The sequence below is a fragment of the Ruminiclostridium josui JCM 17888 genome (assembly GCF_000526495.1).
Classification (GTDB): domain Bacteria; phylum Bacillota; class Clostridia; order Acetivibrionales; family DSM-1351; genus Ruminiclostridium; species Ruminiclostridium josui.
In genome coordinates this window covers 1,256,715-1,372,057 of sequence record NZ_JAGE01000001.1, presented here as the reverse complement: position 1 = coordinate 1,372,057, position 115,343 = coordinate 1,256,715, and the positions used below count along the sequence as shown (strand labels likewise).

Here is a 115,343-nt window from a genome sequence, read left to right as displayed (position 1 = left end):
ATCGCCTTTCAATGATATTCAATTATGAAGACTTTAATAATGAATATCAATACAAAGTAAACTATCTGAATTATTACAAGGTATCGGTTCAAAACCAGACGGATAAATATACATACATACTTGATATAACATATAAAGGCGGAGAGTATCTAAGTGAAATTTACACTAACGAGGGAATTCTCAAAGCACCAATTGAAGGCTGGGTTGATCCACTAAGCGGATTATATCCTGTTGATTTTGACGGTGACGGAATTTATGAGCTTTTGGGATATCAGAAAATAGCAGGACGGTATCATGCGGATTCCTTGGGGTTTGTACAAAGTATACTGGAGTTCAAAAATATGAAATTTGAACTTTCAAGTCAATATGTAGCTATTTTTGGTTCTCGAGGGTAAAAATGTACAAGAAAATTAATTGATTAAATAAAATTTTTAAATAATTTATACATTTACAAATAGGATTATTTTCTATAAAATTTGTATTGTTGAAAATAATCCATTCTGGTCGGCGGATTATTCCGCCGGCCGGTCTTAAAATATATTCCTCCTGAAAATAGATCCCTTATACCTTGTGGTTTAAGGGTTTTTTACTGCTCTTTTGCGGTTATTCTAAATTGTATTAAATTTTTTAAAAAAATATAATCTTCCTATTGACACATGTCCTATTTCTTATGTATAATGTAAAAGCACGTTAGCGAACGGGCAACATAAAAAATGGCGGCGTAGCTCAGTTGGCCAGAGCATCCGGTTCATACCCGGCAGGTCGTAGGTTCAAATCCCACCGCCGCTACCATTTTAAGCGATATACATTATCGCTTATTTTATGGCCCATTGGTCAAGCGGTTAAGACACCGCCCTTTCACGGCGATAACAGGGGTTCGATTCCCCTATGGGTCACCATCGGGAGCTTAGCTCAGCTGGGAGAGCATCTGCCTTACAAGCAGAGGGTCATAGGTTCGAGCCCTATAGTTCCCACCAAAAAGACTGCATTTATTGAAAATGCAGTCTTTTTATATACTTCTAAAGCCTTTACCTATGGTTTCAGAAGTATTGGTTATGGTTATAAATGCAGAGCTATCTATACTGCGTATATACGTTCGGAGCTTTATAGCTTGTCTTCTACTTAGAACTGTAGAAATTACTTCCTCAGTTTTGTGGCTGAATGCGCCTTCGGCTTTATATATGGTAGCTCCTCGGTTGAGCTGGGTTACGATGTATTTCTTTATATCTTCTGATTTAGTACTAATAATAACAAATTGCTTGCTTACGTTAAAGCTTTCCATAACAAGGTCAATAACAAAAGCTTTAAGGGAAAGGCCCAAAATAGAATACATTCCTATTTTTATTCCAAAAACTGCTCCGGCCCCAGCTGCAATGAGAAAATCAGTCAGTAGCAAGGTTTTTCCAATATTAAGGTTTGTACGTTTGCTGAGTATCTTTGCTACAATGTCCGTTCCTCCTGTAGAAGCATTGAGATTGAAAACAATGGCAGAGCCCATGGCAGGAAAAACAATAGAAAAGATAAGTTCGAGCATCATATCGTCTGTGAGAGAATGCTCTAAGGGATATATTTTTTGTATAGCCCATACGATTCCTGAAAGAGCAAAGCTGGAATACATTGTTTTTGAGCCGAAATCTAAGCCTTGAAAAATGAATCCTACAATGATAAGGACTATATTAATTATAAGCATCATGGGGCCTACGTCTATGCCTTTGAAAAAGCTGCTGGCTATTATTGCAAGGCCGCTTACTCCACCTGTAGCAAAATTGTTTGGTACTTTGAAAAAACAAATACCTATACCAACCAGAATCAATCCTACATTAATTAAAATGAAATCTATAATATGTTTCTTCATTATATATCACAATCCCTATAACAGATTTTTTGTACCCATTTATATAATACTATTTTTCACAATAATAATAGCCAATCATTCAGGTCTTCCTGTAATTTTTTGATATTTGGTATATATTTTTGAATATAGTGAGACTTTTATATATAAAATACTAATTTGCATCATTAATATGGAGGATTAATCAATCATGACTGATGAAACATATGCTCTTTTATGCGATTTCTATGAGCTTACTATGAGCAACGGATATTTTCTCAAAGGCTTTATTGACAAAGTTGCATACTTTGATGTTTTCTTCCGAAAAGTACCTGATGGAGGCGGTTTTGCTATTGCAGCCGGTCTTGAGCAGGTTATCGAATATATTAAAAATCTGCGTTTTTCAAAAGATGATATAAAATATCTTAAAAATCTAAATATGTTTTCAGATGACTTTTTGGAATATCTGTCAAATTTCAGGTTTACCGGAGATATATATGCGGTTCCTGAAGGAACCCCTGTTTTCCCGAATGAGCCCATTATTACTATTAAAGCGCCGGTTATTGAAGCTCAGCTTATTGAGACTTTTACACTCCTTTCCGTTAATCACCAATCCCTTATAGCCACCAAGGCTAACAGAATAGTTAGGGCAGCCAGAGGCAGAACAGTTCTGGAGTTTGGCTCCAGAAGGGCTCACGGGACAGATGGTGCTGTGCTTGGAGCAAGAGCTGCCTTCATTGCAGGCTGCGGAGGTACCGCGTGTGCTATGACAGACAAAATTTACGGGGTACCCGCAGGCGGAACCATGGCTCATTCATGGATTCAAATGTTTGATAGCGAATATGAGGCCTTTAAGACCTATTGTGAACTGTATCCAAATAATGTCACACTTCTTGTTGACACATATAATGTACTCAAAAGCGGAGTACCAAATGCAATACGTGCATTTAAGGAAGTTCTTATTCCTCGGGGAATTACAAAATGTGCAATACGACTGGATAGCGGTGATATGACCTATCTGTCAAAGAAAGCCAGAGAAATGCTTGACAATGCAGGCCTTAGAGATTGTAAAATAGTTGCTTCAAATGCCCTTGATGAATATATAATAAGTGACTTAATTTCACAGGGGGCATGTATTGATATTTTTGGAGTAGGAGAACGACTGATTACTTCGAAAAGTGAACCTGTATTCGGCGGTGTATACAAGCTGTGTGCCATTGAAGATGATAAGGGTAAAATTATTCCTAAAATTAAATTAAGTGAAAATGTAACAAAGATAACCAATCCACACTTTAAAAAAGTATATCGCCTGTTTGAAAACAAAACCGGAAAAGCTATTGCAGACCAACTTTGCGTGTACGATGAAATAATAGACCAAAAAAAGGATTTGGAGATTTTTGATCCTGATGCTACATGGAAGCGCAAGACTATTACTGATTTTACTGCAAAGGAACTCTTAGTGCCCATATTTATAGGCGGAAAGAAAGTGTATAATGTTCCGTCCATTCAGGAAACCAGAAAATACTGCATGGAGCAAATTGATTCTCTTTGGGATGAAGTAAAGCGTTTTGAGTTTCCACATGAATATTATGTAGACTTATCTCAAAAACTTTGGGATATTAAACATAAACTTATTAAAGAAAACAGATAGAAGTTTTCGACATGAATGACATAAAAGGAAATTATTTATATTTTACTTAAAGTTATTCTTAGTAAAATATACTTTAATTTATGTTATAAAAGTAAGATATTTTGAAAATAGCTGTCTAAAATATCTTATTTCCTAAGCGCTAAAAGTGACAAATATTTTTATACTCCTGCCGTATAATCAATTCTGCGTGCTGTAGTTGACAATTACACAGAAGATAAAAGGCAGGGGGGCACTAGATATATGAAAACAGAAACACTTCCATACAGTAATTTAGGTGAGTTCAGAGAGAAATTTCACAAAAACGATGGTTTAAAAGCGGCAGCACTGCTTGACTATTTGACCAGAGCTAATAAATTAAATCTGATTGTAATTCCGGCAGCATTTCTGCTGGGAAGGATATCCCTAATGGGAGGTTTGATGCCATTTGGCATAGCTTTGTATGCCGCTACTCTTGGATTAAGCTTAAGCAGGGTTTTAATTGCTCTCGCAATAATTGCAGGTATGCTGACTTCGGGAGCTACAGTCCAGATATATATTACTGCAGTGTCCATGTTGCTGTTTAATGCCATGAATATTCCATTTAAAAAAAGCGCAGGCTCGCCCATGCGAACGGCTATAACGGCTTTTGTCGGTGTTCTTATACCTGAAATGGTTATTACATGGCTACAGGACTTTCTTTTATATGATGTTTTAAAATCTCTTCTGAACGGATTCCTGATTTTTGCACTTGTATTTGTATTTAAAAATGCTCTTGATATAATAGGTAGCACAACTAAGAGATATATTCTTACTAATGAAGAGGTCTTAAGTATAGCTATAGCCTGTGCTCTTTCTATTGGGGGGCTGGGCACATGGTCTGTACTTGGGGTCAGTCTGAGAAACGTTCTGTGTATTCTTACAATTTTGGTATTCAGCTACAGAACCGGTGCTGGAAACGGAGCAGCCATAGGTGTAATTGTAGGAACGGTAATAAGTATTTCGTCGAATTCTTCACCCATTATGGTTTCATCATATGCATTTTGTGGATTACTTTCGGGAATTTTGAGAAATATGGGGAAAGTTGGCTCATGTATGGGTGTTTTGATGGGAAATGCAGTTTTAACGTTTTATACCAACGGGTCTACGGAAGTCCTTATATATCTGTATGAAATAATTGTGGCAATTATTTTGTTTATGGTAATACCGAATAAAGTAACAGATGTAGTGGTAAACAAATTTAATAAAGCTCTGGCAGCCAAAGGAGATAAAAAAGGCTACAGTATACGAATTAAAGAGATAACCGTGGAAAAGCTGAACAAATTCTCAAAAGCTTTTAGGGAAATGGCTAAAACCTTTGATGAAATATCCGAAACAAGGTCAATTACCGAAAAGCAAGATATAACTGCCATTTTTGACAGAGTTGCAGATAGAGTTTGTAAGGACTGCAGCCTTTGCAGCCATTGCTGGGAGCAGAATTTCTGTAATACATACCAAATTCTTTTTAAAATTGTAGAAAAACTCGACTGCAAAGGTTGGATAGATCAACAGGATATTCCACAGTATTTTCTGGACAGATGTGAGCGCATAGACGACTTTGTAAAGGCTGTAAATTACACATATGAGTTATTTAAGGTTGATATGGTTTGGCGGAGCAGAATTAATGAAAGCAGAGGACTGGTTTCGCAGCAAATGAGAAGTATGTCCACGATTATATCTAATCTGGCAGTTGAATTGAATACCAATATTATTTTTAAAGAAGATATTGAATATAATATACTTTTGGCCCTTACAAAAAAAGGTTTACGAAATGTAGAAGCAGTTGTATATGAAAACAAAAACGGAAACTATGAAATATCATTATCCTACAAAGGCTGCGGAGGAAAAAGAAGCTGCATTGGATGTGTAGAAAAAGTTGTGTCCGATGTCATAGGCTGCAAAATGGTAAAGAACGGAACTGACTGTGGCCTTAATACAAAAACTGATATGTGCAGCATAAAACTTGTAAAGGAAGAAACCTTCAAGATAATAACTGGTGTGGCCAGAGTCGCAAAAGATGAAAAGCATGTGTCAGGAGATAATTATACATTTCTAAATAGCGGTGACGGTAAATATATTGCTGCTTTAAGTGATGGAATGGGGACAGGGCATAAAGCGTACCTCCAAAGTAAGGCAACGGTTAATCTTATAGAGCAGTTTATGGAATCTGGATTTGACAAGGACACAACGGTAAAACTTATAAATTCAATTCTTGTTCTTAAATCAAATGATGAAACCTTTGCTACTATTGATATTTCTGTTGTGGATTTATATGACGGAGAAGTGGAATTTGTGAAGGTAGGGGCAGCTCCCACCTTTATCAAACGTGATGACTATGTTGAAATAATAAGGGCTGCTTCTCTTCCGGCAGGAATATTGAGCAATGTTGAACTGGAGCTGATTCATAAAAATGTAAATAGCGGAGAGTATATAATAATGGTGTCTGATGGAATAGTGGATTCCTTTAAAAACAGCGATGATAGCATAATAGAGGTTCAAAATATTATTTCCCAAATGACAAGCAAGAATCCTCAAAAAATTGCAGATGATATTTTGGCGGAAGCATTGAGCCGCTGCAAGGACAAAGAACCCGTAGACGACATGATGGTTATGGTCTCTAAAATTTGGAAACCATTATAATGAATTAACATTGAATAATTATGTTAAATATTCACAAACTAACCATAAATGTTCTTTATGGAGGATACTATGTTTTATGGTAAGGAAAAAAAGGTAATTGTGCTTAAAAACATACATTCAAACCTGTTTGAGGAGGCTATTCTGGTAATGAAACAAGATGCACAGAGCGGCGATAATGAAAAAAAACAGCAAAGGGAGGGAAGCTCAGTTTACAATAATAAATTTATTCTAAGGGAGGCAGAAGCAATAATAGATAACTATGTTAAGGAAAACAAGGTTAACCTGGCAACAGTACCAAAAGAAAGGCAAAAGCCAGCTTGTAAAAAACAATTGAAAAGAAAGCTTAACGAATCTCGATTTATGAAGATTCTTATAATAAATTCTGCTCTTCTCGGAAGTATTGCAGCAATTGCATATATTTTATTAGAAATATTTTAAAAATAGCTTGCTATATTTATTGAACTCTGTTAAATAATATATATTATATAAAAAAATGAAAAATGTGTTTTGTGATAGGAGCAGAAATGAAATCGAAATTCAATACAATTATTGATCTATTTTTGTTGCAAAAAGACTTTTATTCAAGGCTTACAGATAAAAGCATGTGGCTTTATATCGGTATAGTTTTTGTAGGATTGCGGGATGTTATCTTTTATATACTCAATCCCCAAAATAAAAAGGGCTTTTTTATAAGCAATTTAGACTTTAATTTTAAAACGACAGCAGTTTTATTTATAACTGCGTTAATAATAGGGTTTGTAGATGTGATTTGCTTCTCATACCCCGTTTTTGACGTTATAAAGCACTTCAAAAAGAGGAGTGAGGGATATAATGCTTCTGTGGTGAATACATATTCTAGTCTTATTACAAAGGTTATGAAGGTTTGTATCCTGGCTAACATGCTATTAACTCCTATGGATATTTTAATTTACTTTAGCAGCAGGTGGACGTTTTCCACTGACTCGTTGATTTTATTGTTTATAACAACAGTTATGGCAATATTATCATATTTCTGGTTTAACGGTGCAATTACCAGAGGACTTTGTGTGCTGTTTAGGTTATCTAACAATGTAAGAGGACTGGTCTTTGTTCTTGTATTTTTCTGGAATGCACTCATCAGTTCTGCTATACAATATTTGCTTTCACAAGTTATATTGAGATTATAGACAAGACCGTTTATTTGAAAAATCCGTCTGTGCATAAGTGCATGGAGGGGTTTTATGTTTTGTGTATGTAATATATTAACTTTTATAGAAGGTATTAGATAAAGGAGCGTAGAATACTTGCATCATTGTATGCAGGATGTCTGTATCCTGAGTTTAGGACGACCTGCAGTACCTTGTCATCAGCTATAAACGGCATTGCAACTATACTTATGTTTTTGTTTATTGACCCTTACATATCAATGAAGACAGATGATGTTATCAAAGGGGAATGTACAGAATTGGATTTCAGCCGTTGCATAATACTTTTTGTCTGTGGACTTATTGTAGGAACTATGCTGGCACTGCTTTTATTGAAGCCAGCGGCAATGGCTATTGCGAATATTGCAAGGGTGACTTGTATGGGAAAATATATGGAGGTAATTAAATGGAAGTAAATATTATTAAAGCCGAGGAAAAACACTTCGTTGATTGTGTTATTGCTTTGCAGAAATCAGAATTAGGAAGATTACACTTTTCTGAAGAAAACTCGGCTGCTAAGGCAATAAATGAAGGGATTTCAAAGGGAGAGATTTTTGTAGCTGTTACTAATGAAGACCTATGTGTTGGTTTTATTTGGGTTGTTAAAAATGGTGCTTTCCACAGCTTTCCTTACTTACATTTAATAGCAGTAAAAGAGGAGTATCGAAATCATGGAATAGGGAAAAAGTTATTACAATACTTTGAAGACACAAACGCCAAGAAGTATTCAAAACTATTTCTAGTAGTTGCAGATTTTAATAAGGGAGCTAAACGATTATACCAGAGTATGGGGTATCAAGAAGTCTGTGTTATTCCTGATTTGTATAAGAAAGGGATAGCAGAGTACCTGATGATGAAAAGAATTCAATCTTCTTAGTTGTAAAGTAAGCTTTAATAGTCTATAATATCAGTGTATTTATTAATATGTCTCGGTAGTTTAATGGATAAAGCGGTGGATTCCGGTTCCACTGATGCGGGTTCGATTCCTGTCCGGGACGCCAAATTTTTAAGAATAAGTAAAAAGTGTCAGTAATCATAAGGGTTATGGCACTTTTTATTTTTTTGATATAGTGGCTTTGAAATTAACGAATCCACTAGACTGTAACAAATGTGCTTAAAGTACAGTGGACTCACCTTTTTGAAATTGATATTTCAGAGGAGATTTTGTATGAAAAACAAACAAATCAAAAAGGCTGATTGGGATATATGGAAGAGAATATTAAGCCAGCAACGTATAATCTTAGAAGAGCATACCTTAAATGTTTCTTTGAATATCTTAAGGAAGAAGATATAATATCAAGCAATCCAGTTACAACGTTACCTAAACGCAAGGCTCAAGACAAAATAATTGATATTCCTATTGATGTACTTCAACAACTTTTAGCATTACCAGATAAAACTAGTTTCACAGGTTTAGTAGACCATTGCCTCATTTTACTCATGATGGACTGCGGTATAAGACCCAAAGAAGCTCTTACATTAAAGGTATCTGATTTTGATATTAAACATAATTGTGTAACTATCCTTGCTGAATTGGCAAAAACAGGAGTTTCAAGGACGTTACCCCTTAGTATTGAAACAGTAAGACCTATCACAAAGGTAATTAGTTCTAGACCAAAGGATTGGAATAATAATGTACCTGTATTTTGCAGTTGTTCCGGGGTAACATATTAAACGTCGGATTCTATAATTACATTACAATTTATTCCAAATTATAAAAAATTCAACAAAAACACCTTGCAATACAGAGTATAATACTGTAATACTATTAGTATAAAAAATATTTATAGAAAGAGATTTTTATGGACAAAGAATTATTAAAAGGTAATATAGATATCATTTTACTTATTTTAATATCATATAAGCCGATGTATGGATATGAACTTGGAAAAGAGATAAAAAGTACTACGGGGGAATATTATGAGCTTGGAGAAGGTACCATGTACCTAGCACTCAAGAGACTTGAAGACAAAGGTTTTATAAGTTCATATTGGGAAAAAATACTTCAGAAAAATATGAATAGAAAATATTATAAGATAACTAATAAAGGTCAGGTTGAACTCGAATCGAAGCTAGATAGTTGGCAAGCAATCAACATTTTAATAAATAAATTTTTAGCTAAAAAGGGAGATGGATACAATGAATAATATTGAAAAACGTGCCTCTAGATTAGTAGGTAATTTAGACTTTGACAGAAAGACAAGACAGGAACTCAAAGCACAATATGTTGACCATTTGAATAATTTACAAGATGAATATATACAAAATGGACTTAATCAAAATGATGCTTCAGTAAAAGCATTTACACAATTTGGAAATAATATAGAGCAAAATTTGAGAAAGAATTTTTGTATTAATAACACTTTTAGAAAAATAATGGTGATACTTTTATTTTTAAGTATAGCATTAATTGCTATTTGCTTTCTTAATCCTGCTACAAATGAAGGGGATGCTGCAAGGACTATTCGGTCTTTTGGATACACTCATTCTATTAAACTGATACCTTTTAAAACCTTACCTCTTATGTTTACAAGAAACTCTCCATATGTTTTCTGGTTTCTTTATATTTTATTATTTGTTCCACTAGGTGCTCTAATACCATTTGGAATTAACAGATATTTTAATAATTCATTGATTATTAAATGTTACATCGCCTCCATATTAGCTGTCCAATTAATTAGGGCGATTTTTCCAGTAGGGCTTGTCAACGTTGATATTGCAATGTTAAATTTTATAGGTTGCATGATTGGATTTTTAATCTTCAAATTTATACTTTTTAAAATGGCAATAATTTTTAAATCAAAGTAAGTTAATTCCTGTACCAATATACCCACTTTTACATCAAATTCACATATACAAGGCTTTTATATGAGGGGACTGTGTTTTAATGTTTTTTGTGTAATTTTAAGGGTTGTCTGTGTAATTCTGCGTAAGATTAATAGGTGACTGCGTAATTTTTATTGGTTCATGCGTAAATTTTAAAATTCATCATTATCAATACAAAAGTCGCCTGTATAAGAACAGGCGACTTTTGTATGTTACTAGGAGACTTAACTTCCAAATGTCAAAGTACCAATGTTTGCCGCACCACTAGTACATATGATATATACAGTATGACTTCCGCTTACACCGCTTATGCTACAACTTTGGTTCTTATAAGTATCCCAACCACCAGTTGATGTGAAATTCAGTGTACCAATTTGTGTACCATAGTAATTGTCAATAACTACTTTGTAGCTACCGTTTTGTGCAGATGCAAGATTGAAGTTCAAGTAAGTTTTACCTGTAAGATCAACATTGTTGAATTGAATCCAATCTCCTACATTCCAACCGCCTACAGCACCTGTCCATACATTCAGATTGCTGCTGCGATTGTTGCACTGCCATGAGTTGAGATTGATACTACTTCCAGTGTTACCACCGTTGTTTCCACCATTGTTACCACCGTTGTTTCCACCGTTGTTACCGCCATTGTTTCCACCATTGTTGCTGCCTTCGCTTACTGTTATGTTGGAGTTACCGCTGCTCTGGTAACCTTCAGTTTCAACTATCTGGTAATCATGGCTACCCATGTTCCATCCTTTGCTCTTCCAAGCATTGAAGTGGTTTGCAGTAGTTACGCTTCCGCTAGATCTCTTTGTAGTACGTACGCTCCAGTACTGATCGAAAGTTGCAGTACCAACGATTGAAGGTTGGTTATATCTTGTTGTACGATATAAGTTGTATGTTCCTCCATCGGAGTTGAAAGTTCCAACAGATTGTGCTCCCGGAGGAGTCCAAGCACCATAGTTTTCAATTATGTAGTATTCAACAAGAGGATTCTGAGTCCATCCGTAAATGGCTAAATATCCATTGTTACCACCATTAAAAGTACCTGAGAAGTTGATTACTCTGTCTGATCCTGTTCTCCAACCTTTACCTGCAGTAAAATTACCGCAATTACTCCAACTAGTGCTGTAGCTACCACCACCGTTTAAAGTCATGGAAGCATACCCGCCACCATCAGTCCAGAATGACCAGAAGAAATTATCTTCATAGCCAGTTTGATTTGAAGTGATGGTTTGTCCTGCAAAAGCTACAGATGGAACTAATAGCGATGCTATTGCCACTGCAGTTATTGCGAGTTTTTTGAACTTGCCTTTTGCTTTGTTAAACATTTTTTTCCTCTCCTTTAAATTATTTATTAACAAAACAGACATTTTTATAAATATCTGCATTGTTTCAAATAAATTCAAGTTGAATATTTATTTAGTGTTGTAGAATATTGCACAAAGTAGTAATATATTGTATCTATATTATACTCTGTTTTGGTAATTTATACAAGATATTTATATAAATTACAAAAAAATTATACATATTTACTATGGATATTTATTTATACTGGAATATTTTGTACTTATGTTGTAAAAATTGTTATTCACATAACAGGTGAACTTTTTTAGGTTACCTATCTTACCCAAATACCCTTACCATTAGTTCCGGCAAAGATATTAGAATCGCTTATACAAAAAGAATAGACATCAATATTTTCCAACCCTGAATTCTTTTCTTTCCAGTTTTTACCGCTATCTGTAGATGTAAAAACCCCGCCGCCATAAGTTCCTGCGAAGACAGTTTCACCACTTGCTGAAAGAGTATCTATTTTTGTGTTTGTCAGACCTGAATTAATCATGTTCCAGCTTGTTCCGTTATCTGTAGAGAGAAAAACACCATCTTCGGGAGTTCCTGCATAGAGTTTTGTGCCGCTGGCAGCAAGTGAAAATATCTGAGTACTTGTCAAACCCAAATTGATCTCTTTCCAGCTTGCTCCGTTGTCATTAGAAAGAAAAACACCATTACCAAAAGTCCCGGCAAAGATATTTTTATCGATAACAGCAAGAGACCCAATATTAGGATTTGGAAGCCCTGAATTAACCGGATTCCAGCTTGTGCCGTTGTCGGTAGAAAGAAAAACACCACCACCCAAGGTTCCAGCAAAGATATTGGAACCACTAACTGCAAGTGAGTAGACATATTTGTTACTCAAACCTGAATTGGATTCTTTCCAGGTTGTCCCATTGTCAGTTGAGAGGAAAACGCCCCCTCCGTTAGTTCCGGCAAAGATATTATTGCCCATAACAGCAAGAGAGAAAACATAAGGATTAGTTAAACCTGAATTAATTTCTTTCCAGTTTTCACCATTATCATCAGAGAGAAATACTCCAGCTCCATTAGTTCCGGCATAAATGAAGGAACCACTCTTGGTTATAGAGCCAACATGGGTATTTGTCAAACCTGAATTTACGCCTTTCCAACTCGCACCGTTATCAGTAGAAAGGAATATTCCTCCACCATTGGTTCCAGCGAAGATATTATTGCCATTGGCGGCAAGCGAAAAAACATATTTATTTGTTAAACCAGAGGAAACTGCTATCCAGTTTGCACCATTGTCAGTAGAAAAATAAATGCCGTCATCAGTACCAGCAAAAATATTTGAACCACTGCATACAAGAGAGTAGATATTTTTATTTGTCAAACCGGTATTAACTGCATCCCAACTTGCACCATTATTGGTGGAAACAAAAACTCCTCCGCCATAAGTTCCTGCAAAGATTGTTGTACCACTTACGAGAAGGGAATTAATTTGTGTGGTCGTCAGACCTGAATTAACCGGACTCCAACTTTCACCGTTATTAGTGGAAAGAAAAATGCCGCCGTCCTCAGTTCCAGCAAAGATATTATTGTCCTTTATAGCCAAAGAATTGACACTAAGGAATGTCAAACCTGAATTTACTGCCTTCCAGTTTGCGCCATTGTCTGTAGAAAGAAAAACGCCACTGCTGGTTCCGGCAAAAATATTAGTACCACTGGCAGCAAGAGAGAGGACAATAGTATTTTTTAAGTCCGAATCGATTAGATTCCAGCTTACGCCGTTATTGTCGGAGGTATAAACACCGCCGTTGGTTCCAGCAAAAATCTTTTTGCCGCTAATAGCTAATGAATATACATTCTTACTTGTTAATCCGGAGTTAATCTCGCTCCAACTTTTGCCATTGTCTGTTGAGTGAAAAACGCCGCTTCCTTCTGTACCCACAAAAATATCTTTATCCTCTATTGCAAAACAATGGATATAACCACCATATGGTCCATTGGTTTGTGCCCATGGTTTAGATGATACTTTTTGGGGAATAAATAATATGATAGACACAATCAATAACAAAGCTATGAGCGCTAGAAAAGACTTAAGTAAGGTTCGGTTAACCTTCTTCATGTTTTTCTCCTCCTTATTTATATTCAGCTATTTTTTTATTATGTGGACAAATCTGCATTCTAGAAAATAAAGTGGCTGCTAAAACAAATTATTGCTTAAAGGAAATTTGTGAAAAAAGAATTTCAACTGAAAACGGGAAATCCACATAGTCAATACAAAAGCCGCCCGTAATAAACAGGCGACTTTTGAGACTATTCTATTTTTTAGTATTGTGCGAAACCAAGTCCGCGGTTTTTGAGATTCTGAACGATAGTAGGAATAGCTGCATTAGTTGTTGCATAAGCATCATGCATCAATGCATTGCCATTAGCATTCAAGTTATTGCAAGCGTTAATGATTGCTTGTGTGCTTGCTCCGTTCCAGTCCTGAGTGTCAACATTAGGTGATACTATTTGTAAACCTAGTGCTGAACAAGCTTGCTGTATAGTACCGTTGCTCTCGAGATAAGGCAATCTAACCTTGGTAGGAGCAGGTTTTCCAGCGCTAATGATAGCTTGATTACATTGCTGTAAATCATTATAAACCTGTTGGTAGCTCCAGCTTGTCATGTGAGAGTGAGTCCAGCTATGATTTTGCAGACTGAATCCTGAATTTACATAAGCATTCCAAGCATTTGAGTTACTGCTGATTCTGTTACCCCAGACGAAGAAAGTAGCTTTGTTTACTCCTGCAGATTTCAGAGCATTTATAAGAGTAGATGAGTTACCGTTATTTGGGCCATCATCAAAGCAAAGGTAAACATTGCCGTTTGCACCAGTATTTCCGCCAGTGTTTCCACCAGTATTACCGCCGTTATTTCCACCTGTTGAGCCTGAACCACCAAATGTCAAAGTACCGATGTTTGCCGCACCACTAGTACATATGATATATACATTATGGCTTCCGCTTACACTGCTTATGTTGCAGCTTTGGTTATTATAAGTATCCCAACCGCCAGTTGATGTGAAATTCAGTGTACCAATTTGTGTACCATAGTAATTGTCAATAACTACTTTGTAGCTACCGTTTTGTCCGGATGCAAGATTGAAGTTCAAGTAAGTTTTACCTGTAAGATCAACGTTGTTGAATTCAATCCAATCTCCTACATTCCAACCACCTACAGCACCTGTCCATACATTCAGATTGCTGCTGCGATTGTTGCACTGCCATGAATTGAGATTAATAGCGCTAGTGTCTCCACCGTTGTTACCACCAGTGTTTCCACCGTTGTTTCCACCGTTGTTTCCACCAGTATTACCGCCATTGTTTCCACCATTGTTGCTGCCTTCGCTTACTGTTATGTTGGAGTTACCGCTGCTCTGGTAACCTTCAGTTTCAACTATCTGGTAATCATGGCTACCCATGTTCCATCCTTTGCTCTTCCAAGCATTGAAGTGGTTTGCAGTAGTTACGCTTCCGCTAGATCTCTTTGTAGTACGTACGCTCCAGTACTGATCGAAAGTTGCAGTACCAACGATTGAAGGTTGGTTATATCTTGTTGTACGATATAAGTTGTATGTTCCTCCATCGGAGTTGAAAGTTCCAACAGATTGTGCTCCCGGAGGAGTCCAAGCACCATAGTTTTCAATTATGTAGTATTCAACAAGAGGATTCTGAGTCCATCCGTAAATGGCTAAATATCCATTGTTACCACCATTAAAAGTACCTGAGAAGTTGATTACTCTGTCTGATCCTGTTCTCCAACCTTTACCTGCAGTAAAATTACCGCAATTACTCCAACTAGTGCTGTAGCTACCACCACCGTTTAAAGTCATGGAAGCATACCCGCCACCATCAGTCCAGAATGACCAGAAGAAATTATCTTCATAGCCAGTTTGATTTGAAGTGATGGTTTGTCCTGCAAAGGCTACAGATGGAACTAATAGCGATGCTATTGCCACTGCAGTTATTGCGAGTTTTTTGAACTTGCCTTTTGCTTTGTTAAACATTTTTTCCTCTCCTTTAAATTATTTATTAACAAAACAGACATTCTTGTAAATAATATCTGTATTGTTTCGGATATATTATGTTCCCTGGCATAAACAAGCTTGTAAAATTTTGTACTAATTCCGTAATATATTGTATTTTTATTATATTTTACTTTGTAAATATATACAATATATTTCTATATTTTACCGCAAAATTGTGCAATTTTGCTATTTATAGCTATTATTTTTGTAAATTTTTGCACTTGTGTTGTAAAATTTTGTACCTAATGCCTATTAATAGAAACATTTGATTCTGATGAGTATAGATAAATACAAAAAGTTTGCAGCTCTAATTCATCGATTTTGACCCGATGCACATAAATTGCTATAATATCATTGCGATTGCAAAAAATAATATTCATATAAATAATAAATTGAATGAGGGCTACTACTTTTGAAAATAGGTAATGTTGAATTAGAAAACAATATATTTTTAGCTCCTATGGCGGGAGTAACGGACATGCCTTTTCGTATTCTTTGCAAGGAACAGGGATGCGGACTTGTATATACTGAGATGGTAAGTGCAAAAGGTATGCACTACGATGATGATAAAAGCAATAAACTTACTCTGATGCATGATATAGAAAAGCCTGGGGCTGTTCAGATTTTCGGTTCTGATCCTGAAATCATGGCAGAGGTTGCGGATAAGCTGAACACCTCTGATGCAGCAATAATTGATATAAATATGGGCTGTCCTGCGCCAAAAATAACTAAAAACGGCGAGGGCAGTGCGTTGATGAAAAATCCCAAACTGATTGGAGAAATAATCAGAGCGGTTGTATCTGCTTCTAAAAAACCTGTTACCATTAAGATTAGAAAAGGTTGGGATGACAGCCTTATTAATGCTGTTGAAATAGCACGTATTGCCGAAGAAAACGGTGCCAGCGCCATTGCTGTTCACGGTAGAACCAGAGAGCAGTACTACAGTGGAAAAGCTGACTGGAGCATAATAAGACAAGTAAAAGAGGCTGTTTCGATACCTGTAATAGGAAACGGTGATGTAACCGGTCCCAAAGAAGCTCAAAAGCTTTTTGAAGAAACGCGGTGCGATGCAATAATGGTTGGAAGGGGAGCACAGGGAAATCCATGGATATTTAAAAAAATAATCAGGTTTTTGGAAGATGGATTAATAGTTCCTGACCCTTCGCCCCAAGAGAAAATAGATACAATTATAAGGCATATGAATATGCTTATTGACTTGAAAGGCGAAAGAACTGGTATACTTGAAATGCGTTCACACATAGCCTGGTATATAAAAGGTATGAGGGACGCGGCTTATACAAAACAAAAAATATTCCAAATGACAGATAAAGAAGAAATTATCATTCTTCTGAAGAATTTTCTTATGAGGCAATAGCATTTGCCTCAAGTATTTCTTCTATACCATTTACTATTTGTACAGCGCATTTCTTCTGGAAATCGGAAGAGGTTAATAGCTTTAAATCATTTTTATTGGAGATAAAGCCTATTTCCAATAAGAGTGATGGCATTTCTGTGTGACGCAAAACATACAGATTTGGGCGTGGAACAATTTTTCTATTAAACATGCCAAGAGTTTTGAGTTTTGATTGCATAATTTCAGCATTACGCTCACCTGTATCTGAGTATGGGTTATAAGTTGTAAGTATCCCGTGGGAAGCCGGGTCAGTAAAGGAATTATTATGTATACTTATAAACAGTGAGCACTTTTTTTCGTTGGCAAGTTTTACTCTATCTTCTAGACTTACAGCAGTATCATCCCTTCTGGTAAGTATATTATCAATATGTTTTTCATTAAGTAGTTTTTCAACTTCCAATGAAATAGCAAGAGTAATTTCTTTTTCATGGATTGAACCGCTGACTGCTCCAGGTTCGCTTCCTCCATGTCCGGGGTCTATTACAACTAAAGGAGGTAGTGAAGCAGCATTGGAATCTTCGCCGAGAGATACAAGATTACTGAGGGGGAAAATAATATCATTTCTGAAAATAAGCCCCAAAAAAGCAATAATAGCTACTGAAAGGATAACTATCAGGGTTATGAGATTTTTATGACTAAGGCGACGACTTATTTTTTCAATCAATTTATCCATTTTCATATGCTATTTTCATCCTCCGTTAAAAAGCGACATACTATCATTCTACCATAAGAACAACAAAAAAGGTTGCAGTTTTCTGCAACCTTTTTGTAAAATTTGCGTAACAAAAATTAGGTTTTTAAAGTACTCTTTTTGCACCTATATATCTTTGAGAAAAGTAGCTGTTGCTAAGGCTGGTGATAACAACTCCTTTTGAAGAACTTGCATGAATAAAACTTCCATTACCCAGATAAATACCCAAATGGGACGGACCTGCCTTATATGTTGTAAAGAAAACTAAGTCTCCGGCTTTAAGATTTGCCTTTGAAACAGATGAACCAACATTGTATTGCTCTGCGGATGTTCTGGGAAGATTAATTCCGTGTTTTGCAAAAACGTACTGAATAAAACCGGAACAGTCAAAGCCACTTGGAGTTGTACCACCCCATACATAGGGTACACCTATATATTTTTTTGCAGTAGATATTATTGCAGATGCCTTTGAATTTGCTGCAGGAGCTGTACTTGTATTGCTTCTGCTTGTGGTTGGTTTAGTGGTAGTTTTTTTGGTGGTTTTTGACACAGTTGTTTTTTTCACTGTGGTTGCTTTCTTTACTGTGGTTGTTTTTTTAGCCGTACTTGGAGCTGATGTTTTTGTCTTACTTGTAGTTGCTTTTTTTGCAGGACTTACAGTTTTTTTTGCCGGTGCGGGTTTAATTACTGCTTTGGTAGGTTCTGTTGTAGTTTCTTTTGCTGCTAAATAGTTTAAATTACTATATAATATTTTACGTTCTGCACTTACTGCATTTTCTGTATCAGACATGTATGACTCTGTTTCCGGAAAAACAATTTTCTCACTTTTTACTGCTGCAAGATTGTAAATAGGTAGAGCTGAAACTGCACATAAAGACAAAGCAATAATGCCAGATGCAAACCTCTTGTTAAGATTAATCATATTTGACCTCCTGTTGCCCTTGTTCAAAGGCATAAAAAAATAAGGCAAATGAACAAAGGGGTTATTTTTTATCCCTGTCATCGTCTTTCTCTATATCTAAATGACCGTTGTGAAAATTAATAAATGTTCAAAAAACTTGATCTTTTTAGTGACGAACAAAGTGTTCACTGGATTAAGTTTTAGGCCAAAGGCCTGCATGCTTATATAAACTGTAGACTGCTTACAGCAATTGGCTGGTGTGTTAGCAGCTGATGAGGCTATTATAAATGACATGCTCTAGAGTATCAACCTGTAATATATGCCATGAGCCTTGAAACCTAGAGTCATAAAAGGTTAACAACATCAATATTATAGTTTAAGATTAAAAAAACTGAGGTACACATGACTAAAAAAACGTTTATAACAGGTGCAATAATTTTGATGGCCGCAGGCTTGGTGACAAGATTAATCGGTTTTGTTTACAGAATATATCTGTCAAACCTTATTGGCGCAGAGGGCATGGGAGTTTATCAGCTTATTGTACCACTTTACACTTTGATAATTCTGACACTAACTTCAGGTGTTTCCATTGCAGTTTCAAAAATGGTTGCGGAGGAACTTGCAAAAGGAAATGCTGTTAACATAAAACGAATATCTAAGGTAGGATTGTTTGCAGTATTTGTTACAGGTATTTTTGTATCGATAGTACTGTACTTTAATATTGATTTTATAGTAGATGTTTTATTAAAAGACAGCCGCACATATTTTTCAGTGTGGATATTACTGCCGTGCATACCTTTTATTGCTGCGGCTTCAGCCTATAAAGGCTATTTTTATGGAATTCAGGAAGTTACGCCTACAGCCGTATCACAGATTGTTGAACAGCTTGTTAAAATAGCTATAGTGCTGATATTCGCTTCACAGTTTCTAAAAGCAGGACTTGAATATGCATGCGCTTTGGCTACGTTGGGCATGGCATTGGGGGAAATGTCCAATTTGTTTGTTCTTGCGATTTACTACAGATATAAGAAATACCCCCATACTGCTATAAAAAATACTAAAGGCCGTACCAGAAAGAGAGAACTGGTAAAATCAATTCTGAATTGTGCGGTGCCAATTTCCTTTAACCGTTTTATAATGTCTGTTATGCAGGCCATAGAAGTAATTCTGATTCCAAGAAGACTTCTTGTAGGGGGGCTGAATTATATACAGTGCATGGAAGAATATGGAAAATTGACAGGTATGGCAATGCCCCTGATATTTTTTCCAGCGTTGGTAACAACATCTCTAGCAACAACACTTGTTCCTGCTATTTCTGAATCCATGTCATTAAAGAATTACAGCAGGGTTAATTTCAGAATATCAAAATCAATTCAGATTACTATGGTTGTTGGGTTTGTGTTTATGGCGCTATTTGCCTGCTATCCAGGCAAAATATCAAACTTGGTATACCCCGGTCAGAATGTTGGAAGTACAATGTTTTTATTGTCCTTTACTTGTATATTTATTTACTTACAGCAAATACTAACCGGAATCATGAATGGTTTGGGAAAGCAAGGACTTTTACTTACAAATTCAATAATCGGCTCAGTTATAAGAATACTTTGTGTATTTTATCTGATACCTGTTTATGGCATACCTGCATATGTTTTTGGTATAATTATCAGCTATTTCGTATTCTGTATACTTAATTTTATTATAATAACCAAAAAAACAGGAATGATGATTGATTTAAGAAGGTGGGTAGTACTGCCGGCAGGTGTAACTGTAGTCCTTGTTTTATCAAGCAAATACATATATAGCTTTTTCAATTTTATGAACCTTTCAGCAGCATGGCAAACATTATTCGCTGTATGTGCATATATTATAATAGCTATTTTCTTAATGGCTTTAGTTGGAGTTATAGACTGGCATGAAGTGTTGCAGTTGTTAGGGATTAAAAATAAAAAAGTGAGAAATTTTAAGAAAGAATAAGTATTTTTAATATATTTAAGCTTAATCAAATTTTGCAATACACTAAGGTCAGAGAAAGTCAAAATATAATATTGAAAGATTAATGGGATGAGAGTAGAATAAAATCATAAGGTCAAAGAAAGTCAAAATCAAATTAAATAAAATATAAATTATTTGGAGGTGTTTTTATGTTTGGAATAGTACCATTCAGAAACAACAGAATGCAGGAGAGAGGAAGTATTTTTGATATTGAAAATATGTTCAATAGTTTTTTCAATGATTCTTTTTTTGGATTTACAGGTGTAAACCCTATAAGAGCAGACATCAAGGAAAATGAAAAGGAATTTATCGTAGAAGCGGAAATTCCTGGTGTTGCAAAAGAAGATATCAAGCTGGATTTGCGAGATGATACACTTACTATTGCAGTTGAGCAGAACCAGGAGACAAAGGAAGAGCGAGACAATTATATAAGAAAGGAAAGAAGATACGGTTCTTTCAGCAGAAGCTTCTATGTTGAAAATGTTAAAAATGAGGATGTTTCTGCAAAGTATGAAAATGGAATTCTCACAATTGTTCTTCCAAAGAGTGAAACCAAAAAGGTTAATAATAGAATAGAAATTCAATAAAATCATAAATGGGCTGTTGCAAAACAGAAATACTTACTGTTTTAACACTGATACTTCCGTATAAAGATGCATCAATGATTGCTTTCAAGCTTCCATTGATGCAAATTATACTCTCACGTACAGGTTAAGAATGGTAAGAATTAGTTTGCGACAGCCCATTTTTTAGTACATATTAATTTAGTTTTAGGGACGTCCTTGTGAATACCAGTCTATTATCTTTCTAGCAATACTGACTTTTGAAGGCAGTTCGGGTAAATTTTCAACGTCATACCAGTCAGCATGGGATATTTCAATTCCGTCTACATTTATTTCTCCACTTTCATATTCTGCTGTAAAACCAAGCATTAGTGAGTTTGGGTAAGGCCACGGCTGACTGCCCCAATACGCTATATTTTTTACCTTTATACCGATTTCCTCCATTATCTCTCTTTCAACAGCTTCTTCTAACGTTTCACCAGCCTCAACAAAACCAGCTATCAGACTGTGCATGTCACCTTTAAAGGAGCGAGCATGGGCTAAGAGTATCTTGTTTTCTTTAAAAACAGCGGTAATTACAGCGGGACATATTCTAGGATAGCTTATAAACCCACATTCAGGACAAACCTTTGCACGTTCGCCGTAGAGCTCTTGGGTTAAAGAACCGCATTTTCCACAAAAACGGTGGGTTTGCTCCCAAACAACTATCTGCACAGCCTTACTTGCCAGTAAAAAAGAATCTTCATCAAGTACTCCGAAGGTTGACCTCAAATCTACAAAAGACATTCCAGTTGGTACTTTTATGTTGTCGGAAACTCCAATGCAATATGCAGGTTGACCATAAAATTTCCCCAGATACAAGGGTGTAGTTAATATTTGCCTAAGTTCTTCTAATTGGCTGTAAAGAGGAATTTTTCCTCCATTCTCTTCATTTATAATCAACAGTTTATTTGAGGAATAAACAAACCAATAACCGCATTTGAAATCCTTGTTAGTATCGGTAACGGCAGGTTCATAATTCTTGTATATATTTTGTGTACGCATAAGTTTACCTCTCAAAGGAAAAATAATAATTTTTAGCTTACCATATGAGTATTTTAAAATCAATTTATAAGGTATTATTTACCTGGTTATGTTAAAATTAATTGTATTCTTCATTTGGAATATTTTAATAAGAGGAGTGATGATTTGAAAAAAACAAGAATCAAGGACATTATATTTTATATTATAGTATTTGGTGCTATTGTACTTCTAACATCAGTTGCTTTGATTGCTGCTTTTAAATCAGGGCCTTCAGCGCTGAAATTACCTTTCTTTGCTGGAATTATATACTTTATTGGAGCCGGTGCGGGTTTACTTGCAATATATAAGTTTAATATTCTGATAAAGATAAATAAGGCAGTTTTCGTAACATTGCTGGTTTTGGCTGTTTTGATACCACGTTTAATATGGAATTGGTATATTCAGACTCAGCCTTTTTCAGACTTTTTGCATTTGTACAACTATGGTGTTAATGCAAGCCAAGGGGATTTCAAAGGATTTGTAGATTTTTATGCAGTATTTCCCTTTAAAATAGGTTTTGGAATGACATTGGCAGGACTTTTTTCAATTTTCGGTTCGGGTTTATGGACAATAAAAATCTTTAACATGCTACTTTCATTGGCACTTGTATTTATTATTTATGCCGGAGGTAAAATGCTATACGGTGAAAGGGCAGGAAGAGTGGCTTCATTGCTATGTGCTTTGTGGCCGGCACAAATTATGTATACCTCTGTTATTGCCTCAGAACATGTATTTTTGGTGTTTTTTACAGGAGCAGTTTTGCTGACACTTTATTTTATTAAGAAATATACTTACAAAAATCATGAGTTTTGGAATGGCAACATTGTGCTTATTGGAGCAGGATTAGTTACGGCTTTAGCTCAGCTCATCAGACCTATGGCAATGATTATGCTGCCTGTTTTTGCAGTGTTCATACTTCTGTACAAACGTTACAGGGCTGATAACTTTACCAGTTTAGTATTGAGTTTTAAATCAATATTGCTTTTTATAGCTGTGTATTTTGCAGTTATTAACCTAATAAATTTACCAATACAAAAGGCAACAGGTGTTGACATTACAAAATCTGATTCAGGCTTTAACCTTATGATTGGAACAAACAGCAAAGCTAATGGAATGTTTAACAATGAAGATTTTTCATTAATCGAGAAAAATAATTTTGATTTTGAAAAAGTTCAGAAAGAAGCCAAGGACATAGCCTTTAACAGAATTAAAAATGATCCTGTTGGTTTTGCAAAACTTGCACTTAGAAAATTTGAAATACAATGGGGAAATGAAAATTACGGTTATTATTGGAGCACTATTTCATCAAAGGATTCCAAAGCGGAAAATACTGTGAAGTCTCACCCGAGAACATTCTATGCAGTATCCCAACTATTTTACATCTTGGTTATTCTTATGGCTGTATGTACTTGCTTTTATACTCTAAAAGAGAAGCGCTATGATTCCCTTATAGTTTTAATGATATTTGGAGGATTACTGCTTTCATACACTTTTCTGGAGGTTCAGTCCAGATACCATATGCCTGTTATTCCGCTGCTGATAGTTTTTGGGACAGGCTTTCTTGAAGCGGGAAAGCGATATGAGATATAAGATTTAAAAAATGAATACTACTCATGCGGAAATGTATCCCTTGCACTATGGATATATTTTCAGCATTATTTTTTTGCTATTAAAACACCTTGCACAAATAAAAGCCGTTCACTTCAAATGAGGTAAACGGCTTTTATAATATCTTCCCAAGCTTCAGCTATCTAATACTTCCCACATTGAGTCGCTTCAGTCCTTGATTAGGAATAGTGAAGCCAAGGGCTATAAGGACAGCTGCAAACATCCAGAAATAAGCGGTCATCATTGGAACCTCAAATACATTTTCAACAAAGTTAGGAACCACAACGCCAACCATTCCTGCAAACACACCCTGTGCCATGCTAAGGCTTTGGCGGTCTACTGTTCTCTTAACCGCACGAATTCCCCATGCCAGAGTATTATATATTAGAATACAGAATGATGTAAGGCCTACAAGCCCCATTTCAACAGCAATCTTTAAGAAATAACTGTCAACGTAGAATGCACCTGGTATTTTAAAATTCTGAGCAACTGCGCCACCAAATTGTCCAAGTCCAAGGCCGAACCAAGGATGCTGCTTAAGCGCCGCAATACCTATGGTCCATCTTGCAATTCTTCCTCCAGCGGCACTGCTTATCATGTATTGAGGACTTAATAGATAATTTACTCTGTGTGCAATAGTTGGTACTGCAAAATATGCGGCAGCAACCATCAAAACAAGCAATAAAATGAGTCTCTTATCTTTGAGCCAGAAATACACGCCCATAGCTACCACAAAGCCTATCCATGCAGACCTTGAGGATGTAAATATAAGAGTTGCAGTCATTGCAAGAGTTATTCCGGCGAATAGAATTTTCTTGAATATTTTCCTTTCACTGAAAACAAAGGAAATTGCCACAGGTATCAGCAATACCATAAGGCTTCCCAAAATATTGGGGCTTCCTATTATTGAGAAAACTCTTGTTTTTATTCCGGATTCAAGCCTGTCAACCCAGTAGGACGGCATTTCTGCATGGGTAATATATTGGTAGATTCCATGAAGCCCCAGAACGCCTCCGATAAATACCATAATATACAGGAACCATCTTATGTTTTTGCTAGATGTTACAAGCTGTGCAACGACGAAGTACCACAGCATCTGCTGCACAACCTGTCTGAAACCAGCAATACCTATTGCCATTATAGGCGCATTAACCAGAAGCAAACATATTGAGATTACCACAAAGAATACAAGAGGTATATCTAACGGTGTCGCAACATAACCGTCTAGTTTACGATAAACCACCCATTTGTATAGCCACAAACACAGTGCAAATACAAAAAGCAGTTCATCCCAGAAACTTGCAAGCAAAGCACTTGATATGACATACCTTAATACGTAGTCAATCAACACATAAAACCCCAGAACATATAGAAATTTTGAATAATCAAACATCATTGCGGCAGTAAATATTACGCCTGCAATAAATGCAACCAGCAGAAAGGTCGGTGCAAAAGCTCCGCACACTCCTGCCAGCAATCCCAATATCAATAATATTACAGCAGTTTTTTTATTCATAGTATTTGTTTATCCTTACTGACTATTTAATCAAAAATGTATTTCATAAAGTGCCAGAACATGCTGTTTTCAAGGCAAGCTTTCCATTTTCTCCTGCCGGGTAAAAGCAGCAGAGACACTACTATTCCCAATATAATAAAAGCAGCCTTCATCGTGTTAAATGTTCCTAAAGCAAAGGTTGTTACTCCAAAACCTATACTAAAAAACAGTATTATAAGGGAAAAGGAGATAAAACTGCCGGAACCACAAAATGTATTTCTTATAAAGGAAATAAAAGCACTGGAATTTCCGCAATTTACACCAAAGTTACACAGCTTGTCCCAAAGCCTGTCAAATAATCCGAAAATCTTAGAACACACCCTGTAGGTTACAGAATGTTTCAAAGAAGAATCTTTTCCAAGATACCACAATATAAAACGGTTTATCTGACTATTTTTGCACCATCCCAGTATTACACAAATTACTTTGTAAAAAACTGAAGATTTAAACCAACGGCTCAAGGTCGCTAATATTCTATAAATAACACTTGTACTGGTAAGGCTTTCCATGTATATCACCACCTGTTCAAATTAAGTTAATTGATTATTTGGCGATATTGACCACTTCAACGTTACCATCAATTTCCATAGTTTGTGTTTTCACTGTAAACTTCTTACCAAGACAAAGGTCCTGTGTACCAACTTTTAATATTGCTGCATTTGTATTAACTTTTGCCTTTATGGTTATATATAAATCTTTTAATGTAGGGTGTTTCTCAACATGAACCTTACCCTGGGCATCAGTAGTTACATAATCCGAGGGTACTACTTTAACTTCTGCAATAGTTGCATTTGGAACATAGTCAGTACCAAAAACAAGCTGTTGTCCTGCCTTCACTTGACTAACAACTGTATCGGTTCTGAAAGTACATTTTACAACCGCTGTTACTTCTCCTTGTGCTGTAGGAGATGAAGCTATTTTTGGACTTAATACCTTGTATCCGACTGCTGCTGCCAATAACAGAACCAGTAAAACCACTACCAGATCAATAATATTAACCTTACCGAATAGTCTGCCTTTTTCATCAATTAGTTTCATGTTAAAATCCTCCAAGTTACTTTTTAAATGAATTATTTAATACTTCTACCAGTGACTTTGTAAGCTCTTTTCTTTCAAACTTCTTAACCTCCTCAACTACGGGATTTACTGAATTTGTACCATTTCTCCAGCAATTATATAGTTGAATAAGGTTCTTTTTGGTAGTTTCAATATCATTAAAGTCTGAAACCAGACCGGTTTTTGTAGCTTTTATAAGCTGTGCTGCAGCACCATGCTGGGGAATTGACGCTAATATTGGCCGTTTGGTGTTCATGTACTCAAAAACCTTCCCAGTATAAAAAGCTTCAGCACCTGGGCCTGACGGTTCTATAAGTAGAAGGGCGTCAGATTTCATAAGTTCAGTAAGACATTCTCTGTGCTTCATGTAAGGCATAAGAGAAACAATTTCCCTTAATTTGTAGCTGTCAATAACCTCTTGCAACTGCTCAACCTTATAATTTCCTATGAGTCTGACCCTAATTTTGGACTTGTCCACACTTCCTTCATCAATAGCTCTTTTTAGAGCTTCAAAGAAATTGTCAGGCTTTCTCTTGCCGTATAAAAGTCCTGTATATGTCAGTGTGAACTTGTCGTTTGAAGGTTCAATACCTTCAATACCTTCAAAATCCTCATCGTCATAGCCGTTTGGTATAACATAAAATTTATCTTTGGTTTCAGGGTTGTCCCTCAAAAAGTTTGAAAGCATTACAGGAGTATTGGTAATAAGACAGTCAGCGTACTTGAGAACCATTTTTTCCTGATTACGCTCAATTTTTGCTCTTAAACCCTTTCTTACATGGTAAGGGTTATTAGTCCATTCGTCTCTGAAATCGCAAACAAGTGGAATTTCAGGGTACTGCTTTTTCAGGTACACACCAAGCAGATGATCACTGTAAGGCGCAGACGTGGTATATATTACATCTATTTTGTTATCTTTTATTGCAGCCAAAGCCTGCTTACGGGCAAACCGCTGCCATATTCGCTCAGAGTCGGGTATCAGAAGCTTGTTTACAATCTTTCCGAAATATTTGAATACTCCAGGAAGAGCAGCAAAATCACAAGCCATTGTTCTGATTACCTTTATCCCGTCAGGAACGTCCTTTAAAAGAGTTTCATCTTTTAAAGCCGCTTTCGAGGCATCTCTGGTTAGTATAATAGGTTCATAATCAAAATTTCTCAAATATTTAACAAATTTTACAGTTCTTTGAACACCAGAGCCTCCAATAGGGGGGAACTGGTGTGCAATCATAAGTACTTTTTTCATGAGATTCCTTTCAATTCAAGAAAAGCCCTCCGGAGCCTAAAAACCGAAGGGCAGTCTGTTGTTTTTACGCTCCAAGCAGATAAGAATTGAAGCCTGCTGCTATCAACGCCGATCTGTCATAGAAGTTTCTTGTATCAAATATGTTGGCTTGCGCCATTAGCGGCTGCAGCTTTGAAAAATTAATTTTAGCAAATTCATCATGATTAACACCAAGTATAATCAGATGTCCTCCACTTACTGCTTCTTCAAGGTCAGTACAGAGAAGTTCATGTGAAGCAATGTGAGGATCATAAATACAAACATCGAAATTTGGATCTTGTTTGAACAGTTCAACCAGTTCCATAACCGGACTTTCACGAATGTCATCAATATTTGGTTTATAAGTAGCACCGAGTATTATGACTTTTTTAACTCCGCCAATTTCTGAAAGAATAGTCTTTGAGCGATTGAATACGTGATGAGGCATACTGTCGTTGGTTGTTCTGCTGAGTTTAATTATCTTTGCAAGCTCAGGCTCCTTTTCAACAATAAACCAAGGGTCAACTGCAAGGCAGTGTCCTCCAACTCCGGGGCCCGGCTGGTGAATATTAACTCTGGGGTGCTTGTTTGAATACTTAATAACATCCCATGCATTTATTCCAAATTTTTCGCAAAGTTTTGCAAGTTCGTTAGCCAGAGCAATATTAACATCTCTGAAGGTGTTTTCCATGAGCTTACACATTTCAGCAGTTGTAGCGTCGGTAAGGAAGATTTCTCCCTTTACAAATGTTCTGTAAAGATCTCGTACAGCTTCGCTGGATGCCGTATTTATGCCTCCGACAATTCTATTGTTTTCTACAAGCTCAACCAAAATTTTACCTGGTAATACACGCTCAGGAGAATGTGCAACCAAAAGCTGAGTTCCTATCTCAAGACCTGATTCCTTCAAAATAGGAAGCATCAATCCTTCAACAGTTCCCGGAGGAGATGTTGATTCCAATATTACAACATTACCTTCACGAAGATAAGGCACAATTGATTCGGTTGCCGAACGTACAAACCTCATATCAGCAGTTTTGTCAGCGTTAATTGGTGTCGGTACCGATATAATAAATACATCAGCTTCCTCAGGGGTTAGCTGTGCTTTTAAATTCCCTGATGTGACAGCTGCCTGTACCATAATGTCTAGATAAGGTTCCTCTATGATTATCTTTCCCTGGTTAAGTGAATCAACGACTTCTTTCTTTACGTCAACGCCTACAATATTGTGTCCGTGTGTTGCAAACATAGCGGCAGTTGGAAGCCCAATATAACCAAGTCCGATAATACATATTTTTTTCTTATTGCTAATGACAATCACTTCCCTTATTGTTAAAAAAATGAACATCTAAATGTAATGTAAAAATACTCCAAAAACAAGTATTGACAATATTTTGACACTACAATAGTTTAACATTTCCATTTTTTAATGTCAAATTTTAAGGGGTCATGTATATAATGTTTACATTAAATTAATAAGTATTAATAAGTGAAAGATTTTCCTGTTTATACCGATATATTAATATACTAAATTAATCCTTTCAATTGACTCTTGATGTATAATTTAAAAATGTGTGCAATTGTTAGTTAGAGAATAAGGCTTAATGCTGCGGAGGCTGAAATGTGGAATATTTTTAATAAAAAGAATAAAGCTCACAGTTTTGACTTAAAGGTTCTTTTCAAAAACGATATTTCGTTGCTTACACTTGACGAAAGATGGAATGGACTTTTCAAAAATATGGTAAAGACCAATGATATAATAGAATCTGAAAATCGTATAAAGGAGCTATTAAAAGAACAATCCCGATTAATTACAGAATCTAAGGAAATTTCAATTAAAAAGAAAGAGTGCATGGACAGCATTATTAAGCTGACAACAGAGGTTTTTGACAAAAACAACAAGGAAGCACATACTAAAATGCAGGAATGTGAAAAAACAATAGTAGCTATAAATAAGAAGATGGAAGAAAATGAAGAAAGGCTTCTGGATATCCCAAAGGAAATCAGAGAAGAAAATCTCCGACTTTTGGAGTACACTGTAAAGCAGGTGTACTTTTCAATAAAGGAAAACCAGATGAGAGTTGCAGAACTTGACAAGGAGATTGCACAAACTAAAGAAAATCTCAAGAAAATGATTGAGGAAAGGGAGTTTCTTGCGGAAGATTACTCGGACACGTATTCATACTTCCATGATTTACTAGGAAAAGATGAGCTGCAAAAATTGGATGAAATTTATTTTAGCAAATAGAAAAAAGCAGGTGATTGAGTTTGAAAGCTGTTACTGGAAAAGAAATGGGAATGATAGATAAGTACTGCATTAATAATATTGGGATACCCGGTATTGTACTTATGGAAAACGCCGCTTTAAAAGTAGTGAAACATGTAATTTTATATTTGGAAAAGGAAAATAGTTTACCAATACATGCAGTAATAATAGCAGGAAAAGGGAATAATGCCGGAGATGCCTTTGCAGCAGCAAGACACCTTTGGATTCAAGGTAAGAGAATAGAGGTATATTGCCTTTTTGAAAAGGAAACTTTAGCAGGTGATGCAAAGGTGAATTTTGAGATACTGGAGAATATGGATGTACCTATAAAATATCTGAGTGTTAATTCGTCCATTGAAGAACTTCAGAGTGATATTGAAAAAGCAGAGTTGGTTTTGGATGGTATTTTCGGAACAGGGTTCAGGGGAGATATACAGGGATTAATAAAGCAGGTTGTAGGAATCGTAAACAGATATTCCCGTCATACTATTTCAATAGATATTGCATCAGGTATTGATTCAGCCACGGGAAGAACCTCAGGGGCATGTATAAAATCACATAAAACCGTTACCTTCCAATGTCCGAAAATAGGGCAGCTGGTTTATCCCGGAGCAGACTATACGGGTGAACTGGTAGTGGAAAGCATTAGTATGCCAAGTCAGGCAGTTGAATATATAACTGAGACAACAACATGGATTGACCGTGAAGTTGTCAAATCTTTAATTCCTTCCAGAAAAGCAGAATACAATAAAGGTAACTGCGGCAAGGTGGCAGTTGTTTCAGGCTCAACGGGCATGGCTGGCTCAGGATGTCTTACTGCCAAGGCTTGTCTTCGCACGGGAGCAGGACTTGTGTATATGGCGGTTCCGTCAAATCTTATAAATATTTGCCAAACAGTTGTACCTGAAGCAGTAGCCATTAACCTTTCTGAGAGCATAGATACAATCAGTGAAAAGAATCTTGATGAAATAACTCTATTATTAAAAAAATGTGATGTTGCTGCTATAGGTCCGGGTCTTTCTTCTGAAAAAAGTTTATATAATATAATAAAAAGGTTGGCGGAGACATCAGATTTACCTATGGTTCTTGACGCTGATGCTTTGAATATAATTTCACAAAACACAGAACTGTTTAGAACTTTCAGAAATCAGGTTGTTGTAACTCCACACCCTGGAGAGATGTCAAGACTTACAGGCCTTGATATTTCATATATACAGAATAACCGTATTGAAATAGCAAAAAAGTTTTCCGCACTATGGGGTGTTACTGTTGTACTAAAAGGTGCAAGAACGGTTATTGCAGATAAAGAAGGACATGTATTTATTAATTCTACGGGAAATGCAGGTATGGCCACTGCAGGAAGCGGGGATTCCCTCACAGGCATAATAGCATCTTTGATGGGACAGGGAGCTGATTCCGTCAATGCTGCAATCGCAGGGGTGTATCTCCACGGACTGGCAGGAGACATAGCTGCGCTTTCTAAAGGTGAATACGGACTTAACGCAATGGATATTGTAGAAAATATACCCGCTGCCATAATTGAAACAATTTAATGAATTATATGTTTTCAAAAAACATTATTTGGATATACTAAAAGATAATAAAAGACATAAAGATAAAGTTTTGTGGGGGCAAGAGTAAAATGGAATACAAGCTTAACAGGGCATGGGCTGAAATAAGCCTTGATAATATTGCATACAATATTAGAGAAATACGGAAAATTACCAGCAAAAATGCTGAGATAATGGGAGTAGTCAAGGCGGACGCTTATGGACACGGAGTAATGGAGGTGGCAAAAACCCTACTTGAGAATGGGGCATCGCGGTTTGCGGTATCAATGCTGGATGAGGCAATTCAGTTAAGGAGAGCAGGTATAGATGTTCCTATACTTATTCTTGGATATACTGATCCTATAAGAGCCAGTGAAATAATAGAATATGATGTTACACAGTCGGTGTTCAGCCATGATTTGGCACAGGCATTATCCGATGAAGCAGTAAAACAGGGCAGAAAGGTAAAAATTCATATTAAAATTGACACCGGAATGTCCAGAATAGGATTTCTACCGGGATATAGTGCAGTAAAAAACGTTGTTGAAATAAGCCGTCTTCCCAATATCATAATTGAAGGGCTGTTTACACATTTTGCTACTGCCGATGAAAAAAACAGGGAATACACCTACACTCAGTTTGAAAGGTTCATGAGTATTTGCTGTGAGCTTCAGCGAATAGGAATACATATTCCGGTAAAGCACTGTGCAAATAGTGCGGCAATCATTGAATATCCTGAGATGCATCTTGATATGGTAAGGCCGGGAATAATACTTTATGGCATGTATCCTTCAGATGAAGTTGACAAGTCAAAGATAGATTTGAAACCGGCCATGACTCTTAAAGCAAACGTAATAATGGTAAAGGAGGTGGAAAAAAATACTTCTATAAGCTACGGAAGAATATTTACAACCGACAGAACATCAAAGATTGCTACAATACCCATCGGTTACGCCGACGGATTCAACCGCATGCTAAGCAATAAAGGGAAGGTGCTTATTAACGGTGAGTTTGCACCTGTAGTAGGAAGAATATGCATGGACCAGTGCATGGTAGATGTAACTGATATTGAAAGCAATGTTGAAGTAGGGGATGAGGTTGTATTAATTGGTTCTCAGGGACAAAACAATATTACAGCAGAGGATGTTGCCCACACAATCGGTATGATTAATTATGAATTGGTTTGTATAGTTGGTAAAAGAATTCCAAGGGCTTTTGTCAAAGATGGAAAGATATCGAAGATTCTGAATTACTTGATATAAGCGGTTTTGGAGGAAATGGTAATAAAAACTTAATTTGACCTCGTATATGTCGGAATATTATAATACTACTATATGATAACATAAACTATAATTATCTTCTTTGAACCGCATAGAATAATAATAAGGGTTAAAGTAGAGAGTGGGGGTTTAAATTGTCTCAGTATAAAAAGATAATGGTCAGTATTCCGGATAATTTACTTGAGGAAATAGATAACATGGTTAACGTCGAAAAAACAAATAGAAGTGAACTCGTCAGAGAAGCGATGATACTCTATTTGAAGGAAAGACGTAAAATTCGTTTGAGGGAAGAAATGAAGCTTGGCTACGAAGAAATGGCTGAAATAAATCTTAAGCTGGCGGAGGTTTGCCTTGCAGCCGACAATGAGCAGCAGCGCAAGTATGAGGAACGGCTTGAGGAGATGGAGGAAACGTGGTAATTAAAAGAGGAGACATTTATTACGCTGATCTGAGCCCGGTTATAGGCTCAGAACAGGGCGGCGTTAGGCCGGTTTTAATTATACAAAACGATGTTGGCAATAAATATAGTCCTACGGTAATTGCTGCTGCAATTACTTCTCAAATTAATAAGGCTAAGTTGCCGACTCATATTGAAATAGGTGCTCTGGAATACGGTCTTGCAAAAGATTCGGTTATTCTTCTTGAACAGATAAGGACTATTGACAAAAAGAGACTAAGAGAAAAAATAGGGCACCTTGACGATGACCTAATGACAAAAGTCAATAATGCTCTGGAGATTAGCTTCGGACTTTCAGAAATATAGACATTAATATACGAAAGAGAGGTACTTTTATGAGAGGATTGTTTAGAAGAATAAAGAAAGAGTATATAATTACGGCTTTAGTACTGATTGGCGGATTTGCATTGCTACATATTGCTCCTGCTGTTATGGCTTCTACAACGCAAACTTCCACAAGCAGTTCTCCGGTTCTATATGACAAAACTTACATAGATGCTTTGGAGACTGAACTAAAAACTCTTATACAGACAAATGATGCACAAAAAAAGGTAGCGGAGCTTGAAAAAGAAATTGCTGCTCTGAAAGCAGGCATGACTTTCAAAATAATCAAGCTTCAGACCGGGCAGACACTTATTGGCAGTGAAAGTAGTGAAATCATTGTTAGGACTAAAAACAAAGTTGTGGCTTATGTATCTTCCACGGCAACAGGCGGAATTTCAAACTTGATATCAGGAAGAGATATTAAAAACGGAGAGACAATTCCCGACAATCAGCTTCTGCTTATACCCAAAGCTGACGGAAGAGGTATTAAGGCTAATGCACCTGCAGATATAATGATAAAAGGTACATATACTATAAAATAATAGCTAGTCTTACATATAAAATACAATTATTAAGAAAAAGAAGCTTATAGTCGATATTATAAATAGCTTCTTTTTTTTGTTTGTTTGAAAACAGAATAACCGGATATAAAAATAAAAATATAAGAGGATGACGAAATGAAAAAGAAAAACAAGCCAACAACCAAACTGGATAAAAGGATTGATATTTTGGTCAGGGTCGCGTTAGTTCTGACAATTGCTATAATAGTCTTTTTCTTCGCAATCCGGCCAATGATTTTTAAGAAAGATTATTATTTTGAAACCGGCGATGATGTTACTCTTGAAAATTTGGGAAGAGACAAAGGTTCTGATAATTATGATATAGCAGTTATCGGCGATGGTATTGATGGAATTAGTGCAGCACTGGGAGCAGCGGATGTAGGCGCTAAAACCCTTCTGATTTGCTCAGATAAGGAACTTGGTAGTCAAATGGGAGACTCCTATGACACAAGATGGTCACCGGATGTTACTCCCACAGGAAATAATGTAAGTTCAGACATTTTTAAAGAAATCAGATACAAAGCAGGGGAAGCTATAAACATAGGTAATTATCTAAAAGCAGTCAAGGAAATGGTCACAGAGAAAAAGAACATTGATGTAATTTATGATTCCGAGATTTCTGAAATGGATATCCAAAACGGTGTGGTTCAGAAAATAGAGTTTAATACTCCTGAGGGAAAAAGAACAATAACCGCTAAACAGTACATTGATGCAACAAAAGACGGAGAAATGCTTAAAAAGAGTAATGTGCCATATAGCACAGGATATAGCGATATTGGTATAAAAAATCTGTTCCCTCCCGTATATCTAAATTTTATGGTATCAGGAGTTGATTACGAACAGATTGAAAAATTAATGGATGAGCAGAAACTGCTTATTAGCAGTCTGTTAAAACAATATCATACAAGTAATTCAAATGTTTCCGTTTCAGGGTTTAATATTTCAGACCAAGGAGACAACAAGGTTCTTATAGAAGGAATTACCGTAAAAAATGTTGATTTGCAAAATGAAAAGAAGATTCAGGAATATTATAATATTGCTTCAAAAGAATGTATGGACTTGTTTCAATTTTTAAAGCTAAACCTGGAGCCCTTTAAAAATGCAGGAGGTTTAAACGTTGCAGCACAATTTATCAGACCATCGGCATATCATTTCAAAGGACTTTATAATTTAACACTTGGAGATGTACTTACAGGTAAGAGATTTAGCGACAGAATAAGTACTGCTTCAAGACCCGTTACAATGACTATGGAGGACGGAAACGGGTATATCATCTGTAATCCAAAGATATTTTATATTCCGCTGAGGTCAATGATTCCCCAAGGTTTGAGCAATGTTCTTATGACAGGTGATAAAATCTCCTGCTCTTCTCTGGTACAAAGTGCTATAAATTCAAATTCTAGTAAGTCGGGTTCAGGGTATGCGGCAGGGATAATTTCTGCCTACAGTATTTCAAAGAAAATAGATATTCCTCAAATAGTTGAGGATTACAATTTGGATACTCAGGCTGAAGTGGAAACGGTGCTGCGGAAAAAAGGAATATTTATGTCAGATATAAAAGAAGATTTAACAAGTCTGACTGGAAACTGGAGTTATCCCTATGCTGAGAAGTTACTTAATATAGGTTTGCTCAGCGGAGGAATAACAAACGACCTTAAATATAACAAGAAGGCTGCAAGCCAAGATTTTGCATACGTTATACTAAATGGCGTGGTTAGATTGGCACCGGATAAGTATAATTATGATTTTGACACAACCCTTAGAGTATATTTAAAGGATGAACCTTTAACAAAGGACAAGCTTGGACAAATACTTTTGGATGTGTCAGGTAAGAAGGCTACAGATAAAAAATATTATGATGAAGCCTGCAAGCAAGGACTTATTGATGAAACACTAATACAGAAACTCAAGAATAAATCGGATGTTGAGTACTCCGAAATGTATTATGCTGCTGTAAAGACTATTGAGAAGATAACGGGAAAATCCATAAAATAAGCTGTGTGCAGGAACTAAATGTGAATGTTGCAAATATAAATAGAAGCCTGATTAAAGATATTTGCAGATGTTTACTGGTAAAATGTCTGCAAATATCTTGGATGCAATCATTGATATAATTTATACGGGGGTTATTTAACCTTAACAAATCCAAATTTTATACCTAAAATGTAAAGTATAAATTTGGGAAGTCTTAACATTCTTTTGAAACGCCACGGCTCTTTATAAAGCCTATAGAGCCATTCTAAGCCGTGATTTCGGAAAAAATCAGGTGCAAGCTTAACGTTTTCTGCTAGAATATCAATTGTACCGCCTAAACCTATACATACCTTAACCTTTAGCTGGTCCTTGTACCGATGAATCCACTGTTCCTGTTTTGGAGCTCCAAGACAGACAAACAGAACATCGGCTCCTGAATTGTTTATCTGGTTAATTATTTCGCTTTCATCTTCTTGTGAAAAGTAGCCGTTTCTAGTACCCACGATTTCAGCGCCAGGATAATCGCATATTACGTTAGCATGGGCTCTTTCAGGTATCCCCGGTTTTGCACCGAAAAAGAAAAACTTTAAAGGTCTTTTTGATGAAGCTATAAGGAGATTTTTAGCCAAGTCAAAGCCTGAAACCTTTTCTGCCACGCTGTTGCCTAATATTTTTGAGGCAAGAACTACTCCGGCACCATCTGCAACTAGCATGTCTGCTGAGTTAAGAATTTCTTTAAGTTCTTTGTTTGTAATTCCGTCCATCATAATTTCTGCGTTTGGAGTATATATTGAATGGTTTGTATCTGATTCTATAAATTCATAAACTCTTTCAACTGCCTGTTCCATGGTTATATTATCTATATTAATTCCCGCTATATTAACCAGCTTTCTCATAAAAAAATAAAAACCTCCATTGTTTGTTAAAACACTATAAAGTTTAGATTATCTATATTTATTTGTCAATGTTGCAATGACTTACGTTTTTAGACAAAACTTTTCTGATATAATAATTGTATTCAAAGTATATAATGGAGGAATCGATTATGGCAGCAGATTATATCAATGAAACAAATTTTATTGTAAGAAAGTCCGGAAAAGAGGCCAATAGATATTATGTTGACTACCTTGGATATTATAAGGTTGTTGATATATCCAAATTGGTTCATCTTGAGGTATCCTTTATTAAAGAAAAGTATGCAAAATACGGTGCGGAGTATTTTAAGGAACTGGATGTATACTATTTTACTGATCTAGATAAGGCAAAGGCCGCAATTGACGAGATTGTCAGAAATATTAAGTCTGAAAAGAAGGGCAGGGTTATCTTGCTTACCGAAGCTGAGATTGAATACATCAGACAAGCTCTTATAAATGAGGGAGTCAATAACCTGAGAGTAAACTCGAAAGTTAAGGACAATATATTTAAGAAGTTGAATTTGTAGTACTTTATTGGGACAATTACTTTGGTTTGCAAGTTTGACCCCCTGAAACTTGCAAAAAATCTTGTAAAAAGAACAGTTTTAAGGTATCATTTATTTTAATGAATAAATATACAAAAAATAATAGGGAAAGAGGGGAGATACTTAATGAAAAAGTTTTTAAATTTTATTTTGCTGATTTTGGCAGCGACTTTTATCTTCACAGCTTGCGGTGCATCATCTGAAAGCCAGAGTGAGGCAAGTGGGAGTTCTGCTACAACCGGCAGCAGTTCTGAAGCAGCTGTAAGCTCAACAGTTTCAAATTCAGCAACACCTTCAACCAATGGTGTTTTAAAAGTTGGAGTTGATGATACCTATCCTCCAATGGAGTTTAAGGATGAAAACAACAAGACTGTAGGTTTTGATATTGATGTGGCAACGGAGGTTGCTAAAAGACTTAACATGAAAGTTGAATTTGTTTCAAATGACTGGGCTGGAATATTTTTGGCACTTGAATCAAATAAATTCGATGCAATAATCTCGTCTGTTACACGTAATGATGAGAGACTTGCAAAATACGCCATGTCTACACCGTATATTGCAAATGCTCAGGTTATAGTTGTGCCTGCTGATAATACAACGATAACAAAGCCTACAGATTTGACTGGTAAGAATGTAGGTGTGCAGGTTGGAACTACAGCAGATGAATCATGTACAAAATATCAAAAAACTACAAAGTTTAATTTAAAGAAGTATGATCAGGTAATTCAGCCATTTTCAGATATGAAGGTTGGAAGAATTGATGCTATAGTTGTTGATGAAGTAGTAGCACGCTACTACGTTAAAAAGGACCCTAAACACTATAAGGTTTCAAGTGCAAGATTGACAAATGAGCCCATTGGTATGTGCTTTGCGAAGAATAACACAGATCTTCGTGATAAAGCTCAGAAGGCTCTCGATGGAATGTTTGCAGATGGAACAATGAAAACGTTATCTGAAAAGTGGTTTAATGAAGATTTGACAGGTAATGTAAAGGATATAAAATAATGAATTTAATCGAATGGGGAACTATAGTGTTTCCTGTTCGATTATTGGTTAGTAGCAAATAAGATAGAATCTAATAAGGTTATAATAGGGAGTTGTTCTTTTTGGATAATATTATTAATAGTATACCAGAGCTTTTAAAGGGAAGCGGCATTACTTTGGAACTTACTCTGGTGTCGGTAGTTTTTGGAATGCTGCTGGGATTGTTTTTAGCTTTGGGAAGGCTATCAAAAAATGTTATAGTTGATAAGTTATGTTGGTTTTATATATGGGTATTCAGAGGTACTCCTCTTATGATGCAGATATTTTTCTTTTACTATGCATTACCTTTGGCGGTCCCAGAAGGAATGTCAAAGGTATTAACATTTAATGATATGACTGCAGCATATATAGCATTATCATTAAATTCCGCTGCATACCTTGCTGAAATAATCCGAGCTGCGATACAATCCATAGACAAAGGTCAGATGGAGGCTGCAAAGGCTTTGGGAATGAGCTATGGACAAGCTATGAAAAGAGTTATTGTTCCTCAGTCTTACAGAAGGTTAATACCTCCTGTTGGAAATGAAGTCATTGCATTACTTAAAGACTCAGCTCTTGTTTCTACTATAGGATTGACTGAGTTGATGAGAACAACAGTTCAGATTTCAAATGCAACCACCAGTGCTTTGATTTACCTGCCTTCAGCAGCTTTATATCTAATAATGACTTCGTTGTTTACTTTTGTGTTTGAAAGACTTGAAAAGAAATATTCAGTATACGAATAGGGGGAGGAACGATATGGGCAAAATGATAACAGTTGAAAATGTAAGTAAGTCGTTTGGTAACCTTGAGGTACTGAAAAACATAAATCTCGAGGTTCAGCAGGGAGAGGTGCTTTGTATTATCGGACCAAGCGGTTCAGGAAAGAGTACGCTCCTCAGGTGTCTGAATCATTTGGAAATAATTACAAGTGGAAAAATAATGATAGAAAATAAGCTTCTGGCTGATAGGGCAGAAGGTAAAGACAATTTTAAAATATCGCATAAAGAAATATCTGGGATATGCACCGAACTGGGAATGGTTTTCCAGAGGTTTAACCTTTTTCCTCATATGACAGTACTTCAAAATGTAATTGAGGCACCTATACAGGTAAAAAAAGTCAGTAAGGATGAAGCTGTCAGATATGGAATGGAACTTCTTAAAATGGTTGGTCTTGAGGATAAGAAGGATGAATACCCTGCAAGGCTTTCCGGGGGTCAGCAACAGAGAGTGGCGATTGCGAGAGCATTGGCTATGAAGCCCAAAATCATGTTGTTTGATGAGCCTACATCTGCACTTGACCCGGAACTTGTAGGTGAGGTTCTGGAAGTTATGAAGAAACTAGCTAAAGACGGAATGACCATGATTGTGGTTACACATGAAATGGGATTTGCACGTGAAGTCGGCTCAAGAGTAATATTTATGGACAAGGGTGAAATAAGCGAAGAGGGGCTTCCGGAGGAGATTTTCATTAATCCTAAAAATGAAAGGACAAGAGCTTTTCTTCAAAAAGTTTTATAACATTAAACACTGCTAAATTAAATAACTGTTTATTTAATGTAAAAAAAACATATATTATGTATATATGTTTTTTATTTTTAAATTCAGATAGGAGTTAGTTGTTAAATATGGGAAAAATTCTATCTACCCTTAAAAGCTATTTACTGATAACAGTAGGTGCAGGAATAACCGCTTTAGCAATAAATATATTTCTTGTTCCTTACAAGATAGCCCCCGGAGGACTCAGCGGACTGGCAACAGTTCTCTATTATCTTACAAAGGGCAAACTCAGTATAGGAATAACAATGCTTGCAATAAATGTTCCACTATTTCTTATGGGTTACAAGTTTATAGGAAGAAAATTCTTTATAAGAACACTGTACGGAACGGTTATTCTGTCGGTAATAATAGATGCAACTGAAAAGTATATGGGAAATATAGCACAAAAACTGCTGCTTGACGAAACATCAAGTTCTGCGACTCCCGACATACTGCTATATAGTATAATCGGGGGTTTTTTAAGCGGTATAGGTCTTGGTATTGTTCTAAAAATGGATGCTACCACAGGCGGAACTGAACTTGCTGCAAAGCTTTTAAATAAGCTGTTTCACAGTCTTACTATAGGTCAAATGCTCCTTGCCATAGATGCAATAATAATTATGTTTGCCATTATAGTTTTTAACAGTATTTTAATAGGATTATATTCTCTTGTAAGTCTTTTTATCACTATCAAAGTAATAGATGCTATTGTTGAGGGGGTAGACTACGCCAGAGCTATTTTTATTATTTCAGAGAAACAGGATGAAATATCCCGAAGACTGCTTATAGAACTTGATAGAGGAGTTACTGAATTAAAAGGCAGAGGAGTTTATTCCGGAAGAGACAAAAATGTACTGCTGTGTGTAGCGGCAAGAACGCAAGTTCAACAGCTTAAAGAAATCGTACATGAAATTGATAAAAATGCTTTTATGATACTTACCGATGTTAGGGAGGTTTTGGGAGAGGGATTTACAGGAATGGTTGATAAGAAATAAAATAAAAAAATAACCGCTTAAATTCAAATTAAATGAAATAAGCGGTTATTTTTCTTTACAGTGTTAGTCTATTTCTTTTGAGTACATTTCATTTGACGGATTAGGGCTGATTGTAACATAAAGACTTAAATCTTCTTTTACCAAAGGAATACTGAAATTGTCCTGACCACTGGCAGTGCCTACTGAGCCAAAAGAGATTTCAGACACATTATCATTTATTCTGACTTGACCGCTGCCTGTAAGAACGTAGTAAATTAGTTCTGAATTTTCATGTTTGTGTACAGGCAGGGTTTGTCCTACCTTTAAATTTAATACAAAGGCCAGTACTTTTGGATTGGCAAATAGTATTCGCTTAGTAAGATTTTTTTCATTGAAAACCATACTATCCTGAATATTTTTCAATTCCATTCCGGGGCCTCCTTTCCAAGGTTACAAGTGGTATTTAGTTCAAGCCCAGTTCTTTACGTTTCTTTTCAATGTGGTCAATATAAATTTGAACAGTTTTCTCAGCATCCAGTTCTACTACTACTTTACCTAAACCAAGAGTTTCTGTTGTCTCGGTAAGGGTTTTTACAACCACATCGCTTCCGGTAATAGATGGTACAGGGGCTATATGCACAAGCCAGCCAAGAGCCACTGCGGTACAGGCATCTGCTACGGCCTTCTGTTCAAGGTACTCGGGAGCTCCGATAACCAGTGGCAGCTTATTTGTGTCCACTTTCAAGGCATCTGCAAGTTCTTTTGCAGTATGCGTCATTTTTCCGATATCCACACATGCACCATATGAGAGTACTGGAGGGATTCCAAGCTGTTTGCAAACTGCCTTCAGACCTTCGCCGCATTCATCAGCTGCCTTGGGGTCTGTTAAACCGGTGTATTCCATTACAGAGGAAGTACATCCGCCTGAAAGAACCAGAATATTATTGGCAATAAGTCCTTTGGTTATTTTGAATATATTGCTTCCACCTTGGCCAAAGCGGGCTGTGGTACATCCAACTATGGTAGCAATACCTCTGATATTACCGTTTGCTATCTGTTCAATGAGTGGATCAAAGCTTCCGCCAAGAGCATTTCTAATAGGTTCTGTACTGAAACCAACTGTACAATCGGAAACGTGAGGTGGAATATAGGTTTTTCTATTTTCAGATTTACGTTGCTTGAAAGCATCAATTGCCATATCAAGAGCTTTTGAAGCCTGCTGGTTCATTTTTTCGGGAATGAAGTCCAAAGTTTCTGTTCCTTGAAGCTGTATAACAGGATGAGTACTTAAAAGCTTTGTACCAAATCTTTTTGCATACAAAGGCATGGTAGCTACTGTACAGTTATAGTCAAACATAAATAGGTCAACAACTCCCGTTGCAAGGAGGTATTCCTGAGAAAGCCACTCACCTTCCTGACCTCCATAGCCCTTCTGGTTGTGTGTTCCCTCATAGTTCATTAACTGTTGACCTTCACAGACATGGCCCAATATCTGAATTCCCTCTGCACCTGCTGCCTTGGCCTTTTGCTGCCACTCATCTGTTGATGCCAAATCGATTGCAACATGAGCAAGCAATGGCATATGTCCGTTTGTAACAATATTTATCATATTTTCCTTCAATAGTCCCATGTTCTGCTTCTTTTGAGCGATTTCCTGAGTTCCCATGAGTATTTCTTGTATAATGTCCAGAAGGAATAGTCCCTGATACTCATTTGCAATACCAAGACGTACACTGTTTAATAGGAATTCTACGGGATCTGAAGTAAAGTTTGTCATACAACGTGTCTGTGCATAGGCTACTTCGCTGTAACCGCCTCCGGGGAACAATCCAAGCTTTTTCCAAAGCTCCTTACGTTGGGTCGGAGCGAAGGCCTCTACAGCCTTTGACGGAATATGGAACGGAGAGTGGATGTCATTCATAACCCATTCAGCAAAATCTATGGCTAGTTTTTCAATAGGCTGGTTAGCATTAAGACCTGCCATGTCCGCATACTTCTTTAACTTTTCGGGGTCTCTTATTTTAAGTCCGCTATCAAGGTGTTCTCCGGCAGCCTTCAAGGTTCTTGCAGCTTGATGACAGTGAAATATATTTGCTGATGTGCCTATGGTTACATGACGATACATGAAATTTCTGGCTACCATTGTGTGTGCGTCAACACCACAGGTTCCTCTGGGTACTTTATCATTAATACGGCAAGGGCCATTTGCACAAAGCTGACAGGAAAGACCTTCAATACAGAATTTACATTGAATGGGTTGCTGCTGGCTGAATCTGTCAAATACATTGGTCATTCCAGAGTTGTGAACAACCTGGTACATTTCTCTCATGGCAGGGTCAATAATTACATTAAGTGGATAACCTTCCTTGGACTGGTCATTTTTCTTAATATGTTCTCTTTGCCACTTATGAACTTCCTCCATTGACGGAGATTTTTCAATCTTATCATAATCAACCTTGATGCGATTATGAATATCCGAGTGTGTGTTGGGATCATTTGAGTCTTCTTTTGTAAGCTTTGAGCCAAAGGTAGTGTTATCTCCTCTCATAGTTCCAGCACTTTTTTCAAAAGAATTTTTTATCTCCTTATCTGACATTATAAATCCTCCTAAATTGTAATTTCATATATATGTTGTACACTTATGGATTTCTATATGCATAAGATATAATGCATGCATACATCCATATATAGTTAGAAATTTGTAGAAAAATAAAGTTTACATAATGTAACATTTTCCGTTATGTAAAATAGTATATAGTAGGATTAAATATTATAGAAAGGATAAAAAAATGTCACAATTTGAAATTAATCAGAAAAGCCAGTGCTGTGGTGGCGAATTTGATTATGACGCAGGGAAAAAACTGAGTGAAAAGTGCATTATGGTTCCTGAGGTCATTGGCAGAAACATCTGCCAGACATTGGTAGAATGTGTTGTTCCATTTCCTGAGCAGTACCCTGCTGTTGAGATCAAGGATATTCAAAAAGAGATAAGAGACATAATAGTACACGTATGTAAAAACAAAGTTCTAATTAACGGCATTTTGCATAAGAATATCAATTACAAAACTTATGAAGGCAAAAGTGATTTCTATTACGCTTGTCAGAGATACGACAGCTTTTACGGAGACGTAAGGCATGTTGCAGTTAATATACCATTCGCATGTTTCATAGAAATCCCCGGAGCTCGTCCCGGTGATGACTATGAAATAGAATACGCTGACGTTGAAGATTCCTGCGAGATAGATATTTTGGAAGATCCAATTTGGCAAAAAGGAGCAGTTACGCAGTACAGAAAATTAAGAGAAAAGGTTATTGTAAAGATAGACATTAAAGTACTAAGAAATGTACAAATAACTGTAAAACCTGAAAAACATAATATATGCCCATAAAAAATTTAAGATTAATATAACAAAATAAGCAAAAGAGGGGGTATGAAAGTTTTCAGACTTTCATACCCCTTTTACTTATTTACATTCTAATTATATTCTTTTACCAGCAATGCTCTTATGTAACCTCTGTCTGTACTAGTAGATTCTATGTAAAAGCCTCTGCCGTAATAAAAGCGAATAAGGTCACGATATTTTGAAGCAGTATGGAGACTGACCTTTTTTACACCATGATGTATAAGAATCTTATCTGCAAGATTCATAAGGGATTTTCCAATACCTATATTGTGGTAATCAAGCATAACCCCAAAACGGCTTATATAAGCCGTTTTATCAGGCATTATCTTAATTCTGATAGTACCCACGGGATTATTATCAATGAGAGCTATGTATACTTCTTTTTCAGCAATATCTGCTTCTATAGTATCAATACTTTCTGTCAAAGCATCCATCATAACAGATAACCCTGTATCCTGCATATATTTTTTAAAAGATTCCTGTATAATAGTTGCAATAGCAGGGGCATCTTCTATAGTGGCTTTTCTGATAATAAATGAATAATTCATGTTGACTCCTCATTCTACTTTTAACCCATTAGTGTTGCCATTACTGCTTTCTGAGCATGGAGACGATTTTCCGCTTCGTCAAATATAACTGATTGAGCTCCGTCAATAACGTCCTCAGTTACTTCGTAGCCTCTGTATGCCGGCAAGCAGTGAAGGAATATTGCGTCTTCATTTGCTTTAGCAAACAACTGAGAATTAATCTGATAAGGCATAAATATGTTAAGCTTTTCTTCCTTTTGGTCTTCTTGGCCCATGCTTATCCATGTATCTGCATAAACAACGTCTGCATTAGAAATTGCCTCAACAGGGTCTTGGGTTAATATAACCTTTGAACCGCTGGATTTTGCAGCTTCTTTTGCCTCATCCACATATATACTGCTGCATTCATAGCCTTTTGGAGACGCTATGGCAATATCCATTCCTGTCTTAGCGCAGCCATGGAGCAGAGAGTGGGCAACGTTGTTGCCGTCACCTATGTATGCAAGCTTCAGGCCCTCAAGTTTGCCTTTATGTTCATAAACAGTCAGCAAATCAGCAAGTATCTGACACGGATGCATTTCATCAGTCAAGCCGTTTATAACTGGGATACTTCCGTACTTTGCAAGATCTTCAACGTCGCTTTGCTTATAGGTTCTTATCATAATACCGTCTATATAACGGGACAGAACATTTGCCGTATCAAAAATAGATTCTCCGCGGCCCAACTGTATGTCATTAGAACTTAGAAACAGGGAGTATCCACCTAACTGGTACATGCCGACTTCAAAGGAAACTCTGGTTCTGGTAGATGACTTTGAAAAGATCATTCCAAGTGTTTTACCCTTTAGCAGGTGGTGCTGAACTCCTTCCTTAGTCTGTCTCTTTAGTTTTTCCGAAAGTTTTAATAAATCATGTATTTCATCAGCACTTAAATCATTAAGACTTAATAAATGTTTCATAACAATATTACCTCCATAAAAAGATTTTATCCTCTATATACCGAATATTCATCAAGGGCATAAACGTCCGCTTTATTGTCCGCTATGAGACGCTCCAGAATACTTAAAACTGCATTGGTTGTATCCAGAGAAGTTATGCATGGAATATTGTATTCCATTGCGGTTCTTCTTAGTATAAAACCTTTTCGCTCAGGTATTTTGCCTCTTGTAGGAGTATTAATTACCAGTGTAATAGTATCTTCCTTAATCAAATCAAGAACTTTTTCATCATCAACATATTTAACAGGAAGGTTTGCATAATTTAATGCTTCATAAGTACCTTTTGTAGCCAAAAGTTTAAATCCAAGTTCTAGTAACTTATTAGCGATATCTCTGCATTCGACCTTATCTCTGTCAGCAACTGATAATAGTACATTTCCGCCGGATGGTATCTTAGTACCGGAAGCAGCGACAGCCTTGTACAATGCATTATAATAGTCTCTGTCAACACCCATAACCTCGCCTGTAGATTTCATTTCAGGGCCAAGGAATGTATCCACTGTAGTCAGCTTTGCGAAAGAAAACACTGGCGCTTTTACTGCGTAAAAATCGGATTCTTTGGCAAGGCCATTTTTATAACCCAATTCTTTAAGGGTTTTGCCCATAATCAACTTAGTGGCTACACCTACCATAGGAATTCCCGTTATCTTGCTCATAATGGGGACAGTTCTGCTGGCACGAGGATTAACCTCAATTACATAAACTTTTTCATTACTATCCATAACAAATTGTATATTAAACAACCCTTTTATTTGCAGAGCCTTGGCAAGACGGATGGTATAGTCCTCGATGGTATTTTTTACCTTTTGAGAAAGATTTCTCGGAGGATAAACGGCAATACTGTCTCCGGAGTGAACTCCCGCACGTTCTATGTGTTCCATGATTCCAGGAATTAGAACCTCATTTCCATCACATATTCCATCAACCTCCATTTCTTTACCGACTACATATTTGTCGATTAATATAGGATGTTCAGTGGAAATTTCTGAAGCCATAGTAATATATTCTTCGAGAGTTTTGTCGTTATATACAATTTCCATGGCACGGCCCCCAAGTACATAGGATGGCCTTACCAGAACGGGATAACCGATTTTATTAGCAATTTCTTTAGCGTGCTGGAAGGAATAAGCTGTATTACCTTCCGGAATAGGAATATCTAAAGATTCTAAAAGCTTTAAGAATTTATCCCTGTCCTCTGCTACGTCTATACTGTGAACTGATGTCCCAAGAATATTAACACCTTCATGATGTAGGGTTTCAGCCAGATTTATTGCGGTCTGACCGCCAAATTGAACAATAACCCCCAGTGGTTTTTCTTTTTCAATAATGTCCAGAACACATTCTTTTGTAAGTGGTTCAAAATACAGCTTGTCGGAGGTATCAAAGTCCGTACTTACAGTTTCTGGATTGTTGTTTATAATAATTGATTCAATTCCCATTTCTTTAAGGGTTTCAACGGAATGTACACTACAATAGTCGAATTCTATACCCTGACCGATTCTTATGGGACCTGAACCTATAACAAGAACCTTATCTCCTGTGGTAACTTCCACATCGTCTTTTTCCTCGTAGGTTGAATAATAGTACGGAGTAGCGGCTTCGAATTCACCCGCACAGGTATCAACAATCTTGTAAACAGGGTTGATAGGATACTTTTGTCTCAATTCAAGTATCTTTTCAAGAGGTACGTTGGCAAGATTGGCTATATAGGAATCTGCAAACCCTATTTTCTTTGCCTTTGCATACAAATCATAATCAAGCCATGCAATACCTGCATTTGTTATTTCTTCACCAAGTCTTACAATCTTTTTTAACTTTCTAATAAAGAAGTCATCAATTTTTGTAATTCTTACTATCTCACCTGCTGAAACACCTTTTTGTATTGCTTTGCAAATTGCAAATATTCTCTGGTCACTTGGGTGCTTTATATACTCAACAAGGTCTTCTCGACTCATGTTGTCAAAGAGACTGAGACCTAACTGATAATTAAATTTTATATCCAGAGAGTCAATTGCTTTGAGCAATGATTCCTCAAAGGTACGTCCAATGGCCATAACCTCGCCTGTAGCCTTCATCTGGGTTCCAAGACTTCTATCAGCGTTGGCGAACTTATCAAAGGGCCAGCGGGGAACTTTTGTCACAACATAGTCCAAAGATGGCTCAAAGCACGCACTGGTGGTTTTTGTAACTGAGTTCTTTATTTCGTCAAGAGTCATTCCTATAGCTATTTTTGCAGTAACTCTTGCAATAGGATATCCAGTGGCTTTTGAAGCCAATGCACTTGAACGGCTGACTCTTGGATTCACTTCGATAACAACATATTCAAAGCTATTGGGATTTAAAGCAAACTGTATATTACAGCCACCCTTTATATCCAACGCCCTTATTATCTTAATGGAAGAGGTTCTTAGCATCTGATATTCAACATCAGATAATGTCTGGCTGGGAGCAACAACTATACTGTCTCCGGTATGTACTCCAACCGGGTCAAAATTTTCCATATTACATATGATAATGCAGTTGTCATTGCTATCTCGCATTACTTCGTATTCTATTTCCTTCCAGCCTGCAACGCTTTGCTCCAGAAGAACCTGACTAATCATACTGAGCTTGAGGCCTTTTCCGCAAATATATTTGAATTCTTCCATATTATTTGCAATTCCGCCTCCGGAACCTCCGAGTGTGTAAGCAGGTCTGATAATAATTGGGAACCCGATTTCTTTTGCAAAGTCGATAGCATCCTGCATGTTTGTTACAATTTTACTTGGTGCAACCTTTTCACCGATTTCTTGCATTGTTTCCTTGAAAAGCTCTCTGTCCTCTGCCTTTTTTATAGAGGAGAGGGAAGTTCCCAGAAGTTCTATATTAAGCTCATCAAGAATTCCGTCTTCAGCTAGTTCAACAGCCATGTTAAGGCCTGTTTGCCCCCCAAGTGAAGCAAGAATTCCATCTGGCTTTTCTTTGTATATGATTTTCTTAACAAATTCAAGAGTAATGGGTTCAATATATACCTTATCTGCTGATTGGGTATCTGTCATAATTGTGGCAGGATTACTGTTAATCAGAACAACCTCAATACCTTCTTCCCGTAAGGACTTGCAGGCTTGAGTGCCGGAATAGTCAAACTCTGCAGCCTGACCTATTACGATAGGCCCTGAACCTATTACCAAAACTTTTTTTATATTTATATTCCTTGGCATACCATTCGCCTCCATGAGCCGCAATGCGGTAATAAAATTATAAACTATAGCATTTTTACAAAGTCATCAAAAATATATGCGGAATCCTGCGGACCCGGTGCAGCTTCAGGATGATACTGTACGCTTATCAATGGAAGGGTTTTGTGTCTGAAGCCTTCAATTGTATCGTCATTTACATTTCTGTGTGTTATTACGATATCATCGTTGGAACTGCTGTCTATTGCATAATTGTGATTTTGAGAAGTTATATAACATCTTCCTGTAATGTAATCCTTAACAGGATGGTTGCCGCCGTGGTGGCCGAACTTGAGTTTCTTAACATTGCATCCCAATGAGAGCCCCAAAAGTTGATGACCAAGGCAAATTCCCATGATTGGCTTTATTCCCAGAAGCTTCTGAACTGTTTTTTTAGCAACAGTCAAATCTCTTGGGTCGCCGGGACCGTTGGAAAGAAGAATACCGTCAGGATTCAATTCCATAATCTCATCAAAGGTGCTAAAAGCTGGGAGGATGTGTATATCGCAGCCTCTGCTTTCAAGAGAACGTATTATGTTGCTTTTTACACCAAAATCCAGTAGGACCACTTTCTTACCCGGACCAGAAATGTGAGTGGGAGTTTTTGATGTAACCTCCATTACCAGATTCCTTGGGATACTTTTATAGGTTTCAAGACTTTTTCGTAAAGTATCCAGATTCCCGCATTCAGTTGATATGATTCCATACATACTGCCATGTTTACGGATATGCTGGGTCAACGCTCTGGTGTCAATACTCTTAATGCCTACAATGTTATGTTTTGCAAAGTATTGATCCGGATCCATATCATTTCTCCAATTGCTAGGAGTGGAACAAAGCTCCTTAACTATAAATCCCTGAACATGAGGCTTGTAGGATTCATTATCTATAGAATTGAAACCATAGTTTCCTATGAGGGGATATGTCATGGTTACAATTTGTCCGTTATAGGAAGGGTCAGTGGTTATTTCCTGATACCCTGTCATACTAGTATTAAAAACAATTTCTCCGGCTGTTTCTCCGCTTTTTCCAAAACCTTCTCCTGAGAAATATGTGCCATCTTCAAGTAATAAAACTGCTTTCATTTATATAAACCTCCGTGAGCCTGACATAGACTCGCTAATTTGATTAATTTAATTCTTCCAATGATTCTTTTAATGTTGAAATAAAATCATCTGCGTCCTTCTGGGTAATAATAAGAGGTGGAAGGATTCTCAAAATATTCTGGCCTATATTGGCAATAAGGTATTTCTTTTCAAACATTTTGTTTTTGACGTCAGGAGCTATAGGCTTGTTAAGCTCTATACCAATCATAAGGCCTGCCGCTCTCACTTCAGAAATTATGGGGTAGGTACCAGATGACATTCTTTCCAGTTCATTCTTAATGTAACTGCCGATTTTCTCAGCATTTTCAGGAAGGTTTTCCTCCTTCATTATTTTCAAAACTGCAAGACCTGCTGTACACGCTAAAGGATTTCCTCCAAAAGTTGAACCGTGGTCGCCGGGGGCAAAGGCCTCTGCAACTGATTCTTTGGCACACACCGCAGCTATAGGAATTCCTCCTCCCAAAGCCTTTGCAAGAGTAAATATATCTGGCTCAACGTCAAAATTTTGATATCCGAAGAGTTTACCAGTTCTTCCTATACCAGTCTGAACTTCATCGAATATAAGCAGCAGTTTTTTGTCATTACACAATTTCCTGACTTTTTTCATATATTCATAGTCACATGGATAAACTCCGCTTTCTCCTTGAATTGGCTCCAACATAATTGCACATGTGTTTTCAGTAATGGCAGCTTCCAAAGCAGCTATATCGTTTTGAGGAACCTTCTTAAAGCCTTGTGTAAGAGGCTCAAAGGGCTTTGCATATTTATCCTGACCTGTAGCACTAAGAGTTGTAATAGTTCTTCCATGGAAAGACTTTTGAAGGGTTATAATTTCATATTTTTCTGACAAACCCTGTTTTTTGAAATAAAGTCTTGCCAACTTTATAGCACCTTCATTTGCTTCAGCACCGCTGTTGGCGAAAAATATTTTATCTGCACAGGAGTTTTCTACCAGCTCTTTAGCAAGCTGAGCCTGTGGCTCTATGTAGTAAAGATTTGAACAGTGTACAAGATTGCTTAACTGCTCAGTAACCATTTCGGTAAAAATCGGATGACTGTAACCTATGGAATTAACAGCAATCCCTGAGAAAAAGTCTGTGTACTTTTCTCCTTCTGTACTCCATAAATGTATACCCTTACCCTTTTTAAAAGCAACAGGTATTCTTTTACCAAAAGTATTCATGTAATATTTATCATCATATTCCTGAATTTTTTCAAAATCCATGGCAATCACTCCTTTGTGCTGATAATGTATCAATGGGTTATTTATAATTTATAATTATACATTGATATGCATAAAAATGCAACCAGTTTATGTATGTGTTTTTCCTTAAAAATCAAAACACTTCCTATGCTAGTCAGTACAGGAAGTGTAGAAATATTTAAAAAATTACTTTAGGTGGGGTTATATTAATTAATATTAATACAAAGCCTCGTTTTCGTGATAAAGCTTCTTATCCTTCATAATCATTGTACCAATTCCCTTGTAAGTGAATATTTCAAGAAGGATACAGTGAGGAATACGTCCATCAATTATGTGTGTTCTTCCAACGCCTTTTTCAAGAGCGTCAACACAACCTAAAACTTTTGGAATCATACCGCCGGCAATTACTTTTTTATCAATAAGGTCATAAACCTCGTCGATAGTAAGAGCAGGAATTATTGATTCGCTTTCCTTTGAAGGCTTAACACCCTCTACATCTGTAAGAAGCATGAGCTTTTCTGCTTTCAATGCAGCCGCAATCTCGCCCGCTACAGTATCTGCGTTAATATTGTAACTCTCACCGTCAGGACCTACTCCTATTGGAGCTACAACCGGTATATATTCATCTTTTGAAATAAGCTCCAGAACCTTTGAGTTAATTTTAGTAATTGTACCGACATATCCTATGTCTTTTAGTTCTCCGTCTATTTCTGTTTTATACTGTTCACATTCAATGAGCTTTCCATCAATACCACACAAGCCTATGGCTTTCCCGCCCTTGTGATTGAGCATTGATACAATTTGCTTGTTGGTTTTTCCAACAAGAACCATTTGAGCAACTTCTATAGTCTGGGCGTCTGTTACTCTTAAACCGTTTACAAACTCACTCTTTACGTTATAGTTCTGCAAGGCTTTATTTATGTCAGGACCGCCGCCGTGTACCAGCACTGGGTTCATTCCTATATATTTTAAAAGAGTAATATCTTCCATTACTGAATTTTTAAGTTCATCATTAATCATTGCGTTACCGCCGTATTTTATTACAACGGTTTTACCATATAGTTTTTGTATGTAAGGAAGTGCTTCAATTAATATTTCTGCTTTCTTAATCAAATTATCGTAATTCATAAAATTGGCCTCCATTAAATCTGAAATATGGCTCAGATAATTTAAAATTTTATTAAAGTCCGGTATCCTCGTCGAATCCCAACATTATATTCATATTTTGTATGGCAGCACCGGAAGAACCCTTACCTAGATTATCCAGAACAGCTACAAGCATGATTTGATCTTCATTTCCCGTAACATAGATTTCAAGGTTGTTTGTATCATTGACGCGGGTAGCACCAAGAAAACTGTTGGGAAACTCCTTTTCCATACCTAGTGGCATGACTTTTATAAACTTTTCATTACCATAATAGTCGGAAATGAATTCATGAATCTTTTCAACAGAAGGATTATCAGGAAGAAGTCTTCTATATAAAGGAATGCATACCGACATACCCTTGTAATAAGAACATACTATGGGAGAAAAAATAGGCTGGTATTTAAGTCCGCTAATAACAGTCATTTCAGGAATATGTTTGTGTGACAAGCCCAAGGCATAAAGCTGGGGACTCTCAAATTTGTGTCCTTCAGAAGACTCATACTGTGCAATGAGTTTCTTGCCTCCGCCGCTGTATCCGGAAAGAGCATGGCAAGTTACAGGATAATCTTTTGGAAGAATATTACCTGAAACAAGAGGATGCACTATACTGATAAATCCTGTTGCGTAACAGCCCGGAACAGCAACTCTTTTAGAATTTTGAATTTTTTCACGGTGTTTACTGCTTAATTCAGGGAAGCCGTAAGCCCAGTTGTTGTCAACCCTGTGAGCAGTACTTGCATCAATAATTTTAGTAGAAGGATTTTCTGTAAGTGCGACTGCTTCCTTTGCTGCTGAATCCGGCAAACAGAGAAAAACGATATCAGCATTATTTATGTATTTTTTTCTTTCATTAATATCTTTACGTTTTTCAGGGTCTATTTTTAATATTTCAATGTCATCTCTTTTTTCTAATCTTTCATTTATCTTTAATCCTGTAGTACCTTCACTTCCGTCTACATAAATTTTATATTTCATATGGATTCAATCCTTTCTATATAATACATAGCAGATAGATATATTCTCAATAAAATTCGGCTATTGAAAATTTATGCATAAAATGAATATTATTTTATAATTATACAATGCGATGTATAAAAATTCAATATAACAGGGGACTTTTATTTTATTTATGCAAATTTTATGCAATATCAGAATTATTTTTTCATTACTATACAAAAGTACTAAAAGCAAAAAATTAATTTTGGTAAAAAACAATATGGTTTGTGATAGGCCGGCAGTGTATCATAATATATATAAATCGTGATACGTTGATAATTTAAATTTATAAGGATGTTTCAGGGAGGTATAAAAATGGCTAGTCTAAAGCTAAAGAATATTTACAAAAGATATGCAGGTGGGGTTACTGCTGTTAACGATTTTAATCTTGATATCGAACACAATGAATTCCTTGTTTTGGTTGGTCCTTCAGGATGTGGTAAAACTACTACACTTAGAATGATAGCTGGTCTGGAAGAAATTTCAGAAGGTGAATTGTACATTGGAGATAAATTAGTAAATGATGTTGCTCCAAAGGATAGAGATATAGCGATGGTTTTCCAGAACTATGCATTGTATCCTCACATGACAGTATTTGATAACATGGCATTTGGTTTAAAATTGAGAAAGACCCCAAAGGAAGAAATAAAGAAGCGTGTTCAGGAAGCAGCAAAAATCCTCGATATCGAGCATTTGCTTGACAGAAAGCCAAAGGCTTTATCAGGCGGTCAGAGACAGAGAGTTGCGTTAGGACGTGCTATCGTTCGTGAACCTAAAGTATTCTTAATGGACGAACCTCTCTCAAACTTGGATGCTAAACTCAGAGTTCAGATGAGAACTGAGATAGGAAGACTTCACAACAGACTTAACACAACATTTATATATGTAACACATGACCAGACAGAAGCTATGACAATGGGTACAAGAATCGTTGTTATGAAGGATGGATACATCCAACAGGTTGATACTCCAACAGCTCTGTATGACAGACCATGTAACATTTTCGTTGGAGGTTTCATAGGAAGCCCTCAAATGAACTTCTTGAATGCTGTTCTTACTAAGAGAGGAAATGACTTACATCTCGTATTCGGTAAGAATGATATTAAGATTCCTGAAGGTAAGGCTAAGAAATTGGAAGGAACTGATTACATCGGCAAGGAAGTTGTTGTTGGTGTTAGACCAGAACATATCCATGACGAGGCAATGTTTATTGAATCAATGCCAGACAGTATAGTAGAAGCTAAAGTTGATTTGGTTGAAATGTTGGGTGCTGAAACTTATCTCTATATGATAATTGAAGGTGCAACTGGAACTGTTACTGCAAGAGTTAATGCTAGAACAAAGACTCAGGCTGGAGATGTTATTAAGGTTGCTATAGACGCTAACAAGGTTCATATCTTTGATAAGGAAACTGAGCGTACAATTATTAACTAATATAAATTTATATACTTATAAAAAATAACTGCCTGACGCCTCTTTAAAGGTGTCAGGCTTGTTTATTTGTTGGGTTTTATAATTTAGCTGTTCTTACCAAAATGAAACAGTCTCTATCACTATGCCGGCTTATTTACATTTGCAATATTATCTGATTTGGGATAACTTTAGAAATATATGTATATTAAATAATTATATTCGTGAAGACATACGATATTATTAATTGAGATGCTATAATCAATTTGAAACTAAGTTTGTATATCAAAACAAATAATTAAATGGAGCAAAAAATGGATAAAACATATAAAAGTACTCTACATGCATGCTATCTAGGGTACATTTCACAAGCAATTGTAAATAATCTTGCACCGCTGCTTTTTATAATATTTCAGAATGAGTATAGTATTTCATTTGAAATGATAGGAAGGCTGATATTAATAAATTTTGGAACACAACTTATTGTAGATGCTTTGGCAGTGAAGTTTGTGGATAAGATAGGGTATAGAATATCGGCAGTAGCAGCTCATTTCTTTTGTGTTTTAGGACTGATAGGACTGGGTACATTGCCGGGGCTATTGTCAAGGCCATATTTGGGACTGATTATGGCTGTAGTGCTGTATGCAATAGGCGGGGGCTTGATTGAGGTTTTGATTAGTCCTATTGTGGACTCTATTCCCAGTGATGCAAAGGCTTCTGCTATGAGCCTTCTTCACTCTTTTTACTGTTGGGGACAGGTTGCTGTAGTATTAATATCTACGTTATTTATTAAGATAGCCGGGGAAGGGCGTTGGTATATCTTACCAATAATGTGGGCGACTATTCCTGCGTATAATTTTTTCAAATTTATGGGTGTACCCATGGTTCCTGCCATACCTGAGCATGAAAGGATTCCGGTAAAGATTTTACTTAAGTCAAGGCTCTTTTTAATTGCAATGATTCTTATGGTGTGTGCAGGTGCCTCTGAATTGGCAATGTCTCAATGGTCATCCTTGTTTGCTCAAAAAGGTCTAAAGGTGTCAAAATTTATGGGAGATTTGCTGGGGCCTTGTTTGTTTGCGATATTAATGGGATTGGTGAGAATTCTCTATGGTATTTATGGACATAAGATTAATCTTAAAAAGGCCTTGTTGGCAAGCAGCGTATTGTGCTTAATTTGCTATAACATTGCTGTTTTTGCACAGATACCGATTATATCTTTGCTTAGCTGCGCATTGTGTGGCTTATCTGTAGCTCTTATGTGGCCGGGTATTTTCAGCCTTACTTCCGAAAAATACCCTGGTGGAAGTACGGCAATGTTTGGAATACTTGCAATTTTTGGAGATTTAGGATGTTCAGTGGGGCCTTGGATTGCCGGGCTGATATCGGATTATTCTCAAAAATCAGCTAAACTTGTTGAGTTTGGAGGGATTTATGGTTTGAATCCTCAACAGGTAGGCTTAAAAACGGGAATATTTGCTGCTGCAGTTTTTCCCCTTTTAATGATTATTGGCCTAAGCTTGTTTAAGAATAAGAATAAGCCTGCAATTATTAATATATAGTGATATTTAAAGGTCATTAAAAGTAAATTTATAATATGCGTTCTAGTAAAAAAAAATGATATAGTGTATAATTCTAATTAATTGTGATACATTTACGGCAATTTACTATGCTCATTATAAGCAGGGAGGTTACAATGTCTGTAAAATTATTCCAGACGCTGTCTGATAAATATAGTGAAATACTGGGCAAAGAGGTTGGGGTAACTGACGACAGTGGTGTTGTTATTGCCCATTCGAATTTTCAGATGATAGGACAACAAGACCAGCAAGCTGCTTCTTTTGCACTGGAAAAAGACCAACAAGCGCTTATCGACGGGAAACTATATAATAAGGTTATTTTAAAGAATAAAATAGAGTTTATTACTTTTATACAGGCGGCTGACCCGCAGGATTCTAAATTTCTTGAACTGTTTACTTTAAATATACTTAACCTTAAAAGTTACTATGATGAAAAGTATGATAAAAATACTTTTGTCAAAAATATTGTTGTTGAAAATATTTTACCTGGTGACATTCTTGTAAAGTCAAAAGAACTTCATATTGATTATAATGCAATGAGAGTTGTATACCTGATAAATGCCACCAGTGATAAGGATGTTCATGTCCATGAAGTTATAGAAAGTCTTTTTCCTAATAAAGGAAAGGATTTTGTTGTGGTTATCGACGATGACAACGTAGTTCTTGTAAAAGAGGTCAAGAATAAGGATGACTACAAGGAAGTGTATAAACTTGCAAGAGTGATTGTAGATACCCTTAATTCGGAACTTATGGTAAAAGCCTATATAGGAATAGGTACTATCATTGATAACCTTAAAGATATTACAAAATCATATAAAGAAGCACAGATGTCCATGATAATCGGTAATATATTTACTGGAGATAAAAATATATATGATTATAATAATTTGGGCATGGGGCGTCTGATATATCATATTCCAACTACATTGTGCCAGCTTTTTCTTGAGGAGGTTTTCAAGGACAACTCCGCAGATTCTCTGGACAATGAGACAATGCTGACAATACAGAAATTCTTTGAGAATAATTTGAATGTCAGCGAAACTGCAAGGCAGCTCTATATTCACAGAAATACTCTTGTGTACAGACTGGAAAAAATAAAGAGACTCACAGGTCTCGAGCTTACCAGCTTTGATGACGCAGTTATATTTAAAGTTGCAATACTTGTCAAAAAGTATCTGGCTAATATTAACGGTTAACCAATACTGTATGGCACTGTCACAAAATCCAAATAAGGGAGTTAATTGCAGGTGGTAGAATTTATTGACGTGTATAAAAAATACCCGAACGGTACTGTAGCGTTAAAAGGAATTAACCTTAAAATAAATAAGGGAGATTTTGCTTTTATCATCGGCTCCAGTGGTTCAGGTAAATCTACTTTACTTAAACTTTTAATGAAGGAAGAATCCGTAACTCAGGGCGAGGTTATTGTAAATGGGTACCAGCTCTCAAAATTGCATACAAGACAGGTGCCATATTTGCGCCGAGGTATAGGTATGGTGTTTCAGGATTTCAGACTTCTGCCAAATAAAACTGTATATGAAAATATTGCATTTGCAATGGAAATAACAGAGTGCCTTCCTCGTGAAATACGTAGACAGGTACCGATGTCCCTTGCACTTGTTGGTTTGAGCCGGAAGGCTAATGCGTATCCTCACCAGTTATCGGGAGGAGAACAGCAGCGTGTAGCTATTGCAAGGTCTTTAGTAAATAATCCTGCACTGCTTATTGCGGACGAACCTACAGGGAATCTTGACCCTGAAAATTCATGGGAGATTGTAAAGCTTTTGACTGAGGTAAATCAGAGAGGGACTACTGTTGTAGTGGCTACTCACGAAAGAAGCATAGTCGATGCCATGAAGAAAAGAGTAATAGCCATTGAGAAAGGCAAGATAATAAGGGATCAGCAGAAAGGGCTTTACGTGGATGAAGATACGGAGTTTCAAATATATTCTTAAAGAGAGTTTCAAAAATGCATATAGAAACAAACTTATGTCATTAGCTTCAATCAGTATAATAAGTGCGGCTCTGATTCTTTTTGGCGGGTTTTATCTGATACTTGTCAATCTGAATCACAATCTTGATATATTGTATGACCAACCTCAGATGCAGGCATATTGTTTACCTACATTGACAGACCAGCAGATTGCTGGAATCGAGACTGAGATAAAGAATAACAAATATATTGAAAGCTATTCCATAGTAACTAAAAAAGAAGCTTTTGAGCAATTTAAAAAATTTCTTGCAAATGATAAGTTAAACGAGGGTGGAGCTAATATACTTGAAGGATACGATGAAAGTTCCATGAACGTATCATTTATAATAAAGGTGAAAGACCCTCAGAACAGTAAACTTGTAGCAAGCCAGCTTCGTGCTTTGGCGGGTATGGAGAATGTAAAATATTCCCAGCAAACTATAGATTTGATTGATACTGTTTCAAGATGGGTGAGAATTGTAAGTCTTGTTTTGATTGGAGTATTATTAATTATTTCGCTGTTTATAATTTCAAACACAATTAAGCTTACAGTATTTGCTAGGCGCAAGGAAATAAATATTATGAAATATATAGGTGCTACCGATTGGTTTATTAGATGGCCGTTTATATTTGAGGGAATACTCATAGGGTTAACGGGGGCATTATTTGCGTTTATAATTATTTCGTATCTTTATGGATTTACTCAGCCAAGAGTAACAAACAACCTTGCTGCATTGGGTGATGGATTTGAAATAATGGATTACAAGTATATATGGAGTACACTTGTTTTCTTCTATGTGGGGGTTAGTGCGTTGATAGGTGCATCCGGAAGTATAATGTCAATCCGCAAACACCTTCATGTTTAGTATAAATAATTAAATTTTAACTAAATTTTATACGTAGGATAAATAGGGGGGGTAAAATGAAAAAACAGTTAACTTTGCTAATGGTTATATTGTACATATTTTCATGTGTAATTATACCTGCCGGCGCAACCACTTTGGATAAAGCAAAAGAACAGCAGAAAAATGTTAAAGGTGAGCTTAATCAGATTGCTAGTGAAAAGAAAGCATTATCAAATCAGATTGAGCAGGGTAAAGAGGACAAGGAAAATCTGGATTCCCAAGCACAGAAGGCTCAAAACAGTTTGAACAAAAAGGCAGAGGAGATTTCTGATGTAAAGGCGGATATTGAACGTATTACAAAAGAGATTGAGCAGATTGAGAAGGATTATAAGGCTAAAACAGAGCTTTTTAAGACTAGAATGAGAATTATGTATCAGAATATGAATCAATCTCCCTTTGAAGTTTTTGTAGAATCAAAGAGCCTTAGTGAGTTTTTTTCCAGATTGGAGATAATTTCTCTGGTAAAGGAAAATGACACCAAGCTTATACAGGAAATAGTTACAGGACGAGAGAGTACTGAACTTCAAAAACAGGATAAGCTTAGAGAACTTGAGGAAAAAAATCAACAGTTAAAAACTTTGACAAATAAAGTTGCTGATATAAAAAACACAAGTAAAAAGGTTCAATCTGAAATAGAGGCTTCAAAATCAAAACTGAAAGACCTTGAAAAAAAAGAAGATGAAATGATAGCCTTATCAAAGCAACTGGCAAAAACTATAACTCAGCTCAGTAGTACCACAGCAAAGTATGCGGGAGGAGTCTTGTCTTGGCCAACCCCAGGGTATACTAGAATTTCATCTCCATATGGATATAGAATACATCCTATATATAAAGTCAGAAAGCTTCATACAGGTATAGATATAGATGCTCCATCGGGTGCAACAATTGTTGCCGCAAATAGCGGAAAAGTAATTATGGCAGGTTGGAACGGCGGTTATGGTAATTGTGTCATAATTGACCATGGTGGAGGACTTGCAACACTTTATGCTCACCAGAGCAAGATATTGGTGCAAGTGGGAGATACATTGAAAAAAGGTGATACCGTAGGAAAGGTTGGAAGTACAGGCTTGTCTACCGGGCCTCATTTACACTTTGAAGTCAGAAAAGGCGGAGAAACAACAGACCCCCTTACTTACTATAAATAAAATATATATTCAGACAAACCCGCATATTATAAATGCGGGTTTAATATTATATTTTAGACATATCTGTTTTTGTATACTTAAAAGTCGGAAAATTTGGAAGAATATAACTAAGAAAAAATCAACAAGAGGTGTTCTTAATGCTCAATATGAAAGACCAAGAATCAAAACGTTTGTTTTCAGTAATAACAATGACGGCAATAGTATGTTTTACAATATCAATTTTGGTGTACGGCGGATTAATGTATTTTAATGGAAGTTACTCCCTTATTTTTAATAAAAATAGTGTAGACAGGGCCACAATACAGAAATTTAACGAAGCAAGGAGCATACTGCAGAAGTCTTACTATGAAAATGTAGACACAAACAAGCTGGTTGAAGGTGCAATAAGTGGCATGGCAGATTCATTGAATGACCCGTATACCGTATATTATAATAAGGAGCAAATGAAATGGTTTACAGGTCTTCAGAATAACACGGAGAATGAGTACGTAGGTGTGGGGCTGCCCATAATACTAGATAAAAATGGAATAGTAACAGTGCTGGAGCCTTATGATAATTCTCCTGCAAAAGCTGCAGGAATAAAGCAGGGGGACAAAATACTTAAAATTGACGGAAAAGATATTACGGGGATAAAGGATGAAACACTAATAGCCAACATGATAAAGGGGCCTGAAAATACGGAGACAGTCCTTACAATATTAAGAGAATCCGAAAGCAGTACCAAAGATATTCCTGTGATGCGTAAAAAGATAAAGGCCTTGGTAAATATAAGGAGCGAAATGCTCGATGGAAATATTGCATATATCAAGCTCAAAATGTTTGATAAAAATATAAGTAAGAACTTTATAAGCCAGCTAAACACCTTGGTAAAACAGGGAGCTAAAGGGTTAATAATAGATGTCAGAGATAATCCGGGAGGGTTATATGATGAAGTAGTGTCACTTGCGGATAGGCTGCTTCCTAAGGGGGATATAGTATTTACAAAGGATAAAAACGGTAAAAAACATGTGCAGACATCAGATGCAACAGAATTAAATATGCCAATTGCAGTACTAACAAACGGCAACAGTGCAAGTGCCTCTGAAATTCTTGCTGGAGCTATAAAGGACTTTAAAAAAGGAACATTAATAGGAACAAAAACCTTTGGAAAAGGTTTGGTTCAAACAACATATTCTTTTAAGGACGGTACGGGATTAAAGGTGACGATAGCAAGATATTATACACCTTCCGGTGTTTGTATTCAGGGAGAGGGTATAAAGCCTGATATTGAGGTTAAACTACCCGACAAGTATAAAGATACAGATGTTGCTGCAATTCCAAGAGAAGATGATTTACAGCTTCAGAAAGCCATTGAAGTTATTAGTCAAAAATAACACGAAATAGGTATAAATATTTATTATTATCCACATAATACCAATAGGAGGTGCAGAAAAAGTGGATGATAATGAAAAATTAAAGTATGAAATTGCTCGGGAACTTGGTTTGATAGAAAAAGTCATGGAAGGCGGATGGAAAAGTCTAACTCCAAAAGAAACAGGACGCATTGGAGGATTGGTTACAAAAAGAAAAAAAATGCAGGTTCAGGAAAGTCAGCAGACATAATTTGCTGGCTTTCTTGTATATTTTGAGTATTATATGATACTATTTCAATAACATAAATCAGAAAGGTGTGTTTAATTATTTATAATAATTTTGCATATGTTTACGACAAATTAACTCTGGATATTGATTATAATAAATGGGCAGATTATGTTGAAAGTATATTTAAGAAGAATAATCTGAATGTTTCTATGATACTTGAACTTGGATGCGGTACGGGCAGCTTTGGCGTTGAAATGGCACGCAGAGGTTACGATATGATATGCCTTGATTTGTCCTCAGACATGTTGGACTGTGCAGCTGAAAAGGCTGAAAAAGAGGGATTGGATATACTATTCTTAAATCAGAATATGTGCAACTTTGAGCTTTATGGAACAGTGGATGCAATTGTATGTCTTCTAGATAGCTTTAATTATATTACTAATTCCTCACAAATTAATAAAATGTTTAAGTTAATAAAGAATTACCTCAATCCAGGAGGTTTGTTCATTTTTGATGTAAATACACAGTACAAATTTGAAAATATAATTGCGGACAATCTTTTTTATGAAATTGACGACGAGGTTACATATATATGGGAGAATAATTATAACCCAAAGACAAAAAAAGCAAGATTTGATCTTACCTTTTTTGTAAAGAAGGAAGGTTTGTACGAAAGGTTTGATGAGACACATTATGAAAAGTCTTACACCCATGATGAAATAATGGATTTTATAAAAAATTCAGGCATGGAGTTTGTATCCCGCTTTGGAGAATTAACTTTAAGAAAACCTTCACCCACAAGCCAAAGAAATTTCTATGTTTGCAGGAAATAAAAAGGTTACATAAAACAGATGGAATTTACGTTATCAATTTGAAAGACATTCCAGTGCTGAAGAAGAATAAATGCTGATGACGGTGAAAAAATAACCTTGAATCGAATTCATCGGATGAATAGATTTATAAATAGCATATTATAAGTTAAATATAATTTGACAGTTTAAGTCTTATGTGTTAAACTTCTATATGTTATGAAAAAGTGGCGACATCGTTCGTTGCTCAGTTTAGTTATATTCAGGAGGAATTTATTAATGGAAAAAGGTAGAGTTAAGTGGTTCAACGCCGAAAAGGGATTTGGATTTATCGAAAGAGATGGCGGAAATGACGTATTTGTTCATTTTTCAGCTATCAACATGGATGGATACAAAACACTTGAGGAAGGCTCAGAAGTAGTATTTGACGTTGTTGAAGGAGCTAAGGGTCCTCAGGCTGCAAACGTTCAGAGAGCATAATTTTGCTTTAACTATATACTGAAGTAGCCATTAACGCCCCGATATTTTAGATATCGGGGCTTTCAATATATATGGGTCATTTAAGTTTACACATTAAAAAATATTATTGAATCTGTAACGAGTTTAGCTACAGAGCACGGAGGTTATATGGGTGATTATATAGTAAGAGTAACTGCCGCTCAGGGAACGGTGAGAGCTTTTGCGGCTAAGACTACTGAATTGGTTGGACAAGCTTCAGAAATACACGGACTGTCCCCCATAGCAACAGCCGCTTTAGGAAGAACACTGACAGCGGCGGGTATGATGTCCAGAATGCTTAAAGGAGAAAAAGACAAGCTCACCATACAGATAAAGGGAGACGGGCCGTTAGGAGGGATTGTTGTAGCATCTGATTCCAAGGCGAATGTAAGAGGTTATGTGCATAATCCTAATGTGTATCTTCCCCTTAATGAACGTGGTAAGCTTGATATAAGAACTGCAATGGGGGAAGGTTATATTAACGTTATAAAGGATATGGGTCTTAAGGAGCCTTATGTTGGCCTTTCACAGCTTGTTTCAGGGGAAATAGCCGACGACCTGACATATTACTTTGCAACATCTGAACAAGTACCTTCTACGGTAGCGTTAGGCGTGTTAATAGACTCTTCAGGAGTAACGAGTGCAGGAGGATTTATAATACAGATGATGCCCGGAGCAGAGGAAGAAACTATTGACACTTTGGAAAAACGACTAATAGGCTTTCCTCCTATTTCAAAACTCATATCTGAGGGAACTACGCCAGAAGAAATTTTGAATATGCTTTTAGAAGGTATGGATCCCAAAATAGTTGAAACAGTTCCTTGCAGTTATAAGTGTAATTGTTCGAGAGAAAGAATGGAGAGAAATCTAATCAGTATTGGTAAAAATGACTTACTTGAGATTCTTGATGATGGCAAGGGTGCTGAACTGCAGTGTCATTTCTGCAATACAAAATATAACTTTTCTCATCAAGACATCGAGAACATTATAAAAGAAAATGCTAAATGATAATAGTCAATAAAAGCTGATATTTTAAGATTTACCGAGTAATTTAAAGTCAACTTGAAATATTTTAAAAAAAAAGGAAAAAAACCTGTTGACTTTAATAGGCAAGCAATGTATACTATCAATTGTCGCTCACGGAAATAATCTTGGGAGCTTAGCTCAGCTGGGAGAGCATCTGCCTTACAAGCAGAGGGTCATAGGTTCGAGCCCTATAGTTCCCACCATTTTCCGTGAGAGATACAAATTGGCCCGGTAGTTCAGTTGGTTAGAATGCCAGCCTGTCACGCTGGAGGTCGACGGTTCGAGCCCGTTCCGGGTCGCCAATTTGCCCAGATAGCTCAGTCGGTAGAGCAGGGGACTGAAAATCCCCGTGTCGCTGGTTCGATTCCGGCTCTGGGCACCAGATTAAATTGATAAGCAAGAAAGCTTTTCAATTTAACATGCGGGTTTAACTCAGCGGTAGAGTGTCACCTTGCCAAGGTGAAAGTCGCGAGTTCAAATCTCGTAACCCGCTCCAAACAAATGAGGCAGATTGCTTACGTAGTCTGCCTTAATATTGATGGCGCCATAGCCAAGTGGTAAGGCAGAGGTCTGCAAAACCTTTATTCCCCAGTTCAAATCTGGGTGGCGCCTCCAAAGCCTACGGAATTAATAATCCGTGGGTTTATTTTATTTTCAAACTAACCAGGTTCCTATAACATAGCCAAAATGTGACTTTTTAGAAAGTTACATTCTGGCTTCTTTAACATTCTACTAATAATTAATGGATAAAGATTTCGTTTAACTCTTATGTTCAAAATATATTTACATAACTTGTTAACTTAAGGTTGACAAAACACGCTTATATTGATAAAATATTAACATGAAATGATAAATTTTTAACAATAATCTAATGTGATCGGGGGCTTTTAACTTGGATAGACTTAATGGTAAAGTTGCAGTAGTAATTGGCGCAACATCTGGTATTGGTAAGGCAACTGCTGCTCTATTTGCAAAAGAGGGCGCAAAAGTCATCTTTACTGGTAGACGTGAAGAAGTAGGTAAAAAGGTTGAGAAAGAGATTATTGCGCAAGGTGGTCAGGTTGAGTTCTTCAAATGTGATGCAACTGTGGAAGAAGAATGTAAAGCTTTAGTTGATTATGTAGTTGAGAAATATGGTAGAATTGATGTTCTTCATAATAATGCAGGTATTCTGATAGATGCAGATTTCTTGGGTATCGATTTAGTGAAAAACTTTGATAGAACAATAAACACAAATTTGAGAAGCCAGATTAGTGTTATGCAATTAGTACTTCCAGTTATGCTAAAACAGAAAAGCGGTTCTGTCATTAACACAGCATCCGTTGGTGGTATTATAACCATGCCAAATAACATTCCTTATTCCGTATCTAAGGCAGCAATTATCCACATGACACGTACATTGGCAAAAACTTATGCTAAAGAAGGTATTCGTTTTAACTCTGTGTGCCCAGGTTTGACTTATTCAGAAATGGTTGAACCAGGTAACGATTTTGATAAGGCTGTATTACCAGGGGTTCCTATGGGACGTGGTGCGCAGCCAGAAGAAATTGCAAATGGGGTTCTTTTCTTGGCTAGTGATGAATCTTCATATATCACTGGTCAAGCATTAGTATTAGATGGTGGACTATCCCTGGCATAATTTATAATCAACTGTTGTTATAATAAACTTGTGGTTTATGTCATTAAAGTGTCTTATGGTAATTATCCCATAAGTAGTTTACACTGTGTACATTATTAATATATGCTTACATTACCACTTATTGGCACCGCCGTTTCTAAAGGGAAACGGCGGTGCTTTTTTGTCTATAATAATAATCTTCCTGCTAAGGCGGGGAGAGCCATAAGGTTTTAGTTTCAAAAGGTAAAAGTTCATTTACCACCATATCTTTCTGTTGAAAATATATTTATTCTAAAAGGCCCGACTTTTGTATCCTCAGATACCGAATTACTCTATGTAAACTAATATAATTAACTCATTGAAATGCCAAGCAGTAAAAATTAAATTATTAATATTATTTACGAATAAATGAAAGTTTTTTATAAGGAGGATATTATGTCAAACATGTTTTGTTATCAATGTCAAGAAGCTGCGGGTGGTAAGGGTTGTACTGTAAATGGTGTTTGCGGTAAAACTGCAGATGTAGCAAAAGCTCAGGACTTATTAGTTTTTGTAACTAAAGGCTTAGCTGTAGTAAGCAATGAAGGAAGAAAAGTTGGTGTTGTTGATAGTAATGTAGACAAATATATTACTGAAAGTTTATTCTCGACAATTACAAATGCTAACTTTGACAGGGAAGCACTTATTGAAAGAGTTAAGGAAACTTTAAATTTAAGAGAAGATTTAAAAGCTAAGGTTGCAAAAGCTGGTGGGCAAGTAGGAGAAGCTAAAGGTATAAGTAATTTCTTTAAGAAATTATTTGGAGCGTCATCAAACGAAATTGATATTCCAGATGCAGCAGTATGGTCAGCTAATAATGTAAGTGAATTTGATGCGAAAGCTGAAAAAGTGGGAGTATTGGCCACTGAAAATGAAGATATAAGAAGCTTAAGAGAGCTTATATTATATGGCTTGAAAGGTTTATCAGCATATATGAAGCATGCTATGAACTTAGGATACAATGATATAGAAGTTCATGGGTTTATGGCGAAAGCTTTAGCTGCAACATTAGATAATTCGTTATCTGCAGATGATTTAGTAGCTCTTGCATTAGAAGCAGGAAAATATGGAGTTACCGCAATGGCATTACTTGATAAAGCGAACACAGAAACTTATGGAAATCCTGAGATTACTAAAGTTGATATTGGAGTTAGAAATAACCCCGGAATATTAATTTCGGGACATGATTTAAGAGACCTTCAAATGCTATTAGAGCAAACAGAAGGAAAAGGAGTAGATGTTTATACCCACAGTGAAATGCTGGCAGGACAATATTATCCGGCTTTTAAGAAATATTCACACTTTGCAGGAAACTACGGTAATGCATGGTGGAAGCAGGGCGAAGAATTTGAAAAATTCAACGGAGTAATTTTAATGACTACAAACTGTATAGTTCCTCCGAAGGATTCATATAAGAATCGATTATTTACAACAGGTGCAACTGGAGTACCAGGCTGCAAACACATTGTTGCAGATGAAAATGGAAATAAGGACTTTTCAGAATTAATTGCTATGGCAAAAAAGTGTAAGGCGCCAACTGAAATAGAAAAGGGAGAAATCATAGGAGGCTTTGCTCACAACCAAGTATTAGCTCTGGCTGACAAGGTAGTTGATGCCGTTAAGACGGGGGCAATAAAGAGATTCTTTGTAATGGCTGGCTGCGATGGCAGAGCTAAATCAAGAAACTACTATACTGAATTTGCAGAAAAGCTTCCAAAGGATACAGTTATATTAACTGCAGGTTGTGCAAAGTATAAATATAATAAATTGAATCTTGGAGATATTGGCGGAATTCCAAGAGTGCTTGATGCAGGACAATGTAATGATTCATACTCATTGGTTGTAATTGCATTAAAGCTTCAAGAAGTATTTGGTTTGGATGATGTTAATAAGCTTCCAATATCCTATAATATTGCATGGTATGAGCAAAAGGCTGTAATAGTATTGCTATCCTTGTTGCATCTTGGAGTTAAAAACATTCACTTGGGGCCAACACTTCCTGCTTTCTTATCACCAAATGTAGCTAAAGTATTGGTAGAGAATTTTGGAATATCAGGAATAGGAACTGTAGATGAAGATATTAAAATGTTTTTAGCATAAGATAAATAGTTCTCAAAATATTAAAACTAAGGTAAAATAATACACAAATAAAGAAAGTATTGACTGATTATTAAAGTCAATACTTTTTCTTTATCATTTATACGTGAATAATGTGTATATTTGATAGCCTTGGGGGGAATAAAAAATGAGATGTAGTGACAGAATTACTCATGAAAAAAAGGTTGTAGCAACTATGATTACCTTGTATTGCAATAAAAATCACAATATTAAAAAGCAGTTATGCACTGAGTGCCTAGAACTTAAAGAATATGCCTTTAAACGTCTTGATGGGTGCAAATTTGGTAATAAAAAATCAAATTGCGGAGATTGTAAAATACATTGTTACAAAAATGATATGAGGGAGAGAATAATTAAAGTAATGCGATATTCAGGTCCCAGAATGATGATATATCACCCTATAATATCAGTTAAGCACTTGATATACAAATATAAAAAACACCCATAGAGAAGTTAAGTTTTTCAGGTTTTTTTGATTTGTCATTTTGTCATGTGATGTATTCTGTTTTAGAGCTATTATATAGGGTATATAAAGAATATAAAAAATTGCAGGAGGACGATATATGATATATTTAGAAACCTTAAAAAGACAGCATGAGGAAATAGCGGAAATTTTATCAGATATTAAATTTCATATACTTCATAAGGATATTGCAAAAGAGGCTCTTGAAATTTCATCAAAGATAAGTAACCTTGCTGGTAAACTTAAAGTTCACCTCAATACAGAAGACCAGTACATGTATCCTCAGCTTCTTAAAAGCAGTAATTCTGAAATACGAAAAACAGCACAGGCTTATATAGATGAAATGGGAACTATAAGTACCCAATTTATGGCGTATAAAGATCGTTTTAATACAAGATCAAAAATAACTAATGACATAGATTTGTTTGTTAGTGAATCTAAAAAAATTTTTGACATTCTTGAGCAAAGAATAGCAAAAGAAAACTCTAACCTGTACCAAGAGATAGAGATATAGTATACTTATTCATTTCAAAAATATGGAGGATTCCCTCTATTCTCTAACCTGGCAAATAATTTATGTAACCTTAACAGGCAAGTGAACATAAGATATAGTAGCTGATTATTGGTGGTAGGTTTACGGAAGTGACATTGATGAATTACAAACGAATCGAAAATCTAAAGTTTGCTCTCTTGAATCTTGCCAGGCAAGGGTGCAGACTGAATATACCTTCTCATGGTATTAGCGGAAGAATTATAGGAGTTGGTTTTAAGCCATATTGGACCAGTCCTGTGGATTCCAAGATTGAAAAACTGGAAATCAACTATATGGATGATTCCGGCAATATAATACCTTTTAATCTCCATAACATAACTAACTATGATGTGATATCAAATGATGGTACCGGATATGAAAATATGCAAAACGCATGTCTGGATATCCATGTTTTTTCACAATCAAAAGGCAGGAACGAAGAACCTTATGAAAAAGTCAGGGTAGAAATAACCAAGGATACATAGGATTAAAAGTTATATCAAAAGTAACACAAACTGATTAGTAGACATAAAGTATAGTATAAAATAAATGAAAGGAGATAGCGTACTATGTCAGATTGTGGATGTGCAAATTGGGGCGCTTTGCTTGCAAACTATGTTGGAGAGACAGTAACAATTTTTACAAGTAGCGGTGGTCAGTCAGGTTCTGGCTTCACTGGAGTAATTCTAACAGTAAATTCTGTTTTTGTAAGATTAATATCCAGAATTGGTCCACCTCCAGGATGTTCTCTTGGTAATTCCTGCAGTGGATTTTCACAAGGTGCTTATGGTGGAGGATACGGAGCAGGATGTGGTTCAGGTTATGTAGCAGGTGGCCCGGCAGGACAGGTCGGAGCTGTTAATGCAGGTGGATGGGATAATATGCCTGTTTATACTGTTGGTTCTGTAGTAGATATACCTATTACAGCAATTGTTTCTTTTGTACACAATGCAGTTTAATAAAAAGCAATTTTAGCCTGGGGGGTGAGTACTGCAGATACAAGATATTTACCTTTTTATGGAGGGTTCATACAGCCATATCTGTATTTACTTTACAGTTGGTGTAATTACGTATATCCCTTTGGATTCTACGGAAACATGGTTTACGGTGTATACGGATTATATGGTTGGAATGAAAAGCAGTACTAAAGCAGTACTATGGAAATAACTATGATGCTTCTTTGGAATATCATAGGAACTCCGGTTATGGAAGAGGTAATGACTGCAGTGACAATAACTATTATTGAATCTAATATAAATAAAAGCAACAATCTGACGGAATACAGTCAGGTTGTTGTTTTTATTTACAATCAGTCACATTTCTTCTTAAGTTCACATAAGATGAAGTAGATTTAAGTATTAAGGAGGACGTGGAATGTCAGAAGAATTTGAATTTGAACGTGGAGTAGCAAAAGCACCATCTTGTTCACAGGCTGTGAACTGGGAAGCACTGCTCGCAAAATATATAGGTCAGACTGTAACTGTTTTTACAAGCAGTGGAGGAGAGTCTGGCTCAGGTTTTACAGGTGTGCTAATGACTGTTAATTCTGTATTTGTAAGATTACTTACCAGAATAGGTCCACCTCCGGGATGTGCTCTAGGAAATTCCTGTTCAAAATTTTCAGCGGGTGAAGGATACGGAGCTGGCTGCGGTTCCGGTTTCGGCGGAAAAGGTACAGGAATGTCGGGTGCTATAGTTCCAGGGGGCGTAAGCGGCGCTGTAACTGCAGGAGGCTGGGATTCGATTCCGGTATATACGGTGGGTTCAGTAACAGATATACCTATAAAATCAATAGTATCCTTTGTCCATAATGCAGTTTAAAGTATGTAATAGTATGAAAAGATAGCAATGCTTTATGAGACTGGTTATTTACCAGTCTCTATTTTTGTCTTTTAAGGCTTGAATTATATAAAAGTAACAATATGTATATCGTCAACATAATATGAACTAGAGTTATTGCTCGATAAATGTATTTTGAAAGGAGTTATTCAAATGGGAGAAGGATGCGGATTTACAGGAGCATCAGTAGGTAAATGGGACGCACTGCTTGCAAATTATATAGGCCAGACTGTAACTATTTTCACAAGCAGCGGAGGAGAGTCTGGCTCAGGCTTTACCGGAGTTTTATTAACAGTAAACAATGTTTTTGTTAGATTGATAACTAGAATAGGGCCATCACCAGGATGTTCACTGGGTAATGCATGTACCGGATTTAATTCGGAATACGGACACGGCAGTAGTGCTGATATGGGCATCGGATGTGGTTCATCCGGGGGATATGGCATGGGACCGGTTTTGCCGGCAAGTATAAACGGAGCTGCAGCTGCAGGAGGTTGGGATTCCTTACCTGTTTATACAGTAGGCTCGGTAACTGATATACCTGTAGCATCAATAGTTTCCTTTGTTCATAATGCAGTTTAAATTTAAACGCTAAAAAGGCCGGAAAATGCAATCCGGCTTTTTAGCGAATTAATAATAAAATAACTATTTTAAGGATGCTTCAAGAGCGTCATTGACTTGTCTGTAAACTTTTTGAAGCATATCATTGAAGGACTTCTCTGCATTAACAAACCTGTTAACCTCAGGTATACTATTCAGATTTTCAAAGATTTTGTTCAACTCTGCTGCCCTTTTTTGGGCTTCGCTTGTAGAAAGCTTTCCTTTGTATAAGGCCTCCTTTTTTTTCTTGAAATCCTCAATTTTTGAGCGTAATTCTTTGTTTTTATCAATAACTGATTTAGCCTGTTTAAGTTCTATGTATTCTTTTGTACCCATTACTGCCTTTGATAGTTCTTTTGCCTTATCACCTATATTCATTGCAAGCACTCCTTTTATTAACGGCTTTTGATTGCATAGTGTATTGTATGATGACATATATGTATTTGTTCTTTGAACTGTAACTAATTTTTAACATATGGACGAAGCCTGATGTGATAGAATCATTATATAGTTAAAGAGGTGGTAACTGGAAAATGAAAATATATAGAATACTTATTTGTGTGACACTTATACTGGCGATGGCTTTTGCTTATATTTCGCCTATAACACCTGAGGCACAGGCTGTGTCTGTAAAAAAGTTGGAGCTACATGCTTTTTATCCTGCAAATGCGACTTTTTCAAATGATTTAAAAAAATACATAGACTCCCTTGATTCAGTAAGCTTTTTATGGGGCCGATTTTACGCTGATTTGACAGATGGTATTAATACTACTTTTGGTAAAAATGGTAATAAAGATTTTTATTATCCAAATGATTATATTGAGGTTCTAAAATACGCGAAAAGCAAGAAGAAGTCTATTCAATTGGGGATTTTCTCAGATAGTGCAAACGTTGAAAAAATTCTTTCTGACAATAAGCAAAGGGATAAAGCTATTCAATCAATAATAGATTTAATGAAAAGTGATGTATCAAAGGGGAGCAATATTTATTTTGACGGAGTTGTTATTGACATAGAAGGGCTTAACGGGCAGAAAATGAGCGGCTTCTTTAATCAATTCCTTAAAGAGCTTAAACCTAAACTCACAGAAATAAACAAAAAAATGTATGTTGCTGTTAATACGTTGCGTTATTATTCCGGCTACGACTATTCTACAATTTCTCAAATAGCTGATAGAATGATAATAATGGCTCATGACTACGAGCCTTTGACAAAGCTCACAAAAGAACAGGTGATGCAGTATACCGGCTATGATAGTCTGAATCCCATAGACAGTCTTGCCCCTATAAGAGAAATTCAGCGTGTGATGGAGGATGTAAAGAAATACGTCAGTAAGAATAATTTAAATAAAATAATGCTTCAAATAAGCTTTGATGCTGCACAGTGGAGATTTCAGATTCCAAAAGGCTCTACCTGGAATAAGGTGGGGAAAAAGGCTATGAGTTTGGAAGTTCTTCCTCCGCCCACCTATAAGATGCTGTATGACAGGGTTATAAATAAAGACGGTAATGGTAAATCAATTACATATAGCTATAATAATGAACTTGAAAGTCCTGTTATGCAATACTTCAATACAAGCAATAATACACAGAATATATGTCTTTACGAAAACAGCAAAAGCGTAAAGGCCAAGATAGATATTTCAAAACAGTACGATATAGGAGGTATATCACTGTGGAGCCTTTCAAATATTCCTGACTATACTGATAAAGCTGCAAAAAATTTTGGCCTTGATGTTTGGGATACAATTATTAAGTCACTTCCAGCGACATCTCAGGTATCACAGACAAAAGTAACCTTTACCGACAAAGTTGTTGAAAAAGCTGTAAGAGGAAAAATATCCAAACCTTCCGGGACTTTATACAAGTCTGACTTGGCCAAAGTGTACAGACTAAAAATTCCGGCAGGCTATAAAACCTTAAATGATTTAAAGATGCTTACAAATCTGGAGTATCTGGATTTAAGCAATACTAAGCTTTCAAATATTTCTTCCTTGGCTTCGCTAAAAAACCTTAGAGTACTGTATTTGTATAGAAACACTATAAAAGATATTTCACCCATTAAAGGGCTGACAAAGCTGGAGATACTTTCAATAAATGGGAATAAGGTTTCCAACATAAGTGCTTTAGCATGCTTGACTAATCTTACAGAGCTTTATATAAGGGAAAATATCATAACTGATTATTCACCTATTTCAAAGCTTAAAAATTTAAATATACTGTATCTGAAAGGTAATAAATTGACAAACTATACTAAGCTTCAAACAATAAAAAAAGGCTTGATTGAATGCGATTTTTAACTTGAAATAGTTACTTTGTTTTGTCATAATGATATAATATTAAAGCTGACTTAATGTGGTTTTGAAAGGAGAATTATGAAAAAGTATTTATCCGGAAGTTGGGCAGTTATAAAATCTTATTTGATTTCTATGGTTATTTTTTACATATTTTTTCTGGGGTTTTATAAAAGACTGAGCTTGTTTTCGGTTTTTGTATTTATAATAATGATAGCATTTATTTACGCAGAACTTCATTATTTAACAGGAGTGGACAAGCGTCGGTACGGTTCAGTAAAATATTATGACGGAGCAATATACGGAATTCTTGCTGTAGTACCTTTTGTAATTATTCAGATAATAATATCTTTTCTTGATTTATCAATAGAAGGAATTAATTTCATGGTACTAAAGGCTAACCTTATTAAAGGACTTGCAGCACCGATGCTATTTATTTCAAAATCAATGCATTATTCAGTTGTAGGATATATTATAGCATGGTTCACGGTTATATTGATTTCCTTTTTAGGGTACTATGCCGGTTTTAAGAAGTTTGATATTACTGAATATATAAGAAAGCTTTTGGGGTTACAACCAAGAAAGCCTAAACCAAAAAAGAATAGAAGGTTTTTTTAAATGGATAAAAATTGGATTATTACAAATAGCTATAATAAGGCAATAGAAGAGGGGTTTAATCAATACCTTGATGAGAAAGCTGCTGTTGAAAACAGTGAGATAAAAATAGATGAAGAATTGTTGATTACAGATATAGAAAGAAAATGGCTTGCAACTGGTTTGCAGGAAATGGATGGAATGACACCGGGAGAATTTATAAATTCACTGTCTTCTTTAAATGAATTACTTGAATTATTCTTGATTATTGCAAATGATTCAGATGTTGGAGTTCCTGATATTCTGATTGAAAAGTTTAAATGCTATGGTGGGAAAGCTGCTTCTGAAAAGTTGTTTGACTATGTAAATAGTTCGCTCTCATCTAAGGATAAGAATAAGGATGATATTTATCCTGCTGTTTCTCAAGCAGTATATGCAATTGGGTGCCTCCAAGAAGAAGAGTATAAGCAGAAGCTTATTACATTACTAATTGAAAACAAACAGGTTGAAATGATTTCAGAGGCAATTTGTGCTGCAATAGTTGCATATGGTGTAAGTATTCTGGATAATGTGATAAATGCATTTGACACTACAGACGATCAGACAGCAAAGGAACATTTTCTGGTATGTGTTGCGGAAATTTGTAATGATAATAAGTATAAATCTGACGAGGTTTTCTATTTCATGAAAAATGCCTTCCGTACAATCTCAAATCTCAATCTAATAGTGGAGATACTTGGTGATTATGGGGATGGAAGGGCGATTCCGCTATTAAGGGGTTATGTCCTTAAAAATATTGATAAAATAGATTCTGCTACTTTTAATCATATGAGAGCTATAATTAAGAAATTGGGCGGAGAAATAGATGATTTAATTTACCTTAATAAATAATTTAATATAGGCATTATATAAGGGGTTGTCGCAAATATAGTTTTTATATTTTCTAGCTTGTATGAGAGTATAAGTGTTAGAGAAAAAAACTTTCTGTTTTGCAACTACCCCTTATTGTTGTTAGGGCAATTTGTTTTGCTTTTATGCATAAGTGGGACTAAGCTGAATATCCATAATAATAAGATACTTAAAAATGATTGAAGGAAGGATACCCATGATTGTATTAATAAGCAAAAAGAATATATTATTCGTTGTTTTACTATTACTTATGTCCATAACGGTTTTAAGCATCGGATTGACAGTTAACTACTCAAAACCTGTAACAGCAGAAGGAAATCAGGCTCCGGGAGAAGGTGTGGCACCTGCCGTAAGAACGGTTATACTGGATGCAGGACACGGAGGAGAGGACCCGGGGGCAGTAAGCGATTACTCCGGACTAAAAGAAAAGGACGTAAACCTTAGTATAGTTATGAATTTAAAGAGCATGTTGGAAAAGGACAATTACAAGGTTATACTGACAAGAGACTCAGACCGTCTTGTTTATACTACCGAGAGTAATAATATTATCCAGAAAAGAAAAGAGGATTTAACAAGAAGAAAAGGAATAATGGATGATTCTGGTGCTGATTTGGTAGTAAGTGTTCATCTTAATAAATTTCCTCAGACACAGTACCATGGAGCCCAGGTTTTCTTCCCTCCAAAATCTGAATCAAGCAAAAAGCTGGCAGATGAAATTCAAAATGCAATTAGGCTTAATGTAGATAATACCAATGACAGAGTCGCTCTTGTTAAAAAGGACCCTATAATAATTCTAAAGAACCTTAAAACAACTACTGTTGTTGTTGAATGTGGCTTCCTTTCAAATGCAGATGAGGAAAAAAAACTTGCTACAGAGGATTATCAGAGCAAATTGGCGGCTGCAATAAAGCAGGGAATAGACAGCTATTACAAGAAAAGTGCTGACGATATCCAGAAAAACCAGAGCAGTGCCGAAAGCTCTGATTAAAATATATTATAAAAATTATATCAACGATTGCTCCCAAGATATTTGCAAGAGTTTTTAACGGCTCATTATAAGGTATTTTACCGTCGCTCACATTCATCGTCCATGATTCAATGTGCCGCTAAAACCTACATCCGATAGGTTTTCCGGTAAAATATCCATCATTCGCCGACAAACATCTGCAAATATCTTTAACAGAGCTTCCGTTGATATAATTTATACTCTTAAATTAATCTAGAATGAGACTTTTTCCTTTTTGCAATTTACATAAAATCGTATATATATTTAGTAAACAGAAAATTATGTATAGAGCATAAAGAATGATGCTTACACTGTTATTTCTATTGATATATATGGCGTAACTGGAATACAATAATCCAAAAATCCTTTACCAGCTTCGCCTGCTCTTGCGGCTTCTATGGAGGCATTCAGGGTTGGTTTGAGTAGAGATATTGTTAACTCCATTTTGCTTTTACCCGACTGGAACAAATCTTTTATTTTATGGATACTTTCTACTTCCTTTTCAGCTTCTTCAGCTACAATATTAAATCTTTTCCTATTTCTTCCATGGAACAAAGTAAGACGGGTCTGATATCACTGTAAATGCTGACAATAACTATAGTCAAGAAAACGGTGAGATAAGTTGTAAGACTGGGATTACTGGTTATCATAATAGAACTGATAATTCCCATTGTACAGGTAAAGTAATAAATAGTGGCTTTGGGAAATAAATTTTTTAATGTAAGAAAACCACCTACAGCACACAAGGGATATCCTATTAATCCCAAAAGAAGAATACCGTTTAAAGGCATTTTAAAGACTATTGCAAAACTTCAGGTAAGAGAGAAAAATTAATTACATAATAAAATGCCGGACTTTATGTTTTATCATAAATCCGGCATTTAGTTTAATTTGCTGATTTCTTAACCGTTAAAATTATTAAGTTCATCTATTAATGCATTGAGCTTTATATAGTTTTCCTCAATAATATTCATACGACTATTCTGTTCACTGATACATGCTGTAACTTCTTCTGCTGTAGCAGCATTTTTTTCGGTATTATCACTTATTGCATTAACCTCATCATCAGTTGATTCAAATGAATTGTACAAGTTTAATGAAGTTGCTTTAATATGACTGGTTTTTTCCTCTATGCAGTGGATTTCATCTTTAATTTTATTAAAGATGTCTTTTGTTGCCTCAGTATAAGAGTTACTATTACTTATATAATTCTTTTCTTTACTAATTTCTTTTGAAACATTAAGTGCATTTTCTTCCATTTCCTTTAATATACTTTCTATTCTCTGTGTGAGGATATTTGATTCTTCAGCCAGTTTCCTAACATCCTGAGCTACAATTGAAAAACCTTTTCCTGCATCACCGGCTCTGGCCGCTTCTATAGAGGCATTAAGGGAAAGCAGGTTTGTTTGCTTTGATATATTATTAACAGAAGTTAATATATTATTTATTATTTTATTTTTTCCAATTAAGTCTGTAGCAAGCTTTTCCACCAAAGTCATAGTACTTAAAGCTTCTTTCATTTCTTTTGATAAATTATCTACATAATCACTGCCGCTCTCAATATTTGATACAGCACTTTTCACTGCAGAATCCATGTCATTGGATGCTTCCATAGAGACAACCATTTTGCTTTTACCATTTTCAAATAATTCTTTAATTTTATGAATACTTGTTACTTCCATTTGAGCTTCTTCTGCTACAATGGTGATAGCCTGGCCTATGCCGTCAGATATTTCCTGTGCGGAAATTATACTGTCCTTTATGTCTGCACTTATCTTGGCTAGGCTTTTACTAGTTGCTTTTATCTCGTTATACAATCCTTCGGCCTTCTCTTTAGAAGAAATAGCATTTACGGCAGTATTCTCAAGTTGAATATATAATTTTTTTGTAAGATAACTAAGGAAAAATAGAACAAAAGCTGACACAAATATATATAAAATAAAAAAGATCATATCAATAAATGTGTTATTTGGAAAAATTTCTGACTTATAGTTATAAAATGAATAAGTAGTAAGAAAACAACCTATTACAGAGCAAACCAGAACAGGTCTGATATCGCTGTAAATACTGACAATGACAATGGCTAGAAAAACTGTAAGGTATGTAGTAAGACTAGGATTATTGCTTATCATGATGAAACTGATTACTCCCATAGTAATTGTAAAGTAATACATAATTGCTTTCGGGAATAACTTCTTAAATGAGAATACAGCTCCGATAGCGCATAAGGCATATCCCACAATTGCTAAAATCAAGATATCATCAAGAGGCGTGTTAAAAATATAATCCACTACCACTCTTAATGAAATTGAAGCGAGCAAACACAGCAGCACAATCTTATTTTTCTGGTGCAACTGTTCTTCTACCAAACGACTAAGCATGTTCATTAATCTACCCCCAAACCAATGTTTACAAAGTTGAAAAACAAAGAGCATAAAGATTTAGTGCGGTAAGGCTATAAAAATTTTATAGTTAATATTATATCCTTTAAGTTAACATTGTTCAACATAATCGTTACATTTTCTGTAAAATTTGTTAAAACATATTGATTTTTGGAAAAATGTCTATTATTATATAAAATAGTAAATAAATGACACAAAATCCAAAAAAAAATAAAAAAATCCAAAAATAGGAGGAATTATGATGTTTTGCAATCTTAAGATTATGGGAGTGGGTATTTATCACCCCAAAAATGAAATCGACAATAAATATTTTGTCGAACACTTTAAAAAAATGAATAAGGATCCAAGACCCTTATTAAAACATTTAGGTAGAGAAAGAAGGTTTAAAGTTAAAAAATTTGGAAATGAGAATTCTTTAACAATGGCGTTGGAAGCGTCAAAAAAAGCTATTGCTGATGCAAATATTGATGTTGATGATATTGATATGATAGTATTTGCATCTGATTTTCCGGAATATGTATCTCCGTCAAATGCGCTGATGATAAGTAGTAAACTTAACTCACGTGCAAATATTGTATTTGATATGAATTCAAACTGTATAAGTATGATTTCAGCATTAGATATAATAGACTCATATATTAAGAACAAAGATATAAATAATGTGTTATTGGTTTCCAGCTGTATGATAACCCCATTTGCAAGGGAAGACGATATAGTCGTATATCCTACAACAGCCGATGCAGCAGCTGCAGTGATACTTCAAAAAATACCGGAGAAGAAAAGAAGTGGTGTAATTGATTCAGGGTTTTATACCGATTGCAGCTATAACTGGACTATAAAAAATCCGGCTTGCGGTTTTTCGAGAATTACTGACAATTCTGTGGATGCAAAAATGAAAATGATGGAATGGAATCAATTTGATTTTAGTTTTTTGTCGGATAATTGGTGTAAACTAATATATAATCTGTTAGATAAGAATAGTCTCACACCGGAAGACGTATCACTTTATTTATTCTCTCAATTTTCCAAGGCCGATATTTTGGCTACTATAGAAAAACTTAATGTAATGGAAGAGAGAATAATATATGTAGGAAATAAATATGGCTATACGGGGCCGACAAGTCCAATATTGGCACTTAACGAAGCAAAAAAGACCAACAAAATAGTAGAAGGCTCATATGCCATACTCTGTTCCGTGGGTTCCGGATATACAATGGGTGCGCTTCTTTATAAATTCTAAATATTTACCCCGATATATGCCGGGATTGTGTTGTTAATAACATACCCCCGGCTTTTTTGCTGTAAAGGATAATACTAAAAGGACTATGCTTATAGGGGAATAGTTTGTTATAATAGATAAAAACTCAGTAAGTCAAAATATTTACAAAATGGAGAACTACAGTGATAGTACTAAATTGTAATAATGTTGATTTTTCATATGGTGTAGAGACCATTTTAAATAATGTTTCCTTTAGTCTTAAGGAAAATGACAAGGTAGGACTGGTTGGTGTTAACGGTGCTGGAAAGTCTACGTTGTTTAAGCTTATAATTGGTGAACTTCAGCAGGAAAACGGCGAAATATTTATTTCAAAAGACATTAATGTTGGCTATTTAAAGCAAAACTCTGCATTAAATTCTGAAAACACGCTATGGGATGAACTTCGTGATGTTTTCAGAGATTTAGTTGAAATGGAAAAGTCAATTGCAAGATTGGAGAAGGAAATAAGTTCTACAACTGAGCAGGGAAAGCTGGAATCCCTTATGAAGGAATACAGCCGTCTTACTGAAAGGTTTTCATATTTGGGAGGCTTTGAGTATAACAGCCGTATAAGGGGTGTGCTGCGAGGACTAGGCTTTGAAGAACACGAATTTGAATGTAAAATAAGCATATTAAGCGGAGGGCAGAAAACAAGGCTTGCTTTGGCAAAGGTGCTTTTGGAGGAACCAGACATACTTATGTTGGATGAGCCTACAAACCATCTGGATATAGCAGCGGTAGAGTGGCTGGAGGATTACCTCAAAAGTTATAAAAAGTGCCTTCTTATAATATCCCATGACCGTTATTTCTTGGATTCTGTAACCAGTCGAACCATTGAGATAGAAAACCATACAAGCACAGTTTACAATTGTAATTATTCAAACTACGTTAAGCAAAAGGCAGTAAACCGTGAAATTCAAGAAAAGCACTATATACAGCAGCAAAAGGAAATAGCCCGACAAGAAGCCTATATAGAGCAGCAGAGAAGGTGGAACAGGGAAAGAAATATTATTGCTGCAGAAAGCCGTCAGAAGGCACTGGACAGGATGGAAAAAGTTGAAAAGCCAAGCGATTTACCGGCTACGATAAAGATAAAATTCAGGAAAACAATTGCAAGTGGAAATGATGTTCTGGATGTAGAAAATATTTCAAAGTCATTTGACAATAAGGAGCTCTTTAAAAATATAAGCTTTAAAGTAAAAAAAGGTGAAAGGGTATTTTTGCTGGGACCTAACGGATGTGGAAAATCAACACTTTTAAAGATATTGGCAGGAAGGTTAGAGGCATCCTCTGGCACATACAGCTATGGAGCGAAGGTTAACCTTGGCTATTATGATCAGGAAATGGCTGATTTGAACGAAAACAATACTGTTCTCGATGAGGTATGGAGTGTTGACCAGAAGCTTATACAATCAGAGGTCAGAACTGCACTGGGAGCATTCCTGTTTACAGGGGAAGACGTATTTAAAAAAATATCTGTTCTAAGCGGTGGTGAAAAGAGTAGGGTTGCAATGCTCAAGTTGATTTTTTCGGATTCCAATTTTATAATCCTGGATGAGCCTACAAACCACTTGGATATAAATTCAAGAGAAATTCTTGAGGATGCTCTAAGTAGCTATGAGGGAACACTTTTGGTTGTTTCCCATGACCGATACTTTATAGACAAACTGGCTACCAGAATAGTTGATATTGGAACAACTCCTGTTGTAGACTGTTTTGGTAACTATACTTATTTTACCGAACATTGCAAAAAGAATGTTGTTTCAGCACAAAAAGAGCAACCTGTAATTTCAGAGGCGAAACAGAGCCACATTGCTACAAAGGAAGAACGCAGCAGGATACGAAAACTTGAAAAACAGCTCTCCGACACTGAAAAGGCTATAGAGAAAGCAGAAACCCGTCTGAAGGAACTGGAGGAGGAGATGGTCAGGTTTGCTACCGACCATGAGAAACTTCTGGAATTGAATGAGGAACAGCAGCAGGTACAACATAAGCTTGAGGAATTGTATGAGGTATGGTCTGAGGTTACAGAGCAGTTGGAGGCATAAAAAAACATTAAAAAACACGCAGTCAATTTCAACTGCGTGTTTTATGTTTTAAATTATCATTTTAATCGGAAATTAATTCAATTGCATAGAGAGAGTTTTCACGGGCTTTACATATAAGCTCTTCTACGGAACTTTCCAAAACTGCCTTAATGGGTTCACGATTTTGCAAAACATTATCAATTTTAGAGCGTAAACGTTCAAAATTGATTTCTTTAACATTTCCGGCAGTCGGTTGATTAATATATTCCAAAAAACCGTCAACCTTTGGCTGATAACTGATTCCAATAAAAGGAACTTTCAAATAAGCCGCAAAAATTAAAGCATGAAGCCTCATGGACACTATGATGTCCATTTTATTTATAACCGAAAAGGTTTCTATAACAGTGTGATTATTGCTTATAATATAGTTTTTAGTTTTCATTTTTGAAATAATGTTTTTAATAGTAAATATATCAACATTGTATTCCATTGGTATAAATACAGGTTCTAGTCCGTATTTGATAAAAACATAATCTGCGGCTTCTGCAATAGCTTGCTCATATTTCACATGCTGCTGTTCTTCAAAACCGGGACATCTTCGTACCGAAAAACCTGCATATTTTTTATCAGGGGACAACCCAGAAAAATTGCGGCTGTCATTTAGCTCATCCGAATTAATATTGACAGCAAAGGCAGCATCGGCAGTCAACATAATTTTGGGTCCTATAATGCCCATTTTTTTAAGTTCGTTTAGGGAGAATTTTTCTCTGACGGTAATTACATCGGCCATATTCAATATTCTACGAGAACGCTCTGTATTACTTGATTTATTTATTGGGCCAATCCCATTTGCATAAAACATTATTTTCAGTTTTAGCTTTTTGGCAAGCCATGCGGTTCCCAGATAAAACAATAGGGAACGTGAGCTTGTACTATCCTGGATAATATTGCCTCCGCCGTATACAAAAAGCTTGGACTTTTTCATTGATGAATAAACCTTGAACATATTCTTCCTGTTTATGGCACTTACTCCATAGTTGCGAGTAGTTTCCAGGGGATTTCTGGAAAGTGCAAGGATAGATATGTCAGGTTTTTGCTCCTTGAGATTGTCAACAATGGATCTGAGCATTGCATCATCCCCGATATTACCAAAACCATAGTAACCGGATACTATTACATCATATTTTTTGCCCTTAGATTTATTTAAAACATCATTTTGTATCTTTGTATATATCTCCAACTGAGTTTTGCACATGGCATCCAGAGAGAAGTTCTTATAGGCTTTTTCATAAATTCTTTTACCGAATTCTATTCGCTTTTCATGGTCCAATGACAGCTCCAGAAGGTAATCGGCAAGAGTATTATAGTCAAGGGGTTCAAAAAGGTAACCATTTACCGAGGAATCTATAAGGTCAGGTATTCCTCCTACTCTGCTGCTGACAGTAGCCTTTGAAAAGCGGGCACCTTCTAAAATGGAATATGGAAAACCCTCGCTTATAGAGGTTAATACGCTAATGTCAATGATGCTCATTAACTCGTAAGGGTCATTAAGCCAACCGAGAAAGAATACATTATTATCCAACCCTAGTTGATGACATCTAGTGGTAAGGGACTTATAATCTTCTCCGTCTCCGCCTATAAGAAATTTTACATTGGGATTTTTCTCAACAACCAGTTTTGCTGCATCTAACAGGGTATTAATACCTTTAACGGGAGTCAATCTTGCTGCTATTCCTACAAGTATATCCTTTTCATTTAATTGTATTTTGTATTTTGAGGCAAATTCTTCCCTTGAATAGTCATTGAGTTTTTTATCAAAATCTATTCCGTTAAGAATTGTATATATTGAATTTGTGTCAAATCCTCTGTCTACAAGCATTTTTCTAAAAGCAGAAGTAACCACAATATAATAATCCAGACTGCGAAGTACCAATGAATTAAATAACCCTATAGAAAGTCTTTTAGGCAGACTTTGGAGGTAATCAAGTTTATAGTCGCTGTGCATTGTTGTAATTACTGGTATATGACAAGCTTTTTTTATAGCATAGGCAAAAATATTTGCCTTGGCACCATGCGAATGAATAATATCAAAGTTGTTATTTTTAACAAATTGTATTGCGTTGCGTATATCTGCAATAATATTTGAGGACTTTATTACTTTTACATTTATCCCCATTTCACGGGCTTCATCTGCAAAGGCTCCCGGTCTGAGGCTAAGAAGAGTAACATCTATATTAGAAGTAAGTTCCTTTACAAGTGACAGAACGTGCACTTTAGCTCCTCCAACATCCCCTCCACCGATTAAGTGCAAAACTTTCATTAAAATTTCTCCTTTAAAATCTTTTGTAAATGACACAAGTACTATTTTATCACAATTAGCAGTGGTACACTAACCTATTTTATACATTAAACAAGTATATAAATAAGTATAAAACCCCATTAACATGTTAATATAAATAAGAGGAAATGTTGTTATAGAGGCAGACTGATATTGACAATAAAATAACGAAGATGATATAATACCAACACTAATAATTATGAGGTGAAGATTTTAATGGCTTCAAAGAAAATTTCCATGGCTGTAATAAAAAGACTTCCCCGTTATCATAGATACTTGAATTACTTACTTGAACTTGGTATTAAGAGAGTGTCTTCTAAAGAGCTAAGTAGCCGTATGGGAATAACTGCTTCTCAGATAAGACAAGACTTAAATTGTTTTGGCGGTTTTGGACAGCAGGGATATGGATACAATGTAGAGTCTTTATATAATGAAATAGGTAATATACTAGGTATTAACAAAACCTTTTATTGTATTATAATTGGTGCAGGAAATATGGGACAGGCATTATCCAATTATGAGAATTTTATGAAAAGAGGATTCAAAGTAATTGGAATTTTTGATGTCAATCCTGAAGTAATAGGTAAAAAACTCAAAAATCTTGAGGTTATGAGTCTTGATTTGCTTGAGGAGTTTATACTACATAACCCCGTTGATATTGCCATGCTTTGTGTTCCATACAAAGAGACAGCTACTGTTGCTGACAGAGTTGCCAGATTGGGAGTAAAGGGATTATGGAATTTCTCACCTATGGATTTAAAAATTCCATATGATGTAATAGTGGAAAACGTACATCTGAGTGACAGCCTTATGGTTCTTGGATATAAATTAAATGACAAGTTTGAAAGAGAATAATAATAAGCCGACATTTGATTATATGTCGGCTTTTGTGTGTCGAAAATAAGCTAGTCTTTTCTGAATACCATGTATGAAGAAGCTTCTAGAATTTCAAAGGCTTTATCTGTGTTTTCCTGATCAGATAGGGTAATTTTAAGGCATCCCTGTTCATACTCTCGGCTGTTGGATACATTTATATTTTTAATGTTTATTCCGTTATTGCCCAGTAGAGTTGCTATTTTTCCTATAATTCCGGGCTCATCGGTAACATCTACGATAAGCTCAAATTGCTTTGGAAGCAGACCGGTAGCAGTATTGGAAAAACCGTCTCTAAAGGCTTTCGCATTATCAAAAAAGCTATATATTTCTTTATTTTTGCCCAATTTGATATTGTCTATCATACCGTCAACTATAAGTTTAAAATCCTCTAAAAGCTTTACAACTACAGGCCCGTTACTTATAACAACGTCTTCCCACATAGAAGGATTTGAAGATGCAATTCTGGTAATATCCTTGAATCCTCCTGCTGCAAGGAGCTTTATAAGGCCTTGACTGTTTTCGTTATTTTTTGCAAGGGACACCAGTGCGGAAGCTATGATATGAGGGACATGGCTTATGCATCCTGTGACTGTATCGTGTTCAGGGGAGGAAACCACAATAGGTATGGCGCCTATTTTCCTTAACAATTCTTGTAAAGTATTTATTGCATCGTCATTAGAGCCCTTTGTGGGGGTCAAAACATAATAAGCATTTTCAAACATATGAGCTAGTGAATTTGTATAGCCTGATTTTTCTGTTCCGGCCATAGGGTGTCCTCCTACAAATAGGGGAGGGTTTGCAAGGCCATCAATGTAATTGTGCAATTCTCCTTTGGTACTGGCTACATCTGTCAATATACTACCTTTTTTTATTTTATGTGATAATTCATTTACATATTTAATGGTTTTGCTGACTGGAGTACAAATGAAAATGATATCGGAATTCCATATCTCATCACAGCAATTATTAAAGCCCTTGTTTAAAACCCCTTCTTTTTCAGCAAATATAAGAGACTCGGTACAATTATCAACTGCATATATTTTTATGTCTCTAAACTCATGCCTGAAGGCCTTGGCTAATGAACCGCCAATAAGACCCAGGCCGATAATCGATATACTTTTAACATCCATAGTTGAACTCTCTCTCTAAGATTGGTGCAAGCTTACTTATGTCTTTACAAAGTGAATCAAACTCCGATGGCTTTAACTGCTGTGCTGCATCAGATAAAGCGCATATTGGGTTCGGGTGTACTTCAACTATAAGGCCGTCGGCACCCGCTGCTATGGCGGCTCTGGATAGCGGAATTACATATTTAGACTTCCCAGCAGCGTGACTGGGGTCAACGATTATTGGCAGATGACTCATATTTTTAACTACGGGAACGGCACTTAAATCCAGCGTATTTCTAGTAGCTGTTTCAAAGGTTCTGATACCTCTTTCGCATAATACAACATTGTAATTGCCTTCACTCATTACATACTCAGCAGCGTTGAGCCACTCGTCAATAGTGGTTGCAGAACCCCTCTTTAGAAGTACTGGTTTCATGGATTTTCCTATTTCTCTCAAAAGTTGGAAGTTTTGTACATTACGTGCCCCTACCTGAAACATATCTACATATGGCATTGACAGTTCTACTGCTTTCTCACTAGTTACTTCTGTGATTATCTGCAAACCTGTTGCATCCTTTGCTTCTTTGAGCAGCTTAAGTCCTTGTTCTTCAAGACCCTGAAAAGCATACGGGGAAGTTCTTGGCTTGAAAGCTCCTCCTCTTAAAAACTGAGCACCTGATTTTTTTACTGCTTTGGCAGCTTCTAGTATCTGTTCCCGATTTTCTACAGCACATGGACCAGCCATGAGAACAAGTTCCTTACCGCCTATTTTTACTCCATTTACATCCACAACACTGGGTTCAGGCTGAAATGTTTTTCCTGCCAATTTGAAGGATTCTACGATTGGAACAAGTTTTTCAACCCCTGGCATAATTTCAAGAGGAATGTCACGAAGAACTGCTTTATCACCGATTATACCGATAATAGTTCTTTCGGTACCCTGTGATACATGTACTCCCAATCCTGAATTTTTTAGGACATTGATGACATCATCAATCTGCATTTGATTTGATTTTGGATTCATTACAATAATCATTAAAATTCAACACCTTTCTACCGTTTTACATTTTTAAATCCGAAAAACACCGTTCTACCATATTACACAAGGACTCTAAGCCCTGTTAATATATCCAATCATTTAGTTTGATTGATATATTACACTATATTATATAGCATCATATAAAAATTATAAACAGCTATAAGCTACAAGATTTTAAAAAATTTACTATATAAAAAAGGTAATTTTGTACTGATATAGAATTAAGAATAATAGATATAATTTATATTTGTTATTCTTAAAAACTTAATATTAAATATGCACTAGATATTTTTACCCTTTTATTCTGTTTCACTTTACTTATTGTATTGAGGTTTTATACAAATGAGAACAGGCTATAAAGCTGGAATGTATGACCCGAATAACGATTTCTGTAAGGGAAGTCGGTTTATTATACAGGTGTGAAATAATTGAAAAAATAAGGGGGAATGATTATGAAGGACTATTCCGTGCAAAAACTACGGAACATATGCCTCTTGGCACATGGAGGGGGAGGAAAAACTACTCTAGCAGAGGCTATGATGTTCAATACTGGCGTACTGGACAGATTTGGGAAAGTAGCTGACGGGACTACAACGTCTGACTATGATCCCGAGGAAATTAAAAGAAAAATATCTATTAGTACCTCTATGGCACCTTGTGAATGGCTGGACCATAAAATCAATGTAATTGATACTCCCGGTTATTTTGACTTTGTAGGAGAAGTAATGCAGGGCATTCGTGTTGCAGAAGGTGCGGTAATAGTTGTTTCTGCAAAAAGCGGAGTTTCTGTAGGAACAGAAAAATCATGGGCTTACGCCAAAGAGCGTGGTGCAGCCAGGATGTTCTTTATTAATAAAATGGACGAAGAAAATGCCAATTTCAATGCTGCCTATGATAAAATGCTGGACATTTTCGGCAACAGTGTTATACCATTCCAGATTCCCATCTACGAGGCTGATAAATATGTTGGTTATGTAGACATAATCAATATGACTGCGAAAAAATTCCAAAAGGATAAAGTAATAAAATCGGATATTCCTTCGGATTTAACAGATAGAATTTCTCAAATAAAAAACTCACTTAATGAATTAATAGCTGAAACTGATGAAGCTCTTATGGAAAAGTTTTTCAGTGGTGAAGAGTATACGACGGAAGAACTGCAAAAGGGCATAAAGGTCGGTATAGCCGATGGAACAATAACACCTGTATTTTGCGGCTCTGCTTACTATAATATGGGGGTTAAGGAGTTGATGGATGCTATTGTGTCTTTTATGCCATCTCCCGAAACCGTAAAAGTCAAGGCTCAAAAAGTAGGAAAGGACGAATATATTGAAATAAATCCCGATGCAACTGCACCTCTTTCTGCATTGGTGTTCAAGACTATTGCTGACCCGTTTGTAGGTAAGATATCCATGTTCAGAGTTTATTCAGGAACTTTGAAGGCAGACTCTTCTGTTTTTAATTCTACAACAGAGAGGGCAGAAAAAATCGGTCAAATTTTCGTTATGAGAGGTAAGAAGCAGATTCCCACAGATAAGCTTATTGCAGGTGACATAGGTGGAGTTGCAAAGCTGGCCGGAACTAATACCAACGACACACTTTGTGACCAGGCAAATAAAGTTATATTGGATAAAATAGCTTTTCCAGACCCGGCTATTTCAATGGCTGTAGAACCCAAAGCAAAAGGGGATGAGGAAAAAATCAACTCTGGTTTACATAAACTTCAGGATGAAGATCCCACATTTAAAGTCTCAAATAATACAGAAACTCATCAAACACTTATTTCAGGTGTAGGAGAACAACATCTGGATGTTATTGTCAGCAAGCTTAAAGCTAAGTTCGGAGTATCAGTAAATCTTGTTAATCCTAAAATACCTTATAGAGAAACAATCAAGAAAAAAGTCAAGGCAGAAGGAAAACATAAGAAACAGTCGGGAGGACATGGTCAGTACGGTCATGTATGGATTGAGTTTGAGCATGGCGATACAGAGGATCTTGTTTTCCAAGAAAAGATATTTGGAGGTTCTGTACCCAAATCATATCATCCAGCCGTAGAAAAGGGTTTACGAGAAGCCATTGTACACGGTGTTCTTGCTGGGTATCCGGTGGTAAACCTTAAAGCGACATTGGTTGATGGCTCATATCACGATGTAGATTCTTCTGAAATGGCCTTTAAAATAGCTGCGAAACTTGCTTATAAGAAAGGTCTGCCCATGGCCTCACCAGTGTTACTGGAACCCATTGTGCATGTTGAGATTTATGTGCCTGAAAAGTATATGGGAGATATAATCGGTGATATGAATAAAAGACGTGGAAGAATTCTTGGTATGAATCCAATGGATAACGGGGAGCAGCAGGTTGAGGCTGAGGTTCCTCAGGCTGAAATGTTCAAGTATGCCACAGATTTGAGATCCATGACACATGGAAGGGGACACTTCAAGCTATGGTTTGAAAGATATGAAGAAGCACCGGCTATGGTTGCAAACAAAGTTATTGAAGAGGCCAAAAAGCACATGAGTGAAGATGATGATGAGTAACTAAATTTATGTAACTGAATTTTTGTAGGGCTGATTGTTATGGAGATTCTCCAAAAACATCGGCCCTTTTGCTTTGAAAACTATTGACTCACATCCACTTGTAATATAAGGTATTTATGTTGGTTAAACCCAATTTATAAGGAGGATACTATGTGTAAAGATATTGTTTTGAGTAATGAGAGACTTTCTGTTGAAATCTCATACCCTGGAGAAAAATACAATGGCTCCAGATTTGATTGGTGTGGATTTATTACTCAAGTTACTTTAGACGGAAAACATACTTTTTGCGTAAAGGAATCTTTGGATTCAAGAAAGGGTTCAGGCGGGTGCGGACTTTGCGGAGAATTTGGAATACGTGAGCCTGTGGGTTTTGATGAAACGCCTGTGGGAGAGTACTTTCCAAAGATTGGCGTAGGCCTTTTGAAGAGGCCGGATATGGAGGATTATGACTTTTTCAGAAAATATGAGGTTAAGCCCTTAGATTTTAATGTGACTAACAATAAGACTTTAGCTGAATTTTCTGCTGTGATGCCTATTCACAATGGTTATGCTTACATATATAAAAAAAGTATAAGCTTATGCCAAAACAGATTAAAAATAACCTACCAATTGGAGAACACTGGAGAGAAAAAAATAAGTACCACGGAGTACTGTCACAATTTTATTGGAATAGATAACAATAGCATAGGAAGCAGTTATTCATTAAAGCTTCCTTGTGATATTCATCCAGAAGGCACCAGCGGCGAGATTATTTGTAATGGCAGAGTGCTGACATGGCCTGACAGTTTCAGTGAGGAATTCTACAGCCAGTTTAAGGATTTTGATTGCAGGGGCGGCTATACATGGGAATTATTTGACAGTAAGTCAGGGGTTAGTGTTAAGGAAACAAATGATTTTATTCCACATAAATTTGCCTTGTGGGGGGCTAAACACGTTGCAAGCCCTGAGTCATTCATTAATATCAATATTGAGCCGGGTAGAAAACAAACATGGACAAGGGAATATGAATTTCTTTAATTTTTATGTAGAAATATTAAACAATTTTTCGAAATCTGAGTATAATTATTTGTCAAATATAATATTCTGATGGAGAAAAAATATGACTAACAATTTTTTAAATCAAGAGAACTTGCGTGGATATTTTCGCAGGATACTGCTTATGTTATTGATACCAATGGCACAAGGAATATACTTTTTACTGAATGTTACTACTAAGAAAGCACATGATGTAACTATATTTCTTGATAATTTGATACCCTTCAACGAATGGTTTATCATACCATATGTTTTTTGGTATTTTTATATTTTTGGTATTCTGCTGATTATGGCATACTTTAATGAAAAATTTTACTACAAACTTTTGTTCAGTATATTGATTGGTATGTTCATTTGTTTTGCAATATACTATGTTTACCCAACGACGGTTCCACGCCCTGAGGTTCTACCTGACAACTTGTTAAAAAAGGCAGTACTGATTATTTACGGCAATGACAAGCCATATAATTGTTTCCCTAGCATCCATATGCTAGACACTATTTTGCTTACACTATTTACATTAAAATATGGTAAAGGGCTGCTTATGAAGTTTTCGTCAATAGCAATATGTATTATCATATACATGTCTACATGGTTCGTTAAGCAGCATAGTATTTTGGATGCCCTTGCTTCTACAGTTCTGGGAATAGCATTGTTTTTGGTTTTTGAGAAGGGTTATTTGCTAAATAAAGTGGGAAATTTTGTAAATTATTATTTTACAAAAGACAAAAGTCCATCATATCAGGAAGATGTGTAGTGGAAAAAATCAAGGATTTAAGATATAATTTAAAAGATGTTTTGATTTTGGTATAAGGGGTATTGATAAAATGTGTTTCAAAAGACAGAATCTTCAGGATGCACAAAGGATTGTCATTAAGGTAGGAACTTCTACTTTGACATATGATACCGGGAAAATTAATTTTACTTGCATAGATAAGCTGGCAAGAATTATTTCAGATTTATCCAATCAGGGTAAAGAGGTAGTACTAGTTACTTCAGGAGCTATCGGTGTAGGTGTTGATAAACTTAAAATGTCCGAAAGACCTAAAACCATTAGAGAAAAGCAGGCTGTTGCAGCAGTAGGACAATGTGAACTCATGCATATGTACAGCAAATTCTTTTCAGAATACGGACACATTGTTGCTCAGATTCTATTGACAAGAGACATAATGGGCGATGATAAATGTTGTAAAAATGTTGTTAATACTTTTGAAACTCTTTTAGAAAAGGGTATTGTTCCTATAGTAAATGAGAATGACTCCGTATCTACAGTTGAACTTAAAGTAGGACAAAAGGATACTTTTAGCGAAAACGATACACTGTCTGCTATTGTAGCAAAGCTTATTGAGGCTGATTTACTAATAATTTTATCGGATATAGACGGTTTTTATGATTCTGATCCCAGAAAAAATCCTGACTCTAAAATGTTATCTGTAATAGAAAAAATTACTCCTGAGATTGAGGAGTGTGCCGAAGGTGCGGGAACCAAACGAGGCACCGGAGGAATGGTAACAAAGCTTAGTGCTGCAAAGATAGCTACAGGTTCAGGGGTAAATGTGGTACTGACCAATGGCAGTCACCCCGAAGCAATTCTTGACATATTAGGCGGGGAACAGGTTGGAACATTGTTTATTGGAGCAAAATAGAATTTTATTTATAAAAAAACGGCTTTTGCATTAAAATGTGCAAAAGCCGTTTTTTTATCTATGGGATTATATTATCAATGTTTTCTGTGTCATTTAAGTTGTCTGAAGGATTACCACCGATATTATTACTTGGTTTGCTTGGAGATGTATTGCCTCCTGGTATAACATAATCAGAACCACTATTGCCAGTATTAGAAGAAGGAGCTGCTGGATTGCTCGGTGGAGCTGCGTTTGAGGTTCCACTTCCATGCTTTGTACAATATTCTTCTTCAGATAACTGATAAATCCAGTCCTTTATCGTTGCTGACAGTGAGCCTTTTAGCGGGCTTTTCGGTAAATATGGAACAGGCCTCTTTATAAATACCTTTTCCTTTACCAAACTTGGCGGACAGAATGGATTTGCCAACAACGGACGTCCGTAAATATCTTTTGAGCTTGTATCCACTTTTGCAAGAACGTGTACATCACATGTATCAGTTGGCTCTGTTCCTTTTTCAAAATACTCAGTCCTTATGGCATTGCCACGAGGATCACCACTGCAATGTGGACCTACAAGCTTGCCAGAATAAATACATATACTCTTCTTCACCAATCCCTGAGGTTGCGGGAAGTCTTTTGGTTCAAGCTTTGCATGTACCCTGTTCATTACTTTATTCCAGAGTTTCAATGCCTGATAAACTTCTTGACCTTTGAGAGTTTTGTTGTAATTGTATCCGTACCAAGTAGCCCCTACATAGTATGGGGAATATCCCACGAACCATTTATCATAGGTATCATTGGTAGTACCGGTTTTACCTGCAGTAGGAATAACTTTACCAGAGGAATTCTTTACTGTTCCAAGGCCTCCGCCAATAGCAGCGGTACCGCTTGTTACAACGTCTCTCATCATACTTGTCATAAGGAATGCAGTTGTTTCCTTGTATGCTATGTTTCTCTTTTGATCTGTTTTCTTATCCAATATAACGTTACCTTTATCATCAGTTACCTTTGTGTATGATATCGGTTCCAGATAAACTCCTTTGTTGTCAAATGGGACATATGCGGCAGCCATAATCAAAGGGTTAACTCCTTCGTTCAAACCACCCAGGGCCATTGATACATAGCCTTCTTTCGGCCTGTCTATATTAACCTTTTTCAGGTAGTTTATAGAATTTTGAGCACCCAATAAATTCATCCATACTTGAGCCGCTACAACGTTCTGTGATTTTTGAATAGCCCTTCTGATTGTTAGAAGTCCTTCATATACACCTGTTTCCGCATTCTTAGGATATGGAGTATTAGGATGTTCTTTATCAAGATATACAGGCACGTCATCTATTACAGTAGCGGGTGTTATTATACCAAGGTCTATTGCAGGCCCGTAAACGGCTATAGGCTTGAAACTTGAACCCGGTTGTCTTTTCATATCCGTAGCTCTGTTTAGAGTGAAATTAGCTTTTTTCTCGCCATATGCACCGTACATACCTCGTATTTGTCCTGTAGCAGGGTCCAAAACGAGCATTGCTGCCTGTGCCTGCATGTCAGGATTACTGATTTTTTCATTGGCAGCGAAGTTTTTGGGGTTTGTAAATTCTTCAGTCATTATTTTCTGAATATTACTGTCTTGTGTTGTATAAATCTTCAAACCGCCGTTATAGAGCTTTATAGTAGCATTATTGCTAGACAAATTGTATTTCTTCATCAAGTCGTTTTTAACCTGTGTCAGTACATAGTCTACAAAATAGCTCTGTATGTTACTATCTTTTTTGTCGCCTTCACTTGTGCCTTTATATATTTTCAATGGCTCTGCAACTGCTTCGTTATACTCATTTTGAGTAATATATCCTTGCCTAAGCATTTCAGCAAGAATTATTTTCTGTCGGTCTTTGTTTGCAGCCTTTGTTTTTTCACTTAATGTTGGATCATATGTTCCAGGAGATTTAGTAACACCTGCGATGCTGGCACATTCAGCAAGAGAAAGATCTTTTACATCCTTATTGAAGAATTTTTTTGCTGCTGCTTGTACACCCCAACAGCCTAGCCCAGTGTTTATTCTGTTCATATAGTTGTCAAGAATCTGATCCTTTGACATCTTTTTTTCTAAATCCATTGCCTGCCAGGCTTCCTGTACTTTTCTTTTAACTGTGGAGTCCGTGTTTCCGGTTATATTTTTAACCAGCTGCTGAGTAATGGTACTTCCGCCGTAGTCAGCATTACCGAACTTAATGATATAACTTAGTGCAGCACCTATAAAACGTTTTTTGTCAACACCATCATGGCTTCTGAACCTTGAATCTTCTATTGCAATGAATGCGTGTCTCATATTATCGGGTATTTCAGAATGTTCGGCAAGAATTCGGTTTTCACCACCTTTGACCTGCGCGATTTCCTTACCATCCTTGTCATATATGAAAGTTACTTTCGACATTTCAAGCTGATCCGGTGTAATCGGCACTGCAGTCTTTATGTATCCGAGAACGGCCCCGCCTAAAACGCCAGCAACAACACACCCTAAAGATATGAGGATAGCAAATACTGTTTTTATAACTGCAAGAGTAAATTTAGAAGCTGTAGACGAAGTGGTCTTTTTCTTCTTTTTTTGCCTATCCGGCCCTGATGCAGCCTTTTCATTAGCTTTCATAATATCCTCCTAAAATTAATACATTTTGCTCACAATATTATATCATAAAACAATTTTTAGTACATATTATTTAAATGTTAAGATACGCCGGGGCAAAAGAGCAAAACTACACTAATGGCTTGGCTTTCCCATATATATAGATGTCCTCGGTTTAATGATAAGTTTCCTTTTATAAGAAATTTGGTTTTATAGGGACAACTACAATATTTCCCGGATTCACATTCTTGTGTCACTGTGTTGAGGGTTTGAATTCAATATATTTGATAGGATTTACTGCGGTATCGGCTATTCTTATTTCAAAATGCAGGTGAGGTCCTGTACTTTTACCTGTACTGCCCACTAAAGCTATTTTTTGTCCCTTTTTTACAAGTTCACCGGCTTTGACAAGTAGTTTTGATGAATGACCGTATATTGTTTTAAAACCATTACCGTGGTCAATTATTACATGTTTCCCGTAGCCGTCGGAAAGGCCTGCATATATTACTTTTCCGGAAGCGGCGGCCATTATTGGATCACCTGTTTTTGCATCAATATCTACACCCTTATGAAGAGTTTTTATATGTGTAATTGGATGGTTTCTCATTCCAAAAGGGGAAGTTATTTTACCTTTTGCCGGAATGAAAGTAGGCAATGCATCAACAAATTCCTCCAACTCTGTGTTGGATTTTTCAAGTGACACTGTAAGGGCACTATTAATGTTAAAATCTTTGTTCAGATTTTTAACAAGGTTGTTGAGCTTTATCATATCTTCAATTGTGCTATTTGTACTTTTAACAGATGTGCCTCTGCTGGTTTTTTTAACATAGCTGCCTGATATTTTGGAATAGGCTTTTGCAAATTCTTCAAGTCTTGTTTTAAAGTTGGTCTGGTCGGATTTGAGAATTCTTATCAACTCCAAGTTTGCTTCATGTAACTTCTTTTGTTGTATAAGTGTTCTTGACATATTCCGAACTTGTTCACCCAAAACATCATTGGCTTTTTCCAAACGGGCAGATTTGGCATTAAGGAGGTAAATTATTGGTAACATTAAAAGTAATAAAATTACCAAACACCATGTAGGTTTAAAATATTTTTTCATTTAAATCACCATTTCATAAAAATATACTAGAATTATTTCCAAATTTGCTATTAAAATAACCTGTGGACATTACTTGTATAGAGTAGTGATACATTTTAATGTATAATTATCTTTATTTACAAGAAAAAAATGGCGAAAAAGGTAGATGGGGTGAAGGAGTTTTATACTAAAATGTAGAACTATTTTATATTCGGCTATTTTCATTGTAAAGCGGGAGGTTGTAATATATGAAAAACATAAAAAGTACAATTATTGGAGCATTTTGTATTGTTATTGCAATCTCGTTAATTTCATCTGCAATTTCTTTTTTCGGATATAGAAAGGTAATTAATTCTGTTAATAATATAGAAGTTAATAAGTCAAATCAAGATTCAGTACAGGAACTCAGCAAATTGTCTGCTCAAAGGCAGCAGGTTTTAACCGACATTGTAAATTCATTTAGTGATGACGATAAAGCTTTTGCAGACATAGGGAAAAAGATGGAGGCAGAGCTAAAGACCTTGAAGGAAGCTAAAATAAGCTCTGAGGACAAAAAGACTGTAGAGAAACTGGTCAGCATTAACAAAGAATATGTAAGTTTATATAATGATAAAATCAGTCCTAATATTAAAACTTTTGAAAATAAGAGTATTGAGGCTTTCTTAAAGGGCGTTCAGGATGATTATAATGAAATGGAAATCATTATAAGTGAGCTCCGAGAGACAATGATAAAACCTATTGACGACAGGTCGTTAAGACTTAAGGACGATATTACGGAGTTAAACAGAATAATTGGGCTGGTTGATTCAGACTCCGAATATATTGATAACCAGTTCACTGAAATAAAAAAGCTTTTGGCTGATATTCTGACTTATTTCAGCGAGGCAGGAAGTGATGGTTCAGCCCTTCAGAATAATGACTTTAATGCGAAAATTGAAGATCTTGAACAAAGAATTTCGGCGGCAGCTGCTGCCAGCCAGAATATTCTTGATAATACAAGGTCAACCCAGGGCATTGACAGGGTCTGGTATATGAAAAAAGTTGCCAGTGATTTAAATATCTATAATGAGATTTCTAATGTAGCTTTATTATTAAATAGAAACAATGCAATTTTGTTGTATTCTGCCGCCGGAGGTAAAGATTCATCTGCGGAGTTTAAAAAGAATAGAGCAGATATTGAAATGAAACTGGCAGACCTTTTAAAAAATGGTGTTGATTCAGAAAAAATCAAAAGGCTTAATTCTTTGGATAATTCAATAGATGGTGCTGCTCAAGAGATATTTAAGAGAACTGCAATTCTAAACAATGAGGCTATTTCAGAGGGATATAAAAGTATGTCTGAACTTAGTAAATCTTTTCTTGATAATTCAGATAAGCTCAGAATTTCTTTTAATAATTATTTTGATAATGATATAAAATCTTCTGAAAAAATAAAGCATGCTATATTCTGGATAATAATTGCTATTACACTGTTTTCCATTGTTATTGGTATGTTGATTGCATTACTTTTATATAATAGAATTGTTAAGCCTATTCATTATCTGTCAAATATTCTTTCAAAGGTTGAAAAGGGTGATTTGACAGTCAGAGCTGAAATTGCTGCTTCCGATGATATAGGTAAATTGGGTGAGCAGGTTAACAATGTGATTGACGGACAACAGAAAATGATTGAACAGTTTAAGGATACCGGCAGTGAAATAAGTACGTTAAAGCAGAGAGTTAAGTCACTTGTTGACCAAAACAGAACAACTATGGAGAAAATTTCTGCATCAAAGACTGCTGACAGGGAAGAGGTTGTACTGGATACGGAAAGCATAATTTCCGGTGTAAAAACAGTAAGTGAACAGGCGCAAAAGGCAGTAGGAGATAGTGTCAGGGCAGTAGAAACGGCTAAATTGAAGGAAAAGACTGTTGAAGAGGCAGAAATGTTTATAAGCTCTGTTAATGAAACAGTTCAATCCATTGCAACATCTATAGAAAATCTTGAATCCTCATCAGAAAGAATTGGAGAGATTACCAATACTATTACTCAAATTGCTTCACAGACAAATCTTCTGGCGTTGAATGCTGCAATTGAAGCCAATAGGGCAGGTGAACATGGAAAAGGTTTTGCGGTTGTTGCAGATGAAATAAGAAAGCTTTCCAACCTGAGTAATAATTCAGCAGCTGAAATAAAAGAGCAAATCAAAGAAATACAGTCAAGTATTAATGCGGCGGTTACTAAAATGAATTTAGGTTTGCTGGGAGTTGAGGATGGAGCAGCCAGAATAAATGATGTAAAGAAAGGGATTGGTGAAATAATCCAATCTATTAATAATGTTTCAGATACTGTTAAGGCATCTGCTGAAAAAGCGTATACTCATTATCAGACAGCCAGAGAGTTTGTTGATGCCGTAGACAAAATTGCATGCGGAGTTTCTATTAAATCCTCTGAATCTAATGATTTTGATTCAATTATTCAGATACAAGCAAAAACCCTAAGTGATCTGGATGAAATCTCTATGCTGCTACAAGATGCATCTTCAGACCTTTTTAGGATTTCTGAAAGGGTTAAGATATAGGAAATGTATGGAAAATAAAGGTATAAACAGTATATAATATGGAATAATTTATATAACGGCATACTGATTCAATAATAATCTTATCTTTCCCTTGTGAAAGGGATTTTTTTTTATTAGGAGCGGCTTTAATAAAAGCCGCTCCTAAACATTTTTACAGTATTCCTTTATGGTATCTACATACCACGTCCAGGAATAATTGCATCGACTACACCATATACCAGTGCAGCAATAACAGCAGAAAGGAGAGAGATATTATATCCTGGTACTATAAACTTGACAACATAGATGATAGCGGCTGCAATAATGAAGCCGGAAATTCCACGGCCGAATGGAGTTGCATTTACACCTGTTATCTTGTTTACTGCCCAGTCCAATACTGCCAGTACTACTGCTGCAAGCAATAATGAAAACCATGATGAAATCGAAAAACCTGGTGTTAAAAATGCTGTGATTGCCAGAATGACAGCTCCGATTACTACACGCAATAAGAGGTGTCCTAGGCCAAAACCTTGTCTGTTTTCTACTTTATCCATGGTATTTTGTCCTTTCATGTTAAAAGATATTACTTGCTATAATAGTGTTACACGTTTATTCGGTTCATATTCAGTAAAATAATGGTCTTAAATTATTGCTGCCCTTGACTGCTTTGTGTTTGCTGTCCTTGTTTAGAGCCAATACCTGAGATTATCTGAGGTATTTTGTCCATAATTTGGCTTGTAGCAGTAGGGCCAACCTGAAGCATTGAAACGTTGTCCTTGTCTACAATTATTACTGCATCTGTACAAAGTTTTGCACCAAGCCCTAAAGCGCCTCCTGCCATGTTGTTGGCTATACCCGAGGTAGTACCGCCAGCTTGTTCTTTGGTACTAGAACCTTGGTTTTTGCTTGCTGTATTACCTGTTCCATATCCAAGAGTAACTGAGACTACAGGAATAAAGGTTTTATCCCCATGTGTAACCGGTTTTCCTATTAGCCCCTCATTCTGAGTAAAGTCTTCAAGATTTGAAAATAATGTGGTTACATTCTGATTCATGTTTGTATCCATTGTAAGTCCCTCCTGTTAAGTCTAATAATTTTTAGTATTTTCATAATAGCCGGACCAATATATATTTTGGCAGAAGCATTTAAATATATATAATCATTTTCTGCAAGAAAGTCCGGCTGGTTTTCAAAAGTACTTATATTGATTAATTGCGAAACCATATTCACAGCTCCGCAAGTAATACCTGTATCAAAAGGATTAGTAAAGCCATAATGTGTAGTGACCTTTATATCTTCAGGGGCTATAGCTCTCAGATAATCAATACTGTAACCTTTACCGAATTTTTTCTTTATTGTCCTTTTTAATAAATGCTTCCCGAAAACATGGATATTTAAAATCGGATTACCCTTTTCCAATGTAAACCGAGCCATAATAAACGGGTGGAGCCATAACGCTGTCCCTTGTAATATTGAATTATTCGTATCAAGTACAAAATCAGTCTTTAACGGTACAACAAACAGTAATATAATTAAAATTGCCAATATTGCAATAATCGCTGATACTATTAAAGAAGTTAAAATTAATACCAATTATATTGACCTCCATATAAAGTTTGATTACAATTTTATAGATTTACCTTGATAAAAAGTTTTATTCAATCAATATTTACATAAAAAAACTACAAAATGCTAAATATAAAGAAAGGCACTCCGTAGTTTTTACCTTTTGGAGGAATACTATGGATAATTTTTATTACGAAAAGCCGCTGCCGGATATTCTTGCACCTGGACTTAAAGTTGTCTTTATAGGTTATAATCCGGGCTTGCTGTCAGCAAAAAACAGGCACCACTATTCACATAAAAGCAACAGATTTTGGAGATTTTTGTATGAATCAGGTCTGACACCTGTCAGATTCCAACCGGAGGATGACAGAAAAATCCTTGAGCTAGGTTATGGCTCTACAAATATTGTTGACAGGCAGACCAAAGCTGCCAACGAAATTAGTACTGATGAAGTTATTGAAGGTTCGGCAAACCTATACAGGGTTTTGGATACTTTAAAACCTCGAATTGCCTGCTATGTGGGAATAGGAGTGTACCGTGCGTATGCTTCAAGTATTTTGAAGGTACCTGCATCCGGTGTTAATGTTAAGCCAGGTCTACAATCTAGAAGTATACTTGAAGATACCTTGGATTTTGTTTGCTACAGTACAAGTGGGCTGAATTCAGTTCCTTTTGAGGAACAACGTAAGTGCTTTGCTGATTTGAAAAAACTTTTGGATTCTATTGGGTAATGGAGGAGATTTTATGAACGAAAATGAAATTGAACTTACCACGTATGACAGACTTTTGAGAGCATGGGAGAACTCCATGGAGCTGGTAAGAGACTACGAAATGTACTCAAAAAGGATTGAAGATGAAAAGATTAAGCAGGTGTTCAAGGATTTTGCGCAAGACGAAGGAATGCATGCCAGTAAGCTTCGTGACATCCTGTTGGATTACAAAAAACAGTAAAATCGGATTTATTCATTATTGTAAGATAGACAAAATCATTTGAAACTTTGGCGTGGTTAATTAGTATCTATTTTTGCCATGCCAAAGATTTTATTTTTTGTGGAATCTACCCTTGTTTATCAAATCCTCTAAATATGGTATTATATTGGTTATAAATTTAGGAAACGGTGGTTGACCAATGAAACAGCCTTCTCAAAATATATTATCACAGAATAAAACATATAAAATTGATATTACAGGTTTAACTCATGAAGGACAGGGTGTAGGAAAAATTCAGGGATTTGTGGTTTTTGTTGATGGAGTTCTTCCCGGAGAAAATGTTGATATCAAAATAGTAAAACAAACCAAGAGCTATGCTGTAGGACGGCTTGTTAAAATAAACAGGTCTTCTAAGGACAGAGTAAAGCCTTTCTGTCCTGTATATGACAAATGCGGAGGTTGTGCAGTTCAGCACATGACGTATCAGGCACAACTTAATTTCAAAAAAGATACTGTTCTTCAAAATATTACAAGAATAGGCGGTCTTCAAGATGTTAAGGTAAATGATACAATTGGAATGGAAAACCCATATAAATACAGGAACAAGGTCCAATATCCGGTGGGTTGTGATAACGGTGAAATAAAAATAGGTTTCTATGAGACAAGGTCTCACAATATTATTGACAGCAATTTGTGTGATATCCAGCCTGATGAGAGCAATAAAATAAGGGATGTTGTAAGAAATTTCTGCAAGGAAGCGGGTGTAACCATTTATGATGAAAAAACCGGCAAGGGACTTCTTCGTCATGTAATGGTGAGGAAAGGCTTTAAAACCGGTGAAATTATGGTGGTGCTGGTTATTAACGGCGACAAATTGATAAAATCCGATGAACTGGTTAAAAAGCTACTTGAGGAATTTCCAGATATAATGAGTATTATTTTAAATATAAATACCAGGAACACCAATATTATTCTTGGAGATAAAAATGTATGTATTTATGGACAGAAGTACATATCTGACTATATTGGAAGCTTCAGATTTGAGATATCTCCTTTGTCTTTTTTTCAGGTTAATCCTATCCAGACGGAAGTGTTGTATGAAAAAGCTCTTGAATATGCAGGCCTTTCAGGGAATGAAACGGTTTTTGATTTGTATTGCGGTATAGGAACTATTTCACTTTTCCTTTCCCAGAAGGCAAAACGTGTTGTAGGGGTCGAGGTTGTTGCGGATGCTATCAGTGATGCTAAAAGAAATGCCGAGTTAAATGGTGTTTCAAATGTGGAGTTCCTGGTGGGAGAGGCAGAAAAGGTTATACCTGATTTGTATGCACAGGGAGTAAAAGCGGATGTGGTGGTTGTAGACCCACCAAGGAAAGGCTGTGACCAGGTGTTGCTTAATACTTTGGTGGAAATGCAGCCACAGCGGATTGTTTACGTAAGCTGTAACCCGTCCACTCTGGCAAGAGATTTGAAGTACCTGACGGAACAAGGTTTTGAGGTGATGGAAGTACAGCCGGTGGATATGTTTCCGTGGACGGGGCATGTTGAGACCATTTGCTTGATGTCTAAGAAATAAAGCTCGTGAAGTATTTAAAATACTGGGTTTCATAAAATGAAAGTAAATCTGTCTACTCGACCTAAGCCCTCGATATGGGTACGTGGAAACATATCGAGGGTGTATTTATGGGGTGAATTTTGAGCTCAAAAATGGGTAGGGTTGAGTTGACAGATTAGATAACGGGCATTTTTTATAGGGGTTGAGGAGACAGAATGGATGTAAAAGGAAGACAAAATTGGTTCATTTTGATTGAAATCATTTCCATTTTTTTATATAATAATTTTGAATTAATGGACTATATACAAGCTCTACTAGGACATTAATAAAATATGTTGTTAGTTGAGGTTATGATATGAAATTCAAGGGAAAGATAGTTTCTTATTTAATAAATAATTGGTGGTATTTGATCCTTTTATCTCTAAGTACTATATATATTTTATATTACAGAGACGATATTTACCAACTAGAAAAACTAAATGCGAAAAATCTAATCTTCATCGTTTGGCTAATTTTACTATTACTTCCTTTGTTTTCCGAAATGGAGTTATTTGGATTAAAGCTAAAAAGAGAAATAGATAAAGTAAAAGCCGAAGTTAAAGAAAATCTAAATGACATTCGTATGCAAATTATGGAATTAAGAATTTCTAATTCAAATGCTAATACAATAAATTTTGGAAGTGATTTTCTTCCTAATGAACATAAACTTAAAAAATTGATTGAAGAGTTTATAACTAAAGCAAATACCAAATCTGATAATTATAATGAAACTAGCACTATATCGAATATTGAAGAATCAAAAGGTGTGACAAGTGAAATTGATTTTGAAGTTACTGAAGAATCAATCTATTTATTCAAAGTTAGGTTAATGCTTGAGAAAATGTTGGCTGATTTATGTGAAAAAACAAATTATAACAGTAATAAATCTACACATGAAATGGTGAGGCATCTCTATCGTTGTGAATTATTAAATTGCAAAACAGTAGATTTAATAAATCAAATCATAAAAATCGCAAACAGAGGTATCCATGGTGAAATAGTGAGTAACGAGTATATTGACTTTATAAAGAAAGTGTTACCAGAACTTCAAAAGCAGCTTAATGAAGCCAATACACAGTTACATTACTGTAATTGCCCAAGGTGTAAGTATTCCGGTTATTCTCGTTACGAGAATGTTTGTCCTAAATGCGGTTTTATATGTGATGAATTTTAGTAAATATAAATAACGCTCTGGGTGTGGAATAAGGAGGGAAATCGATAATGGCAAACAGAACTGGAACATATATCGCTTTTGATGGATTAGGTGAAACCGACCCTACCAAGTCTGACTTCAGATACTATGCTACTATTCTGGCATGGTGTGCAAACAGTAACATCGAGTTTAACATTACGAATAGCCACGAAAAAACATATGCCGTCCGTGATTCAAGTTTAAAAGCTACACTATATGCTCGAATTCAGGAAAGGTTAAGGGCGTCAAAAAATATGCTTGTTATTCTCACAGAGGATACACGTTATACTGGAAGTGTGCTTTCTTACGAAATCGAGCAAGCAATTGACAATTACAAAATTCCACTGATAATAGCGTATCCTGGGTACTCAGCAATTCTCAATGTTGACGCTTTAAGTAATCTATGGCCGAAGGCTCTCGCCGACCGAATAAATAAATCTGGGACAGAAGCAATACATATTGCTTTCATAAAGGATTGTATTTTGGACGCAATCACACAGTTTCATGTCAATGGAAAACACTTAAGCAACGGTAAAAATTATTACTGCAGAGATGCTTATATACAATGGGGGTTGATAAAGTGAGGAGTAAAAATGACATATAGTGATAAAAACCATATTTTCGTGGCAAAACTGTTTCTCAATACGTCAGAACTTGACTTCAAAGTTGATATTATGTATAGGGAGATGAAAAAGATGAGGTTGTTGAATAAAGGGGTGTTAATGTTATGAAAGGAATAAAGCAGATAATATCACTGCTTCCAAAAATCCTGACAGACAGCCTCAAACTCGCATTTACGATACTTGGTGGAATAGGAATTGTAGTAGGTTTCACGTCGTTCTCGCTCAACTGTATAGGCAAACTGCCTGCCCAGATTGGAGTAGTTACACTTGTGTATGTTGTACTTGTTATCGGAACGATATATATAAAGCGTAAACTTACAAAAAATCAGGTTACGTTGAATATTCGTGGTATGAAAGTTATTGTGAAACAGGGAGATATATTCTCTGCTAATGGCTGGAAGCTTATCCCATTCAATGAGTACTTCGACACTCAGGTTGACGATATAATTGTTGCGCATAATTCTCTTAACGGGAAATATATAGACTCTCTTTCCGATGATGAAAAGGAAGCGCTTAAACTAGCTATTGCTACAGATAACAGAAGTCCTTTGCAGAGATATGAGTCAACCGATGGTGCAAAGACAAGATATGAGCTGGGTACAATCAAGGTTTTTCAAGATGTTATGATGTTGGCTTTAACACATTTTAATGAGCAAAACGAGGCACACACAAACCGTGCCGAATATGAAAATACTCTGCGAAAGATGTGGAAAGAAATTAATCGTACATATCAAGGCAAACCGATAAACATTCCGCTTATCGGCGGTGGACTTACTCGACTCGACGATATGACGGATAAGCCAAATGAGCAACTGCTTAGATGTATTCTCTGTACTCTTCGGACGAGTAACGTCACTTTTGATGAAAATGTTCAGATATCCATAATTCTTACGAAAAAGGCGTTAGAAACTATAAATCTTTATGAACTGAAAGGAGAAAAATAATCATGGCTTACAGAACAAAGACGTATATTGCGGCAGACTGGGACGGCGACAAAAACGCTGTTGATAAACTGCGTGAATGGAATGATGGTGAGAAATGGAGTTTATCATTTACTGATGCTCATGATCTCACTCAGGCACGGGATGATAGCTTGAACTGTAGCATCAAGGCATCCCTTGCTATGAGAATGGATGCCTCTAAAACATTTGTCTTGATTGTTGGGAGTAACACCAAAAGCCGCAGATCAGGTGAATGCACATATTGTTCGAACTTCGACAACGGTAAGTGCAAAACGGGGCATACAGTAAGTAATGACAGTTTCATCGAATATGAGTGCAAAAAGGCGGTTCGAGATAGAGAAAATATCAAAATTGTAATACTATATAATGCGGCAACTGTTAATAAAAGCAAGTGCCCCGATGTCATTAAAGAGTATGGTACGCACGCTCCAATGCAAAAAATGAAAGATGGCAAGCATTATTGGGATTATCAATCTGTTAAGAATGCAATGGGGTTATAGTGCAGACAATGAGAACTCAATATTACCATTGACTTGTTTCCAAGAACGTATTAAAGAAGAATAGTGCCGTAGACATGTTCCCTCGAACGACGGTTTTTCAAAAATAACCGAAAACCGATTGACATGTTCCCACGTACAGATACTATAAAAAATAACCCCCAGACATCAATTGCATCAACTCGACCCACGTTGAGACCATTTGCTTGATGTCTAAGAAATAAAGCTCGGTAACCATTGAAAATACTGGGTTTCATAAAATAAAAGTAAATCTGTCAACTCGACTTAAACCCTCGATATTGGTACATGGAAACATATCGAGGGTGTTTTTTTGTAGTAAAAATGAGTCTGAAATTAGGTAGGGGTGAGTGGACAGAATAGATAAATTAGTAGGGTTGAGGAGACAGGATAGATGTAACATTCTATACACCTGAGATTATAGCATAGGATTTAGAAGGATTTGGAGTAAGAATTATTGAATACAAATCAAAAATCATGCGAACGTAAATAAAATGTTTGCAATATGATGATGCTAATGATATTATGTAATTATACATACATAGAGGTGATTATGATGGCAATTAGTTATAAAAAACTTTGGAAGCTTCTTATTGATAGAGATATGAAAAAGAAAGACTTACAGAAACTTGCAGGCATTAGTTCTGCTACGATCACAAAGCTTGGTAAAAACGAAAATGTTAGTACAGAAATAATACAAAAAATCTGTATAGCGTTGGAGTGTGACGTCTGTGATATCATGGAAATGGATGATACCAAACGGAGTTAATGCTTGTATCACAATGTTCAGACCCATTTGAGGTTATTTCATAATTGATATAGGTAAATTAGAATCAGAATTCTTTGGAGTTTTAGCTGGAAAAGAAAAATAGCGACTTAACTGAAAAAATACAAATTGATATGGAGGTTATCATGACTACTGAAGAAATCCTGCGGACTAACTTAACAGATGAACAGTACAACGCAGTTGTAGACGAATCAAAGCATATCCTTTGTTTGGCTTGCGCTGGCTCGGGAAAATCTCGAACGCTTGCTTATAAAATTGCGTATTTGGTTTCTAAGGGGGAGTCTCCCGAAAGCATTGTCGCTTTTACGTTTACGGAGAAGGCCGCCGAATCAATAAAACGCAGAGTGGCAGAGGCACTACATAAATTCGGATTGCCAGAAAACTATATAGGTGCTATGTTCATAGGAACATTGGATTCTTTCTGCCAAAAACTGATTGGCAATATTGATGCGAGGTATCGCCAGTTTGATATCCTTGATCAGAACGGGTTGATTCTGTTTGTAATGTCGCGCTTCTACCAATTAGAAATTCAGAGTAATGGAGGATATTTCAAAACGATAAATGAACTCACAAAAGCATGGCAAACACTTAATAATGAGAATATTCCATTGAGTGATATTGCAAAACATGACACAGTATTGTATACGCAGCTTTCGAATCTAGCCTCAAAGCTGCTCAACGATGGCTATATGGATTTTTCATATGCTATTAGGTTAGCGGTTGATGAATTAAAGAAAATCTCTCTCAAAGGTGGATCATATATCGAAAAATACAAATATCTTTTTGTCGATGAATATCAAGACATTAATCCCATTCAGGAGGAATTCATCAAAACATTCGCCAATCATCTGGACATGTTGTTTGTGGTTGGAGATGATGACCAAGCCATCTACGGCTGGCGTGGTGCAAATGTCCAGAATATATTGACATTTAAAGACAGATATAACGATGTTTCTATACATAAATTGCTTATCAATTTTAGAAGCACCAAGGCGATTGTTGAAACGGCAAATAGTTTTGTGCAGGCAAATCTTAATTACGAACGATTGCCAAAAGATATAAGCTCCAATTCTGATAGAAATATACAAGACCTTCGTAAACTCTGGTTTACTACTCGTGATGAAGAGGCACAATGGATAGCAAATCGGATTAAATCTCTTATTGGAACTACTTATATTGAATACAATCCAGACGGAACCGAGAAAAGCCGACGCGGGTTAACTTATAGTGATTTTGCCATCTTGCTTCGCAGCATACATAATTCCTATGGTGAAAACCGTGATGTTCAATTTGTAAATGCTTTGCAAGCCTTGAGTATTCCATGCAAAACTACAGGAGAAGGTGGGATCTTTGATCGCCCATACGCACAGTGTATTTTGTCAATAATGGAATTATTACGTGATAGTACAAATGATAGAACAGCGGCAGAAAGGATATTTAATGAGCAAGTGTTGCCCAATTTTCCACAAGCGGATAAGGTCAAATATCTTCAGGTGCTACAGCACTGGCAGCAAGAGATACATGCCCCGTGCGAGAGTGTAAGGCGCAAGGTGTACCCACAGCAGTTTTTACATGACTTGTTGGATGCACTTATGCTTCGTGCTATTGAAAACAATGAAATAGCATTGCGTGATTTGGGACTGTTTAGCAAAATCATATTGGATGTTGAGCAAACCTATGTCAGCATTGACTCTCCCAGACGTTATCGCGAAATGTTAAATTTTCTTTCTAACATTGCACAGAACAGTTATGAATTGGAACCAATTGACTACATTACAAAGGACGATGCTGTTAACATTTCCACTATACATAAGGTCAAGGGCTTAGAATTTCCTGTTGTGTTCGTGGCTGATTTGGTGTCGCAACGTTTCCCAGGCAGAAATGAAACATATAATGGATTGATACCACAACCACTCATGATGAATGCAATTAGCCGTGGCGCTTATGGTTGTCGTGTCCAAGATGAAGCTCGTCTTTTTTACACTGCTATTACTCGTGCTGAACGCATTTTGTACATGAGCGGTAGTACATCACATCCAGGGTTGAAACGTGGAAAACGACGGTCGCAATTTATCATAAATTTAAACCATCCGAATATGCGAGAAGATTTGACATTTGACGAGTTAGCTGAAAAGATGGAGCCTACTCCACGTTTTGCTGATAGCGAATTACCGACAGACTATTCATCTGTAAAAAAATATTTGAAATGTCCGTATTCTTACAAGCTCTCTACCATATACGGTTACAATGCAGCAGTACCAGAATTATTCGGGTTTGGGAAAACGAGTCACACTATTTTAGAACGGTTGCATCAGAAATTCAAAGACAGGACACCCACAGCGGATGAAGTAGAGGAAATCGTGGAATCAACTTTCATGTTGAAGCATGTTTTCCCAAGCAACGATCCCGTCAACCGTCCAGGTTCATATGAACGTGCAAAGCAACTTGTACAGCGCATAATGACTGAATATTCGTATAGATATGCATCCGACTTTGGACGCTTGCGGCAAGACGAGGCGCGTTTTGAAATTTCAGTTAAGGATGCATTGATAACAGGAGCCATTGATTTGCTTCTGCTGGAAGATCCAAAAAGAGGTATTATTACAGCGGATGTTATCGACTTTAAGTCGATGGAAACACCTGAGGACGTTGCATCTTATGATTGGCGGGATATGTCTGTTCAGGTGCAATTATACTCAAAGGCGGCAAAAGAGGTTTTAGGCGAAAATGTGGAAACAGGTTATATACATACATTAAAAGACAATCAGCGTACTGCTGTGCCAGTGGACAACCAATCCGTAAACAACGCCATCGGTGTTATTGAATGGGCTGTCAAAGGGATACTCATTGGTGACTTTCCTATGAGAGCTTGTCCACAGAACTGTGTTAGTTGCGACTTTAAGGCAATGTGCGCTCAAAAGCTCCAAGCCTTCAAAAACACGGAAACCCCTCCGCAAATCAACACTCCAGCGGGTTTGAAAACTATCGCCGCGTTGGACATTGAAAGTGAGGGAGGTTATTAATGAGATTTGAATTTGAAGCAGTAGACATATTTTCAGGCTGCGGAGGTGTATCCTGTGGACTTACTTTGGCTGGTTTTAAAGTAAAAGCTGCGGTTGAAATTGATCGTAGCGCAGTAGAAACCTATCAAAGCTATCAACCGCTTAGCATGGTAAAAGTATTGCATGATGACATTTGCAATTTGAGCGGTTGGGAAATACTTAAAGCCGCTGATATAAAAAAGGATGACATATATTTGTTCGCTGGCTGTCCTCCATGCCAAAACTTCTCACGTAAAAACCCAAAAAACATAAAGAAAACCCTTGCTGAACGCAAAAAACTTTTATTTGAGTTTTTGCGAATAATCGAGGAATTGGAACCACCGTTCATACTGATGGAGAATGTGCCAGGCCTTAAGACCAAATCCAACAAGGAAATCCTCGACGAATTTCTAACTCGTCTGAGAAAGAGATATTTGGTGGTAGAAGGCATTCTTAACTCTGCTGACTACGGAGTTCCGCAGATACGTAAGCGATTTGTGCTACATGCCGTGCGAGAAGACATTCACAAGGAATTGAATGATAGCGGGTTTCAATTCGAGCTTCCGAAGCCAACTCACTCAGAGAAAGAAACTGACGGTTTACTCCCGTGGAAAACGGTACAAGAAGCCATCGGTGATCTACCGCCCATTAGAGCGGGTGAAACCTACGTGGATCCCGAAGGGGAAATTCACAATCATAAGTGCGCTAATTTGAGCGATATCAACCTTCAGCGCATACGGGCAATCCGGGCCAACGGTGGTTCGCGTGACGGATTACCAGAAGATTTGGTCTTGGAGTGCCATAAAAAAAAGGATGCTAATGGCAATGTCTTTTCAGGACATAAGGATGTTTACGGTATTATGGATGCTAACAAACCAGCACCTACAATGACAGGAGGATGCCTAAGCTATTCAAAGGGGCGCTATGGACACTACGAACAGGATAGGGCAATTTCAATTCGTGAAGCGGCTCGTTTGCAAACATTTCCAGACAATTTCATATTCAGTAACTCGCTTACAGCGGCTGCTCTGCAAATTGGCAATGCTGTACCGATAGACCTTGTAAAGGCGAGTGCTATAGTACTGAAACAAGCAATGTATATAGTAAAAGAGAAAAGAATTAAAAAAAAACGCAGCTGATTTTTTGAGGTATTGGAGGAAGGGGCTAAACAAGCTGAGGGGTTCAACAGGAAGTGATTTTGTTACGGAGGTAGCTGTACCATGACAAATGATAAGAAGCGCTTTTGCTTAACTGATAAGTGCGACATATACTTTGAAAACTCGCTTATATCTAAAGAGCTAATTGTCAAAAAGTATGCCGAATTTTTCATGTCCGTTTTGTCTGGTAATGGCCATTCAGTCAGCGTAGCGTTGCATACGGGTTCCATTTGCTTTGATATTGTATCGTTTATTATGGTTGCATTAGCATCTGTATCGTTTGATAGGACTAACTCCGAATCGATTATTGATTCTTTAAATGAAGGTGATATTGTTCTGTTCAGAAATGGTCGGTATCGTTGGCGTGGATTGGATTTCAGAGATGGAACCCAATACATTACTCTAGAGCAGGATGGCAGAGGGAAAAACGGAAAAACAATTTCTTGGATTCCGTTTGAGGATAATAAAAACTTAATAAAACCCTACTATGGGACTTCAAGCTTGACCGACGGAAGAGGAATAAGGCGACAAGATAACAAAAGAGCTGATTTCATTTCGCATATATTAGGAGTTCCAGTAACAGAGGTGCCAAGTGTTACTGGTGCTTCTGTGGTTATTGTTACCGAACGTGACACTTTTGCCCGTTTATCTAAAGGTTTACGCATTTCTTATGGAGATAACATGAGCGTAGGATTGCTGGATATAGTTACAGCATCGTATTATGCGGACAGCGGTGAAGAATATCAACTAGGTAACAATCCAGCAAAAACAGAACCAGTATTGAAGATAACGAGGAAAATATCGACCGCTCGTGAGTTGGTGTTAGAGAAACATGGAAATACAACAGTCGGGTTGATGGTTATCGGTGCAGATGCAGTATCAAATGGTGCTTCCGAACTGATTGACCTCTTGGGAAGAAAAACTCTTAAATTTTCTCATATTGCGGTAGAAATTGATTCAGAATGTGCGAAAGATATTATTGAATCGCAGGGGGGAGCTGCAGTATTTGCGTGTACAAGGGAATCTCTGTTGCAAAATTCTCTTCCTCCACAAGAGATAAATAACCTAACCCTTGAACTTGACAGACAAATTGAGAATATTGTTAATAATACAGTTAAGACAGAGATTGTTGATGGCGGATGCTCATGGGAAAATTTTCGTAAAATCAAAGAAGCGTTATATGCAATAAAGAACTCTGAATGGAATGACGATAATAAGAACTCTTTTCTAATTAAAGCATATTCCCTCCTTAACCTCTTAATCACAGCTGTATTTCCTATTGAAAAACTCGAAAAAGCTATAGAAAACGGCATGTTGAAGGCCAGTGTGACTTCTCCTGCTATCCGGATCCGTGAACTTAGGGATTTAGCAGAAAATGCAGAATCTGTAGAATATCATTGTATATATGTTATCGATGCTTTAGAACAGTTGTACAAATCTTGCTTCGCAGATTGTTCTAAATATAATGCTTTAAAGCGATACCTCGAGTCTTCGAACGCAGAAAAAATTGCTCTTGTTGTACCAAAAGCATATTATGTCAATATCCTCTGTGAGGACGAAATATTTTACAGAAGAGGAATAACTATAGTAACCGCCAACCGTTTTGATAACTCTGTATGCTATGACGAGATCATAGCTATAGGTGATTTCTGCGGAAAACGGTTTGATCCGGTAAAATGTAGAGCGGCTGAAAATGTTATTGTATTGCTTTATGAATGCGAAACGCACTGGTTCAAGTACAAAAAATACAAAGCGGAAACTTTTGAGAATAAATTGAATTCCAGAATCGGTGTTATTCAAGATGATCTATTTGATGATGACCTGGAAAACAATGAAGATAAGAACAATGACTTAATCTCATTTATTGATGAGGAAGTGGGTTTGGAAAAGTATATAAATAATATAAGTATACTTGATATCAATAAGTATACTTCTAACGTTTCTGGCAATGCTGGAGACACATTAACATCCGAAGTATGCGCTATAGGGCGATTTGTAAGCGATGAACAAGTATTATTTTCCAAGTACTACAAAGCAGTTGTTTTTGATTCTGTAACTGGAACAGTATCTGAAATTGCTGCGGAAAGTCTTTCTGCAGGGGATCAGCTTGTATTTCTAAAACGAGACGGATATGCCAGAAATATGGTTGATTATATATATGAGAATTTACAGATAAGCGGTCGCTTAAGTTCAGATGTTTTGGATGCGACTGAAAAGGCATCTTATTGGAAAGATATTTTGCGCGAATACAAAGTAATTTATGACCTTTCATATAGGGATATTGCAACAAGGCTTCAAAAACTCGGAAGCTCATTACAAGAGGCTTCCATTCGTCAGTGGCTTATCGAAGAAAGTCATATAGTGGGGCCTCGAGATGAAATTACGTTAAGACATATAGCCCAACTTACTCAGGATCCATACCTTCTTAATGACACGCACAGTTATTTCGAAGCATGCCGCATTGTACGGCGGCAAAGAAAAGAAATACTAGAATTAATCGGAAAAGCTATTTTAGACAAGCTACGCGGACACAAACCACCTATAGGAAGTATTCTTGAAATAGTATACGATAATGTGGAAAATTTGTCTGAGATTTTAGAGTTGGCCACACTAAATTTGCTTGAAGAACCAGTTACTGTTTCTGCTAACTTAATCAATAAACCGATTACGGATTGGGAGGTTACAATATGACAAATAATGAAATTCGAGAGCAGATGATTGCAGCTAGAGAAGAATATATTCAATTAACTAAGTCTGAGCTTCTAGGGCCTGGTTCGGAATTCAGCATACCTGATGCTGAACACGAGCTTATTTCAAGCAGCCCGACAAGCCGTTACTCAGTAGGTATATTATATCCGCAAGGGAACGAAATCAGTCAGGATAACGATGAAACCATACCAAAGGAAGAAAACGGTGAAGGAATCGCATACGAATTTGAGGATTCTTTTACGCAGAATGATGAACCGAATGAGACAATAACAAAAGCGATACGAAACTGTGAATACGACGAAACTGCTCAAGAAAACTTAGATGAAGAAATAAGCCTTTCTTCTCAGTATATGCCTTCGTCTATGGGGATAACTTTTATTGTAAGGGGAAAAACAGATTTAGTACATGGCAGTGCTGATTTTGCTACATATAGAAAAGCAAAAGTTTCCGACTGCATAATCCCTTATGTTCCAGATAATTCCGAAAGCTACTCCATACCACCTGAGCTTGAGCATAAAATGGTTTATGATAAAGAATTGAAGATAATTAAACTTATTTCTTCAATTAATGCAAAAGAAGTCAGAGACATCTTTGAAAGGGACACAATACCTGAGAATGAGTCTTTTGTATTAAAAAGAATAGCTTATCGTTTTGTTGATTTTTGTAGAAACGGTTATGTTCGTGTCCCCCATATGGTTGAGTTTACACTGGATTTTTCGCAAAGCGATTATATAGATAATAATAGAGAACTAGATGGTACAACTGCTAAAATCACGGCGTTGCGTACAAGAATCTCAGACAATCTATGGTCAATAACTGTTATGCTGGTTAACGATCTTAGGGAAACACCAGCAAAGCCCAACAATTGTATTTTTCAACCTTTTATTAACGTTTCATCTGAAAAGAATGAATTTGTATTTGTAGAAACGGAACTTAATGATGATCCGGAAACAATGGATGATGAAGAACATTCACTTGAGTTGCAATATCGACACAAAAAAGTGTATGGTACAGGTCTTGGTGTTTCAGTTGATTGGAATATCAATGATGAAGGTAAAGGCAGTATTTGGAGTGAATTCTTCCCGATAGCAGAGGTTGCGCCGATGGATTTCAACCTACCAGTAAATGATAAAATTAGTTCGGAAAAACTGTCAATGAAGTATTTGTCAGATTTAGATCCAACGGATAAATCGCATAAACTCTTCGATTTAAAAAGTAT

The 115,343-nt window shown here is 36.3% G+C and carries 103 protein-coding genes, 9 tRNA genes and 1 pseudogene (2 of these 113 cut by a window edge); 80 read left to right on the top strand and 33 right to left on the bottom strand.

Annotated features, from left to right (window positions below; all coding sequences use genetic code 11):
• From K412_RS0106460 to K412_RS0106445, 4 genes are all read left to right on the top strand, one after another.
• On the top strand, window positions 1-395 hold the 3' portion of the coding sequence (locus K412_RS0106460) for a hypothetical protein (protein ID WP_024832338.1). Its footprint begins 337 nt before the window's first position; only the last 395 of its 732 coding nucleotides appear in the window; its start codon lies off the left edge, out of view; its stop codon occupies window positions 393-395.
• Between the two features lie 320 nt (window positions 396-715).
• A tRNA-Met gene (locus K412_RS0106455) sits at window positions 716-792 on the top strand.
• Window positions 793-824: 32 nt separating this feature from the next.
• Window positions 825-899 (top strand) — tRNA-Glu (locus tag K412_RS0106450).
• Between the two features lie 2 nt (window positions 900-901).
• Window positions 902-977: transfer RNA gene (locus K412_RS0106445), tRNA-Val, on the top strand.
• Window positions 978-1,009: 32 nt separating this feature from the next.
• On the opposite strand, the gene K412_RS0106440 is transcribed toward K412_RS0106445, so the two are convergent.
• Complete coding sequence (locus tag K412_RS0106440) at window positions 1,010-1,855, bottom strand: YitT family protein (protein WP_024832337.1); 846 nt, start codon at window positions 1,853-1,855, stop codon at window positions 1,010-1,012.
• A 187-nt stretch (window positions 1,856-2,042) separates the two neighbouring features.
• Here K412_RS0106440 and K412_RS0106435 point away from each other — a divergent pair, with 187 nt between their 5' ends.
• The 10 genes and pseudogenes from K412_RS0106435 (at window position 2,043) to K412_RS0106390 (ending at window position 10,129) form a co-directional block, all read left to right on the top strand.
• Entirely contained in the window at window positions 2,043-3,482 is a 1,440-nt protein-coding gene (locus K412_RS0106435; protein ID WP_024832336.1) for a nicotinate phosphoribosyltransferase, read from the top strand.
• Window positions 3,483-3,722: 240 nt separating this feature from the next.
• On the top strand, window positions 3,723-6,137 hold the full coding sequence (gene spoIIE, locus K412_RS0106430; RefSeq protein WP_024832335.1) for a stage II sporulation protein E: 2,415 nt from the start codon (window positions 3,723-3,725) through the stop codon (window positions 6,135-6,137).
• Window positions 6,138-6,284: 147 nt separating this feature from the next.
• A complete protein-coding gene (locus K412_RS0106425) occupies window positions 6,285-6,575 on the top strand; it encodes a hypothetical protein (protein ID WP_242835560.1) in 291 nt (96 codons plus the stop codon).
• A gap of 86 nt (window positions 6,576-6,661) precedes the next feature.
• Window positions 6,662-7,303 (top strand): hypothetical protein, encoded by a 642-nt coding sequence (locus K412_RS0106420; protein ID WP_024832333.1) that lies wholly within the window; start codon window positions 6,662-6,664, stop codon window positions 7,301-7,303.
• A 113-nt stretch (window positions 7,304-7,416) separates the two neighbouring features.
• Window positions 7,417-7,737, top strand: a pseudogene (locus K412_RS0106415) (lipid II flippase family protein); the annotation flags it as partial.
• On the top strand, window positions 7,728-8,198 hold the full coding sequence (locus tag K412_RS0106410; protein ID WP_024832331.1) for a GNAT family N-acetyltransferase: 471 nt from the start codon (window positions 7,728-7,730) through the stop codon (window positions 8,196-8,198). The pseudogene K412_RS0106415 and the gene K412_RS0106410, both read left to right, overlap by 10 nt.
• Before the next feature lie 49 nt (window positions 8,199-8,247).
• Window positions 8,248-8,322, top strand: a tRNA-Arg gene (locus tag K412_RS0106405).
• 205 nt (window positions 8,323-8,527) lie between these two features.
• Window positions 8,528-8,995, top strand: coding sequence for a tyrosine-type recombinase/integrase (locus K412_RS20560; RefSeq protein ID WP_081741800.1), 468 nt, complete (start codon window positions 8,528-8,530; stop codon window positions 8,993-8,995).
• A gap of 128 nt (window positions 8,996-9,123) precedes the next feature.
• Window positions 9,124-9,468, top strand: a complete 345-nt coding sequence (locus tag K412_RS0106395) for a PadR family transcriptional regulator (protein WP_024832330.1) — start codon at window positions 9,124-9,126, stop codon at window positions 9,466-9,468.
• On the top strand, window positions 9,461-10,129 hold the full coding sequence (locus K412_RS0106390; RefSeq protein ID WP_024832329.1) for a VanZ family protein: 669 nt from the start codon (window positions 9,461-9,463) through the stop codon (window positions 10,127-10,129). Before K412_RS0106395 ends, K412_RS0106390 begins: the two co-directional genes overlap by 8 nt.
• Before the next feature lie 242 nt (window positions 10,130-10,371).
• On the opposite strand, the gene K412_RS20555 is transcribed toward K412_RS0106390, so the two are convergent.
• From K412_RS20555 to K412_RS0106375, 3 genes are all read right to left on the bottom strand, one after another.
• The gene (locus K412_RS20555) at window positions 10,372-11,478 is read right to left on the bottom strand and encodes a glycoside hydrolase family 11 protein (RefSeq protein WP_242835559.1); all 1,107 of its coding nucleotides are present in this window, start codon (window positions 11,476-11,478) and stop codon (window positions 10,372-10,374) included.
• Between the two features lie 290 nt (window positions 11,479-11,768).
• Window positions 11,769-13,571 (bottom strand): WD40/YVTN/BNR-like repeat-containing protein, encoded by a 1,803-nt coding sequence (locus K412_RS0106380; protein ID WP_024832327.1) that lies wholly within the window; start codon window positions 13,569-13,571, stop codon window positions 11,769-11,771.
• A gap of 203 nt (window positions 13,572-13,774) precedes the next feature.
• The gene (locus tag K412_RS0106375; protein ID WP_024832326.1) at window positions 13,775-15,499 is read right to left on the bottom strand and encodes a glycoside hydrolase family 11 protein; all 1,725 of its coding nucleotides are present in this window, start codon (window positions 15,497-15,499) and stop codon (window positions 13,775-13,777) included.
• A 433-nt stretch (window positions 15,500-15,932) separates the two neighbouring features.
• Between K412_RS0106375 and dusB the strand changes: the two genes are divergently transcribed.
• On the top strand, window positions 15,933-16,895 hold the full coding sequence (gene dusB / locus K412_RS0106370; protein ID WP_024832325.1) for a tRNA dihydrouridine synthase DusB: 963 nt from the start codon (window positions 15,933-15,935) through the stop codon (window positions 16,893-16,895).
• Here dusB and K412_RS0106365 read toward each other — a convergent pair.
• Both K412_RS0106365 and K412_RS0106360 read right to left on the bottom strand, forming a co-directional pair.
• Window positions 16,882-17,613, bottom strand: coding sequence for an N-acetylmuramoyl-L-alanine amidase family protein (locus K412_RS0106365; RefSeq protein ID WP_024832324.1), 732 nt, complete (start codon window positions 17,611-17,613; stop codon window positions 16,882-16,884). The genes dusB and K412_RS0106365 overlap by 14 nt on opposite strands.
• Window positions 17,614-17,731: 118 nt before the next feature.
• Window positions 17,732-18,547, bottom strand: coding sequence for a C40 family peptidase (locus K412_RS0106360; protein ID WP_024832323.1), 816 nt, complete (start codon window positions 18,545-18,547; stop codon window positions 17,732-17,734).
• Window positions 18,548-18,928: 381 nt separating this feature from the next.
• On the opposite strand from K412_RS0106360, the gene spoVB reads away from it, so the two are divergent.
• Both spoVB and K412_RS0106350 read left to right on the top strand, forming a co-directional pair.
• Window positions 18,929-20,500, top strand: coding sequence for a stage V sporulation protein B (gene spoVB / locus K412_RS0106355; protein ID WP_024832322.1), 1,572 nt, complete (start codon window positions 18,929-18,931; stop codon window positions 20,498-20,500).
• 167 nt (window positions 20,501-20,667) lie between these two features.
• Window positions 20,668-21,105 (top strand): Hsp20/alpha crystallin family protein, encoded by a 438-nt coding sequence (locus K412_RS0106350; protein WP_024832321.1) that lies wholly within the window; start codon window positions 20,668-20,670, stop codon window positions 21,103-21,105.
• 183 nt (window positions 21,106-21,288) lie between these two features.
• On the opposite strand, the gene nudC is transcribed toward K412_RS0106350, so the two are convergent.
• Window positions 21,289-22,125, bottom strand: a complete 837-nt coding sequence (gene nudC, locus K412_RS0106345; protein ID WP_024832320.1) for an NAD(+) diphosphatase — start codon at window positions 22,123-22,125, stop codon at window positions 21,289-21,291.
• A 144-nt stretch (window positions 22,126-22,269) separates the two neighbouring features.
• Between nudC and K412_RS0106340 the strand changes: the two genes are divergently transcribed.
• The gene (locus K412_RS0106340) at window positions 22,270-23,733 is read left to right on the top strand and encodes an ArnT family glycosyltransferase (RefSeq protein ID WP_024832319.1); all 1,464 of its coding nucleotides are present in this window, start codon (window positions 22,270-22,272) and stop codon (window positions 23,731-23,733) included.
• 157 nt (window positions 23,734-23,890) lie between these two features.
• Here K412_RS0106340 and K412_RS0106335 read toward each other — a convergent pair whose 3' ends face one another.
• The 5 genes from K412_RS0106335 to K412_RS0106315 all read right to left on the bottom strand — a co-directional run bounded on the left by K412_RS0106335 (window position 23,891) and on the right by K412_RS0106315 (window position 28,947).
• Window positions 23,891-25,267 (bottom strand): O-antigen ligase family protein, encoded by a 1,377-nt coding sequence (locus K412_RS0106335; protein ID WP_024832318.1) that lies wholly within the window; start codon window positions 25,265-25,267, stop codon window positions 23,891-23,893.
• A 26-nt stretch (window positions 25,268-25,293) separates the two neighbouring features.
• On the bottom strand, window positions 25,294-25,815 hold the full coding sequence (locus tag K412_RS0106330) for a hypothetical protein (protein ID WP_024832317.1): 522 nt from the start codon (window positions 25,813-25,815) through the stop codon (window positions 25,294-25,296).
• A 34-nt stretch (window positions 25,816-25,849) separates the two neighbouring features.
• Window positions 25,850-26,344, bottom strand: a complete 495-nt coding sequence (locus K412_RS0106325) for a DUF4330 domain-containing protein (protein WP_024832316.1) — start codon at window positions 26,342-26,344, stop codon at window positions 25,850-25,852.
• A 16-nt stretch (window positions 26,345-26,360) separates the two neighbouring features.
• Window positions 26,361-27,608 carry a glycosyltransferase family 4 protein gene (locus K412_RS0106320; protein ID WP_024832315.1) on the bottom strand — a complete coding sequence of 416 codons (1,248 nt, stop codon included), beginning with the start codon at window positions 27,606-27,608 and terminating at the stop codon, window positions 26,361-26,363.
• A gap of 64 nt (window positions 27,609-27,672) precedes the next feature.
• Entirely contained in the window at window positions 27,673-28,947 is a 1,275-nt protein-coding gene (locus K412_RS0106315; RefSeq protein WP_024832314.1) for a nucleotide sugar dehydrogenase, read from the bottom strand.
• Between the two features lie 300 nt (window positions 28,948-29,247).
• On the opposite strand from K412_RS0106315, the gene K412_RS0106310 reads away from it, so the two are divergent.
• From K412_RS0106310 to K412_RS0106280, 7 genes are all read left to right on the top strand, one after another.
• On the top strand, window positions 29,248-29,874 hold the full coding sequence (locus tag K412_RS0106310) for a coiled-coil domain-containing protein (RefSeq protein WP_024832313.1): 627 nt from the start codon (window positions 29,248-29,250) through the stop codon (window positions 29,872-29,874).
• Between the two features lie 20 nt (window positions 29,875-29,894).
• Window positions 29,895-31,445: a bifunctional ADP-dependent NAD(P)H-hydrate dehydratase/NAD(P)H-hydrate epimerase gene (locus K412_RS0106305; protein WP_024832312.1), complete on the top strand. Its 1,551-nt coding sequence runs from the start codon at window positions 29,895-29,897 to the stop codon at window positions 31,443-31,445.
• Window positions 31,446-31,534: 89 nt separating this feature from the next.
• The gene (alr, locus tag K412_RS0106300) at window positions 31,535-32,704 is read left to right on the top strand and encodes an alanine racemase (RefSeq protein WP_024832311.1); all 1,170 of its coding nucleotides are present in this window, start codon (window positions 31,535-31,537) and stop codon (window positions 32,702-32,704) included.
• Window positions 32,705-32,856: 152 nt separating this feature from the next.
• Window positions 32,857-33,141: a CopG family ribbon-helix-helix protein gene (locus K412_RS0106295; RefSeq protein WP_024832310.1), complete on the top strand. Its 285-nt coding sequence runs from the start codon at window positions 32,857-32,859 to the stop codon at window positions 33,139-33,141.
• Window positions 33,135-33,485, top strand: a complete 351-nt coding sequence (locus K412_RS0106290; RefSeq protein ID WP_024832309.1) for a type II toxin-antitoxin system PemK/MazF family toxin — start codon at window positions 33,135-33,137, stop codon at window positions 33,483-33,485. The genes K412_RS0106295 and K412_RS0106290 overlap by 7 nt, the downstream gene beginning before the upstream one ends.
• A 29-nt stretch (window positions 33,486-33,514) precedes the next feature.
• Window positions 33,515-34,045: a hypothetical protein gene (locus tag K412_RS0106285; protein WP_024832308.1), complete on the top strand. Its 531-nt coding sequence runs from the start codon at window positions 33,515-33,517 to the stop codon at window positions 34,043-34,045.
• A 135-nt stretch (window positions 34,046-34,180) separates the two neighbouring features.
• The gene (locus K412_RS0106280; protein ID WP_024832307.1) at window positions 34,181-36,058 is read left to right on the top strand and encodes an FAD-dependent oxidoreductase; all 1,878 of its coding nucleotides are present in this window, start codon (window positions 34,181-34,183) and stop codon (window positions 36,056-36,058) included.
• Between the two features lie 131 nt (window positions 36,059-36,189).
• Here the strand turns inward: K412_RS0106280 and K412_RS0106275 are convergent, their stop codons facing one another.
• A complete protein-coding gene (locus K412_RS0106275) occupies window positions 36,190-36,933 on the bottom strand; it encodes a WecB/TagA/CpsF family glycosyltransferase (protein ID WP_024832306.1) in 744 nt (247 codons plus the stop codon).
• Between the two features lie 149 nt (window positions 36,934-37,082).
• Here K412_RS0106275 and K412_RS0106270 point away from each other — a divergent pair, with 149 nt between their 5' ends.
• The 5 genes from K412_RS0106270 (at window position 37,083) to K412_RS0106250 (ending at window position 41,053) form a co-directional block, all read left to right on the top strand.
• Window positions 37,083-37,478: a hypothetical protein gene (locus K412_RS0106270; protein ID WP_024832305.1), complete on the top strand. Its 396-nt coding sequence runs from the start codon at window positions 37,083-37,085 to the stop codon at window positions 37,476-37,478.
• A 144-nt stretch (window positions 37,479-37,622) separates the two neighbouring features.
• Window positions 37,623-38,501 carry a substrate-binding periplasmic protein gene (locus K412_RS0106265; RefSeq protein ID WP_024832304.1) on the top strand — a complete coding sequence of 293 codons (879 nt, stop codon included), beginning with the start codon at window positions 37,623-37,625 and terminating at the stop codon, window positions 38,499-38,501.
• Window positions 38,502-38,602: 101 nt separating this feature from the next.
• Window positions 38,603-39,265 (top strand): amino acid ABC transporter permease, encoded by a 663-nt coding sequence (locus tag K412_RS0106260; RefSeq protein ID WP_024832303.1) that lies wholly within the window; start codon window positions 38,603-38,605, stop codon window positions 39,263-39,265.
• Between the two features lie 13 nt (window positions 39,266-39,278).
• A complete protein-coding gene (locus K412_RS0106255) occupies window positions 39,279-40,040 on the top strand; it encodes an amino acid ABC transporter ATP-binding protein (RefSeq protein ID WP_024832302.1) in 762 nt (253 codons plus the stop codon).
• Window positions 40,041-40,147: 107 nt separating this feature from the next.
• Entirely contained in the window at window positions 40,148-41,053 is a 906-nt protein-coding gene (locus K412_RS0106250) for a YitT family protein (RefSeq protein ID WP_034847251.1), read from the top strand.
• A 63-nt stretch (window positions 41,054-41,116) separates the two neighbouring features.
• On the opposite strand, the gene K412_RS0106245 is transcribed toward K412_RS0106250, so the two are convergent.
• A complete protein-coding gene (locus K412_RS0106245) occupies window positions 41,117-41,461 on the bottom strand; it encodes a cupin domain-containing protein (protein WP_024832300.1) in 345 nt (114 codons plus the stop codon).
• Window positions 41,462-41,495: 34 nt separating this feature from the next.
• Window positions 41,496-43,628, bottom strand: a complete 2,133-nt coding sequence (gene cooS, locus K412_RS0106240; protein WP_024832299.1) for an anaerobic carbon-monoxide dehydrogenase catalytic subunit — start codon at window positions 43,626-43,628, stop codon at window positions 41,496-41,498.
• A gap of 193 nt (window positions 43,629-43,821) precedes the next feature.
• Here cooS and K412_RS0106235 point away from each other — a divergent pair, with 193 nt between their 5' ends.
• Entirely contained in the window at window positions 43,822-44,421 is a 600-nt protein-coding gene (locus tag K412_RS0106235; RefSeq protein WP_024832298.1) for a DUF3794 domain-containing protein, read from the top strand.
• A gap of 86 nt (window positions 44,422-44,507) precedes the next feature.
• Here K412_RS0106235 and K412_RS0106230 read toward each other — a convergent pair whose 3' ends face one another.
• From K412_RS0106230 to argC, 7 genes are all read right to left on the bottom strand, one after another.
• Complete coding sequence (locus tag K412_RS0106230; protein WP_024832297.1) at window positions 44,508-44,984, bottom strand: GNAT family N-acetyltransferase; 477 nt, start codon at window positions 44,982-44,984, stop codon at window positions 44,508-44,510.
• Window positions 44,985-45,004: 20 nt separating this feature from the next.
• Window positions 45,005-45,922, bottom strand: a complete 918-nt coding sequence (argF, locus tag K412_RS0106225) for an ornithine carbamoyltransferase (RefSeq protein WP_024832296.1) — start codon at window positions 45,920-45,922, stop codon at window positions 45,005-45,007.
• 26 nt (window positions 45,923-45,948) lie between these two features.
• The gene (gene carB / locus K412_RS0106220; protein ID WP_024832295.1) at window positions 45,949-49,161 is read right to left on the bottom strand and encodes a carbamoyl-phosphate synthase (glutamine-hydrolyzing) large subunit; all 3,213 of its coding nucleotides are present in this window, start codon (window positions 49,159-49,161) and stop codon (window positions 45,949-45,951) included.
• A gap of 44 nt (window positions 49,162-49,205) precedes the next feature.
• A complete protein-coding gene (carA, locus tag K412_RS0106215) occupies window positions 49,206-50,261 on the bottom strand; it encodes a glutamine-hydrolyzing carbamoyl-phosphate synthase small subunit (protein ID WP_024832294.1) in 1,056 nt (351 codons plus the stop codon).
• 43 nt (window positions 50,262-50,304) lie between these two features.
• Window positions 50,305-51,507 carry an aspartate aminotransferase family protein gene (locus K412_RS0106210; RefSeq protein WP_024832293.1) on the bottom strand — a complete coding sequence of 401 codons (1,203 nt, stop codon included), beginning with the start codon at window positions 51,505-51,507 and terminating at the stop codon, window positions 50,305-50,307.
• A gap of 195 nt (window positions 51,508-51,702) precedes the next feature.
• The gene (argB, locus tag K412_RS0106205) at window positions 51,703-52,614 is read right to left on the bottom strand and encodes an acetylglutamate kinase (RefSeq protein ID WP_024832292.1); all 912 of its coding nucleotides are present in this window, start codon (window positions 52,612-52,614) and stop codon (window positions 51,703-51,705) included.
• A gap of 52 nt (window positions 52,615-52,666) precedes the next feature.
• Window positions 52,667-53,608, bottom strand: a complete 942-nt coding sequence (gene argC, locus K412_RS0106200) for an N-acetyl-gamma-glutamyl-phosphate reductase (protein ID WP_024832291.1) — start codon at window positions 53,606-53,608, stop codon at window positions 52,667-52,669.
• A gap of 336 nt (window positions 53,609-53,944) precedes the next feature.
• On the opposite strand from argC, the gene K412_RS0106195 reads away from it, so the two are divergent.
• The 25 genes from K412_RS0106195 to K412_RS0106070 all read left to right on the top strand — a co-directional run bounded on the left by K412_RS0106195 (window position 53,945) and on the right by K412_RS0106070 (window position 71,746).
• The gene (locus K412_RS0106195) at window positions 53,945-55,063 is read left to right on the top strand and encodes an ABC transporter ATP-binding protein (RefSeq protein WP_024832290.1); all 1,119 of its coding nucleotides are present in this window, start codon (window positions 53,945-53,947) and stop codon (window positions 55,061-55,063) included.
• Window positions 55,064-55,353: 290 nt separating this feature from the next.
• The gene (locus tag K412_RS0106190; protein WP_024832289.1) at window positions 55,354-56,601 is read left to right on the top strand and encodes an MFS transporter; all 1,248 of its coding nucleotides are present in this window, start codon (window positions 55,354-55,356) and stop codon (window positions 56,599-56,601) included.
• Window positions 56,602-56,735: 134 nt separating this feature from the next.
• Window positions 56,736-57,815, top strand: coding sequence for a PucR family transcriptional regulator (locus K412_RS0106185; RefSeq protein WP_024832288.1), 1,080 nt, complete (start codon window positions 56,736-56,738; stop codon window positions 57,813-57,815).
• Between the two features lie 51 nt (window positions 57,816-57,866).
• Window positions 57,867-58,574, top strand: coding sequence for a cell division ATP-binding protein FtsE (gene ftsE / locus K412_RS0106180; RefSeq protein WP_024832287.1), 708 nt, complete (start codon window positions 57,867-57,869; stop codon window positions 58,572-58,574).
• Window positions 58,543-59,457: a permease-like cell division protein FtsX gene (gene ftsX, locus K412_RS0106175; RefSeq protein ID WP_024832286.1), complete on the top strand. Its 915-nt coding sequence runs from the start codon at window positions 58,543-58,545 to the stop codon at window positions 59,455-59,457. Before ftsE ends, ftsX begins: the two co-directional genes overlap by 32 nt.
• Window positions 59,458-59,513: 56 nt before the next feature.
• Window positions 59,514-60,641, top strand: a complete 1,128-nt coding sequence (locus K412_RS0106170; RefSeq protein ID WP_024832285.1) for a murein hydrolase activator EnvC family protein — start codon at window positions 59,514-59,516, stop codon at window positions 60,639-60,641.
• 137 nt (window positions 60,642-60,778) lie between these two features.
• On the top strand, window positions 60,779-62,014 hold the full coding sequence (locus K412_RS0106165; protein WP_024832284.1) for a S41 family peptidase: 1,236 nt from the start codon (window positions 60,779-60,781) through the stop codon (window positions 62,012-62,014).
• A 61-nt stretch (window positions 62,015-62,075) separates the two neighbouring features.
• Window positions 62,076-62,243, top strand: a complete 168-nt coding sequence (locus tag K412_RS0106160; protein WP_024832283.1) for an alpha/beta-type small acid-soluble spore protein — start codon at window positions 62,076-62,078, stop codon at window positions 62,241-62,243.
• Between the two features lie 65 nt (window positions 62,244-62,308).
• Complete coding sequence (locus tag K412_RS0106155; protein WP_024832282.1) at window positions 62,309-63,055, top strand: class I SAM-dependent DNA methyltransferase; 747 nt, start codon at window positions 62,309-62,311, stop codon at window positions 63,053-63,055.
• 255 nt (window positions 63,056-63,310) lie between these two features.
• Window positions 63,311-63,511 carry a cold-shock protein gene (locus K412_RS0106150; protein ID WP_004621488.1) on the top strand — a complete coding sequence of 67 codons (201 nt, stop codon included), beginning with the start codon at window positions 63,311-63,313 and terminating at the stop codon, window positions 63,509-63,511.
• A gap of 147 nt (window positions 63,512-63,658) precedes the next feature.
• Complete coding sequence (gene hslO, locus K412_RS0106145) at window positions 63,659-64,537, top strand: Hsp33 family molecular chaperone HslO (RefSeq protein WP_024832281.1); 879 nt, start codon at window positions 63,659-63,661, stop codon at window positions 64,535-64,537.
• 145 nt (window positions 64,538-64,682) lie between these two features.
• A tRNA-Val gene (locus K412_RS0106140) sits at window positions 64,683-64,758 on the top strand.
• 22 nt (window positions 64,759-64,780) lie between these two features.
• A tRNA-Asp gene (locus tag K412_RS0106135) sits at window positions 64,781-64,857 on the top strand.
• A 4-nt stretch (window positions 64,858-64,861) separates the two neighbouring features.
• Window positions 64,862-64,937: transfer RNA gene (locus K412_RS0106130), tRNA-Phe, on the top strand.
• 39 nt (window positions 64,938-64,976) lie between these two features.
• Window positions 64,977-65,051 (top strand) — tRNA-Gly (locus tag K412_RS0106125).
• Between the two features lie 44 nt (window positions 65,052-65,095).
• A tRNA-Cys gene (locus K412_RS0106120) sits at window positions 65,096-65,170 on the top strand.
• Window positions 65,171-65,447: 277 nt separating this feature from the next.
• On the top strand, window positions 65,448-66,194 hold the full coding sequence (locus K412_RS0106115; RefSeq protein ID WP_024832280.1) for an SDR family NAD(P)-dependent oxidoreductase: 747 nt from the start codon (window positions 65,448-65,450) through the stop codon (window positions 66,192-66,194).
• A 414-nt stretch (window positions 66,195-66,608) separates the two neighbouring features.
• Complete coding sequence (gene hcp / locus K412_RS0106110) at window positions 66,609-68,312, top strand: hydroxylamine reductase (protein WP_024832279.1); 1,704 nt, start codon at window positions 66,609-66,611, stop codon at window positions 68,310-68,312.
• A gap of 145 nt (window positions 68,313-68,457) precedes the next feature.
• Window positions 68,458-68,778: a nitrous oxide-stimulated promoter family protein gene (locus K412_RS0106105; RefSeq protein ID WP_024832278.1), complete on the top strand. Its 321-nt coding sequence runs from the start codon at window positions 68,458-68,460 to the stop codon at window positions 68,776-68,778.
• A 115-nt stretch (window positions 68,779-68,893) separates the two neighbouring features.
• The gene (locus tag K412_RS0106100) at window positions 68,894-69,307 is read left to right on the top strand and encodes a hemerythrin domain-containing protein (protein WP_024832277.1); all 414 of its coding nucleotides are present in this window, start codon (window positions 68,894-68,896) and stop codon (window positions 69,305-69,307) included.
• 137 nt (window positions 69,308-69,444) lie between these two features.
• On the top strand, window positions 69,445-69,810 hold the full coding sequence (locus K412_RS20550) for a hypothetical protein (RefSeq protein ID WP_034847240.1): 366 nt from the start codon (window positions 69,445-69,447) through the stop codon (window positions 69,808-69,810).
• 84 nt (window positions 69,811-69,894) lie between these two features.
• Complete coding sequence (locus K412_RS0106090) at window positions 69,895-70,284, top strand: hypothetical protein (RefSeq protein ID WP_024832276.1); 390 nt, start codon at window positions 69,895-69,897, stop codon at window positions 70,282-70,284.
• A gap of 198 nt (window positions 70,285-70,482) precedes the next feature.
• On the top strand, window positions 70,483-70,674 hold the full coding sequence (locus K412_RS0106080) for a hypothetical protein (RefSeq protein WP_024832275.1): 192 nt from the start codon (window positions 70,483-70,485) through the stop codon (window positions 70,672-70,674).
• 25 nt (window positions 70,675-70,699) lie between these two features.
• Window positions 70,700-71,146 (top strand): hypothetical protein, encoded by a 447-nt coding sequence (locus K412_RS0106075; protein ID WP_024832274.1) that lies wholly within the window; start codon window positions 70,700-70,702, stop codon window positions 71,144-71,146.
• Window positions 71,147-71,317: 171 nt separating this feature from the next.
• Window positions 71,318-71,746 carry a hypothetical protein gene (locus tag K412_RS0106070; RefSeq protein WP_024832273.1) on the top strand — a complete coding sequence of 143 codons (429 nt, stop codon included), beginning with the start codon at window positions 71,318-71,320 and terminating at the stop codon, window positions 71,744-71,746.
• Window positions 71,747-71,809: 63 nt separating this feature from the next.
• Here the strand turns inward: K412_RS0106070 and K412_RS0106065 are convergent, their stop codons facing one another.
• On the bottom strand, window positions 71,810-72,142 hold the full coding sequence (locus tag K412_RS0106065; RefSeq protein WP_024832272.1) for a YlbF/YmcA family competence regulator: 333 nt from the start codon (window positions 72,140-72,142) through the stop codon (window positions 71,810-71,812).
• A gap of 155 nt (window positions 72,143-72,297) precedes the next feature.
• Between K412_RS0106065 and K412_RS0106060 the strand changes: the two genes are divergently transcribed.
• From K412_RS0106060 to K412_RS0106045, 4 genes are all read left to right on the top strand, one after another.
• Window positions 72,298-74,061: a leucine-rich repeat domain-containing protein gene (locus tag K412_RS0106060; protein ID WP_024832271.1), complete on the top strand. Its 1,764-nt coding sequence runs from the start codon at window positions 72,298-72,300 to the stop codon at window positions 74,059-74,061.
• A 75-nt stretch (window positions 74,062-74,136) separates the two neighbouring features.
• A complete protein-coding gene (locus K412_RS0106055) occupies window positions 74,137-74,673 on the top strand; it encodes a hypothetical protein (RefSeq protein WP_024832270.1) in 537 nt (178 codons plus the stop codon).
• Window positions 74,674-75,540, top strand: coding sequence for a hypothetical protein (locus tag K412_RS0106050; RefSeq protein WP_024832269.1), 867 nt, complete (start codon window positions 74,674-74,676; stop codon window positions 75,538-75,540).
• Between the two features lie 214 nt (window positions 75,541-75,754).
• On the top strand, window positions 75,755-76,546 hold the full coding sequence (locus tag K412_RS0106045) for an N-acetylmuramoyl-L-alanine amidase (RefSeq protein ID WP_024832268.1): 792 nt from the start codon (window positions 75,755-75,757) through the stop codon (window positions 76,544-76,546).
• A gap of 324 nt (window positions 76,547-76,870) precedes the next feature.
• On the opposite strand, the gene K412_RS22705 is transcribed toward K412_RS0106045, so the two are convergent.
• Window positions 76,871-77,119, bottom strand: coding sequence for a hypothetical protein (locus tag K412_RS22705; RefSeq protein ID WP_024832267.1), 249 nt, complete (start codon window positions 77,117-77,119; stop codon window positions 76,871-76,873).
• Window positions 77,120-77,466: 347 nt separating this feature from the next.
• On the bottom strand, window positions 77,467-78,951 hold the full coding sequence (locus K412_RS0106030; protein WP_024832266.1) for a methyl-accepting chemotaxis protein: 1,485 nt from the start codon (window positions 78,949-78,951) through the stop codon (window positions 77,467-77,469).
• A gap of 256 nt (window positions 78,952-79,207) precedes the next feature.
• Between K412_RS0106030 and K412_RS0106025 the strand changes: the two genes are divergently transcribed.
• Window positions 79,208-80,206, top strand: a complete 999-nt coding sequence (locus K412_RS0106025; RefSeq protein WP_024832265.1) for a 3-oxoacyl-[acyl-carrier-protein] synthase III C-terminal domain-containing protein — start codon at window positions 79,208-79,210, stop codon at window positions 80,204-80,206.
• A 161-nt stretch (window positions 80,207-80,367) separates the two neighbouring features.
• A complete protein-coding gene (locus K412_RS0106020) occupies window positions 80,368-82,272 on the top strand; it encodes an ABC-F family ATP-binding cassette domain-containing protein (protein ID WP_024832264.1) in 1,905 nt (634 codons plus the stop codon).
• A 61-nt stretch (window positions 82,273-82,333) separates the two neighbouring features.
• Here K412_RS0106020 and csaB read toward each other — a convergent pair whose 3' ends face one another.
• On the bottom strand, window positions 82,334-84,571 hold the full coding sequence (csaB, locus tag K412_RS0106015; RefSeq protein WP_024832263.1) for a polysaccharide pyruvyl transferase CsaB: 2,238 nt from the start codon (window positions 84,569-84,571) through the stop codon (window positions 82,334-82,336).
• Window positions 84,572-84,805: 234 nt separating this feature from the next.
• Between csaB and K412_RS0106010 the strand changes: the two genes are divergently transcribed.
• The gene (locus K412_RS0106010; RefSeq protein WP_024832262.1) at window positions 84,806-85,444 is read left to right on the top strand and encodes a redox-sensing transcriptional repressor Rex; all 639 of its coding nucleotides are present in this window, start codon (window positions 84,806-84,808) and stop codon (window positions 85,442-85,444) included.
• A 50-nt stretch (window positions 85,445-85,494) separates the two neighbouring features.
• Here K412_RS0106010 and K412_RS0106005 read toward each other — a convergent pair whose 3' ends face one another.
• Entirely contained in the window at window positions 85,495-86,595 is a 1,101-nt protein-coding gene (locus K412_RS0106005; RefSeq protein ID WP_024832261.1) for a prephenate dehydrogenase, read from the bottom strand.
• Complete coding sequence (gene aroF / locus K412_RS0106000; protein ID WP_024832260.1) at window positions 86,585-87,610, bottom strand: 3-deoxy-7-phosphoheptulonate synthase; 1,026 nt, start codon at window positions 87,608-87,610, stop codon at window positions 86,585-86,587. The genes K412_RS0106005 and aroF overlap by 11 nt, the downstream gene beginning before the upstream one ends.
• A 455-nt stretch (window positions 87,611-88,065) precedes the next feature.
• Here aroF and fusA point away from each other — a divergent pair, with 455 nt between their 5' ends.
• From fusA to proB, 4 genes are all read left to right on the top strand, one after another.
• Window positions 88,066-90,150 (top strand): elongation factor G, encoded by a 2,085-nt coding sequence (gene fusA / locus K412_RS0105995; protein WP_024832259.1) that lies wholly within the window; start codon window positions 88,066-88,068, stop codon window positions 90,148-90,150.
• Between the two features lie 150 nt (window positions 90,151-90,300).
• Entirely contained in the window at window positions 90,301-91,167 is an 867-nt protein-coding gene (locus K412_RS0105990; RefSeq protein WP_024832258.1) for a hypothetical protein, read from the top strand.
• Window positions 91,168-91,249: 82 nt separating this feature from the next.
• Window positions 91,250-91,942 carry a phosphatase PAP2 family protein gene (locus tag K412_RS0105985; protein WP_024832257.1) on the top strand — a complete coding sequence of 231 codons (693 nt, stop codon included), beginning with the start codon at window positions 91,250-91,252 and terminating at the stop codon, window positions 91,940-91,942.
• A 70-nt stretch (window positions 91,943-92,012) separates the two neighbouring features.
• Complete coding sequence (proB, locus tag K412_RS0105980; RefSeq protein ID WP_024832256.1) at window positions 92,013-92,831, top strand: glutamate 5-kinase; 819 nt, start codon at window positions 92,013-92,015, stop codon at window positions 92,829-92,831.
• 58 nt (window positions 92,832-92,889) lie between these two features.
• On the opposite strand, the gene K412_RS0105975 is transcribed toward proB, so the two are convergent.
• Both K412_RS0105975 and K412_RS0105970 read right to left on the bottom strand, forming a co-directional pair.
• Complete coding sequence (locus K412_RS0105975; RefSeq protein ID WP_024832255.1) at window positions 92,890-95,451, bottom strand: transglycosylase domain-containing protein; 2,562 nt, start codon at window positions 95,449-95,451, stop codon at window positions 92,890-92,892.
• 229 nt (window positions 95,452-95,680) lie between these two features.
• Complete coding sequence (locus K412_RS0105970) at window positions 95,681-96,529, bottom strand: M23 family metallopeptidase (protein WP_024832254.1); 849 nt, start codon at window positions 96,527-96,529, stop codon at window positions 95,681-95,683.
• A 227-nt stretch (window positions 96,530-96,756) separates the two neighbouring features.
• On the opposite strand from K412_RS0105970, the gene K412_RS0105965 reads away from it, so the two are divergent.
• Complete coding sequence (locus tag K412_RS0105965; protein WP_024832253.1) at window positions 96,757-99,069, top strand: methyl-accepting chemotaxis protein; 2,313 nt, start codon at window positions 96,757-96,759, stop codon at window positions 99,067-99,069.
• A gap of 173 nt (window positions 99,070-99,242) precedes the next feature.
• Here the strand turns inward: K412_RS0105965 and K412_RS0105960 are convergent, their stop codons facing one another.
• From K412_RS0105960 to K412_RS0105950, 3 genes are all read right to left on the bottom strand, one after another.
• The gene (locus K412_RS0105960) at window positions 99,243-99,602 is read right to left on the bottom strand and encodes a phage holin family protein (protein ID WP_024832252.1); all 360 of its coding nucleotides are present in this window, start codon (window positions 99,600-99,602) and stop codon (window positions 99,243-99,245) included.
• 92 nt (window positions 99,603-99,694) lie between these two features.
• Window positions 99,695-100,114 (bottom strand): GerW family sporulation protein, encoded by a 420-nt coding sequence (locus K412_RS0105955; RefSeq protein ID WP_024832251.1) that lies wholly within the window; start codon window positions 100,112-100,114, stop codon window positions 99,695-99,697.
• Entirely contained in the window at window positions 100,099-100,641 is a 543-nt protein-coding gene (locus K412_RS0105950) for a hypothetical protein (RefSeq protein WP_024832250.1), read from the bottom strand. Before K412_RS0105950 ends, K412_RS0105955 begins: the two co-directional genes overlap by 16 nt.
• 149 nt (window positions 100,642-100,790) lie before the next feature.
• Here K412_RS0105950 and K412_RS0105945 point away from each other — a divergent pair, with 149 nt between their 5' ends.
• The 12 genes from K412_RS0105945 to K412_RS0105880 all read left to right on the top strand — a co-directional run.
• A complete protein-coding gene (locus tag K412_RS0105945; RefSeq protein WP_024832249.1) occupies window positions 100,791-101,345 on the top strand; it encodes a mismatch-specific DNA-glycosylase in 555 nt (184 codons plus the stop codon).
• 13 nt (window positions 101,346-101,358) lie between these two features.
• Window positions 101,359-101,565, top strand: a complete 207-nt coding sequence (locus tag K412_RS0105940; protein ID WP_034847229.1) for a ferritin family protein — start codon at window positions 101,359-101,361, stop codon at window positions 101,563-101,565.
• Window positions 101,566-101,743: 178 nt separating this feature from the next.
• Window positions 101,744-103,120, top strand: a complete 1,377-nt coding sequence (gene rlmD / locus K412_RS0105935) for a 23S rRNA (uracil(1939)-C(5))-methyltransferase RlmD (RefSeq protein ID WP_024832247.1) — start codon at window positions 101,744-101,746, stop codon at window positions 103,118-103,120.
• 334 nt (window positions 103,121-103,454) lie between these two features.
• Entirely contained in the window at window positions 103,455-104,312 is an 858-nt protein-coding gene (locus K412_RS0105925) for a hypothetical protein (RefSeq protein WP_024832246.1), read from the top strand.
• 47 nt (window positions 104,313-104,359) lie between these two features.
• Window positions 104,360-104,914 (top strand): TIR domain-containing protein, encoded by a 555-nt coding sequence (locus K412_RS0105920; RefSeq protein ID WP_024832245.1) that lies wholly within the window; start codon window positions 104,360-104,362, stop codon window positions 104,912-104,914.
• A 143-nt stretch (window positions 104,915-105,057) separates the two neighbouring features.
• Window positions 105,058-105,897: a macro domain-containing protein gene (locus tag K412_RS0105910; protein ID WP_024832244.1), complete on the top strand. Its 840-nt coding sequence runs from the start codon at window positions 105,058-105,060 to the stop codon at window positions 105,895-105,897.
• A gap of 2 nt (window positions 105,898-105,899) precedes the next feature.
• A complete protein-coding gene (locus K412_RS0105905) occupies window positions 105,900-106,415 on the top strand; it encodes a TIR domain-containing protein (protein WP_024832243.1) in 516 nt (171 codons plus the stop codon).
• Between the two features lie 571 nt (window positions 106,416-106,986).
• Window positions 106,987-107,199 (top strand): helix-turn-helix domain-containing protein, encoded by a 213-nt coding sequence (locus tag K412_RS0105900; protein WP_024832242.1) that lies wholly within the window; start codon window positions 106,987-106,989, stop codon window positions 107,197-107,199.
• 143 nt (window positions 107,200-107,342) lie between these two features.
• Complete coding sequence (locus K412_RS20545) at window positions 107,343-110,240, top strand: ATP-dependent DNA helicase (protein WP_024832241.1); 2,898 nt, start codon at window positions 107,343-107,345, stop codon at window positions 110,238-110,240.
• A complete protein-coding gene (locus K412_RS0105890; RefSeq protein WP_024832240.1) occupies window positions 110,240-111,397 on the top strand; it encodes a DNA cytosine methyltransferase in 1,158 nt (385 codons plus the stop codon). The genes K412_RS20545 and K412_RS0105890 overlap by 1 nt, the downstream gene beginning before the upstream one ends.
• An 81-nt stretch (window positions 111,398-111,478) precedes the next feature.
• Entirely contained in the window at window positions 111,479-114,106 is a 2,628-nt protein-coding gene (locus K412_RS0105885; protein ID WP_024832239.1) for a DrmE family protein, read from the top strand.
• 23 nt (window positions 114,107-114,129) lie between these two features.
• Window positions 114,130-115,343 carry the 5' portion of a helicase-related protein gene (locus tag K412_RS0105880; protein WP_242835554.1) on the top strand. The gene runs 2,422 nt beyond the window's last position, so only the first 1,214 of its 3,636 coding nucleotides appear in the window; the start codon lies at window positions 114,130-114,132; its stop codon lies beyond the right edge, outside the window.

Excerpts from the sequence above, each read along its gene's own strand:
- K412_RS0106440 (WP_024832337.1), bottom strand. The coding sequence starts at position 1,855 with ATGAAGAAACATATTATAGATTTCATTTTAATTAATGTAGGATTGATT.
- K412_RS0106435 (WP_024832336.1), top strand. The coding sequence starts at position 2,043 with ATGACTGATGAAACATATGCTCTTTTATGCGATTTCTATGAGCTTACT.
- spoIIE (WP_024832335.1), top strand. The coding sequence starts at position 3,723 with ATGAAAACAGAAACACTTCCATACAGTAATTTAGGTGAGTTCAGAGAG.
- K412_RS0106425 (WP_242835560.1), top strand. The coding sequence starts at position 6,285 with ATGAAACAAGATGCACAGAGCGGCGATAATGAAAAAAAACAGCAAAGG.
- K412_RS0106420 (WP_024832333.1), top strand. The coding sequence starts at position 6,662 with ATGAAATCGAAATTCAATACAATTATTGATCTATTTTTGTTGCAAAAA.
- K412_RS0106410 (WP_024832331.1), top strand. The coding sequence starts at position 7,728 with ATGGAAGTAAATATTATTAAAGCCGAGGAAAAACACTTCGTTGATTGT.
- K412_RS20560 (WP_081741800.1), top strand. The coding sequence starts at position 8,528 with ATGGAAGAGAATATTAAGCCAGCAACGTATAATCTTAGAAGAGCATAC.
- K412_RS0106395 (WP_024832330.1), top strand. The coding sequence starts at position 9,124 with ATGGACAAAGAATTATTAAAAGGTAATATAGATATCATTTTACTTATT.
- K412_RS0106390 (WP_024832329.1), top strand. The coding sequence starts at position 9,461 with ATGAATAATATTGAAAAACGTGCCTCTAGATTAGTAGGTAATTTAGAC.
- K412_RS20555 (WP_242835559.1), bottom strand. The coding sequence starts at position 11,478 with ATGTTTAACAAAGCAAAAGGCAAGTTCAAAAAACTCGCAATAACTGCA.
- K412_RS0106380 (WP_024832327.1), bottom strand. The coding sequence starts at position 13,571 with ATGAAGAAGGTTAACCGAACCTTACTTAAGTCTTTTCTAGCGCTCATA.
- K412_RS0106375 (WP_024832326.1), bottom strand. The coding sequence starts at position 15,499 with ATGTTTAACAAAGCAAAAGGCAAGTTCAAAAAACTCGCAATAACTGCA.
- K412_RS0106365 (WP_024832324.1), bottom strand. The coding sequence starts at position 17,613 with ATGAAAATGGATAAATTGATTGAAAAAATAAGTCGTCGCCTTAGTCAT.
- K412_RS0106360 (WP_024832323.1), bottom strand. The coding sequence starts at position 18,547 with ATGATTAATCTTAACAAGAGGTTTGCATCTGGCATTATTGCTTTGTCT.
- spoVB (WP_024832322.1), top strand. The coding sequence starts at position 18,929 with ATGACTAAAAAAACGTTTATAACAGGTGCAATAATTTTGATGGCCGCA.
- K412_RS0106350 (WP_024832321.1), top strand. The coding sequence starts at position 20,668 with ATGTTTGGAATAGTACCATTCAGAAACAACAGAATGCAGGAGAGAGGA.
- nudC (WP_024832320.1), bottom strand. The coding sequence starts at position 22,125 with ATGCGTACACAAAATATATACAAGAATTATGAACCTGCCGTTACCGAT.
- K412_RS0106335 (WP_024832318.1), bottom strand. The coding sequence starts at position 25,267 with ATGAATAAAAAAACTGCTGTAATATTATTGATATTGGGATTGCTGGCA.
- K412_RS0106330 (WP_024832317.1), bottom strand. The coding sequence starts at position 25,815 with ATGGAAAGCCTTACCAGTACAAGTGTTATTTATAGAATATTAGCGACC.
- K412_RS0106325 (WP_024832316.1), bottom strand. The coding sequence starts at position 26,344 with ATGAAACTAATTGATGAAAAAGGCAGACTATTCGGTAAGGTTAATATT.
- K412_RS0106320 (WP_024832315.1), bottom strand. The coding sequence starts at position 27,608 with ATGAAAAAAGTACTTATGATTGCACACCAGTTCCCCCCTATTGGAGGC.
- K412_RS0106310 (WP_024832313.1), top strand. The coding sequence starts at position 29,248 with ATGTGGAATATTTTTAATAAAAAGAATAAAGCTCACAGTTTTGACTTA.
- alr (WP_024832311.1), top strand. The coding sequence starts at position 31,535 with ATGGAATACAAGCTTAACAGGGCATGGGCTGAAATAAGCCTTGATAAT.
- K412_RS0106285 (WP_024832308.1), top strand. The coding sequence starts at position 33,515 with ATGAGAGGATTGTTTAGAAGAATAAAGAAAGAGTATATAATTACGGCT.
- K412_RS0106280 (WP_024832307.1), top strand. The coding sequence starts at position 34,181 with ATGAAAAAGAAAAACAAGCCAACAACCAAACTGGATAAAAGGATTGAT.
- K412_RS0106275 (WP_024832306.1), bottom strand. The coding sequence starts at position 36,933 with ATGAGAAAGCTGGTTAATATAGCGGGAATTAATATAGATAATATAACC.
- K412_RS0106270 (WP_024832305.1), top strand. The coding sequence starts at position 37,083 with ATGGCAGCAGATTATATCAATGAAACAAATTTTATTGTAAGAAAGTCC.
- K412_RS0106265 (WP_024832304.1), top strand. The coding sequence starts at position 37,623 with ATGAAAAAGTTTTTAAATTTTATTTTGCTGATTTTGGCAGCGACTTTT.
- K412_RS0106255 (WP_024832302.1), top strand. The coding sequence starts at position 39,279 with ATGGGCAAAATGATAACAGTTGAAAATGTAAGTAAGTCGTTTGGTAAC.
- K412_RS0106250 (WP_034847251.1), top strand. The coding sequence starts at position 40,148 with ATGGGAAAAATTCTATCTACCCTTAAAAGCTATTTACTGATAACAGTA.
- K412_RS0106245 (WP_024832300.1), bottom strand. The coding sequence starts at position 41,461 with ATGGAATTGAAAAATATTCAGGATAGTATGGTTTTCAATGAAAAAAAT.
- cooS (WP_024832299.1), bottom strand. The coding sequence starts at position 43,628 with ATGTCAGATAAGGAGATAAAAAATTCTTTTGAAAAAAGTGCTGGAACT.
- K412_RS0106235 (WP_024832298.1), top strand. The coding sequence starts at position 43,822 with ATGTCACAATTTGAAATTAATCAGAAAAGCCAGTGCTGTGGTGGCGAA.
- K412_RS0106230 (WP_024832297.1), bottom strand. The coding sequence starts at position 44,984 with ATGAATTATTCATTTATTATCAGAAAAGCCACTATAGAAGATGCCCCT.
- argF (WP_024832296.1), bottom strand. The coding sequence starts at position 45,922 with ATGAAACATTTATTAAGTCTTAATGATTTAAGTGCTGATGAAATACAT.
- carB (WP_024832295.1), bottom strand. The coding sequence starts at position 49,161 with ATGCCAAGGAATATAAATATAAAAAAAGTTTTGGTAATAGGTTCAGGG.
- carA (WP_024832294.1), bottom strand. The coding sequence starts at position 50,261 with ATGAAAGCAGTTTTATTACTTGAAGATGGCACATATTTCTCAGGAGAA.
- K412_RS0106210 (WP_024832293.1), bottom strand. The coding sequence starts at position 51,507 with ATGGATTTTGAAAAAATTCAGGAATATGATGATAAATATTACATGAAT.
- argB (WP_024832292.1), bottom strand. The coding sequence starts at position 52,614 with ATGAATTACGATAATTTGATTAAGAAAGCAGAAATATTAATTGAAGCA.
- argC (WP_024832291.1), bottom strand. The coding sequence starts at position 53,608 with ATGAAATATAAAATTTATGTAGACGGAAGTGAAGGTACTACAGGATTA.
- K412_RS0106195 (WP_024832290.1), top strand. The coding sequence starts at position 53,945 with ATGGCTAGTCTAAAGCTAAAGAATATTTACAAAAGATATGCAGGTGGG.
- K412_RS0106190 (WP_024832289.1), top strand. The coding sequence starts at position 55,354 with ATGGATAAAACATATAAAAGTACTCTACATGCATGCTATCTAGGGTAC.
- K412_RS0106185 (WP_024832288.1), top strand. The coding sequence starts at position 56,736 with ATGTCTGTAAAATTATTCCAGACGCTGTCTGATAAATATAGTGAAATA.
- ftsX (WP_024832286.1), top strand. The coding sequence starts at position 58,543 with ATGAAGATACGGAGTTTCAAATATATTCTTAAAGAGAGTTTCAAAAAT.
- K412_RS0106170 (WP_024832285.1), top strand. The coding sequence starts at position 59,514 with ATGAAAAAACAGTTAACTTTGCTAATGGTTATATTGTACATATTTTCA.
- K412_RS0106165 (WP_024832284.1), top strand. The coding sequence starts at position 60,779 with ATGCTCAATATGAAAGACCAAGAATCAAAACGTTTGTTTTCAGTAATA.
- K412_RS0106150 (WP_004621488.1), top strand. The coding sequence starts at position 63,311 with ATGGAAAAAGGTAGAGTTAAGTGGTTCAACGCCGAAAAGGGATTTGGA.
- hslO (WP_024832281.1), top strand. The coding sequence starts at position 63,659 with ATGGGTGATTATATAGTAAGAGTAACTGCCGCTCAGGGAACGGTGAGA.
- hcp (WP_024832279.1), top strand. The coding sequence starts at position 66,609 with ATGTCAAACATGTTTTGTTATCAATGTCAAGAAGCTGCGGGTGGTAAG.
- K412_RS0106105 (WP_024832278.1), top strand. The coding sequence starts at position 68,458 with ATGAGATGTAGTGACAGAATTACTCATGAAAAAAAGGTTGTAGCAACT.
- K412_RS0106100 (WP_024832277.1), top strand. The coding sequence starts at position 68,894 with ATGATATATTTAGAAACCTTAAAAAGACAGCATGAGGAAATAGCGGAA.
- K412_RS20550 (WP_034847240.1), top strand. The coding sequence starts at position 69,445 with ATGAATTACAAACGAATCGAAAATCTAAAGTTTGCTCTCTTGAATCTT.
- K412_RS0106090 (WP_024832276.1), top strand. The coding sequence starts at position 69,895 with ATGTCAGATTGTGGATGTGCAAATTGGGGCGCTTTGCTTGCAAACTAT.
- K412_RS0106080 (WP_024832275.1), top strand. The coding sequence starts at position 70,483 with ATGGAAATAACTATGATGCTTCTTTGGAATATCATAGGAACTCCGGTT.
- K412_RS0106075 (WP_024832274.1), top strand. The coding sequence starts at position 70,700 with ATGTCAGAAGAATTTGAATTTGAACGTGGAGTAGCAAAAGCACCATCT.
- K412_RS0106070 (WP_024832273.1), top strand. The coding sequence starts at position 71,318 with ATGGGAGAAGGATGCGGATTTACAGGAGCATCAGTAGGTAAATGGGAC.
- K412_RS0106065 (WP_024832272.1), bottom strand. The coding sequence starts at position 72,142 with ATGAATATAGGTGATAAGGCAAAAGAACTATCAAAGGCAGTAATGGGT.
- K412_RS0106060 (WP_024832271.1), top strand. The coding sequence starts at position 72,298 with ATGAAAATATATAGAATACTTATTTGTGTGACACTTATACTGGCGATG.
- K412_RS0106055 (WP_024832270.1), top strand. The coding sequence starts at position 74,137 with ATGAAAAAGTATTTATCCGGAAGTTGGGCAGTTATAAAATCTTATTTG.
- K412_RS0106050 (WP_024832269.1), top strand. The coding sequence starts at position 74,674 with ATGGATAAAAATTGGATTATTACAAATAGCTATAATAAGGCAATAGAA.
- K412_RS0106045 (WP_024832268.1), top strand. The coding sequence starts at position 75,755 with ATGATTGTATTAATAAGCAAAAAGAATATATTATTCGTTGTTTTACTA.
- K412_RS0106030 (WP_024832266.1), bottom strand. The coding sequence starts at position 78,951 with ATGAACATGCTTAGTCGTTTGGTAGAAGAACAGTTGCACCAGAAAAAT.
- K412_RS0106025 (WP_024832265.1), top strand. The coding sequence starts at position 79,208 with ATGTTTTGCAATCTTAAGATTATGGGAGTGGGTATTTATCACCCCAAA.
- csaB (WP_024832263.1), bottom strand. The coding sequence starts at position 84,571 with ATGAAAGTTTTGCACTTAATCGGTGGAGGGGATGTTGGAGGAGCTAAA.
- K412_RS0106010 (WP_024832262.1), top strand. The coding sequence starts at position 84,806 with ATGGCTTCAAAGAAAATTTCCATGGCTGTAATAAAAAGACTTCCCCGT.
- K412_RS0106005 (WP_024832261.1), bottom strand. The coding sequence starts at position 86,595 with ATGGATGTTAAAAGTATATCGATTATCGGCCTGGGTCTTATTGGCGGT.
- aroF (WP_024832260.1), bottom strand. The coding sequence starts at position 87,610 with ATGATTATTGTAATGAATCCAAAATCAAATCAAATGCAGATTGATGAT.
- fusA (WP_024832259.1), top strand. The coding sequence starts at position 88,066 with ATGAAGGACTATTCCGTGCAAAAACTACGGAACATATGCCTCTTGGCA.
- K412_RS0105990 (WP_024832258.1), top strand. The coding sequence starts at position 90,301 with ATGTGTAAAGATATTGTTTTGAGTAATGAGAGACTTTCTGTTGAAATC.
- K412_RS0105985 (WP_024832257.1), top strand. The coding sequence starts at position 91,250 with ATGACTAACAATTTTTTAAATCAAGAGAACTTGCGTGGATATTTTCGC.
- proB (WP_024832256.1), top strand. The coding sequence starts at position 92,013 with ATGTGTTTCAAAAGACAGAATCTTCAGGATGCACAAAGGATTGTCATT.
- K412_RS0105975 (WP_024832255.1), bottom strand. The coding sequence starts at position 95,451 with ATGAAAGCTAATGAAAAGGCTGCATCAGGGCCGGATAGGCAAAAAAAG.
- K412_RS0105970 (WP_024832254.1), bottom strand. The coding sequence starts at position 96,529 with ATGAAAAAATATTTTAAACCTACATGGTGTTTGGTAATTTTATTACTT.
- K412_RS0105965 (WP_024832253.1), top strand. The coding sequence starts at position 96,757 with ATGAAAAACATAAAAAGTACAATTATTGGAGCATTTTGTATTGTTATT.
- K412_RS0105960 (WP_024832252.1), bottom strand. The coding sequence starts at position 99,602 with ATGGATAAAGTAGAAAACAGACAAGGTTTTGGCCTAGGACACCTCTTA.
- K412_RS0105955 (WP_024832251.1), bottom strand. The coding sequence starts at position 100,114 with ATGGATACAAACATGAATCAGAATGTAACCACATTATTTTCAAATCTT.
- K412_RS0105945 (WP_024832249.1), top strand. The coding sequence starts at position 100,791 with ATGGATAATTTTTATTACGAAAAGCCGCTGCCGGATATTCTTGCACCT.
- K412_RS0105940 (WP_034847229.1), top strand. The coding sequence starts at position 101,359 with ATGAACGAAAATGAAATTGAACTTACCACGTATGACAGACTTTTGAGA.
- rlmD (WP_024832247.1), top strand. The coding sequence starts at position 101,744 with ATGAAACAGCCTTCTCAAAATATATTATCACAGAATAAAACATATAAA.
- K412_RS0105925 (WP_024832246.1), top strand. The coding sequence starts at position 103,455 with ATGAAATTCAAGGGAAAGATAGTTTCTTATTTAATAAATAATTGGTGG.
- K412_RS0105920 (WP_024832245.1), top strand. The coding sequence starts at position 104,360 with ATGGCAAACAGAACTGGAACATATATCGCTTTTGATGGATTAGGTGAA.
- K412_RS0105910 (WP_024832244.1), top strand. The coding sequence starts at position 105,058 with ATGAAAGGAATAAAGCAGATAATATCACTGCTTCCAAAAATCCTGACA.
- K412_RS0105905 (WP_024832243.1), top strand. The coding sequence starts at position 105,900 with ATGGCTTACAGAACAAAGACGTATATTGCGGCAGACTGGGACGGCGAC.
- K412_RS0105900 (WP_024832242.1), top strand. The coding sequence starts at position 106,987 with ATGGCAATTAGTTATAAAAAACTTTGGAAGCTTCTTATTGATAGAGAT.
- K412_RS20545 (WP_024832241.1), top strand. The coding sequence starts at position 107,343 with ATGACTACTGAAGAAATCCTGCGGACTAACTTAACAGATGAACAGTAC.
- K412_RS0105890 (WP_024832240.1), top strand. The coding sequence starts at position 110,240 with ATGAGATTTGAATTTGAAGCAGTAGACATATTTTCAGGCTGCGGAGGT.
- K412_RS0105885 (WP_024832239.1), top strand. The coding sequence starts at position 111,479 with ATGACAAATGATAAGAAGCGCTTTTGCTTAACTGATAAGTGCGACATA.